Origin of the sequence: Undibacterium sp. Ji50W (assembly GCF_049340445.1) — a bacterium.
In the GTDB taxonomy this organism is placed as follows: Bacteria; Pseudomonadota; Gammaproteobacteria; order Burkholderiales; family Burkholderiaceae_D; genus Undibacterium.
This window is the reverse complement of the sequence record NZ_JBMPOX010000004.1, coordinates 57,672-173,014: the sequence shown is the minus strand read 5'-3', so window position 1 is coordinate 173,014 and position 115,343 is coordinate 57,672. Positions and strand designations below refer to the sequence as shown.

Here is a 115,343-nt window from a genome sequence, read left to right as displayed (position 1 = left end):
CGCCTTCTACCCGCACCAATGCTGACGGTATTGATATTGACAGCCTCACCAACGCGACGGTAGCGAACTCTTCGATTGAGGCTGGTGACGATGGTATTGCAGTCAAAACCAATTCTGGAGATGCCACAAACATCACCGTAAGAAATAGCCAGCTTTACGGCACACATGGTCTTTCGATCGGCAGTATTTACAAAAATACCGTGTCAAATATCCTGTTCAAAAATAACTATGTCTACGGTGCCGACCTTTCAGGAACCACATCTGCCAACGCTAACGCAATCAATGTCAAAACTGGTCCCTGTGGTCTGACAGTCAGCAAGGTTAGTTATGTCAATACCTGTATTACTGGCGCAAAACATCTGATCGTCATGGATACCAACTATCATGCATGCCCAGTCTCCGGCGGCACACCGTCTTTGTCAAACATTGTCGTCAACGGTGCCTATGCAACTTCGTCCGTATCAGGAGCCTATACCCGGATAGATGGCCGCAACGCCAGCTTTCCGGTCAATGCCTACCTGGCACACGTCAATCTGGACGCGACTGCACAAAGTGGTGACCAGTATGCCAATGTCGGTCTCAATAGTTCGAATGATGTCCCATCCGGCACAGGCGTTACTACCAGTAGCTTTACTATGAGTGGCGCAGTCCCTAGCTGCACATTCTGAGTTAGTACTCGTTTAACTCAATCCGTGCGGGTGAACAAAGAAATCGCCCCATAACCGATAAAGCAGTGACTTAAGATCGCTGCAATAGCCGGGACATGATCAGCGTGTCCCGGCATAAGGAGACAATATGAAAGATAAAAATAGTGCATGGAAAATTGCGCTGACAGTCGCTTTGTTTTTAAGCAGCGCTGCCAGCCATGCGATTACGAAAGTAACGGTTGGCGGCACTGGCGCCGGTCATTACACGACCATTCAAGCCGCTGTCGAGGCGTTGCCATCAAATGGTGGCGAGATTGATGTAACGGCTGGAACCTACACCGAACAGGTGACAATCACCAAACCCAATGTCCGCCTGATAGGCCAGGGTGCGCATGCTACCTCCACCATTATTACCCAAAGCTATTGGGCACAAAAATCCAATGGCAGCGGCGGAACGGTAGGCGATAAAGGCTCATCAACAGTCATCGTGACCGGTGCAGGTTTTTTTGCAAACAACATCACCATTCAAAATACGTACACCCAGGATGGACACACTGAAACACAGGCACTTGCACTGTTTCTTGCGTCTGACAAATCCGTGCTTCGCAATGTACATCTGATAGGACGACAAGATACTCTTTATGTTGGCAGCCTGGGTTGCTCTTCCACTACCTGTACTCCAGCCCGTTCCTATTTTTATGGTGTAACTATCGAAGGTAACGTCGATTTCATTTTTGGTGACGGAGCCGCCGTATTCGACAATTGCGTTATCGTTGCTGACCAGCATGGAAGCCTGGGCGGAGAAGTCACTATTACCGCACAAAACAGACACTTTACGAACTATCTTAGTGGCTATGTTTTTTATAACAGCACGATTTCCAGCAATCCGCAGACAGGTTTAACCGCCGCTTACCTGGGGCGTCCGTGGGGTGCATTGGCTTCCAATATATTCATCAACACCAATATACAGGCACCCATCAATGCTGCAGGGATGATTGAATTTACCCCAGGCAGCACCAACAATTTGCCCACATCGTATTTTGCAGAATACGGTTCTTCCGGACCTGGTGCCGCAGGCTTCACTGCAAAAAAACGTGAGAAATATACTGTTTATCTAACGTCTTCCCAGACCACACAGTATCAGCCAAACAATTTTCTGGCTGGCTCTGACGCCTGGGTTCCAACGTCTGTCTTCTAAATTGACAGCGATTATTTTGCATAAAGCTTTTGTATAAAATTTTTCCAAGGCATGGAATGGATGCCGCATGCGGAATCCATTCCATAGCTCAGGTCCATCAAATCGGCAATTTATACACACTCGCATGTCAATTTCACTCAAAGCCCATCCAAAGCACCACTATGGCAGACATGTTCCTGTCGCCATCATGTTGGTCATTATTCTGCTGTTGATACGCTATTTTTGGCAAGAAGAGCCCGAAGAAATCACACCGATACGTGCAAAGGCAAACCTGTCCACCATGGTATTCGGCCCTGGCCAGACCACACCACCAGCCAATACCGTAGATACATCGTTTTCGCCTAGCGACAGCCGCTTGCTACCCAACGGGCTGACAACAGAAAATCAGCAACTCGTCGTCAATAGCGGTTTATTGGAAGTCATCCATTTTTTCTTGTTGGAGCAAATGTCAGCAGACCGTGCAGGCGCATTGCGCAGTCACCTAAAAAGCGCACTTCCACCTCCTGCATATACTGAAGCAATGCTGATTGTCGAACACTACCAGGCTTACATGAAAGCGCATGATGAGTTACTTGCGGCGCATAATTTCGGTGGCACCGGCAAAGACGTCAACTTGCAAGATGTACGACGCATCAGTACCTGGCGCGACCAGCGGGATCGTCTGCGACTGGGCTTTCTGGGTGAGACAGTCGTGCATGCATGGTATCAAAATGACGATGCACAGTTGGATCAGATATTGAACGAATTAACGCAACTGAAAGATAACTCAATACAAGAGCAAAACCCGAACGCGCCCTCGACTGACGAGCAGCCAGCCATACCTCGGCCACCAACCTGGTCCAACAAAAATGACGAATTGCGTCATGATCACTACATGCAGTGGGTGCTTGGCAAGGCGATTCGCAGCTTCAGTAGCTGGGCAAATACGGGGCCACAATTGGCCAGCCGTCTCACAGGCTACCTGGATGCTGCCGGTCAGATCAATCAAAATCGTCAACTCAATTTTTCTGAACGCGTCATCCAAACTCAAGAACTCTTGATCAAATCTTTCCCTGTTGAAGCAGAGCGGCAACGCGCACGCGATTTGATGTTTCCATCGCATTGAGACTATTTTGAAGGCAATGCAAAAGACAAACCAGGGGATAGGATATGTCAATGAAATCAACGTTACACTAGTGGACTGTAACAGTTGAAACAGAGTGCCTTCCGCTTGCGCGACGACCATGACTGTGTTGCAAATGCTCGCGATAGTTCACTATCGCTGTGCATAAGTGTTAACCTTGCCTTGCCCTGATCGCCGGGCAAGCGTCTTTCACTTCTGTTTCAACTGTTACAGTCCACTAGAATGATAAAACGAAAGCCGGCCATAATGGATCACCCTGCGATAGCACTTATCTGCGTTCCCTCCAAAATCTCACTGAATTTGTCTCACAATGCATTCATCAAGAAATGTCACGTCTTAGGTGTATTGGCTTGTGTTTTGGTTTTGAACGGGTGTGGTGGTGGCGGTCAGGCGTATAGCGATGGAGGTGCGACCACTACAACATCGACTCCCACCTCTGGAAGCAGTGGTGCAACATCGGGGACAGGCAATGCCATAGCAGGTGCCAGCCTGACAACGTCCTGGGGTGTAGTGAATCAACCATCTTTGCCGACGTCGGTCTGTGCCAGCCTGACAGCTACGTTAACGCCAATCAATGGGTCAATCGATAGTGTGGATGAATCCCCGTCCAACTCTCAACCTGACACCTTACGTATCCAAAATGCCATCAACACTTGCCCTGCGGGCCAGGCAATCAGATTAAGCAAGGGTGCAGCAGGGCAAGTAGGCTTTCTGAGTGCTCCTTTAAAATTGAATTCTGGTGTCACCCTTTGGATAGACCAGGGAGTGACATTGTTCGCCTCACGCAATCCGGCCGATTACGATAATGGCCCAGGTACTTGCGGAACGGCCATACCTACCGATTTGCGCTCTTGCAATCCGTTTATTCTTGCAGACAGCACTAACGGCAGCGGAATTGTTGGCGATGGCGCCATTGATGGTCGTGGTGGTAGTTTGCTTACCACTGGCCCAAATGCAAAATACCGCTCCTGGTGGGATGTCGCCTATCAAAACAAGTCTGACACCTTGTCGCAGCAAAATCCCATGATCATCAGGGTCAACAACAGCAGTAACTTTACGCTGTATAGAGTCGCCGTGATGAATTCACCGAATTTTCACATATCGACCAGCAATGTTGCTGGTGTAACGGCTTGGGGTATTAAAATTTTATCTCCAAGTGCGGTCTACACCAAGCCGCGTTACGCATGCCCGGCTAACTCTACTCCAGACAAAATAACGCCAGCGACCTGCTTTACACCTGATACCGTCAAGAACACAGATGGTTTTGACCCGGGCCAATCGAGTAAGGTTTTACTTGCCTATTCTTACATCAGCGTTGGGGATGACAATGTCGCCGTCAAATCCCACACCACATCCCCATCGACAAACCTGGCTTTCCTGCACAATCATTTTTACTATGGTCACGGCATGTCAATTGGTAGTGAAACCGATTCAGGCCTGAACAATATGCTGGTAAACGATCTGACCATCGATGGCAATGACAGCTCGGTGAGTATCGGCCTGCGCATAAAATCGGATTCATCACGTGGCGGCCTGGTCACAGACGTGACGTATAGCCAGATTTGTATGCGGAACGTCCGGCAGCCTCTCGTTTTTGATTCTTTTTACAGGGACGTCAATGCTGGCACCAAGTATCCCGCTTTTACCAATATCACCATACGTGACTTCCATAACCTGGGTAGTGCGAAATATGCTGGCGGAACGATGACTTTCGCAGGTTACAACGCCAATGCTCAAAAAAATCCTATAGGCATCACGCTGGATAATGTCGTATTTGACGGCAAGCAGCCAGGCTTTGATGCAGGCCATAACGGCGGACCCAGTGTCTTGCCGGCAGCGACGCATTTTACTTTTGGCCCGGGGCAGGTCAGTTTCGCATCCTCCATTATTTCGTCCAGTATCAACGATGTCACAGTCAGTGGCAGTTCTGGTTCCTCCACACCACTAGACTGCAGTGCGGCGTTTGTACCGTTCAACTCTGTTCTGGCTGATTCGCCTATTTGATGGCGGCGTTGCATACATCACTTCCCTTCGGCAAAGCTGTCTGGACCCGCAGCTCAGAAAATTATTGAATTTTCAATGCGGGTTGAACATGCGTCGAATGACTGCTTAAGGCATTAGACAATTCATCCAACGCGCCTGTCAGTGATTGCTCATTCATCGTGTATAGTAATCCGAAAACTGACGGGCTTTAACGATGCGCCTGCTCAGCCAGAAATTCTTTGTACAGACTGTTATTCAAACAAAACGCGGAAATACGAATGGCCCTATCAAACAGCAAGCATGCCGGATCACACAGCGAAGATCAGCATTTATCCGTAAAACAAGAAATGGATACATTGACTGCGACCATCACCCGGCGCAGCTTCCTGTATGGCCTGGGTGCACTGGCACTGACTGCTTGCGGCGGCAGTGCCAAGCAACAGCTGGAATCCGCACAAATACCATCAACGAACAAAACTGGCGCAACCACCAACGGCTTCGCCCACCCTGGCCTGCTGCACACGCAAACGGATTTCGAGCGTATGGCCGTGAAGTTCAATACCGAACCCTGGAAGTCCAGTTGGGACCTGCTGATCGCCAATTCGCACGCCAGCCTGAACTACACACCGGCAGCCGTGCCTGTGGTTTATCGCGGTGCAGATGGTAGCAATCCTGAAAATTATTCGCGGCTGTTTAATGACATCGCTGCAGCCTATGCCTGTGCGCTACGCTGGAAGATTTCAGGCAACAGCGCCTACGCCGATAAGGCAGTGCAGATCATGAACGCATGGTCATCCACGCTGACCGGCATCAGCGGTACTTCCGACATGAACCTGGCGGCCGGCATCTATGGCTACGAGTTCGCCAACGCCGGCGAAATCATGCGCAGTTATAGCGGGTGGGCCGCGGCCGATTTCGCTCGCTTCCAGAGCATGATGCGCAACATTTTCTACCCGATGAACCATGGCTTCCTGGAAGGCCATCTGAATACCGAGATTACCCACTATTGGTCGAATTGGGATCTGTGCAATATGGCATCGGTGCTGGCGATAGGCGTGCTGTGTGACGAGCGTGCCCTATTTGATGAAGCCATCACCTATTTCAAGAGCGGTGCCGGCAACGGTGCTGTAGCACAGGCGATCTATTATGTGCATCCTGGCTATCTGGGCCAGTGGCAGGAAACCGGGCGCGACCAGGGTCACAATACCCTGGGTATTGCACTGATGGGCTCGCTGTGCGAAATGGCCTGGAACCAGGGCGTGGACCTGTACGGCTATGACAACAACCGCTTTTTGATGGGGGCCGAATACGTAGCCAAGGCCAATCTCATCGAATCTGGCAGCAATTATTACAGCGTACCTTACGTGACCTACACCAATGTCGACAAGGTCAATCAGACTGTGCTGTCGACCGCGGGACAAGGCACGGTGCGGCCTTGTTGGGCGCTGGTCTACAACCACTACGTCAACCGCATGGGGCTTGCAGCACCGTACACGCAAAAATTCACGCAGTTGGTACAGCCCGAAGGCGGTGGCGGCAATTACGGCCCCAACAGCGGCGGCTTCGATCAACTGGGTTATGGCACGCTCACCTGCACGCTCGATACTACGGCCAGCCGCGCCGGGCCGACCGGCCTCAGCGCTTACGTCAGTGCAGGCCAGGTAATCCTGTCATGGTGGGGTATGACCAACGCCAGCAGCTACACGGTAAAACGCGCCACGAACGCAGCAGGCCCCTACACCACCCTCGCAAGCGGCATCACTGATCTGCTCAGCTACACCGATACCGGGTTGGCGGATGGCGAATGGTATTACGTCGTGACCGCAAGCACATCCAAGGGCGAGAGCGCGGCTTCGAATGTGGTCAGCGCAATCACTGGCCTGCGACTGCACACTCGCCTCAGCTTCGATGAAAGCAGCGGTGCCGTGGCTGCCGACAGCAGCGGTAACGGTCACACCGGCACACTGACCGGGGGAACTGGCTGGGTCGCTGGCAAGATATCCAACGCCATCTCGCTGGACGGCAGCAGCGGCTACGTCAGCCTGCCGCCAGACATCATGACAGATGTCGGTGATTTCAGCATTTGTACCTGGGTTTACTGGAATGCAGCCCGCACCTGGGACAGAGTGTTCGACTTCGGCTCCGGCACTGGTCACTACATGATGTTGACAGCGCGTGGCGCGAACGGCCTCGCGCGTTTCGCCATGACCGTCAATGGCCGCGACGGTGAGTTGTTTGTTGACAGCCCGGCTGCACTGCCAACGGGTGCATGGACACATATCGCGGTGACCTTGTCAGGCCGGACCTGCAAGCTGTATGTAAACGGCACAGTAGTCGGCAGTAATACCGACATGTTCCAGGCACCATTCCGGCTACAAAGTACCAGTCAGAACTGGATAGGCCGCTCGCAAAACACCGCCCAACCCTACTTCAATGGAAAAATTGACGACTTCCGCATCTATCGCGGTGCACTCAATGTGGCTCAGGTGCTGGCACTGATGAACAACCAAACCATCTAGCAAGCGCCTCATGAATAAAGTGATATCGCCGGGCGTCCTGCCTGTATTGTCTGCATCGACCTTTGTCATTGCGACCAGAGTCCTGTCAGGCGCTTGCAATACCCGGCAATCTGTTCCGTAGGCAGATTGGTCACGCCCAACAGTAATCCATCATAGCCAGGCTTGGGTTGCGCGTACCACCACGACAGCGCTGATGGCGATAAACCCACCGTACGGGCTTGCACCGCAATGTCAGTATCACGCACACCTTCCGGGAGACGTATCAACACGGCTAGCCCGGCCTCTATGTAGGGAATCGACAGCTCGCCCAAACAAACGCCCAGCGTAGTGCGACGATCAGCGTAGACACGTTTCATGCGACGCAAATGGCGCAGATAATGACCCCTGTGCATAAACTCCGCCACCGCCAACTGTACCGATGGCGCAGGTGCCGATGCATAGGTGGTCACACCATTTTCCATTCGCGCTACCTGCTCATTTGGTACCACAATGAAGCCTACACGCAAACTGGGAGTGATCGTCTTACTAAAAGTCCCGATGTGTAACACCCGGCCGTTGCGATCAAGCGAGGCAAGTGCTGGCGCGGCGCGGCCCTGGAGTTGCAGTTCGCCGAGATAATCATCTTCAATAATCCAGGAATCAGACCGTTCGGCCCAGTCAAGTAGGGCGTGCCGTCGCCGCAACGACAGTGTGACACCCAGTGGGGCTTGTTGACCCGCCGTGACGATCGCCAGTTTAGCTTGCGGTGCCGTCGTCCAGGCCGATGTCACGTCCAGTCCTTCCGCATCAACTGCCACCGGTATCGGTGTAACACCTGATTGTACCAATGTCTCGCGGGTCGTTGAAAACCCTGGCTCTTCCATCCACGCACACTTGCCTTCCATCTGCAACGCACGCAGTGCCACTCCTAAGGCTCCAGCAAAACCGCTAGTGATAAAGACCTGCGCAGGTGTACAGTCAATACCGCGGGCAATAGCCAGGTAAGCAGAAATCTCTGAACGTAATTCCAGTTCTCCACGAGGGTCTGGATAGCCTAACTGCCTGGCAGCAGCCGTGCGTGCTGCACGCCCCATGATGCGGGACCAGGTTTTGAATGGGAACACATCTTGGGCTGGTACTCCCACCTGGAATACGCCGGGCTTGACAGGCCAACCGGGAAAAACCTCTTCCAATGGCTTGTCCCGGATACGTTCTGCGTTTTGATCCCCATTTTGATCCCCGCTGTGGTTCCCGTTGTGCACTGTCGCTAAAGTGTGCGATGCGACGTGAGTACCCGCTGCACCATGAGCGGTAATCAGTTGCTGATCGCACAAAATATCATAGGCCATCCGCACCGTTCCGCGTGAAACGCCTAGTTGAACGGCCAGGTCATACCATGAAGGTAGTCGCGCCCCTGGTGACAGCCGGCCTGCACGAATGGCTGTACTGATGGCAGAGCTGATCTGTTTGGTCAACGACACTCTGGTGCCGCGATCAATACGAATATCGAGATCTGTTTCCATGAAACTCTTTCTGCTCTCAGCCAGGGGTATGCCAGGTATGGTCACGTCAATGGTACATACATTTAAGTCATTCTTGCATCTTTTTTCTGACCTGAGTCATACCTATCATGGACACATATCAAGACATCCGGAGAAAAAAATGAAGAATAGAGATATTACTTGCCTATTCACATTAGCGGCTTTGTGGGGGGCATCTTATTTGTTCATGCGTATAGGTGCAGGTGAATTTGGTGCTTTGACGATGGCGGGTGCCAGGGCAGCTGGGGCAACGCTGTTGCTGCTTCCTTTATTGGCAGCGCGTCAGGATGGTGGCTTGCATGCCTTGCGCCACCATTGGAAACCCATTGCACTAGTTGGCATTACAAATTCTGCCTTGCCTTTCGTTTTGTTTGGATTTGCCGCATTGAGCATCAATGCGAGCCTGTCCGCGATTTTCAATGCAGCCACGCCTCTGTATGCAGCGATTATTGGCCTGCTGTGGTTACGGGAAGATATCAGCGCGAAGCGGGCCACCGGCCTGGCATTGGGGTTCGCCGGTGTGCTGTGGTTGGCCTGGGATAATGCAAGTTTCAAAGATGGTGCCAATACCTTCGCCACCTGCTGGGCTATAGCCGCCTGCATGGCAGCCACTGTCTTGTATGCATTTTCCGCCCACTACACCAGGCAATATCTGGCCGATGTACCACCGTTAGCTGTCGCTACTGGCAGTCAGTTGATCTCAGCGTTGGTGCTTGCCGTACCGGCATTCATATGGCGACCTGTTGCAATGCCATCGGTACATGCCTGGGTGGCCTTACTGGCATTGACCGTGATCTGCACTGCATTGGCTTATGTGCTGTTCTTTCGCCTGATCGCTGCAGTAGGTGCATCCAGTACGATGACTGTACCTTTCCTGGTACCCGCGTTCGGTGTGTTGTGGGGACTGCTTTTTTTAGATGAAATTTTTACTTTGAAGATGGCTGCAGGCAGCAGCCTGATCGTCTTGGGAACAGCATTGACAACTGGCCTGATCAGATACAGCTCACGTACCTCTGCCATTTAAATTTCAACTGCAACTTCAACTAAACTTTAACCACATCGACGGATTGGAACTACCATGCCTATGTATATCTGCAATACCTGTGGGACGCAACATGCGGAGACTTCCCTTGCTCCGGCACATTGCGTGATCTGCGAAGATGAGCGTCAATATGTAGGCTGGGATGGTCAGATCTGGACTACGCACGAAGCACTGCGCATTAAATATGATCTTCGGATAGAGGAAGAAGAGGGCCTGTTGGCGATAGGTTTTTCGTCAGGCTTTGCCATCCCCCAAAGAATGCTGTTATTGCCGACTGACGCCGGCAACATCCTCTGGGAAAGTCTCAGTCTAGTTACCGACAAGGCAGTTGCAGCACTAAAAGCACGTGGGGGCGTAGACAAAATCGTGATATCGCACCCGCATTTTTACGCGGCGATGGTAGAGTTGAGTGAGGCCCTGGGTGGCGTGCCCATACTGCTTCATGCAGCGGACAAGGCTTGGGTATTAAGATCTTCTTCGCACATTCAGTTCTGGGAAGGCGACGAGAAAACACTCTCCCCTAACGTCACGCTCATCAGGTGTGGTGGTCATTTCCCGGGTAGCACGGCATTGCACTGGAAGAATAGGCCCCACGCAGGCGGAGCCCTTTTCCCGGGAGACGCCATGCAAGTTGCCTCTGATCGACGCCATGTTTCTTTTATGTACAGCTACCCCAATTACATCCCCATGAAGCTGTGCGATGTACTGGCCATGCGCGCGCGGTTGGAAGCTTATCAATACGAAGATATTTTCGGCTTCACCTGGAAACGCAACATCATCGGAGGCGCTCGTGCCGCCACCGATGCTTCTTTCACGCGCTATTTGCAGGCGGTATCGGTTGATACTATTTGATGTCAATTTAATGTCAGCATGACTGGCGAACTTTGCTTCGCCAGCCCACTGACAAGCGCACCGATAAACATGCAAACAACTTGGGTACGAGAATGAGCCTTAGCGCTTGCTCCTTGCGGCAACATCCTCGTCGGAAGCGTTCACCAGGTTGGCGCGCAAGTTGACGATAGCCTTCTGCAATACGTGGAATTCGTCCGGTGCCAGACCGGATGCCCTGGCTGTTACCTCGCGGAAGGCGAATGCCTTTTCCCTCAGTTCCCGCCCCGTATCAGTGAGTGACACGCGCACGCTGCGCTCGTCCTCGCTGTCACGCTCACGGCGCACATAGCCCATCGTTTCCAGACGTTTCAACATGGGCGTCATCGTGCTCGGTTCCAGAAACAGCTTCTCGCTCAAGCCTTTGACGGTCTGGTTGTCCTCTTCCCAAAGACAAATGATGGTGACGTATTGCGGGTAAGTGAGTCCCAACTGTTCCAGCACGGGTTTATAGACGCGCGAGTAAGCGAGGTTGGTCGAATAGATGGCAAAACACATAAAGTCGCCGAGCCTGGCCACGTCCTTGTTGGCATTGGATTTATTGCTCATTACACATCTCCGTGAAAGTATTTATCGAAATAATGATTATCGTACTTGAAAACAGTCGCGAACCTGTATATATTTATCGTCATATTTATTATCACGATAATTAATTTATTAACACAAACCAACCTATATCAATTGCAACAAGCATCTGAAAACCACACCATCATCACCGGAGAAAGCAAATGCACCAATACATCAACCACATCGGCAACATCTATGACAAGCGCCGCCTCGTCCTTGTCACCACCGCGCTTGCCCAGGCCCTTGTCCTTACTGGTGCGCAATTCGCCATGTCAGGTGCAGCCCAGGCACAATCCACAAGCACTGCACCGGGCCTGACAGCAACAGCAAGCCAGGGGATGACCAGCTTTACGTCCTTTACGTCCGTCAGGCAGATTAACGCTGGTGACCTCAACGTTGGTTATGTTGAAGAAGGCCCGGCCGACGGCCCGGTCGTCATCCTGCTGCACGGCTGGCCGTATGACATCAACAGTTTCGTCGATGTCGTCCCCATGCTGACCAAGTTTGGCTATCGCGTGATCGTGCCGCACCTGCGCGGCTACGGTACGACACGCTTCCTTGACGCCAATGCCCCGCGCAATGGCGAACCTGCGGCGCTGGCTTCGGATGTCGTGGCACTGATGGATGCGCTGAAGATAGACAAGGCAATCCTTGCCGGTTATGACTGGGGTGCCCGCACAGCCGGTATCGTTGCTGCGCTGTGGCCGCAGCGTGTCAAAGGTCTGGTTTCAGTCAGTGGCTATCTGATCGGTAGCCAGGAAGCCGGCAAGCAAGCCTTGCCGCCAAAAGCCGAACTGCAATGGTGGTATCAGTTTTACTTCGCTACCGAGCGCGGACGTGTTGGCTATGAAAAGAACCGCCACGATTTCGCCAAACTGATCTGGCAAACTGCATCGCCGCAATGGCACTTCGACGATGCCACTTTCGACCGCAGTGCCGTGGCACTGGAAAATCCGGACCATGTCGCCATCACCGTCCATAACTATCGCTGGCGTCTCGGCCTGGCAAATGGCGAAGCGAAATACGAAGCACTGGAAGCACAATTGGCAAAGTTCCCCTCCATTACCGTGCCGACCATCACCATGGAAGGTGATGCCAACGGTGCGCCACACCCCGACCCAGCCACCTACGCCAAGCGGTTCACCGGCAAGTACAAACATGAGCTCATCACTGGTGGTATCGGCCACAACTTGCCGCAAGAAGCGCCGCGCGCCTTCGCCGATGCCGTGATCGAAGTCGGCCATCTTTGATGACGACTTGAGCGGGAATCCGTCTGTGCGCGCCCCTTCACATTACCGTTCATTGGTTTTTCAGCAGAACGCCATTGCACTTTTACATTCTTCAATCAGCGATCACCGATTACCTTAAAGGAAACAGCATGAACCAGATCGAAACAGTACTCTATACCGGTAAAACCCACACCACCGGCGGCCGCGAGGGTGTCGCGCAAAGCGACGATGGCCGTCTTGACATCACATTGTCGCCTCCTGGCAGCCCTGGCACAGGCACCAACCCGGAACAACTTTTTGCCGCTGGCTGGTCGGCCTGCTTCATCGGTGCCATGGGACGGGCAGCCAAGGACAAAAATTTGTCCCTGCCTGCGGGCACTGCCGTTGATGCCGAAGTCGATCTCGGTACAGGAAACGGCGGCTTCCTGTTACAGGCGCGCCTCAAGGTGAGCCTACCCGGCCTGCCACGCGATGTGGGGCAAGACCTGATAGCTGCCGCACATCAGATCTGCCCTTACTCGAAGATGAGTCGCGGCAACATCGAAGTGAGCGTCACCCTGGCCTGATGCAACGAAAAACAAATCCCGCACGCAGCGCAGATCGGCTGCAACATGGCGTTAGCCTGCGGGCGGGCTTATGCGGACTTAAACAGTGTCGTAGTGTCGTTGTAAAATGCATTAAAAGGAATTTCTCATGCTGCGTTTCATCCTCTCCCTGTTTCACACACGCTTATATCACTTATATCACTTATATCGCTGGTTCGCCAGCGGTGCGCTCATCGCACTTGGCATAGCTGTTGCGATGGTCACCAACATGTCCGCCGCCGACGAGGCAAGAGATAAAGCAATGAAATCGAATGGCAGCGCATACACCAGCGATTTGCCGGTCCTTGGCCATCTTCCGCCACTAGTCGGTGCATCGGCGTGGCTGAATTCACCCCCGATCAACTCTGCACAGCTAAGCGGCAAGGTGGTGCTGATCGATTTCTGGACCTATTCCTGCATCAACTGCATCCGCACCTTACCGCATGTGCGCGCCTGGGCAGAGAAATACCGCGCTCAGGGTCTGGTCGTGATCGGTGTGCACACACCTGAATTTGACTTCGAAAAAGACACCGCAAATATCAGGAAAGCGATTGCACGCTTCAAGATCGATTACCCGATCGCAGTCGATAGCGAGCATCACATCTGGAACGCTTTTCGTAACAACGCGTGGCCAGTCTTTTACTTTGCCGACGCGCAGGGTCGCATCAGGGCGCGTCTTGCTGGCGAAGGCAACTACGACAAGGCAGAGACTATCATCCAGTCTTTATTGGCCGAAGCCGGCCAGTCTGGCGCTGGGGCCGCACTGACAACACCAAAAGCCAGCGCCGAACAGGCAGCGCCCGATATCGCGCATCTGCGCTCTGGCGAAACGTATGTCGGGTACCAGCAAGCATCGAATTTTTCCTCGAACAGTGGACTGAAAAGAGATACAGCCCACGACTACCTTATGATTGCGCCGCGTTTGAACGAATGGAGTCTGGCAGGTAACTGGACCGTTGGTGCAGAACGCACGAATCTGAACCGGGCGGACGGCAGTATTGTGTACCGTTTCAATGCCCGCGATTTGCATCTGGTCCTTGGGCCACGCGCCGACGGCATGCCGGTACGTTTTCAAGTCAGGATAGATGGTCATGCACCTGGTGCAGATCACGGTTCAGATACCGATGCAGAAGGCAATGGCACCGTCACCGAGGCCCGCCTTTACCAGCTCGTGCGCCAGTCCGGTAAGGTGAAAGAGTGCAGCTTCGAAATTCGTTTTCTTGATGCTGGTGTTGGCGCATTTGCCTTCACTTTTGGCTAGGCACGGGGGCTGTTTTCGATCTGCCGAGTAAGGCAGACAATTGACGATGTATGCAAAATGGCGAATTTTTCGTCAGCCCTGTTTTGCATAAAACCCGGATAAGTACTGCTGAACAGATGCGCTGTTCAGCAGTACTTGTCATGTAAAACTATGCAATCAAAGCGATTTCAAGAAAGCCAGTACAGCCTCACGGTCAGTTTTTGACAAGTTCTGGAAACGCTGGCGAGCACGATCCGCCTCGCCACCATGCCACATGATGGCTTCGGTCAGATTACGGGCACGACCATCATGCAGGTAACCGACCTTACTGCTGTTACCCATGACTTTGTCGGTATAGCCTATACCCCACAAAGGCGAAGTGCGCCACATATTGCCCTGTGCCTGGCCTTCAACCAATTTGTCAGCCAAACCTGCGCCCATATCATGCAGCAGCAAGTCGGTATAAGGCCGTATGGTCTGGTTGCGAAGTTCGGCAAACAGATGGCCTGAGCCTGTCTTCATCTCTGCTGTGTGGCAAGCCGCACAACGCATACCCTGGAACAGCTTGGCACCAGCGCTGACCTGTTGCGCATCGACACGGTGTTCATCCAGCGGTGCTACACCTTTAGGGAAACCACTGGCTATGCTGCGTTGTGCAGGCACACCCACCAGCGCAAGATAGCGCGAGATCGATTGCAGATCAGCTTCCGAAATACCTGGTTGAGGTGCGGCAGCAGCGCAGCCAGCAGGGTCGGTAGTGCAACTGCGGTTGGGGTAAGGTGCGGACGTCACCCCCATATCCGCCAACAGTGCAGCAGCCGTCTGGTGACGCAGGGTAGCCTTGGATGCCTTCCAGCCAAAGCGGCCCAGGCGGACGGCACCTGTTTCAGGTTCAAAGACAAAGTTGGCCACACCCATGACACCATCCGCATCCGGCGCGGTACGGGCACGGGCGAGGATGTCTGCCTCTGGTATCGCTTCGAGCAAACCCATGCCTATCATGGGCTGGGCAGCGCGCAGTGAATAAACGGCAGGTACTGTACCTTCGAAGGCCAGTGTCGCTTTGCGCAATTCAACCACGGTACCATCTGCCAGCTTGCTGGTATTGGTTTCAAACCCGGCCACGTTGACATTAGTACCCCAGTTTTGCGGCACACCAGACGTCGAAAAAGCATTCATCTGAACCACGCTGCCGTACTGCGGATGCGGCAACTGCTGCCCCGCTGCATTTAGCATCGCCACACGTACCGACATGCTGTCCAGACGCTGGTTGGTAGCAGTTGGTGCCACGCTGCGGCCATTGTTGACGTGGCAGGCGATACAGGCAGACTGGTTGAAACGCGGCCCCTGCAAACCAACCGCCTGCAAGTAACGGTCATTGCCCGGCTCGTTATGATCACCCGTAGTGAAGTTGGTGTGCACCAGACGGCGACCTTCAACAAAGCGCTGGATGTTTTGCATACCCGCATTGTTGTGCGGCTGCTGGAACATGAACAGGCCGTTGTCTGAATAGTTGTAAGACACCGAACCCTGGCCGCCAGACAAAGTCTCTTCCGGCAAGGGTACAGAATTCAGACGTGGTTGCACGCCATACCAGGGCTTCAATCCTGACCCCACCACATAAATCCATTCGGCTGAGTAATAACGCACACCGCCGCTATCCCCCTTGGCGGCCATGCCGTCAGGCGTCGAAAACATCGACGGCGATACTTCAATCACATCACCGACGACCAGCGGACGGGCGGGAATATTCTTGCCATTCGGGAAGCCATTCGCATCCAGATCGTCGTGCCCCGGATAATCCTTGACGCGCAAGGTACAGGCACCGTTGACCCCATCAGCACTCGCCAGCTTACCATTCGCCGGATAGGGTACCGGTTTGCAGATGGTGACATTGCGGTCAACCAGTTCACCAGGGTTCATCCAGCCATAACCCGTCACACCCACACGATCAAAACCACGGAAGAAGGCTACGCCACCGGGCAAGAAATCCACGGTATTGTATTGGTTGACGGTAAGCGTGGGCTTGGTCACACCCGCCACGCGACTGTTGTCGAGTATCTCAAAACCCCAGGTGCGATTCTTGAAATATTGGGCAACGAAAGTCAGGTAATTGCCCGGCCCTTTATCCACTGGCAAGCCCGTCACCGCATCGACGGTTTCATTCGGACCGTAGCCAATTTCATTCCACTCTTCGCCGCGTTCACGACCATGGCGTGCCAGGCCACGTGCACCAAAGCGTGTCACCAGCGTGCCATCGGGCAGCGTAAATTGCAGGGTTTCAAGCGGCTCGGCGGCGGCAGGCAATGCTGCCAAACCACTGCCACTAGCCGGGAACTTCAATGCTGATGTGGTGGCGTCAGCTAATGTATTGTCACTGCCGGGTGTCTTGAATTCCACCTCAAACAGTGAATACCCATATTGCGTGGCTCGGGCCACGCCTTGCAGGCGGATGTAACGGGCATTGGCACCAAGATTAAAGAACTCTTCCGTGCCACCCTTGCCAGCGCTGACATAGCGCAGTTGTGACCAGGTCTGGCCATCATCCGACACACGCAGCGCGTATTCTTTGCCATAGGCGTTTTCCCAGACCAGCTTCATGTAGCCAACCGGGGTCTTGGCACCAAAATCGAACTGTATCCAGGCCCCGTCTTCAGACGTACTACCCCAACGCGTATTCAGCTTGCCGTCGATCGCCATCGCTGCCGACATACCCTGATTTTCTACCGCTGACGACGTTGCCGTAACCGGCTTGACGGCAACACCAGGCTTGCTCAAATCAACCTGCACCGGTTGTTGTGGATCTGTGCCCGGTTGTGGTGCCGCTGGCGGACCCGAGAATGCCTGGATTTCGATGATGGAATAACCGTACTGCGTCGAACGCTTGATACCCTTCATTCGCAGATAGCGCCCTTGCCCACTCAGCCCGCTCAAGTCTTCGGTACCACCCTGGCTATTATCAACGGACTTGATCGTGACCCAATCCGCATTGTTGTCAGAGACTTGCAACAGATATTGCGTGGCATGGGCATTTTCCCATTCTATGTGTACACGTGTGATGGTTTCGGATTTGCCGAAATCCAGTGTCAGGTACTGGTCATCGGTGAAACCGCTACCCCAGCGTGTGCTTTCATTGTGATCAATGGCTGCGGCGGCAGACAAGTCACCTCGTTCCATGGAACTGGCACTGGCGCTCACCGGAGTAAGCGCGGTTTCTGTAGTTGCAGCTTGCGGTGGTGCTGCCATGGGTGTATTGCTTGCGCCATTCTGGGCAGCAGAATCAGCAGTGCTGGACCCACCGCAGCCAGCCAGTTGCAGACAGAGTAGAGATGACGCCAGACAGATGGTCGTCATGCGGGCAGATATTTTTTTCACGTAAGAACTCCTGGTTGGTACGTTGCACATTTTTGATGTCGCCTGTAAACGGCATCTTTTGAAACCCATGGCGCATGTTTTTGGATGCGCGAATAGAATATTCAACTGCTTGAATTGCTTGAGCTGCCTGGGATGCGATGAATTCAAAAAGGAAAATGATTAACGGGGGGTGTCTTTGTTTGTCGAAGCGCCACAGTACCCAGTCGCTGTGTGACTTGCAAGCCAGCGAACGCCTGTGACAAGACACCAGGAGTGAAATAATTTCTCCCTGAAATGAAGCGTGGCTTATCTCATTTTTTGTCAGTGCACTGACAGATTTGGGCAGTGCCAACATCGTTCAATGACGATGTCGAACGCCAATCGGTGGGATGGAATGGAATCTTTTCCACTTTGCAGACTTGATTGTGGAATGACGGTGCCTATTTAAGTACCAAGGCACAAGCAGCTCGCCCTTCAAAGAAGCGACTGAAATGGCGATGGATTTTTGACGTCAATTTATTTGTCATCATAGCAAGCATGAAGAGAATGCGCATTTTGAATTGCCCGCAAATAAAATGCGAGATGGTAGAACTCGCGTACTACCTATGATCCAAATATGATGCCAGTGATGCAGCGCCAATACCACTCATCATTTCCGGCAAATCCTGTGACAAAAAATGGCCGTGCGATGCGCACAAACGTCCAGGGTCAGGCGAGTTTTTGCACGAAAACGAAAGTGGTATTACCGCTCTGGCTATTTATGACAAACTTGTCAGAAACAAATTGATTTTCTTGTTACATAAAACTTACAAAGTATCGAACTCTAATGCGATGCAAACGGGGGGCTGTAAAAAAACCTGTCCAAATTTTCCCAGAATTACTGGTGAGCGTTGATACGCTCACCAAATTCCATCTCAAAGCAGTTTAGCGTCTGTCGCCAGTGTTATGCCGCCAGGTACACCGGCGTCATGGCAGAGGCATCATCAGGAAACAGTTTTCTGCCGTTGATGGAAAATCGAATGACACTATGGAGCGTCATCACTCAGAAGCTTAGCTGGAGGTAGCCGCTTTGCTGCGCGCCACATGTAATTTCTTGTAGCTGTCGATCAGGCGCTGGTGCCTGTCCAGCCCTTCCAGTTTCATGCTGGTTGGTGTCAAGCCATAAAAGCGCACGCTGCCGTCGACTGATCCCAATACCGCATCCATGCGCGCATCACCAAACATGCGGCGGAAATTAACCAGGTAATCTTCCAGTTCCAGCTCGTCATCCAGCGTGACTTCCAGCACCACATTCAGGGCTTGATAAAACAAGCCGCGATCGACCGTGTTGTCGTTGTATTGCAAGAAGGTTTCGACCAGTTCTTTTGCCTCTTCAAACTGCTGCAAGGCGAGATTGATCAGCAGCTTCAACTCCACAACGGTGAGCTGGCCCCAGACCGTGTTCTCGTCAAACTCTATACCTATCAGGGTGGCGATGTCGCTGTATTCGTCCAGCTCATTGTTTTCCAGACGATCAAGCAAGTCTTCCAGTTGTTCATCATCCAGCGTATGCAAATTCAGGATATCAGCGCGGAACAACAAGGCTTTGTTGGTGTTATCCCAGATCAGGTCTTCAACCGGATAAACTTCAGAATAACCTGGCACCAGTATTCGGCAAGCAGTAGCGCCTAAGTGCTCATACACCGCCAAGTAAACTTCTTTGCCCATTTCCTTGAGTATGCCGAACAAGGTCGCGGCTTCATCCGCATTGGAGTTTTCGCCCTGACCAGAGAAATCCCACTCAACAAAATCGTAATCAGCTTTGGCACTGAAAAAGCGCCACGACACCACGCCGCTGGAATCGATGAAGTGTTCAACAAAGTTATTTGGCTCAGTCACCGCATTGCTGACAAAGGTAGGCTGTGGCAAATCATTAAGGCCTTCAAAACTGCGACCTTGCAGTAATTCTGTCAGGCTGCGTTCCAGCGCCACTTCCAGGCTGGGGTGCGCGCCGAAAGAAGCAAACACACCGCCTGTGCGCGGGTTCATCAAGGTCACGCACATGACAGGGTACACACCACCCAGCGACGCATCCTTCACCAGCACTGGAAAACCCTGCTCTTCCAGCCCCCGTATGCCCGCCACAATGCCAGGGTATTGCGCCAGCACTTCTTGCGGCACATCAGGCAAGGCGATTTCACCTTCCAGAATTTCGCGCTTGACGGCGCGTTCAAAAATTTCAGACAGACATTGCACCTGCGCTTCGGCCAGGGTATTACCGGCACTCATGCCATTGCTGGCGTACAGGTTTTCGATGAGGTTGGACGGGAAATAAACGACCTCGCCATCCGACTGCCGCACATAAGGCAGCGAACAGATACCGCGCTCTGCATTGCCAGAATTGGTATCGACCAGATGCGCGCCACGCAGCTCGCCATCGGGGTTGTAAATGTCAAGACTATACTTATCCAGTATGTCCTTGGGCAGTGCATCTTTTTTGCCAGGCTTGAACCAGCGCTCTTCCGGGTAATGCACAAAGGCTGCGTTGGCGATATCTTCACCCCAGAACGAACCCGCATAAAAATGGTTGCAACTCAGGCGCTCGATGTACTCACCCAGGGCCGACGCCAGTGCGCTTTCCTTGGTCGCGCCCTTGCCATTGGTAAAACACATGGGCGAATGCGCATCGCGGATATGCAGCGACCACACATTAGGAATAATATTGCGCCACGAAGCAATCTCAATCTTGATACCCAGCCCCGCCAGCAAGCCAGACATATTGGCGATGGTTTGCTCCAGCGGCAAATCCTTGCCCAGGATGTAGGTAGATGTAGAGGTAGCCGCATCCGCAGAAGGGTTCAAGGTCAGCAGGGCCTGCGCATCGGCATCCAGGTTCTCGACCTCTTCAATCACAAACTCCGGCACGGCCTGCACCACTTTTTTGACAGTACAACGGTCGATGGAACGCAAAATACCTTCGCGGTCCCTGGCAGAAATATCCGCAGGCAACTCCACCTGTATCTTGAAAATCTGCGCGTAACGGTTTTCCGGATCAACAATATTATTCTGCGACAGCCGGATATTTTCAGTAGGGATATTGCGGGTATTGCAATACAACTTCACAAAATAAGCCGCACACAAGGCCGACGAAGCCAAAAAATAATCAAAAGGACCAGGCGCAGAACCATCCCCCTTATAACGGATAGGCTGATCAGCCACCACCGTAAAATCATCGAACTTGGCTTCAAGACGAAGCTTATCGAGAAAGTTAACCTTAATTTCCATGGGGGAGTTCCAGAATAGTGTACGAAATCGTGTTGGCGGTATTATCCGTCTTTTCTGAGGTGGGCAGGAAGGCTTGTTTTTCAGCCTAGTGCCTTACATTGAAATTTGAACTGCGTCGCAAGAGTAGCTGCGTCGATTTTGAGGACACTTAGTTCACAATGCAGCCAGTTTTGATAAGCAGAAAACAAAAGTTATTGGCGTAATATCACCGAGCATTACTCAAAACTGCTATATATTTAATCAGCTTCCTTGCATAACGTTACCAGATAAATGAGTATTTCTCTTGGGACGATCCAGCACTGAAATGCATTCACACCATAATTCCTACCCCTTTCCCAAATAGCTTACTCAACGGCATTAAAAATTGATATAGTAATGTCATCATTTTATTCATTTCTTGTGGCTACATCTTCTAAACCAATTCAAAATGAAAAACTTAAAGCATCTCAAGGACTTCAAATTTGATTCAAAGATACTTGGTTCTCTATGCATTGGCTCATTGAGCACGGAAGCTCGAAAGGAAGTTCAAAAAAAGGTGCGTTCGATAAATATCAACGCGAAGGAACTTGCTAAATGGGTGTTTTCCCAAGTTGCTCATAAGGTCACTGGAAAATTAGTCGTGGATGATGTTTGCGAAGGCTCTTTGGTAACTTCATTTGAAGTAGAACAACTCAGCGACGAAGAATTGAACAAATTTTCTGAGATCTATGGTGGTCGGTTCTTTGGAACCTTGCAACACCAAGACGTGGCTGAAGGACAACCATCTGGAGTCAACTACTTAGTGTTTCAGATTAAGGAAACTAACCGCAGAGAAAGAGAACAGTACGAACAATTTCAGAAAAATGTAAAACGGCTTCAAGACCCCCCCGTGGTCAAAGCAATACGTGACGCGGAACAGATAAGCAAGTTCATCAATAATCCCGATTGGGAAGGAATAAAAAAAACATTCCACATAAATCGCGCTTGGGAAGATTTGCGGAACCTTAGCGCTCCTTACGAGAATATGCTTAAGAAGCAGGAAGAAGTCTATAGTTGGAAAACGTATATTGAAAAGCTGCACAGACTTGATTCAATTGCAGAGAAATTTGACTCTGTTTTACAAACTAACTTAGGCTTTTCCTCTGCGCTCAAGCAGATCCAAGAATCACAGAACTGGATGACAGCGTTTGAACGCGCCCAAAATGCTTATTCACACCAGTCTGTGCTTGATTCCTTCACAAAAAATCAGGCAACGTTTCATGCCGTTAGACAACAATGGGAGCTACCTCGGCAACTCGTTGAATCAGTTGGAGCATTGTCTGCATTGCAGAAAAAAATCGGCCGCTTAACCTTGCCAACATTGAACTGGTCCTCTGCCGCCGAACTTTTCCAAATTTTAGGGCCAGAGGGCTTGCAAGAGCATCTTGCTGCACTTGGTATTGACGAGAATGGAGAGCTCGACGATACACCAGAAAAACGACTTCTGAGCCCTATACAGCAAGATTTGTTGGTATTACTTAGTCTCATACTGACCATTCTTTTCTTTATTTACCAAGAGCAATCGTCTGGAAAATGGCAGGAAAATGTAGACTCAAAACTGAATTCATATGCGGTCATGCTGGAGCAGCAAAACAAGCAATTGGAGGCACTCTCTGCTATTTTAGAAAAAACTCTCATCAAGGATACTAGGATTTCGATCACGCGTTTTGTTGTGCTTGACAGAGCGGCACTCGTCTATACACAACCACAGTCAGGGGCATCTGTCACAGGCAAGTTACTACCAAGAGAAGTCGTTGCGCTTATATCCGAAAATGGAAAGTGGATTGAGGTGCGCTACTACAATTGGATCAGCCGAGAATATGCGACTGGTTGGGTGTTAAAAAAGTATTTCATACGTGTTCCACCGTCACGTCAGGATGAGGGTTAATCGATGGCTATTGATTGGAATTTAGTCACACCAATAGTTCTAAATTCACTAAACCTTGACAAATTCTTTTCGGAAGCATCCCGTCAAGAATGTTTCAGTTTTTCGGAGCAAATTACGTTAGCACTAAGAAATGAAGCGGCATGGACACAAGACCAGCTTAACGCCTTACGATTTGTCGGTGCAACGCTAACAATGCGGCTCCAATATGGGAGTGTAGGTGATCCGTTCGGCCCGAAGTTTGTAATGGATGGGCAACGTTCAACCGTTGCAAGCGATTTTCCACGCGAAAAAATTGAAGCGTTGGCACAATGGGTGTTGAGTCAAAAAAATGCAGAGTTCCGTGCACGAATGCTTGACCTAATATGGGTGATCGCTAAATCATATCCTGCAGCTCAAGGTGCTATTTCGGCCTATATTGAAGCAGCAGATATTCTTGAAGATCCCAAGGAGTGGACCAGTTTCGCAGATCGACTTGAACGCGCACTTCGACTTGCTGTCAGTTTGGGCAGAGGTGGGGCAATTTTACGTGCCACTGTACTCGGAAAATTGGAAGCAACAGTTAATAAATATCAGGGCACTGACCCCTTATTTCTCACTTTCCGTCTAGTTAGCCTGCTGCTAGAGTTTAAATATGGCGATATTGCGACCTTCGCTAAATATACACGGATCGCCGCTGAGCAGGCAAACTCGCGTAAAAACTATTGGGCTGCGAAAGATTACTTTGAACTCGCAGCCCGATGCCACGATAAATTGGGTGAAGTTGACGCACATGGGGAGGCACTAAGGTTATCGGCAGAAGCATTGGTTTCAGAAGCTGAACTTGCATCCTCTCAACAAGACGGTGGAAGAGGAGCTATGGCGGGAGCCTTCATTATGGCTCAAGCCTACAATGCGATGCGCCAAGCACCAAAAGGAAAAGGTCGTGCAGAAGATATTCATGCACGTTTACTCAAATTGCAAGAGCAGTCACTTCCAGAACTGAAAGAATTGTCAACAACCGTCAATATCCAAGAATTGATTGATAAGGCTGTCGCAAAAACAAGCGATAAGCCGCTTCACGAAGCACTCATCGTACTGTGTAAAGTTAATAATGCTCCACCCATTGAGAAGTTAATGGAAAAGGTACGCAATGAAGCACGGACTGCAATTTTAAGTAGTATGTTTTCCAGCGATGTTATTAATTCACGCGGGAGGGTAGTAGCTAAAACACCACCACTTGCGGTAGCTGAAGAAGATATTGAGAATGATGGCCTAAGGTTCCGACTCTTCCGCCATGCTCGAACTGACAGGGATTTAGTTATTCAAGCTTTTATCAATCCCATGCGTTCGATTATTTTCAATGAGCACAACCCTGACCGTTCCGATATTCTCAACTACATCCAGCACAGCCCTTGGATTCCACCTGGTCATGTCGAAAGCATTATCCGTGTTCTGATTGCGGGATTTCAAGGAGATATGCTTATTGTTGCTCACATGATTCCACCACAAATCGAGGCGTTGATTCGGCATATAATCGAGTTGAATGGTGGAGATACTTCGATGTTCAATGCGGAAGGTTTACAACCTGAAAAGTCGCTAAACGTCTTACTGAAAATGGACGAAGCACAAAAAGTCTTTGGAATAAATGGAGTTATAGAGCTGGAAGATATTTTTGTAGATCAGCTAGGCTCAAATCTCCGGAATGAAGTTGCTCATGGTTTAATTTCGGATGGACAAATGTTTAGTAGCGACGTTCTATATGCCTGGTGGCTACTGCTAAAGTTTTGCGTATTGAGTTCAAAGTGGCAGGCAGAACAGACAACAAAAACGAACATTAAACCAACAATCCCTTGAGACGAATAGGCGATTTTTTCAATCGTTTCCTGCCGACCGCGAGTAATCAAGAATAAAGTTGATTCTGACAGAGTTGACGACCGTCAGTGACTCAAAGTGCAACTACACTTGGCCGAACTCATCGCCCTGCAGCAGGCATTTCATGAGCTAGCAGAATGTACAGCAACACTTCGCCCTCACGACTCCGAATCAAACCCAAATACTCGAAGCTCCTGATCACAGCGACACGCTTTGGCGATACGTGCGGCCCAGGCGATGGCGTCTTCTCTTGTAGGAAGCTCAAGTACAGTGAATCCACCATTGAGTGGAGGCGTCCACGGGTAACCACCCTCAGCGACTGCGCCATTGGCCGACACCAAAACGGGCGCTACTGTTTCATCGATTCCACCGGCGAAAACGTAGACGCCTGCTTCCTTCGCGTCGCGTATCACGGCATGGGCGTTTCGCCCCACCGTCTCCATCTTACTGTCGTGTACTTTCATTGCAGCACTGGGGAATGAAATGAGATACTTTGCCATGATCTTCTTTCTCCAGGAATTTTTTGCTTAGTGATAAGGGCTATACACTATTGACTACATTGAATAAAGTTGGTCGCGCCTAAAGCACACTTTTGGCCGGAGACAGAATTCGGGCACATCATTAAGGACGGCATAATCATCGCTCTAGGGTCACTTTCGACCCAAAGCTGACGTACACAAACTGAGTTCTCGATGGATCTAGCGCATCTGGAAACATGTCATGTAATACGCTGCATGACAGTTGTTGCTTCGTCCGATCGCCAGACTTCGACCCATGGCTCTGAGCCCTCTATAGTCCAAACGAGCAGATCGCGGTCACGAAGCTCATCCCAATCGTCATCCGGCCATGGAAAGTGCCATCCTCCCAACACTGCCACTACGTCTTTATCGTTGTATATCGGACAGTTGTGCATCCACTGTTCGGTATATGCTTCGTTTTCCAGATCGCGGCTTGCATTCGGTGGCGGGATGGAACGGGTGACGTGGGCGTACAGATACTCTCCCTTTTCTTCGGTAAGTGTTGCCGCCTGCGAAAATACCGTGATGCCGGATGCACAGTCTTCTTCATTGGTATAAACGCTTAGAACGCCGTTCGAACCAAACTCAGATTGCAAGTAACTACTGTCCACGCTGATCCAGTGGCGATATGGGCCCGACGGTGGTGGCACGATCCCATCACCACCCCATACGGCCGCGATATCGGTTCCTGTTCGTTTCAAGAGCACGCATTGTCTCTCGAACTGTTGTGCTGTAGCTGGAAGAATATCCAAGTGGTGTGATCGAACAGATCCCTTTGTCACATCGTTGGCCCTTGGTCTTTTCGAGCCATTAAGAAAGCCTAGGAGAAACTTGCGAATGATCATGGCTTTTTCCAATTTGAGACATAACGCTGCTTACATGATTGTCCAGTCTTGACCGAAAGCGGCCCGTCGGCATGCCCACTTTACATGAGCTTGGTCAACGTGGCCACGATGTCGTAGCATGCTCGCTAGCGGACCGTTCCGACCAACTTTATTTACTCTAGTCATAACGCAATGTCATTCCCTATTCAACCGTGACGCTTTTGGCCAAATTCCTCGGTTTATCAACATCCGTCCCCCGCGCCAATGCCGTGTGATACGCCAGCAATTGCAGCGGCACCACGTGCAGTATCGGTGACAGTTGCCCGTAATGCTCCGGCAGGCGTATCACGTGTACGCCTTCGCTGGAGGTGATGCGGGAGTCGGCGTCGGCGAAGACGTAGAGTTCGCCGCCGCGGGCGCGGACTTCTTGCATGTTGGACTTGAGTTTTTCTATCAGGGTGTCGTTGGGGGCGACGGTGACGACGGGCATTTCTTTGGTGACCAGGGCCAGGGGGCCGTGTTTGAGTTCACCTGCTGGATAGGCTTCGGCGTGGATGTAGGAAATCTCTTTGAGTTTTAATGCACCTTCGAGGGCGATGGGGTAATGCAGGCCGCGTCCGAGGAAGAGAGCGTTTTCTTTACGGGCGAATTCTTCTGCCCAGGAAATGATTTGTGGTTCCAGCGCCAGCACGGCGCTGATGGCGACGGGCAGGTGGCGCAGGGCGCGTATGTGTTCTGCTTCGTCAGTCTCGCTGAGGCGGCCTTTGCTTTGTGCCAGTGACAGTGCCAGCAGGAAGAGTGCTGCCAGTTGGGTGGTGAAAGCCTTGGTGGAGGCGACGCCGACTTCTACACCGGCGTGGGTGATGTATGCCAATGCACATTCACGCACCATGGCGCTGGTGGACACATTGCAGACTGTAAGGGTGTGCAGCATGCCCAGGCTGCGTGCATGTTTTAATGCGGCCAGGGTGTCTGCTGTCTCGCCACTTTGCGAGATGGTGACGACCAGGGCGTTTGGATTGGGTACGCTTTCGCGGTAGCGGTATTCGCTGGCGATTTCTACATTGACGGGGATTTTTGCTATCGCTTCTATCCAGTATTTGGCCGTCAGGCCGGCGTAATAGCTGGTGCCGCAGGCGAGTATCAATACCGAATCAGTTTGCTTGAAGACTTTGTAGGCACCGTCACCAAACAGCTCGGGCATGATGCTGATGACGCCTTCGAGTGTATCGGCAATCGCACGGGGTTGTTCGAAGATTTCTTTTTGCATGTAGTGGCGATACGGGCCCAGTTCTGCTGCGCCGCTGTGGGCGTGTACGGTTTTTACTTCGCGCTGGACAGATTTGCCTTCGCTATCGACTATCCATACTTTTTGCAATTGCAGGTCTACCACGTCGCCTTCTTCCAGATAGATGATCTGGTCGGTAGTGCCTGCCAATGCCATGGCGTCAGAAGCGAGGAAGTTTTCACCCTGGCCTACGCCGACGATCAATGGGGAACCCTGGCGTGCACCGATGACACGATGCGGTTCGTCGCGGCAAAATACGGCGATGGCAAATGCGCCGGTCAAACGTTTGATGGCGATTTGTACGGTGTCGAACAGGTCGCCACTGTAGAGGTGATCTATCAGGTGGGCGATGACTTCGGTGTCGGTCTGGCTTTCAAAGACATAACCAGCTTGCGTCAGTTCAGCACGCAGTTCTTCATGGTTTTCGATAATGCCGTTGTGTACCAGGGCAATGCGGTCGCGTGAAAAATGCGGGTGGGCATTGGATGATGACGGTGCGCCATGGGTAGCCCAGCGGGTGTGGGCGATGCCGGTGAAGCCAGCAAGGCCGGACTGGTCTATCTGCGCCTGCAGGTCTGCCACGCGGGATGTGCTGCGTGAGCGTTGCAAATGGCCATCTACATGCAGGGCGACGCCGCAAGAGTCATAGCCACGGTATTCGAGCCGTTTTAAACCTTCGAGCAAGACGGGGGTGATATTACGTTGAGCAACTGCGCCGACGATACCGCACATAGTGACCTCTGATGAAAGAATGAATATTAGTACTTACGCAAAACCGCCCTGGCTGCGTTGCAGCTCCTAGCCGTGCTAAAGCACTGTCTTCGTTGCTACGGTGTAGTCGGGGTTTCAGGCAACATGTTGCCTGCCGACGTAACGAACCTCCCCTGCAAGGGAGGTTTCCTAAAGCGATAGCCTTGCCAGGACGATTTTGCGTAAGTTGTAAGTTCTAAAGATGTATCCATGCTAAAGCAGATAGCATGATGTTTTCTTTCAAAATTTAATTATTATTGAAATTTAAAGAACATCAATTTCATATTTGAACTATTATTTCATTCATTGCTATTTTAAGAAATAATTAATCACATGTTTGCCATCGACGAGCTGGACAAGCGTATTTTGCAACAATTGCAAAAGGATGCATCCCTGACCAATCATGAGCTGGCCTTGCGTGTGCATGCGTCTGCCCCTACCTGCCTGCGTCGCGTCAAGCGGCTGACTGACGAGGGTATTATTGCCCGCCAGGTGGCAATACTGGATACGGCCAAACTGGGGGCAGGCTTGACGGCGATTGTGGAAATCACGCTTGATCATCAAGCGACAGAAAAACTGCTGGAATTTGAACAACTGGTGGCGCAAGAAATCGCGGTACAGCAATGCTACCGGGTGTCGCCCGGGCCGGATTTTGTATTGGTGATACAGGTGGCGGATATGGCGGCTTACCATGCGCTGGCGCACAGGCTGTTTGCCACACATGCCAATGTGCGCAATGTGCGCAGCTTCTTTTCTATCTTGCGCAGCAAGTTTGAAACGGGTATCGCTCTTTGAAGCTTGCTGCAAATTTGAAATGACTGCGCGCCCTGGTCCTACTCAAGTGCTAGGTTTATTTTTCCACTACCCCTTGTTTCGGAAACTCGCGCTGCCGGTTGCCTTCCTTCAGCACTTCGGGTTTGTAGTAGCGTAGAAAGCCTTTCCACACCATGCCTGAGCGGGCGGCCCGTTCAAATAATTCTTGCAGGGTATTGCGGTCATCCTGGGTCAGCGATTTTTTGGAGAGATAAATACCGCTATCGCTCCATGGTAATTCGGGGATGGCTTCAAAACGCAATTTGTCGGATAAGTCTTCAACCCTGGCATCGCCTTGCACGGCACCGACAAAAATATAGGGTGCCATGATAGCCACATCAGCGACATTGGCTTTCAGTACCCGTGCTACGGAAACCGGATCTGATTCCAAAATCAGCCTGCCCTGCCGGCTTAGTTCAGCCACAATGGTTTGATAAGCTTCGCCGTAGTCATAGCCGCGCACCACGACCACTTTCAAATTCTTTTGCTCCAGCAATTCTTGCTGGTTACGTATGGTGGGGCGGGCAGACTGCAGAGAAATCAATGTGGAGCGCGTATGGATCATTGGCACAAAAATACCAAGTTCATCTCTCTTGGGTGTGCGTATGGCAGGAAAAAGTACATCAGCCTGACCATTTTCAAACATCAGTTCAAGACGGGCGCGCGGCACCGCTGGAAATTGAAACTGACAAGTTTCTTTGGATGAAAAACCACGGAAAATTTCTGGGTAAATGCCGGTGACGTTGTCCCCGTTGATGATGACACTAAAACCCAAAGGGGCAACAGGCGCGATAATGGTACGTGAACAGGCAGCCTGAGCATGTAGATAAAATTGACTCAGGAACAAAATCAGCACGACACGCAAAGTAGGGGACTTTGTCAGCATACTCACCAATTTCACTTTGATTACATCTTTACACGATAGACCAAAAAACCGCTTCACTACAAGCAACATTTCGATCTGGAAAGTTACTATTTGTCACACAGAGCAGATAATTTATTTTGCATCAGAATTTCTATCTTGCCATAAGCCAGCCTGATCAAGCCGCTTACCCTGAAAAATCTTAATTCTTTCGAGAGGGTTTGGCGGGTTATACCCAGCATCATTGCCAGTGATTCTTGTGTCACCTTCACCAAGGCACGCTCACCGGGCTGAAGGTTGGCGACATCTGCCAGCAGTAGCAGGCGGCGCGCCACCCTGGCCCTGACGGAGCGCAAGCCACCGTCTTCCACAATACCGTATAACAGGCGTATGCGCCTGGCCAGCATACGCGCAATTGCGGCAGCGAAGGCTGTTCTTTGCATCAGGGCTGCGAAGGTGGCTGGTGGCAAGACCAGTAGTTCCACCTCATCCAGCGCTGTGGCATCGTGGGTACGTGGGTGGCTATCTATCAAGGAAATTTCACCAAACCAGGTGGCAGCGTCAAGAATAATGAGTATGGCTTCGCGCCCGCCTTCACTGAGGGTAGACATTTTGACGCTACCGCTGATAACGGCATAGAAACCTGTGGGTATATCCCCTTTACGGAACAGCATTTCACCTGGACGCAAGCGCAATTGCTCGCTTGCGACTACCATAGCCTTACGGTCTCTTGCAGGCAAAGCCGCAAACCAGGGGTCGCCCAGCAAGATGCGCATTAAGTTGTCGTCGGATGTCATAGCTGTGTCGGGTGTCAGGTATCAGGTTAAAACCCTTGAAACTGCAAATTGTAAAATATTTGACAGTTTAAGATGAAAACAACATTGTAAGGTATGGTTGCAAGCATTTACTGAGGAGTAAGTCACATGCAACAGCGTGCCCAATTTGTCCGTATGGACGACAGTACCAGAGAAGACTGGCAAATCATCGGTGGGGAATTCATGCAATTTGCCCAGAACCTGCCGGACCGTGTCATCAAGCATTTGCGTTTGCTGGAAGGTGATTATGGTGGCTTTCCCATAGACCGGTTCACCCATTCATTACAAACCGCCACCCGCGCCATGCGTGATGGTCGCGACGATGAATATGTCTGTTGTGCCCTGCTGCATGATATTGGCGATACTCTGGGTTCCTTCAACCACCCTGATATTGCGGCAGCCATACTGAAACCCTTTGTCGCCGAAGACAATCTGTGGATGGTGCAACACCATGGCATTTTCCAGGGGCATTATTTCTTCCACCACATCGGCATGGACAGGGACATGCGTGAACAATTCCGTCAGCACCCGCACTTTGAACGCACGGCAGAATTCTGTGCCTTGTACGATAACCCTTCGTTTGACGCACATGCTGAAACTTGTCCGCTGGTGGAATTTGAACCCATGCTGAAACAATTATTCAGCAAGCCACGCAATACGATCTACAAAACCGCAGTCAGCGAATAAATCAGAAAAACAACATTGGAGATAGCATGGACATACCCTCAGTCAAGGATCAGGTCAGCGCAGAAGAATGGCAATTACGCGTTGACCTGGCTGCCTGTTACCGCCTGGTCGCCGCGTATGGCTGGAGCGATCTGGTGTTCACCCATATCAGTGCCCGCATCCCTGGCCCTGAACACCATTTCCTGATCAATCCGTATGGCCTGATGTTTGATGAGATCACTGCGTCGTCATTGGTCAAGGTAGATCAGCAATGCAATAAGGTGATTGATTCGCCCTTCCCGGTGAACCCGGCGGGCTTTGTCATCCACAGTGCCGTGCATGCGGCACGTGAAGATGTGCAATGCGTATTGCATACGCATACCCGTGCCGGGGTGGCTGTCAGCGCGCAAAAATGTGGGGTGCTGCCGCTGTCGCAGCAATCCACTTTTGTGCTGGCATCGCTGGCGTATCATGATTATGAAGGCGTTGCTTTCAGGGAGGATGAAAAACCGCGCCTGCAGGCTGACATGGGTCACGCCAACTTTCTGGTATTGCGCAACCATGGCTTGCTGACGGTGGGCAAATCAATCGCCGATGCTTTCCTGTCGATGTACACCTTCGAAGCAACTTGCCAGATACAACTGGCAGCCCAGGCCGGCGGTGAACTGGTTCACGTCAACCCCTTGATCGTCAAAGGGGTGTCGGAAGCCATGCGGGTGCAAACGGGTGGCTTGGGTGGCGCATTTGTATGGCCATCCCTGATACGCAAACTGGATCGCATGGATGAAAGCTATAAAACATGAACGCACAACAGAAAGTCGTCATCATCACCGGTAGTTCTGACGGGATAGGGGCGGAAATGGCGCGTCAACTGGCACGCACTTATGGTGCCAAACTGGCACTTGTGCTGGCCGCGCGCAATGAAGAGGGCTTGCAAAAAGTGGCCGCCCAATGTCAGGCGTTCGGTGCGCTAACCTTGGTGGTGAAAACTGATGTCGGCATCGAATCCAGTTGCCGCCAATTGATTGACGCTGCCGCCGCCCAGTTTGGCAGTATCGATGTGTTGATTAACAATGCGGGTAAGTCTGCACAGGCATTGTTTGGAGAAGTGGATAATCTGGGCTGGTATCAGGAACTGATGCAAATCAATTTTTGGGGCAGCATCTGGTGCACACATGCCGCCCTGCCCTATCTGAAAAAATCCCGTGGTTTCATCGTTGCTGTTTCTTCGCTGGCGGGCCTGATCGGTGTACCTGGTCGTACCGCATACTGTTCCAGCAAATTTGCCATGGCTGGTTTTTTTGAAAGCCTGCGTACAGAACTCCGTGGTTCGGGGGTCAGGGTTACACTGGCTTATCCGGGTGTGGTTGCCACCCAAATCCGCTATCACGGTTATAACACGACCGGTGATGCTGCTGGCAGCAGTGGCCTGAAAGAAGATGACGCCATGTCAGTAGAGGAATGTGCCGCCCTCATCATACGTGGTTATGAACGCGGTGATCGCGACGTGGTGATGACCTTCAAGGGCAAGCTGGCACGCTGGTTAAAATTAATCGCACCAGGCCTGGTAGAAAAATTGGCGATGGCAGCCTTGAAGAAAGAAGTCAGGCCACACTAGTGAACTGATACTCGCTACACGCAAAAATACCCTGAACAGCAATATCAGTTCAGGGCATTTTGTTTTACAGATTAGAAGCGGTGCTGAATACCTACCGTCGCCGATGTCTGGTTAGTAGCAAAACCAGCATCATCACGTGATACGCCTGTCAGCTTGTTATTGCTGGCCTTGGCGTAACCTGTGGCAATGTAGATGTCGGTACGTTTCGACATCGCGTATTTGGCACGCAGTGCCAGCAAACCTGGGTCAGCATCTGCACCAGGCGCCATATTCTTGATGTCCTGATAGTAGTACACGCCGGTCAGTGTCCATGCCGGAGCTACTGCATAATTGACACCCAGCCACAGCATGTCACTGCGCTGATCGGCAGTACCGCTTGCCATGGTTTTCTTGAAATTGCGATAGCCGGCAAACAGCTTGGCGTCACCCAGATCGTAGGTGGTGCCCAGATGCAATACCTTGGCCTGGTCGTAAGAACCGTTGGCGATCGGTGCGCTATTGTTTTGTTCGTAAGTGATGACTGCAGCCCATGGGCCATCAAATGCACTGGCAGCCAGGATGTATTTGGCGTTGCCAGATGTATTGCCAGCGACTTCACCAAAACCATAGGTCGCACCCAGTTTGAAACCCTTGCCATCAAACTGGTATTTCAACAGATTGGATACGCCGGTCAACATGCCGTCTTTGCGGCCGCCAGTGGCACCGCCAGACGTTGCCCAGGAATACTGTGGCGCATAGCCCATAGGGTCAAATGGCAAAATGAAATCATAGGTGGTGCTGTAAGAACGACCGGCAATGATACGGCCAAAATCACCCTGCAAACCCACATTCGCCTGACGGCCAAAGATGTCACCATCTGATGCGCCGGTATCAAGCAGGACGCCGCCTTCCAGTTGCATGATGGCTTTCAGGCCATTACCCAGATCTTCGCTGCCGCGCAGACCAAAGCGCGAGGTGTTCATGCCACCGCTATTGAGTTTGAACTGGCTGTTTTTATTTGCGTCACCATTATTGTTGTAAGTGATATTGGCATCAATCAAACCATACACAGTCACACTTGATTGTGCATATGCTGCACTTGCCATGCATACCAGCGTTGCGGCGCCGAGTAGCTTTTTCATTGGTGTTCTCCTATAGAAATTATATTTTGCAGACAACATGCGCGTCATGTAGTCAAGGTCGTGCTGACCTGTGATGTGAATAAAACAGTTCAATACGCCTGGGTACAGGGTAAAGAATGGAAGCTTTCAGTTGCCTTTCTATGGGCTGATTTGGGCCCTGCAAGCCAGCGGCTTGTAGTAAGAAAGCCTCTTTACACCATCGTTGAATTGACCAGCCCTCGCCAGATTTTTCATTCCGCTTGCGCCATTTTTTGCAGGCTTCACACCTTTTTTCTGCGTTTGATCTCATTGCGGTGGTGGCCTGCGACAGCGCGTCTTAACCTGTCCCTGCAGTCACCCAATAACCCGAAGCAAACTTGAAAAAATGGAGTTCATCATGAACGCAATCACATCTATCCTCACTCACACCACTGCCAAAAAACTGGTGTTGGCCGCCAGCCTGGCCATCATCTCTGCCAGCAATGCCATGGCTTTTTCTGAAACCGAATTCCGCGCCGCGGTAAAACAACTGGTGGCCAGCCCTAACCCCGGAATCAATCAGGATCAATATGTCGCCAATGCCGTCAGCAGCTGGTTGAATCAGGATTACGTCAATTCAGTAGGACAGGTAGAAATTGATGCCGCACGACAAGCCAGCCAGCATGCTGCCAGCAGTTTTAACAGCTTGCTGAAACAGGAACCCGGCAACCCTTTGCTGATGTCGTACGCAGGCGCAGCCACCGCCAAATCTTCGCTGGAAAAAATAGCCAAAGCTGAGAAAACAACGGCGCTGGAAGATGGCACAGCCATGGTGGAACAGGCATTGCAACTGGCCAGCAACAGCCAGGCCATGCATGGTTCCGTACCGGTCGCGCTGGAAGTACGTTTTGTCGCCGCCAGCACTTTCCTGGCGGTACCACGTGTCATGAACCGCAAGCAGCAAGGTGAGCAACTGTTGAAAGAAGTGCTGGACGCCCAACAGTTTGCCCAGACTGATCTGAACTTCCGTGGTGCCGTATGGTTGCGTGCAGCCACCCTGGCGGTGGAACAGCAACTTACAGACGACGCCAAAAAGTTTTTGACAGAAATCCTGAAAAACAATGCGCCGCAATCACGCAGCGCAACTGAACTGTTGCAGAAATTGTCCTGATCACTTGTCCTGATCAATGCGAATGAAGATATACCCTGAGCTTGCGGTCAGCATGTGTTAAGACCGCAAGCGCAAAGTCACAGGTAACAAGACTTTATTTCTTGATTTTCACTGGCCTTTGCCAGGAATCAATCGTCAATTGTTTGGGGCGGGATACCGTCAGTTTGCCTGCCGGGGCATCCTTGGTCAGGGTAGTACCTGCACCCAATGTCGCGCCCTTGCCCACCCGTACTGGTGCCACCAGTTGCGAATCACTGCCGATGAAGGCATCATCCTCGATGATGGTACGGCTCTTGTTGACGCCATCATAATTGCAGGTAATGGTACCGGCCCCAATGTTCACGCGGCTGCCTATGGTGGCATCGCCTATATAAGCCAGGTGATTGGCCTTGCTATGCGCCGCGACCTGGCTATTCTTGACCTCGACGAAATTGCCGATGTGCACATCCTCTGCCAACTCGGTACCAGGACGCAGGCGCGCATAGGGCCCTATCTGCGATTTGGCACCAACGATGGCATCATCAATATGGCAAAACGCCTTGACTGATGTGCCCGCCGCAATACGTGCATTCTGGATGACACAGTTCGGCCCTATGCTGACGCCATCTTCCAGCACCACTTCGCCAATAAATACGCAACCGACATCGATGCTGACATCACGCCCGCATTGCAGGTGGCCACGCACATCAATACGGGCCGGGTCAAACAGGGTCACGCCTTGCTCCAGTAACTGGCGGGCGATGTTCAGTTGATGGGTTCTTTCCAGCTCGGCCAGTTGCACCTTGCTGTTGACACCCAGGGTTTCCCAGATTGCATCCGGCTGTGCTGATACCACCTCGACACCGCTGGCAACTGCCAATGCCACGATATCGGTCAGATAATATTCGCCCTGCGCATTATTATTCGACAACTGGCCCAGCCAGGATTTCAAATGCATCGTCGGTGCCAGCATGATGCCGGTATTGATTTCGGTAATCTGGCGCTCTGCTTCATTCGCATCTTTTTGTTCGACGATGCGCACGATGTTGCCCTTTTCCCGGACGATGCGTCCCAGACCGGTGGGGTCGGCCATGTGTGCCGTCAAAATACCCAGCTTGTCATTACCGGCAGCGGCAACCAGGCGCGCCAGGCTGGCTGGTGTAGTCAGCGGCACATCGCCATACAGAACCAGGGTGGGCACACTGTCATCCAGTACCGGAATTGCCTGCGCCACTGCATGGCCAGTACCGAGTTGTGGTTCCTGACGGGCAAAACGCAAGTCGTCGGCAGCCACGGCGGTCGGCACTTGCTCACCACCATGTCCATAGATGACGCAGATATTGCTGGCATGCAGCTGGCGGGCGGTGTCGATGACATGGGATAGCAAGGGCTTGCCAGCCAGGCCATGCAAGACCTTGGGCAGCGAAGACTGCATGCGTTTGCCCATACCGGCAGCGAGAATGACGACGTTCATGGTGTAGAGAGAAAGTGAATATTCTGAAAATTTTATCACGCGACACTGCCACACCCAGAGCTATGCGCTTATTCTGCTGGTTGTTTGATGTCCGTTTAATTCCCGCAAGATACAAAAAAGTACAATTCAGCATGTTTCCCGATAGCGGACTCATGTACAATTGAGAATAATTATCATTTAGAATAGCGGCTTATTTGCGTCACTTGTTTGCGTCACTTATTCGCTTCATTTCCCTATTTACACCATGCAGCCATCCAGTCCCGATCAATTGCCACTCCAACAAAAACGGGCCTTCTGGCTGCGTCATCTGCATCAGTGGCACTGGATCAGTTCAGCCATGTGCCTGGTTGCCATGCTGCTGTTTGCCGCCACCGGCATCACCCTGAACCATTCAGCCCAGATCGAGGCGCATCCGGTAGTCAGCAAGAAGACCGGGCAATTGCCGTCAGCTTTGCTGGATCAGTTGCTGGTACTGAAAAACACCGATGATGCCTTGTTGCCTGCCCCGGTGACAGACTGGCTGGACCAGGAACTGGACATCCATATTAACGGGCAAGTACCGGAATGGTCGCCAGAAGAAGTGTATGTCGGCCTGCCGCGCCCCGGTGGCGACGCCTGGTTGCGCATTGCGCTGGATAGCGGCGACATCGAATATGAATTGACCAGCCGTGGCTGGATTGCCTACTTCAACGATTTACACAAAGGCCGCAACACTGGCACTGCGTGGAACTGGTTTATTGATGCCTTTGCTGCAGCCTGCCTGATTTTTTGCGTGACAGGATTGTTCCTGCTGAAAATGCATGCCAGCAAACGTCCAAGTACCTGGCCGCTGGTGGTGTTTGGGCTGGTCGCACCGTTTTTGCTTGCTCTGATGTTTATCCATTAATTTGTCTTTCGTTTATCCTTCTTTTATTCATTGATTGTTCATCATAAGGTTGTTCTCCCATGCGTAATTTGCTCCCGTTTGCCATCACCAGCCTGCTCGGCACTCAAGCCATGAATGCCGTCGCGGCCGACCTGACATTGAAAGTGGAAGTGCCCGCCCTGAAAGTGGCGGAATACCACAAGCCGTATGTCGCCATCTGGCTGGAAAAACCGGACCAGACCTTTGCCGGCAACCTGTCAGTCTGGTATGACTTGAAGAAGCGTGACAATGAAGGCACAAAATGGTTGAAGGACTTGCGCCAGTGGTGGCGTCGCAGTGGCCGCGAATTGCAGTTACCTGTCGATGGTCTCAGCGGCGCAACCCGTACCACGGGCGAACAAACCCTGAGCTTTGCCGGTGACAAGGGTGTGCTGGCCACTTTGCCGGCGGGTGATTATCAGTTGATCGTCGAAGCAGCGCGTGAAGGTGGTGGCCGTGAAGTCGTCAAAGTACCATTCCAGTGGCAAGCCAAAGGTGAACAAAACCTCAAGGCCCAGGGTAGTCACGAACTGGGTGCCATCGCTGTGACCATCAAATAAACCAGGCTCAAGGATAATAATGAACACTTTCAAAAAAATCGCCTTCTTCTCGGCACTGGCTTGCGCAGCTTTCTCTGCCCAGGCACACCGCGCTTTCCTGGTACCGTCTTCCACTGTCGTGGCGGGGAACACGCCATGGGTGACGATTGATGCTGCCGCTGCCACCGATGTCTTCGTTTTTGATCACAATGCCCTGAAGCTGGACAACCTGTTTATCACCGCACCGGATGGCACAGCGCTGAAGCCGGAAAACGCAAGCACAGGCAAGTTTCGCAGCAGCTTCGACGTGAAACTGAGCCAGGTTGGCAGCTATAAAATCGGCTTCGTCAATGAGGGCCTGATGGCCAGCTACAAGGAAGATGGCAAAATCAAACGCTGGCGTGGGACGGCAGAAACATTTGCCAAGGAAGTACCGGCCAATGCGGAAGAACTGCAAGTCACGCAACGCAGTGGTCGCGTCGAAACCTTCGTCACCAATGGCAAACCCGGCGGCAAGGCAATGGATATCAGTGGCAGCGGGCTGGAACTGAGCGGCATCACCCATCCGAATGACCTGGTCGCTGGTGAAACAGCCCAGTTCCGCCTGTTGCTGGATGGTAAACCGGCCGCCAATGTCAACGTCACCGTGATCGCTGGTGGCGTACGCTATCGCCAAAAGCTGGATGAAAAAACCTTTGTCACCGACAAGGATGGCAAATTCAACATCACCTGGCCAACTGCCGGCTTGTATTGGCTGGAAGCAGAACTTAAAGATGACAAACAGGTCAAGGCACCTGCCAAAGTCAGGGTTGCCAGCTATGTGGCGACACTGGAAGTCTTGCCACAATAATCTGCATAATCTGGCATCCCTACCATGCGTCGTGTTTTTATCCCGCTGCAAGCATCTGAACCGTCGGCACCAGCAGCCCAGGCGCAAAGCCTGACGCTGACCGGTGCCTCCATGGGAAGCAGTTGGCATGTGCAGTTGCTAGCAGATGGCAAACACGAAGGCGCAATGCTGGAAGCCGGCATACAGCAAGTGCTGGACCAGGTCGTCTTGCAAATGAGTACCTGGGACCCGGCATCTGATCTGTGCACCTACAACCGCACAAGCGCAGGCAGTTGGCAACAACTGTCCGATGAATTTTTCAAGGTCGTTGATTACAGCCTGTACCTGTCACAACAGACTGCCGGTGCCTTCGACATCACAGCAGGTAAACTGGTTGACCTGTGGGGCTTTGGCCCGGCAGGCAAGCGTACAGCCGTACCAGAAGCGCAGCAGATGCAGGCTGCGATTCAGACTGCGATGCAGGCCGGGAACTGGAAAGCGCTGGAGCTGGACCATATCAAACGCCGCTTGCTGCAACCGGGTGGCATTGCGCTTGACCTGTCGTCGATTGCCAAGGGCTTTGCCGTCGATCAGGTAGCCGGTTTTCTGGAATCCCTGTCCATCAACAGCTATCTGATAGAACTCGGTGGCGAGTTGCGCGGCTTGGGCATGAAGGCGGATTGGTCGCCATGGTGGGTTGCCATCGAAAGCCCGACCGCCATGCCGGGCAGCGGACAAAAGAAAGAATACCTGGTGGCGCTGCATGAATTGTCCGTTGCCACTTCTGGCGATTATCGCCAGTTCTTTGAGCAGGATGGGCGGCGTTATCCCCATACGCTGGACCCGCGCACCGGCTACCCGGTAGACAACGAACTGGCTTCAGTCACGGTATTGTATAGCCAATGCATGGTTGCCGATGCCCTGGCCACGGCCCTGACCGTACTCGGTGGCGAAGATGGCCTGGCGTATGCCAATCAACATCATATTGCTGCCCTGTTTTTACAGCGCAACGGCCCCCATCTGGAAGAGACAATGAGTGCCGCCCTGATTGCCATGCTGGACTGAATGACTAATTGACTAGTTGACGATGCGACTTCCCTCCCTGCGCCTGATGGGCATACTGTGCCTGGCATTCACTGTGTTGTTTATGCTGAGTTTTTTCTGGCAAGGTACTGTGCAACGCGACTTGTCTGCCGGCTTGCTGCTGCTTGGCTATCTGGCTTTTTGCCTGTGGACAGGTATCAGGCATAAAGAAAGCCAGTCCCGCTCCATGCAAGGTTTTCCTGCTGAATTGCAGCATCATGACCAGGGTAGCATCCTGATCACCTATGCCAGCCAGACAGGCTATGCAGAACAAATCGCCATCAAAACCGCCACGCATCTGCAAAAAGCCGGAATAGACATTGCCGTCTGCGCGCTGGGTGCCATCCAGCCAGCCCAACTGCAACAGGCACAGCGTATGCTGTTTGTCGTCAGTACCACCGGTGAGGGCGATGCCCCCGACAATGCGGCAGCCTTTACCCGCCGCCTGATGAGCCAGACGCTGGATTTGTCACATCTGAGTTTTTCTGTACTGGCGCTGGGTGACCGCCACTATCAGCAGTTCTGTGCCTTCGGTCATAGTCTCGCCCATTGGCTGCGCCAGCAACAGGCACAATGCCTGTTCGACCTGATAGAAGTCGACAATGGTGATGAAGGTGCCTTGCGCCACTGGCAGCATTATCTGGGTGTCATCAGCGGCCATACCGAATTGTCGGACTGGAGTAAGCCCGGCTATCAAGACTGGATCTTGACCGAGCGCGAATTGCTGAACCCCGGCAGCCTGGGCGGCCCGGTGTTTCGCATCGCCTGTCGCCCCGCCGATGGTGCGCTCACATGGACTGCCGGTGATATTGCAGAAATCGAACCACAACAGCCGCCAGTCGCTGCGGTAAATGTGGCAGATGTGCGTGGCCAGGACTCCACCAGCCCTTTGCCACACCGCGAATATTCGATTTCATCCATCCCCGCAGATGGCAAGCTGGAATTGCTGGTACGCCAGATGCACCGTCCTGATGGCAGCCTGGGCATAGGCTCGGGCTGGCTGACAGCCTATGCACAGGTGGGGCAAACCCTGGGTTTGCGCCTGCGCGAAAACCGCAACTTCCATACGCCAGCTCAGGATATACCTCTGATCCTGATCGGCAACGGTACTGGCCTGGCAGGTTTGCGCGCCCATATCAAGGCGCGCGCCAGCAAACAACAAATGCGCAACTGGTTGTTTTTTGGCGAAAGACAGCAGGCACATGATTATTTTCATCGCGATGAAATCCAAGCCTGGCAACAGACCGGCGTGCTAGCCAGACTGGACCTGTGCTTTTCACGTGACCAGGCCGAACGTCGTTATGTCCAGCATGCGATGCTGGAACAGGCGGCCGATATCCTGTCTTGGGTAGAACAGGGCGCAGCCATCCTGGTCTGCGGCAGCCTGCAAGGCATGGCAGAAGAAGTTCATGCCACCCTCATTCTCATCCTCGGTGCCGGGCGTCTGGAACAAATGACCGAGCAACATCTCTACCGTCGCGATGTTTATTAGAGACACGCCGTCTCTTGTGGTCAGACTTGTATCATAATGCCCATTCCTGCTGATCAATTAATACCTGAAAGTGCAATTTTTGTGACAAGTCAGCCTGGAGTGTTACGAATGATTGCGCTGTGTTGTATTCAGTCTGGACTAGAGCTATACCTATAGAAATTCACTAGTGGACTGTAACAGTTGAAACACTGGTAAATCAGGATGGCATCGCACTGCTGCCAAAAACGCTGCAAATAATATTCTTTTTATCTACAAGGCACACACACCATGGCTGATGTCACCACCCTATTGAATACCGGCCCCAGCAAAAGTCGCGTCGATATCGTGTTTGTCGCCGAAGGCTACACTGCGGTTGAAAGAGACAAGTTCCTGGCGGATGCCAAGAACTTTCTCAACAATATGCTGGGGGACGCCAATACCCGCTTGAATGCGCCGTTTTCTGTCTACAAGAACCTGTTCAATGCCAGTGCCATTTTTGTCGCTTCGGCGCAATCCGGTACTGACCAGCCCAACAATAATATCAGCGTCAATACCTATTTCGACGCCACCCAGCATGGCAGCGACGGTCGCCTGCTGTACGGTGATTTTGGCAAGGTCACTACTGTTGTGGCCGGTGCCGTGGCCAGTGACGCACATGAACTGACCGTGGTGCTGGTCAATACCAACCTGTATGGCGGCGCCGGCGGCTCTGTCGCCTGGGCATCAGCCGGTAATATTTCATCTGCGGAAGTAGTCTTGCATGAGATCGGTCACAGCTATGCCGGTCTGCAGGATGAATACGTGGATACCTCCATCGCCAGCAATTATCCGCTGACCGACCCAGGCTTCCTGGCCAGCCCGCATGTGACTGACTCGCTGAGTCGCATTCCATGGTCTGCGTGGTTAGGCTATAACGACGGTGAACTGGGTGTCGTCGGCACCTATGAGGGCGGTTATTACCGCGACAAGGGAATCTGGCGTGCCACCCAGGATTCCAAGATGAATCATTTGAACACGCCCTTCAGCGCGCCGGAAAAAGAAGCCTTCGCCCTGAAATATTACCAGTCGATTGGTGATTATCTGTCATTAAGCACGACCATTCCAGGTATTTACCAACCCACCGTCCCTGACAGCAGCCTGCTGGCATACAGCTGGAAAATCAACGGTGTGACCGTCGACACTACAGACAAGACTTATTTTGATGCCTATGCCACCGGTGCCTACAAAACCGGGGCCAGCATGAGCCTGACGACGATAGACAGTACCGGCTATATCCGCAAGAACCTGATCAGCACTCAGCAGGTAGAGAACGCGACGCTGGACAAGTCCGTCATCAATGTCAGTGGCATCAGTAGCATACTGACCGGCAGCAACAGTATCATCCAGCTGGATGGCAGCAATAACACCATCTCGCTCAGTACGCCTGATACCACGCGTTTCGATTATATCGATGGGGGTGCCGGTACTGATATCCTGCAAGTCAATGGATCATTAAGCAAAGGCGGCAGCTATTTCGTCAACCAGATCACCGGCAGCACGGTCTTGCTGGGTTACCAGAGCAATGCTTACTGGGCCACACACAATGTGGAAAAAATCCAGTTTTCCGACTTCATCGTCAATACCACCGTGTATGACAATGCGCATACGATCAAGGGTGCGGAATTGCAATCGCTGGAAGAATTGTATGTCGCCTATTTCAATCGCGTGCCAGATGCCGATGGGCTGGATTACTGGGTCACCCAGTACAAGTCCGGCATGTCGTTCAAACAGATAGGTGACGCTTTTTTCATTGCTGCTGCCCAGTTTCCGGCACAGACGGGGTATAGCGCCAGTCTCAGCAATACCGATTTCATCAATACCATTTATAAAAATGCCATGGGCAGGACCGCCGGGGCAGATAGCGCCGGCCTGCAATATTGGCTGAATGAACTCAATACCGGTCTGCAGACCCGGGGTTCCATGGTGAGTGCGGTACTGGCGGGTGCGCGTACCTACAAAGGTGATGCGACCTGGGGCTGGGTGGTGGATTTACTGGACAACAAGATCAAGGTCGCCAATCAGTTTGCTGTTGAATGGGGACTGAACTACCTGACCCCCGAAACCTCGATCACCAATGGCATCGCGATTGCATCTGCCGTCACGGCAAATGACATCACTGCCGCCCTTGCACTGATAGGTATCAGCAACGGGCAAATTCAATTCATCTGACGCTGTGCAGGACGAACCGCTAACGGACAATACCGCTGTGTATGGCGCTTGAACCATCGCTCCAGAATACTTTCTGGACGATGGCATCGATGTACCATGCAGCGGCCATCTTTTGCAGGCCGAATTCGTACAGACAGTGCGTATGCAGGGTCGTGCCTTCTGCATCCTGACGATAAATCATGGTCGACACTTTGGCCTTCGCGGTATCAGCCTCTATTTCTATCTCGATATTGCCGCTGATATGATGGGTCTTTAAATCCTGCAAGGCGATACGGCGCAAATCCGCATAACGCCGGTTGCTCATCTGTTCCGGCGGAGTGCCGCGTAGATCAGAATAATCCGTATACACCGAAGGTGCCAGGCAGGCACACAGTCCATCCCAGTCTTTCAGATCAAAACTGTTGGCAAACTTTGCCAGTCTGTTGTGGATGGCGCAGTAGTCAGCGTTCATCAGTCAGCGTCCATCTGTCAGCGTTCAATTCTTTGGTAATACTTCAACAGCGAAGAAACGACACCAACCAGTTCCCAGCCCAGGATCAGATGCTGATCCGCATCCAGGTGTACGCCATCAAATTCACTGGCACTGACAACACTACCCGCATCAAAAAAATGGCAGTTGTGTACCGCTGTGACTTCTTTATATGCTTCTACCAATCCCTGGCTTTTATGCTCGCAGCCTATAAATTTGGGGGCAATCGCACCCTTCGGTGTAGTTGGCAGTGGCGGTACAACAATCAGGATAGGCGGTATTTGCATGCCCGGTTCTATCGGTGCCTGGCGTATGGTGTTGATGATCACAGCCAGGCCCTGCGATGACATCCAGGCGTCATTCTGATGCATGGTCTGGAAATCATTGATACCCAGCATGACCACCACCAGCGACAGCGGTGTCAGGCTTTCTATGCGCTGCGCCAAGCCCTGCGCGCCATTCCGCCCGGGTTTGAAAGGGTCATCCCAGACCGTGCGCCGCCCGTTCAGGCAATCTTCCACCACACGCACATGATGCTCGGCGCTGTTCAAACCTATCTCCAGTACACCGGGCCAGCGCCCTTCAAAAGACAGGCGCTCACGCGTAGTGGGAATCAAGCCCCAGGACAGCGAATCACCGTAGACCAGGATATGGTTCATGCAAACTCCAGCTTAAACTTTTTTCAGGTAACAGGCTTTCAACATGAAGCTGCCTGCATCCATCTTGCAATCCACTTCATGGTCACCACCCACCAGCCGTATGCTCTTTACCTTGGTCCCCATTTTCAGGGTGGTGGAAGAGCCCTTGACTTTCAGGTCCTTGATCAATACCACGGCGTCACCGTCGGCCAGTACATTACCGTTGGAATCCTTGACAATACGTTCATCATTGTCATCAGCGCCAGCGGCTGCCTGCATCGACCATTCATGGCCACAATCAGCGCAAATATAATTGTCGCCATCTGGATAGGTATTCTCCATAGAGCAGACAGGGCAGGCGGGAGATGGGGACATGGAAGGCTTTCTTGATGCAAAAAGAAAGACAGTATAGCCGACCACCTGCGTGAAACCAGCAATACCCGAGCGTATCAGTCAATATCACCGCAAGGTGTAACACGGTGTAATAAGTCAGGACTTACGCAAAATTGTCCCAACAAGGCGCAGCGACGAAGACAGTACGAATAGTACGGCTAGGAGCTGCAACGCAGTTGGGGCGGTTTTGCGTAAGTCCTATAAGTGAAATTTGCATGATGAAGCTGGTACCTACTTCACTTCTACGCGGATAGCACCACAGAAGTCAAATGCGTTTGAAGGGGGGCAGACTTTCTATACTGTATCCGTTATTCATTCACCCCGCGCAGACCCCAGGCAGCAAATCTGGCGATGTACAGATGCAAACAATCAGTGGTTCAGGCTACTTAACAATTTCATCATATCGACCGCATAAAATTGTTCAACTGGTTGATAGGCTTTCTTGCAAGGCAGATCCAGTTGTTGCCCGGACTCTAGACTCAATCTGACTTGCGAGCGCTGCCTGCAAGCTGCTATGGTGGCCACCAGGGTGTCAGGATGATTATATAAAGGCAAATTTTCTGATTCGATGATGTTCATGCCACCCCGCAGTATTTTGCAGCCCTTGACTTCATCCACGCCCAGTTTGTCTGCTTGTGGAAAGGTGCTGCTGGTGCCGCAATCCTCTCTCATCAACTCTTGCATGGCCTGATTGAGCATGGCATTTTTTTGTTGCTGACTGGCGACGACTGTGCGGGCAAACCCCGTTTGCTGGAAAAAATCCACCCACACAGCTTGCATGCTTTCCTGCTTGCCAAGCAGGCGAGGTAACCACTTACTTTTGCAGGCCGGCTCTGCACCGCATTCCAGAGCGTGGGCAAAGTCTGGCCGTGGTGCCTGTGTCTGCCCTTGTACCTGCCTGAGCTGATCATAAAAACCGTCAAAGCGCTCAAATGGTCCCGCCTTGCCTTGCCTGGCTGCCAAACCATAGACATAGACCGCCAAACCACAGCGATAATCAAGTCGCCCGCCAGCTATCTGATTGGCAGTCAAATTACCCCAACTTGCCTGCCGTACATCCAGCAGACATTCGCCCAAAGCCATATTCAACTCATCCGCTGCCTGTTCATGTGTCAGCCACCCTTTGCGTACTGCCATCAGCCAGCGCAAGAATTCGGCACCCCCTTCATGGATCAGACGTGCATCGGCATAGGCGTCAGTCGCATCACGCATTTGAAAGCGGTGACTGAATTCATGCGACACAAACAATGTCATCATACGTTCTGTCTCTGCATCTGGCTGTAGCGGCCAGTTGAACAGGCCCAGACGCAAGACGTCACCGGCATCGCCATCTGGCCTGGCACCGCCAGGACCAACTACCCTGGATGCCGCAATGATGGGCATGTCGAATGTTGCCCTTGGCAATGCCTGGTGCAAAAAAGCGATGGATTCGGCAGCTATCTTGCGTATGTTGCTGATATTGGCCTCACCCAATGCGGGGTCAAAATAGCCGATGAAATTGCCATCCGTCTTCACTACTTGCGGCAATAACAGAACGGGCATGTCCTCGCCTTTTACGTCGCTCGGCCTGGCATGGTCTGCAAACACCTGGGCATTCATGGCAATACCGGGAGCACTAAAACTGTAGCTGACTTTGCCACAGCCTGTCTCCACCGCGTAATTACTGGTATGGACGTAGATCGCATCGGCCACCGGGAAAGCCGCCGGATAGCCCCGCACTTTATTTGTGCTGACAGGCACTTGAAAACGTAATTGTGTACACGTCGCTTGTTGTGCCTGTTGCCCCTGTTGCGCGTGTTCATTACTCAAATGCTGACCATCTGCCTTGCCACAGGCGTCAAGAGGTTGCCAGGTGCTACGTATTTTTGCTGCATCACTACCTTTTTTCTTGAAAGCCAGGCTGGGACAAGCAGGCGGTAATTGATAACTCACTTCCAGTGCCTGTGAATGCAGGTATTTGATATTGACGTCAACATCTGCATTGGCTATACCAGACACGGCTAAAAAACTGGCGACGAGTAACTGTCTATATCTCATAACATTTTCTATCAAATCAGTAAAAATCACTTAACTGTTACAGCCGACTATCTGCGGCCCGGCATGTTCCAGCAAACAATACACACCATCTGCACCATGGTCCTGCTGCAGTTCATGCCAGCCCAGGTGACGGTAAAATGCCATGCCTGCAGTATTGTTGAGCACACATTTCAAACGCCAGGGGAAAGCCAAGTGCGCCTGCAAAAAAACCAGCAGCGCGCGGCCCAGACCCTGGCCTTGTACGCGCGGATGTACATACAGGTGATGGATATAGGCATGTTCAGGCTGTACTGCCAGCAGGGCCAGTACCTGAAGCTGCGCATCCACCGCCACCCAGATCACTTCGTCGCGCGAGATGGCGGCAAATTCAGGAATCGCCTCTGCCGGGCGTACCTGCCAGGACGCTTCGATGATGCAGTGACGATAAATTTCCTGCAGTTGCGCCGCATCTGCATCTGTCGCCAACCGTATATGAGTCAAGTTGCAGACCGGGGAGTCTGGTGCAGATACACAGTCATGAGATCCCAGGGCGGATCCACATCGATCTGTGACAGGATACGCCCGACAGCACCCCTGTGGTAATTACCATGTGTCGCCACATGCAACAGCATTTCGCCGCGCGACATATTGCCCGGTTTTCCATCGACAAAAGTGAAATGGATCTCTTCAGCGAAACTGGCTTCCGGCTGCTTGCCCAGATAATCCAGCAACCATTGATCGGTCTTGCTGACACGCTGGTGCAAGTCATCCAGCGCAGGTGTATCCGGGGTATTCAATGCGGTAAAGCCGTGTGGCAGTGATTGCAGATTGGCGGCAAATATCTGGTCGACGACATGGATATGGTTCAATATGCGTATCGCATCATGCACTTCACGCGCATGCGTGTCGGTAGTGACGGTGGCCAACAGCCGAAACAGATCCTGGTTCGCCCAGGCCTTGTATTCAAATAAGGTCAGCAAGAGTTTTTTGGTTTGCATGGGCGTCTCCCGATTTGAGGTAGTGACTTGTCACCCAGACATTTTACCCGCACTTGCCAAATCGCCGGGCTGACCAGATCAGTCGTCTCTCACAATCCCTGTCACAATCCCTGTCACAGTCCCTGGTAAGCGCGGTCCAGCGTAGCAATATCTATCTTTATCATCTGCATCATTGCCATCATGACGCGCTGGGCTTTGACTGGATCGGGATCATTCAGATAAGTGATCAGTGCCTGCGGTACGATTTGCCAGGAAACGCCAAAGCGGTCTGTCAGCCACGCACATTGACTCTCTGTACCGCCATCCATCAGTTTTTCCCAGTAATAATCAACTTCCTGTTGTGAATCACAATTCACCACAAAGGAAATGGCTGGATTGAACGTGAAATGCGGGCCGCCATTCAGGGCCACAAATTCCTGCCCTTCCAGGATAAATTTGGCTGTCATGACCGTGCCTTTCGGCATCGGTGCACCATCGCCATAGCGGGCAATGCTCAACACTTTGGAATCTTTAAAGATACTGGTATAAAAATGTGCAGCTTCTTCAGCTTGCTGGTCAAACCAAAGAAAAGGGGTGATTTTTTGCATGATGCCTGCTCCTGTTGTCAATAGTCAAAACACGGTGTTATAAGCGCTCGTTCCTTGTGGTGAAACACATACTGCAATCCTAAGCCATCAACTTCATTTTTTTCAAATCCTTGCTGATGACCTTGCTGGCATAGTCAATAATTTCTGGTTTTTTGAGTTTAAAAAATAATTTTGCACCATAGCGTATCAGGGCATGATTGGTATCGAAATACTGATCGACCAGATGATCCAGCAAGACATCCAGGCGGTTCTCCAGACTGTCTGTCAATTGCGCAAGATCGCTCTGCGAATAGGCAGGCCATGGCGCTTCATAGCATTCGGTATCCGCGACAGCCACCAGGGGAATGATCGGCAGATAGCGTTGTCCATCTGCTGACGTCTGTATCTTGCCCTGATGATCCTTGACACAATAGGTCTGGCGCTGCTCTTCCGTCCAGTTGACAAACAAGGTATTTTTTTCTGGCAATACAAAATGACAGCGCAAAAATTGCTGCATATTGCGTCGCCCCAGAAAGTAATCGTGCTTGCGGAAATCACGTTTCAAGAAGCCACCAAAACCGCCGAGCGAACCGCAGGCAATAGGAAAGACAGAGTCGCCGCGCCTGGGCGCAATCAAAAACCGTGAAAATACGTCTTCATGTAAGGCCAGCATCAATTCATCCGGCTTGAACCTGGCCTGGTTTTTCAATGCAGCAAACAGCTTGAACGTGGTTTTCAACAAGTCAGGGGCTGGTTGTTCAGCGGGATCAAATGAAGAATTACTGGGAAAAGGATCGATCAGCAATACAGCCTTCTTGGCTTCCCGGCCATCGCGCTTGTTGCGACCGCCATTGCCACACAAGACATTGCGCGCCAGTTCCAGCGGTTCATTATTCATCACACCGCCGTCCACACACTGGAATGGATAATTGAAACTCTTGGTCTCCGGTTTCCAATTGGCAGGTATCGGTTGCTCGGTAAAGCACTGATGTGGGTGTTCAGTTTCAGGCGTGGGTACGTCCCACAGGCGGGCGCTGTAGACGTCTGGCGGTGTATCGAGTTGTATCACGTGCTGCAGGGTACGTGGTGCCAGGCCAACCGGGAAGGCGGCCGATGCCAGGGCAGCCAGTTTCAGCCTTTCTGTTCGTTCGTCGTCCTTGCCAGCGGCAAATACCTGCCACGGCATGAGATAACGATCAGGCAATGCTTCCTGTGGCCGGTCACTGAAACGGAATTGTATGTGATCCGCATGCAGGGACATGTCGTAACTGGCCCCCGCACTACCCTGCAGTTCAAACGCATACGGCACGCCGCGCAAATTGGTGACGGTGAGTATCAGTTCAAAATTGTCGGCGACATAGGCGCGCTTCTGTTGCCTGGGCACTACATCCAGCCCGCTATCGGCAATGTCCCTCAAGATGCTGGAATCCAGTATGGAAATGACTTTGCTGTCCTTGTCAGCCAGATCACGGCTTTCCAGCAGGCTGGAAATATCAATTCTATCCACCCAGGAATCAAACAATCTGTTCTTGCCCTGGTTATTTTCCGCATCCTGTTCTGTGGCAATGGATGGCTGATCCGATCCCAGGTAGGCTGCCCCCAGGGCGGCACTGATACTACCCGCCGACGCACCGGAAAATACCGACAGCCTGACATCGTGCGGCGGCACATCGCCTGCGGCCTTCGCCGCATACCAGGCATCCAGTGCCACGACCATAAAATCAACAACACCAGCCGTGTACGCACCTGCTGAAATTGCCCCGGCGCCAACCAGGCCAATTTCAAAAGTCTGATCATCCATTGCCTATCCTTTTTAATCATACGTCGGGGGATGACAAAATCATTGTCAATGCAATAATGTTATCCGTTTATTAAAAAAGCAAGGCCAGAGATTCAAGTTTTTGAAATACTTTTCGCGCAAGCCAATTTCTTGCTGGTTACACCAACAAATGAAAAAAATGTAAAACGATGAGGGTCGGACTGATTACTTATTGAGCAATAGTGATCGGCATACCCTGACATGCAGGTGGTGTTGCATGGGGACGGTTTGGCAAGACTGCGCATGCGTCGCTATGCGCAGGCCTTGCACGGTATCTGAACGCCTTGCTGGCACTCACTAAGTGGGTGCCATGAGTTCTATTTATTTGCCTTCTTTGCAGGCTGGCCGCCAGTCTGCACTTCGATGACATCCCTCTGTGCATCAGCGGCTTTTTGCACGGCATCTTCCACCTGTTTGGCTTTTTCCAGTTGCTTGCGCTGGTCTTCCATGATCTTGATCGGCGGCGGCGCTTCCGGCTCAGGCTTGGATTCCTTAGCTTTGCCGCAGGCACAAATGACACAGCAAGTTAACATTATGAATAAGGCACGCATGGTAAGACTCCAGATTGACAATTCCAGCCGCGCAAGAAAGCAAGCCAGGGCGGCGATATGGCATTCTAGCAATAATCGCCCAGCCATAGCGCAGAAAAAGAAAATCCCCGGGACCAGTCCGGGATTCGTATGTGCGACAAGCTGCAAGAAATAACATGCGAGATGCTTGATGAACAGGACGCAACCCAACGATGCGCCTATTGTGAACCCATTAGTAGGGTGCGCCCCGCGCACCGCTCGCCGTATTAGGCGAATCGATATACACAAAAAAACCGGTGCGCACAGCGCACCCTACCGCAGCCGCACATGCACACAATTTGGAAATATTTCAACCGAATCCGTACATGACACGCTGAGAAATTCAATTCGCGGGATGCAGCGCAAGGCCAACGCTAACCCTTGCACAGCAATACGTCAGTATTGCGAGCATTTGCAACGCAGTAATGCGCCCGCGAATTGGTGTTCGGCTTTTTTCGACTGTTATCAGGAAGCTTCGAAAAACCTTTTCATCGGGATGCAGAGCAAGGCGTAAAGCACAGCAATACGTCGGTATTGCGAGCATTTACAACGCAGCTATGCGCCCGATTAAAAGGTTTTTGAAGCTTCCTACATGTTGCGCCTGTACTGTCCACCTACCTCGAAGAGCGCCGTAGTAATCTGCCCCAACGAACAAACCCTTGCCGCCTCCATCAACCTGGCAAACACATTTTCATTATTGATGGCAGCCTGCTGCAAGGCGGCCAATGCCGTCGGTGCCACGTCGGCATGACGACGGTGGAAATCCGCCAGGCGCTGTAACTGCGACTGTTTTTCTTCTTCAGTAGAGCGCGCCAGTTCTATCTTTTGCGGCGTGTCATTGGACTTGGGATTGCGGAAGGTATTGACACCGACGATGGGTAGGGTGCCATCATGTTTCAGGTGTTCATAGTGCATGGATTCTTCTTGTATCTTGCCGCGCTGATAGCCGGTTTCCATCGCACCCAGCACACCGCCGCGTTCGGCGATACGTTCAAATTCCTGCATCACGGCTTCTTCGACCAGGTCGGTCAACTCTTCGATGATGAAGCTGCCCTGGATAGGGTTTTCATTCTTCGCCAAACCCCATTCACGGTTGATGATGAGCTGGATAGCCAAAGCACGACGCACCGATTCATCGGTAGGTGTGGTGATGGCTTCATCATAGGCATTGGTGTGCAGGCTGTTGCAGTTGTCGTAGATCGCAATCAGGGCTTGCAACGTTGTGCGGATATCATTGAAATCAATCTCTTGCGCGTGCAGAGAGCGACCGCTGGTCTGGATATGGTATTTAAGTTTCTGGCTGCGATCATTTGCCGCATATTTGTCGCGCATGGCTACGGCCCAGATACGGCGAGCGACGCGGCCCAGTACTGTGTATTCCGGGTCCATACCATTGCTGAAGAAGAAGGACAGATTGGCCGCGAAATCATCGATGTGCATGCCACGTGCCAGATAGGCTTCGACAAAGGTGAAGCCATTTGACAGCGTGAAAGCCAGTTGCGAAATCGGATTCGCACCAGCTTCGGCAATGTGATAACCAGAAATGGACACCGAATAGAAATTGCGTACCTGGTGATGGACAAAATATTCCTGTATGTCACCCATGACTTTCAGCGAGAATTCTGTCGAGAAGATACAGGTATTTTGCCCCTGGTCTTCTTTGAGAATATCGGCCTGCACGGTGCCACGTACATTCTGCAATACCCAGGCGCGTATCTTGGCGGATTCATCGGCAGTTGGCTCACGCTTGTTATCGGCGCGAAATTTATCCATCTGCTGATCGATAGCGGTATTCATGAAGAAAGCCAGGATGGTCGGTGCCGGACCATTGATGGTCATGGATACCGACGTCGCCGGATCACACAGGTCAAAGCCATCGTACAAGACTTTCATGTCTTCCAGCGTCGCGACGGATACACCTGAATTGCCAACCTTGCCGTAGATGTCTGGACGTATGGCCGGGTCTGCACCGTACAGCGTGACGGAATCAAACGCGGTCGACAGACGCTTGGCATCCATGCCTTGCGATACCAGCTTGAAACGGCGGTTGGTACGGAAAGGGTCGCCCTCACCGGCAAACATGCGGGTAGGGTCTTCGCCTTCACGCTTGAAGGCAAATACGCCAGCGGTGAAAGGGAAAGAACCGGGGACATTCTCCAGCATCAGCCAGCGCAGGATTTCGCCGTGATCGACAAAGCGCGGCAAAGCCACCTTGCGTATCTTGGTGCCAGACAGGGATAGCTGTACCAGACGGGTACGGATTTCCTTGTCGCGGATCTTGACGACATATTCATCGCCGGCATAGGCGGCCTGCATGTCTGGCCACATGCTGATGAGTTTTTTGGATTCGCCATCCAGGCGGTTTTCACGTTCACTAATCAAGTCATCGAAATCAGCAGACTTGCCAACTGCAGACAACATGCGTTTGCTTTCCTGCAGTTGCTGGCGTTCGCGCGCTATCAAGACCTGCTTGCCAGTATTCTTGTGATAGGCACGCACGGTATCTGCAATCTCTGCCAGGTAACGGCTGCGGGCGGGTGGCACGATGACATTCTTGCCGCTGGAATATTTGACATCAATAGCTTGCAGCTTGCCAGGCTTGGCCCGCAAGCCATGTTGTACCAGTGCTGGCAGGATACCCTGATACAGCGCAGTCACACCATCATCATTGAAGCGCGATGCCTGCGTCCCATAGACCGGCATTTGATCCGGCTTCTGGCTCCACAATTCGCGGTTGCGCTGGTATTGTTTGGCGACATCACGCAAGGCATCTTGCGCGCCCTTACGGTCAAATTTATTGATGGCGACAAAATCGGCAAAATCCAGCATATCGATTTTTTCCAATTGCGATGCAGCACCAAATTCTGGCGTCATCACATACATGGAGACATCGACATGCGGCACGATGGCTGCATCACCCTGGCCTATGCCTGAAGTCTCGACAATCACCAGATCAAAACCGGCGACCCTGCACGCCGCGATAACATCCGGCAAGGCTTGTGAAATTTCAGAACCAGCTTCACGTGTCGCCAGCGAACGCATGAAGACCTTGAGCTTGCCCTTCCATGGGTTAATGGCATTCATGCGTATGCGGTCACCCAGCAAGGCGCCGCCGGACTTGCGGCGTGATGGGTCGATGGATATCAGGGCAATGTTCAACTCATCATCCTGGTCCAGCCGTATGCGACGTATCAATTCGTCCGTCAGTGATGATTTGCCGGCGCCCCCGGTACCCGTGATACCCAGGGTCGGCACCTGGCTGAGTTTGGCAGCAGCCATCAACTGCGCGCGCAGTTCCGGCGCGACCTTGTCGTTTTCCAGCGCGGTAATCAATTGCGCCAGCGGACGGTGCTTGTCGGCGATATCGCCATCCTGCAATACCCTCAGCGTCGTCGGTGCATAGCCGGACAGATCACTGTCACAAGCCTGTATCATCGATAAAATCATGCCCACCAGGCCCATGCGCTGGCCGTCTTCAGGGCTGAAAATGCGGGTCACGCCATAGGCATGCAGGTCAGCAATTTCTTCTGGCACGATGACACCACCGCCACCGCCAAATACCTTGATATGGGCACCACCGCGTTGCTTGAGCAGGTCTATCATGTATTTGAAGTATTCAACATGACCACCCTGATAGCTGGAAATGGCAATGCCCTGGGCATCTTCCTGCAAGGCGGCCGTAACGATTTCTTCTACCGAGCGGTTATGGCCCAGATGGATCACTTCGGCACCATTCGCCATCAAGATGCGGCGCATGATGTTGATGGAGGCGTCGTGGCCATCAAAAAGGGACGCCGCGGTCACAAAGCGAACTTTGTTGGCAGGCTTGTATTCGGTCAGGTTCTGGGCAACGGACAGGTCAGTCATGTCTTCCTCATCGGTCTTGTTTTACTTCAGTAAATATTGCTATTTCACAAATTTCTACTGGATTTGGGTTAAGCTAAGTTATATGACGTTAACGTAAACGTCAATATGAATATGTGAATTGGCAATCCGGCCCTGTATGCGGCTTGCAGCAGTGAAATGTCTGGAAAGCGTCATGGATACTGGGTTTGATATCAGTGTAGTCCGCAACAAAAAATCTGCCCGTAGCCTGTCTACTGGCTTTCCCTGGCCGGCAAGACAGACAAGCTATGCCTGTCTTGCCACAATGCCATCAGCAGGATCACGCCACGCGTGACACTTCCTTGATGGCTGTTGTTTTTTGCGGATTCAGCAAAGCTGCTTTTTCTGCATGATACGCCTGCATGGCCTTTTCTTTCACATGACCGTAACCACGGATTTTCTCTGGCAGACTGGCCAGTGCAATCGCCTGTTCCAGATTATCCGCATTCAGTCCGGCCGCCAGTTTTTCTATCAGCGTGCGGTATTCAACGATCAGGGCACGTTCTGCCTTGCGTTCTTCTGTGCGGCCAAAGATATCCAGCGCCGTACCACGCAAGCCCTTGAGTCTGGCCAGCAGCTTGAATGCCTGCCAGACCCAGGAACCGTATTGCGCCTTCACCAGATGCCCTTGCCCGTCTTTTTTCGAGAAGAGAGGTGGCGCGAGATTGAATTTCAGGCTGAAGTCCCCTTCAAACTGCTGCTTTAGTTTTGCGGTGAAGTCGCCATTGGTGTACAGGCGTGCGACTTCATACTCATCCTTGTACGCCATCAACTTAAAGGCGTATCTGGCGACTGCCATGCTGAATTTGTTACCGGCATTCAATGCAGATTCTGCCTTGCCTACCTTGTCGAGCAAGTCAGCATATTGCTGGGCATAGGCGGCATTCTGGTATTCAGTCAAGACAGCGACACGACGCTTGATGACGGCATCCAGGCTTTGTGGCATCTGGATGACGACGGGCTGGCCGGGGAGGGCAATTTTTTCAACCCTGTCCAGATTCACGGCCGCACGGCGCCCCCACAGGAAAGCTTTCTTGTTGGCTTCTATCGCAACACCATTCATTTCTATCGCCCGCAGCAAAGCTGTTTCGGATACCGGTATCGCACCCTTCTGGTAAGCAAAGCCCAGCATGAACAGATTGGTGGCAATGGAATCGCCCATCAAGGCGCTTGCCAGTTTGGTGGCATTGATGAAATCGACCTTGCCACCGACCGATTCCGAGATCAGGTGTTCTACCGATTCCAGCGGGAATTGCCAGTCAGGATTTTTGGCGAACGGCCCAGTAGGCTGTTCATGGGTATTGATGACAGCACGGGTACGACCGGCACGCATTTTGGAAATGGCGTCATGCGCACCGGCAGTCAAGATATCGCAACCCAGAATCAGGTCTGCTTCACCGGTCGCGATACGCTGGGCGCGCAATTTTCCAGCCTGGTTGACGATGCGTATGTGCGAGGTCACCGAACCATTCTTTTGCGACATGCCCGTCATATCAAGTACCGATGCGCCCTTGCCTTCCAGATGCGCTGCCATGCCCAGCAAGGCACCAACGGTGATCACACCGGTGCCGCCGATGCCGTTCAGCAGGATATTGTAAGAGCTTTCGCAGGCCGGCAACACGGGATCAGGCAATGCGCCGAAGTCATCGTTTTTTGCAGTGCCGGTTCTGGATTTGACCAGTTTGCCACCTTCTACCGTGACAAAGCTGGGGCAGAAACCCTTGACGCAGGAATAATCCTTGTTGCACGAAGATTGGTCTATGCTGCGCTTGCGGCCAAATTCCGTTTCCAACGGCATGATGGAAGTACAGTTGGATTGCACGCCACAATCCCCGCAACCTTCACAGACTGCTTCGTTGATGAACATGCGCTGATTGGGGTCGGGGAATTCGCCTTTTTTGCGGCGACGACGTTTTTCAGCAGCACAGGTCTGGTCGTAAATGAGCACAGTCGCGCCAGGCACCTCGCGTAATTCGCGCTGTACGGCATCCATGTCCTTGCGGTCATGCAGGCTCACAAAGCTCGGCAAATTGGATCGGTCGGTATAGCGCGACAAGTCTTCTGTCACCAGGGCGATGCGCTTGACGCCTTCTGCTGCCATCTGCTGCGCCATCATCGGGACACTGATAATGCCGTCAACAGGCTGGCCACCAGTCATGGCGACCGCATCGTTATATAAAATCTTGTAGGTGATATTCACCTTGGCGGCGATGGCAGCGCGGATCGCCAGATAGCCGGAATGGAAATAAGTACCATCACCCAGATTCTGAAATACATGCGGCAGGGTCGAGAATGCGGCCTGGCCTATCCATGGCGCACCTTCGCCACCCATATGCGTAGTCAACTTGTTGAATTCAGGGTAAATCGCAGTCGCCATGACATGGCAACCTATGCCAGCCAGGGCCAGGCTGCCTTCCGGCACTTTGGTCGAGGTATTGTGTGGGCAGCCTGAACAATAGTATGCAGGGCGTGCCGGTGTATTGACCTGTTTGCTAAGCACGACATCCTTGGCTTCCAGAAACGCCAGGCGTGCCTTGATCAGGTCACTGGTATGGAAGCGGGCGATACGTGCCGCGATCACGCGGGCAATCTGTGCCACCGAGAAATCTGCTTTCGAGGTCAGCAGCCATTCACCACGCGGATGCACCCATTCGCCTTTTTCATCAAATTTTCCGATGACGCGCGGGCGCACATCGTCGCGCCAGTTATACAGTTGTTCTTTCAGTTGGTATTCGACCATCTGGCGTTTTTCTTCAACCACCAGTATCTCATCCAGACCCTGGGCAAATTCGCGCACGCCATCGGGTTCCAGCGGCCAGGGCATGGACACCTTGAACAGGCGTAGTCCTGTCTCGGCAGCAAATTTTTCGTCGATACCCAGTTCTTCCAGCGCTTCCAGCACATCCAGATACGACTTGCCGGATGCCACGATGCCCAGTCTTGCGGTCGGGCTGTCTATGGTCACATGATTGAGTTTGTTGGCACGCGCATAAGCCAGGGCTGCATAGATTTTGTAATCCTGCATCAGCGCTTCCTGCTTGCGCGCCTGTATGCCCAGGGTATCCAGCGACAAACGTGTATTCAGGCCGCCTTCGGGCATGACGAAATCTTCAGGGATGGTGATTTGCAGACGGAAAGGGTCTGCATCCACCGACGAGGTTGATTCCACCGTATCTGCCAAGGCCTTGAAACCGACGGCACAGCCGGAGAAACGTGACATGGCCCAGGCATGCAAGCCCAGGTCCAGGTATTCCTGCACATTGCTGGGGTACAGCATGGGGATCATGCAGGCAGAGAAAATATGATCGGACTGGTGCGGCAGCGTCGAAGAATACGCACCATGGTCATCGCCGGCCACCAGCAACACGCCACCGTGTTTCGATGTACCTGCATGGTTCATATGTTTGAAAACGTCAGCACTGCGATCCACGCCGGGGCCTTTGCCATACCACATGCCAAACACACCATCGTATTTGGCCGGGCCTATCAGGTCTACCGTTTGCGAACCCCAGACTGCGGTGGCGGCCAGGTCTTCATTGACGCCGGGCACGAACTGCACATGGTTTTGTTCCAGCAGTTTTTTGGTTTTCCACAATGTTTCATCCAGGCCACCCAGCGGCGAGCCGCGATAGCCGGAAATAAATCCCGCCGTATTCAAGCCCGCAGCCAGGTCGCGCTGGCGCTGCATCATGGGCAGGCGGACCAGGGCTTGTATGCCGGACAGGAAGATGGTGCCACTATTCGACGTGTATTTATCGTCGAGCTGTACGTCATTCAATTGCGGCGGGCTGGTGATCTGGCTGGCTTCGAGTGCGTCGATGGCTGACGTTGCAGGAGCTTCGTTGACGGTGGCGGCAGTGTTTTTTTCGAACGGCAGGGACGAGAGTCCAGCAGACTCCAGGGTGGTGTCGGATGACATAAGGTGGCTCCAAAATTTGTGATTTAGATCGCAAAGAGCATGCGTTATGTCCGGTAAGACACAATTTTGCTCGTAGCCTATAGCGAGGTATCAGAGATAGGCTCTCGTTGCGTTGACAGTGGTAACTGTCATTTTATTCGAATTCGATACAAAATTCGATGTCAAGACATCATGCATTCTGTCACGGTATGACCCAATAACAATATGCCATGGCTGCACCTACATTCATATCGAATCAAAGAGACATCAAAGGAAACTTTCGAAATTTCGCTGCAGCGCTTCCTCGACTTCCTTTGAAATCTGCTGTGTTCACAGTGTAGGTTGAATACGCTGGCAGGGAAAATATGGAATTAAAATAGGGCTATCATGAAAAATGATAGCCCACATTGCCTGCCTTGCCAGCGCACGATCAGCCAGCACACCCTGTTTTTCGGCAAAGCACATGTCCCTAAGCAGCTTTGCGACGCCTGGCCAGCGATGCACGCATGGTGACGGCAACCTGGAAATCCCGCTTCACCGGACGCGCCCATCCATAACAGCGGTTCAGCAATTCATTCAGGGCATTCAAGGTGACATCACGCCAGGGTATATGCACCGAAGACAGGGGTGGCGCGGCGAAGGTTGCGCTCATGGTGTCGTCATAGCCTATCACCGAGACATCGCGTGGCACGGCAATGCCCGCCTGCTGGAAATACGAGAGCGCCCCGAGTGCCATTTCATCATTGGCGCAAAACAGGGCGGTAAACGGATAAGCTGAATTGACCAGTTCCCTGGCTGCATTCCAGCCACCTTCTGGCGAAAAGTCGCTTTCAGCTATCCACATGTTTGCCGTATCAATACCGGCACGGCCCAGTTCACCCAGAAATCCGTTGATGCGGTCCACATTGTCTGCCGCCTCGGACGGGCCGGCAATGACTGCTATCTTTTTGTGCTGGTGCGCAAGCAAGGCTTTTGCTGCCATCACCCCGCCCAGCTCATGATCTGCAATAAAACACTGTGCGGCAAATTGTTCCGAGTGATGATTCAACATCACCAGTTGTGCATGCTTGGGACCGAGCTTGGAAAAATCATCATCATTCAAGACATTGCTCATGACGATCAGGCCGTCGCAACCACGCTCCATCAAGAATTGTATGGCTTCCACACCTTTCCGGTGCTCGTCAACGCCGCTCACACCAAAGGCAACCACCATATGCAGACCGGCAGCACGCAGTTCAGTATCAATGGATTGCAGGATGGGCATATAAAAAGTGCCCTTGAGTACCGGGATATACACCCCTATCATTTGCGAATTGCCAGACAATAGTGAGCGCGCTGCATGCGAAGGACGAAAATCCAGTTCAGCGATGGCTTTCCTGACCCTTTCCTGTGTTTTTAATGAGACTGAACCGTTGCCGCTCACCACACGCGAAGCAGTTCCCAGACCTACTCCCGCCAGGCGGGCTACATCCTTGATGGTGGCCACTAGATTCTCTTCTATGATTAAGGTTTCAGCAGTATTAGGACTTACGCAAAACCGCCCCAGCTGCGTTGTAGCTCCTAGCCGTACTGTTCGTACTGTCTTCGTCGCTACGGTGTAGTTGGGGTTTCAGACAATATATTGTCTGCCAACGCAACGAACCTCCCCTGCAAGGGAGGTTTCCTAAAGCGATAGCCTTGCTGGGACAATTTTGCGTAAGTCGTAAGTATATTAAATTTCCATCACGCATGGCATTGCCGCTATCAATGTGTTGCCATTTTTTCCCGCAGTTGGGTGACGATGAGATCAACAAAGCTTCTGACCCTGGTGGATGCATAGCGGTTTTCCCGGTGCACCACATGCACCGGCAAGGCTGCTGTTTCATACTCGGGCAGCAGGTGTATCAATTGCCCGGTTTTGAATAAGGCATCCACCTGATACGACAACAGACGGCTGATGCCCAGGCCGGCCAGACTGGCTTCAATCGCTGCATCATTGCTGGTGATGGTCAGGCGCGGCTTGAACTTGAATGCCAGGTTCTGGCCCTGATGGCTGAAACGCCACTCAGTCATCGGCGTCACACTGGATGCGGCAATCATGCTGTGGGCCCGTAACTGATCGGGGTGTTGCGGCTGGCCAGCCTGTGCCAGGTAGGCTGGCGACGCACACAAGACCCGCCGTATCTGCCCGACCCGTATCGCTTTCATACTGGAATCCGGCAGCTCGCCTATGCGTATGCCAACATCCACGCCCTCTTCCAGCAAATTCACCACCCGGTCCAGAAACAGGGCAGACACATCCATGGCAGGATAACGTTGCAGGTAATCTACGATGCTGGCCATTACATACATTTTGCCAAACAGGACCGGTGCAGTCACCGTCAAATGACCGCGTGGTTCGGCATTGATGCCAGTTGTGGCTTCGTCCGCCGCCTCGACTTCGGCGATGATGCGGCGAGCGTCATCCTGATAGCGTTGACCGGCTTCGGTTACCCTGACATAACGCGTGCTGCGATTGAGCAATTTGACACCCAACCTGGCTTCGAGCGCCGCAATCGCACGGGTCACCGCCGGTGGCGACATGCCCAGGCGGCGTGCGGCAGCAGCAAAACCCTCTTCTTCTGCGACGGCCACGAACACCGTCATCAAATGCAGCTTGTCCATAGATGTGCCCGGTGATTATTCCATTTTTTACAATAGTCAATTGTAAGTCATGCGTATTCTGTCCACAAATGATATTGCGTAAAATCGGCCCAGAGGCCCCACTACATTTTTCAAAAACGGATACCTGATGAACAACTTGGAAGACGAAGCACGTCCGCCGCTCCCACCTTTTACACAGGAAACGGCCATACAGAAAGTACGTCTGGCAGAAGATGCCTGGAACAGCCGCGACCCGGACCGGGTAGTGTTGGCTTATACACTGAACACGATCTGGCGCAATCGTCATGAATTCCCGCTGGGCCGGGAACAGATCAGGGAATTCTTGCAGCGCAAATGGGCGGCAGAACGTGAATACCGCCTGATCAAGGAATTATGGGCTTTCCGCGACCATCGTATCGCCGTCCGCTTTGCCTACGAGAGTTGCGATCATGAAGGTAACTGGACACGCTCTTATGGCAATGAGAATTGGGAATTTGCTGACGATGGCCTGATGCATAGACGCCTGGCCAGCATCAATGATCTGCGCATCAGCGCAGATCAGCGCCTGTTTCACTGGGCTCAGGGTCGCCGCCCGGACCATCATCCCGGACTGAGTGAGCTGGGTCTATAAACAGAACCCATATCGAGCCCAAACAGGGGGCGCAAGAAAAACACGCGGCGTATGATTTCGTAGCTGAGGAAACAGCTCAGCGCCGTCAAGGCAATCAGCAAGATGCCTTCGCTAAGCGCAGGCAATGCCAGCGGCTTCAGGCTATGCGCCATGATGACGATATAGGTCTGATGCAGGATGTAGACGGGAAACACAGCCTGCGTCAGATAGCGCCTTGCCGGACTGTCAAAGTTCAGGTACTGGTGCGCATAGGCGCACGCCGCGATAATCGCCGACCAGGCCATGCAAACCCATACCAGGCGCTGCGTCATGAGCAGCCATTTGGGAATATCATCAGTGGCAAGGTCAAAATAAATGATGAGCAGGATCCAGCTGCATGCGACCAGCCTCAGCGCCAGCCAGCGCAAGGCTGTCAGCTCTTGCCAGAATACCGGTGATGTGGCGATCAGTGCACCAAACACAAAGACAAACAAATAGCAGGCATGGTTATACCAGTCAGCTACCAGACCATGATTCGGCGGGAAGTCACTCAATAAAGCCATGCGTACCACAGCCAGATACGCAATCGGCAAGACCAGTATACGCCAGCCTTTCATCTGTTTTTCCAGCCAGGTGCGGGCCATCTTGAACCAGTCTGGTTTGACTGCCAGCCAACACCCCAGCAAGACACTGTAGACCCACAGATAGGCAACGAACCACAGATGATTCCATGTCGGCAAGTCCAGGGTCTTGCCTTCTATTTTAAAACCACGATAGGCATGCACATACAATTGCATGAAGTCACCGTAACCGCCTGCATAGGCCAGTTTTTCCACCACTTCCAGATAAGCTTGCGGTGGTACAACGACCAGCATGCCAAAGATCAAAGGCGGCAAAAGACGGATACTGCGGCTGCGCAGGAATTGTCCCGGCTTGATTTTCTCCAGCATGAATGCAGATGCCACGCCGGAAATGAAAAACAGCAAGCTCAGTCGCCAGGGGCTGGTCAGCATCATCAGCGGCTGCAGGGTGGAACTGGCATGCGGGCTTTTGACATGCCAGCCCCATTCCACGTAATACATACCGACGTGATACAGAATCAGCAGGAAGAAGGCAATGATACGGACCCAGTCAAGAAAGTACAGACGTAGTGACGGCGAACCTGCGGTGGGCGTGGATGAGGTGGACATGATGGCGGTATAGACTTGGTTATGAACACAAGGCCAGTTTACAGCCTGGGCCAGAACGCAAGCGAGGGGAATGTGACGAACTGGATTCCAGCCGGGGTGAACTGGACCAAGACCAGAATACCTATCAATGCAGGCTGCCCAGTTGCTGGACCACATCCTCTCTATATTGACGGCTGCAGGACAGACTAGTGCCATCGCGCAATAATAATTCAGCATCCCCTTTTTGCGCTGGCAATACCTGGGTGATCTGGTCCAGACGGACGATATGGCGCCGATGACAACGCACGAAGCCTTGCCCCAGGCGCTCATGCAGGCCAGACAAGGTCTGGCGCATCATATGCTGTTCTTGCGCAGTACAGATCAGCACATAATTGTCAGCCGCTTCCAGGCGGACAATGTCAGCCAGTTTGATGACCACGACACGGCCCTTTTCACTCAACAGCAAATGCTGCTCAGTGCCGGTCTTTCTGGCCATAGCGCTGCGTTCTTCCACCCTGTGCAGGGCGCGCAAGAACCGTGCTTCATCATAGGGCTTGAGCAAATAGTCGATGGCATTTGCATCGAAGGCTTGCAGGGCAAACTGGTCATACGCCGTTACGAACACAATCAGTGGCAGCGGCGCGCTCAACTGACTGGCAACGCTGATGCCATCCATTTCCGGCATCTGTATGTCGAGGAAAACCAGGTCGGGTTTATGCTTCGCAATGCTGTCCAGGGCTTCCTTCCCGTCCCTGGCTTCTGTCACGCTGGCGTCGGCCACGTGTTCGGCAACCAGGCGCCTGAGTTTGTCCCTGGCATAGGCTTCGTCATCGACGATGAGGATTTTCATGGCGTCTTCATCCTGTGCTCAAAGTGGCAAACGCAGTTCTGTCATGACACCAGCGGGTGTCAATGCACGTAAGGTCAGGCTGGCTGTATCCGCATACAGCACTTGCAGGCGCTGGCGCAAGTTGTTGATGCCGACGCCGCTGTTATCCGTTTTTTCTATCAGGTATCCGGCATCATCCTGAATGCACAGTACCAATTGCCCCTGCTCGCTGCGCGCGCTGATCTTGATATGTGTCAGTTGCGTGCGTTTTTCCACCGTATGCTTGAAGCTGTTTTCGAGCAGGGTTTGCAGACTCATCACTGGTACCCGGCAATCTTGCACGTCGTCCGCGATGTCCCAACTGAGTTCTACCCGGTCAACAAAACGCAGGCTCATGAGCCGTGCATAGGCTTGCAATAACTCCAACTCATGCCGCAATCCGGTTTCTGACTGCTGTCCCAGATCGAGGCTGGCACGCAAGAGTCCGGCAATCTGGCTCAAGGCGGTATCGGCCAGTTTGACATCGGTATACATCAGGGATGAAATGGTATTGAGGACATTGAACAGGAAATGCGGTTGCATCTGTTGCGTCAGCCTGTGCAACTGCGCCTGTCGCAACAAGGCCTGGGATTTTTCTGCATTTTCTTTTTCTTCCAGCAGGGATGCATAGGCTTGCAGGCCAAAGATGACCACATAGAAGATGCCAAAGAACAGGAAGATCTTGCTGCATTCATAGACCAGCACCTGGCCCCAGCCACCATGCTGATAAGTCAGTCCCAGCATTGCATATACCAGATGGCGCAGGCTATAAATGAGGATGACAAATACAATGCTGATCAATGGCAGCGGTAGAATCTGCTGCCAAAACCATTTGGCTGGCGTCTGCAACAGCACACTGTCAGTCAACTTGCGTTTTTGTATCAGTAGCAAAGCAGTGCCGACAAAGGCAGATGAACCTTCCCAAAATAGTGGTTCCCAGATATGTTTGCCGCCATTCTTCAAATGGTCTTGCACGGCAACCGCCATCATTAGTAACCAAAATAAAACCCAGCCGGCCAGCAAAGGTTTTTTTATCTTTTTCCAGAATCGTTGATGGCTCATATCAGGCAGACACCAGATTTTTTGTTCCCAGCCACTTACCGCTCTGGCTTAATTCACGGGTCAATTCCAGCACCAGTTTTTCCACCGCCATGGCAGCATTCGTCAGCGGGATGTTTTTGGATGCACACAGGGTGACCGTACGCGAAAGCTGCACATCACTGATGGGACAGGCGCGCATCTCGCCTCTTTCAATTTCTACCAGCATGGGGGAAACCGGCAAGATGGTCGCACCCATATCGGCAAGCAAGGCCGATTTCAAAATCGCAATAGAAGTAATGTCGATCACCTGCTCTATGCTTTTGCCCTGTTGCCTGACCACCTGTTCTATGCGCGGCCGAACCCCGTGCTGGATGCTGGGCAGTATCAAGGTCGCCTTCAGGGCCTGTTCCAGCGTAATGGATTTGCGCTTGCAGGCAAATTGCGAATCGCTGCGGGTGATATACATCATTTCTTCTTCAACCATGGGTTTGGTGGCAAAGCCGCCCAATTGCCCGTCGTCAAACAGGATGGCCAGGTTCAGGCGCCCAGAACGCAACTGCTCGGTCAGGTTGCCGGTCAATTCCTCTGTCAACTGAAACACAATGTCCGGGTAAGCCGCCCGCACCGCTTTCAGCAGCGGGAAGGCCAATGCACCGGACGCGCTTTGCGGTATGCCCAAAGCCACGGTGCCGCGTGGTTTGTCGGTGGACTGTGCCACCGCAGACCTGGCGTCACTGACCTGTTTCAATATCGCCTGCGCATGTTCGTAAAATACCTTGCCGGCATCGGTGGCCTGCATGCCCTGGGCCGAGCGGTGCAAGAGCATGGCGCCCAGTTCTTCTTCCAGTTGCTGCAATTGCTGGGTCAGGGCTGGCTGCACGATGTGCAACACACGTGCAGCACGTGACAGCGAGCCATGATCGACGATGGCAACAAAATAGCGTAATTGGCGCAGTTCCATGTTCTCGCAGTTCCGTTTTTCTATTCAACTGGCTTGATCGCTCTGCGTTCTATCGATGACGACAGGATCAGTGAGGTCGAGGTCACACCGCAACGCGCCAGACTGGTGATCACACGTTCCAGTTCGCGTACTGACGGCGCCACCACTTTCACGATCACGCAATCTTCGCCGGTAATGGCATGGCATTCAACGACTTCCGGCACTTGCTCGGCGATTTTCAGTACCGGCGTGTCGGTGGCGCGACTGGCTATGCGGACAAAGGCGGTAATCCCATATCCCAGTGCTTCGGGATTGACCCTGGCATGATAGCCCGTGATGACATTCGCCGCCTCCATGCGTTTGACCCTTTCGGCAACCGCTGGCTGGCTTAAATGTATGCGACGACCGATTTCGGCCAGCGTGACCCTGGCATCCGCCTGCAAAATCTCAAGGATCTTGCCATCCATCACGTCTAATTCTAACTTCATGGGAAAAACCTCTTTTTTCTGTGATATCAAAAGAAATGTACCTGATTTACCTTTGTTTATCCATTCAAAATCACATCCTGCTAACATACACTGATAGTCGATCATTCATTGCACAAGAGAAATTCATGCGCCACCTGCCCCGTCAAGTCCTGCTCGCCCTGCTCACTGTCTATATTGTCTGGGGCTCCACGTATTTTGCCATTCAGGTCGCATTGCAAGCCTTCCCGCCTTTCATGATGATAGGCACGCGCTTTCTGGTGGCGGGCGCGATATTATATATTTGGCAAAAATGGCATGGCGCAGCCAACCCGACTTTGCGTGAGTGGCGGGACGGCGGCATAGTCGGCATCCTGATGCTGGGTGGCGGCACCGGCCTGACTGCGGTGGCACAGCAATACGTCTCTTCCGGTCTGACCGCAGTCTTTATCGCCTGCTCACCGATGATACTGTCGGGCCTGTCGGGCCTGTTCGGCGACTGGCCGAAAAGACGCGAATGGCTGGGCATAGTCTGCGGTTTTATTGGCGCCATGCTGCTGGCTTCGGATGGACAGTTTTCCGCAAAACCGCTGGGCATCCTGTTTTTACTGGGTGCCATACTGTGCTGGGATATAGGTTCCATCCTGTCGCAAAAGAAGCTCAAGATGGCTGCCGGCGGCATGGGCTTTGCCAGTGAAATGCTGGTGGGTGGCCTGTTCCTGTTCCTGATCAGTCTGTTCAAAGGCGAGCAACTGACAGGTGAAGTGAGCTTCAACGCGGTGGCGGCCTGGGCCTATCTGGTGGTGGCAGGTTCATTACTGGCATTTACTGCCTATATGTATCTGCTGTCCAAGGTCCCTGCCGGCCTGGCTGCCAGCTATGCCTATGTCAACCCGGTGATTGCGGTAGGCCTGGGGGTGGCGTTTGGTGGTGAACATCTGTCCATGCGTGAAATGCTGGCGATGAGCATCATCCTTGGCAGCGTCATCGTGCTGACCAGCGCCCACAAGAAGAATCAGGAACAGACTGCCAGTTGAAGGGTTTGACGGGACGCATGCAAGGCTGTTGTAGCAGTTTTGCGTACGTCCGTTTAAAAGAATTCGGCTGTATCGTTGGATACTTCAATCTGCAAGTCACCACTGGTGACCAGGGCATCGTAATAACAAGTGCGGTTGCGGCCATTGGTCTTGGCGAAATACAGGGCCTGGTCGGCCCGGCCAACGATGGCCACGGCAGGCTCGAACGGGTCTATGCGAGCATAACCGATGCTGATGGTGACCGTACCTACCTGTGGAAAATGATGCATTTCTACATTTTGACGGAAACGATCAAAGATCATCTGCGCATCTTCTTGCGAAGTCGAGCGCAATAAAATCACGAATTCTTCACCACCAAAGCGGAACAGCCGGTCTGAAGGACGGAAGGAGCTACGTAGCAAATTGGCAATCAGAATCAAAACTTCGTCGCCATACAGATGACCGAACTGGTCATTGACGCGCTTGAAATGGTCGATATCCAATACTGCCAGCCAATGCTGGCGTTCCGGCTCATGACGGCGACGCTCTTCGTCCTCACGCTCGGCTTCTGAGCTGGCCTGCTGCTGCAATGCACTATTGCGTAGCACTTTGGAAAAATTATCATCAAAAGTCTTACGGTTCAGCAAACCGGTCAGAGAGTCACGCTCACTGTAATCAAGCAGGTTTTGAAAGTTTCTGTACACGATCAGCATGCCGCTGACCACTTCCATTGCATTCGCCGTGTAGTTGGCCGGTTTGTAGATTTCCAGGCAGGTATGCAGCTTGTCGTTGATCCAGATCGGCAGCCAGACTATCCTGCCACCTTCGATCAGATGCTCAATCACCGGTTGTTGCTTGGCAATGCCTTCTTTTAACTGGGGATAATGCTCTATCGAATCATTTGCCGTGGGCGTCGTGTGCGATTCGTCGGCCATGGCCACCGAACCTTCGTGGATGGTAATCTGTGGTTTGATAAAAACTTGCTGCCCAACGGAAACGACATCCAATACCCGTGCTGACTCTGCATTCGTCAATTGACGCAGAGCCGTAATCACTGAAATATTCAGTAAGTCATGATCGCGATGTCCGGTAATCTCTACCAGATGTTTAATGATTGATTCCATGCCCCGTATTCCTGCACCTTACAGCATTAACACTCCATACAAAGTCAACTCCAGCAATGCGCACATTGCCGATTTACAATAGTATAGCAAGTCAAGGCACACCGTCACCAGATTATCTACAAACAATCTCGCCTTAGATAAAAATGACTGCTCCGTGGGTATTACTCTAAAGTCCTTTGTGGGAATCCGCCGTTGGCATTCTGCGATGGGCGGAACTACAGTAATATATAGTGACATCATTTCAATCATATTTTTTTGGCAAGGTGCAGATTATGCGAAATAAACAGCCGCTTTTTTGTAGCCCCGGCATGATCTGCATGGGAATCGTCAGCATAACGCTGGCTAGCCCGGCGATAGCGGCGTCCGTCATTCAGGTCAGCGACAGCAGTGGCCAGGCGGTCCAGGATGCAGTTGTATATGCCGAACTGGCAACAGGGCCACAACTTGCCAAATCGGCCACGGCAGAAATCCAGCAAAAAGACAAGAAATTCATGCCACTGGTGACGGTAGTACAGACCGGCACGTCGGTATCTTTTCCAAATAATGATACGGTCAGGCACCATGCCTACTCGTTTTCACCGGCCAAACCCTTTGAACTCAAGTTGTATTCTGGCAAACCGGCAGCGCCGGTAGTGTTTGACAAGGCCGGCACGGTGGTCGTCGGCTGCAATATCCATGACCAGATGGTCGCCTATATCCATATTGTCGATACGCCCTATTTTGCCAAAACGGATGCCAGCGGTGCGGCACACCTGGCCACCATCCCAGCCGGTAAATATGTGTTGAAAGTATGGCACCCCAAGCAAGCCCCTGGTGCGGCGGTTCAGGAACAAAACCTGCAGGTTGATGGCAGCGCAACGCCGGTGATTGTCAAACTCAATTACAAAGCAGGATAATCAGGCGCTGTCGGGGTACCCGTTCCTATGCATGACGGGTGCAATCATCAGCCCTGACATAGCGGCAAACATCAACTACATTATTATTTTACGTGCGCACATTGAGGATAATTCATGCGTTTGCATAGTCTGGAAAGCCGCGTCGTCACCCTGTTTATCGGTCTGCTCCTGACCTTGCAACTGGTCGGCTTTTTCACCATTCGTAATACCATAGACAGCAATGCCCGCAGTGCCATCGAAGAAAGCCTGAAGCTCAATGAAAAAATCCTGTTGCGACTGCTGGATCAGAATGCACAAAAACTGATACAGGGTGCCATCGTCCTGGCCAAGGAATATGCCTTCCGTGAAGCCATAGGCACGCATGACACCGAAACCATCGTCTCTACCCTGTCGAATCACGGCAAACGCATAGGTTCTGACCTGACCATGCTGGTTGGCCTGGACAGAAAAATCACGGCGTCTTCCAGTGCGACTGCCGCTGGCAATCTCAGCCACAGCTTGCAACAATCTGTCGCGGCCCTGATACAGACAGCAGAAAAATCCGGCAGCGCCGCCAGTACCACCATCGTCGATGGCAAGCCGTATCAAATGGTGGTGGTGCCGATAGAAGCACCAGTGACCATCAGTTGGGTCGTGATGGCTATTCCCATAGGCAAGACCCTGGTGAGTGACATGCATGAACTATCGCTGATGCAGATCAGCCTGCTGACGACAGGAAAAAATGGCTGGACACCGAATGTATCCACACTCAGCGACGGACAGGCTGCCGAACTGACCCATCTGATACCGCCGCCAGAACAAAAAGTCAGCTACCTGCCGAATATCCAGATAGATGAAGACCAGTACAGCACCCGCATCATCCAGCTGGCGCAAAATGAACAGGCCAGTACCGTCGCGGTACTACAACTGTCCATCAGCCAGGCGGTTGCGCCCTACAAGAAACTGCAACTGAACTTGCTGATACTGACGGTGTTTGGTGCCGTTGTCGCCAGTATCATCAGCGCCATTACCGCACGCCGCATTACTGGCCCGGTCCGGCAGTTGGCAGAAACCGCCCGACGCCTGGGTGCCGGTGACTATACGGCAGCCATCAACGTCAAGCAGAAGGATGAAATCGGCGATCTCGCACGCACCTTCACCACCATGCGTGACGGCATCGCCCAGCGTGAAAAGGAAATCAGCCGGCTGGCGTACTGGGATACCCTGACCAATCTGCCGAACCGCGCCCTGTTTACCGACATGCTGGAAGAAGCCATCGCGATGGCACGCGCGCATGAGAAATCCTGTTACGTACTGATGATGGACCTGGACCGTTTCAAACATGTGAACGACGTCATGGGTCACCGCTTTGGCGATATCCTGTTAAACCAGGTCGCCATCCGCTTGTCAGACGAACTGGGCGCAGGGGCGACCAAGCCGGCCCGCCTGGGTGGCGATGAATTCGCTATTCTGTTGCCGAATGGTTCCAAAGAAGAAGCGCTACACCTGGCCCACCGGATTTTGCGTTCACTGGAAAAACCGATTTCCATCGAAGACCAGACCGTAGACCTGGGCGCAGGCATAGGCATCGCCGGTTTTCCCGACCATGCCAGCGATACCCATACTTTGCTAAGCCGGGTCGAAGTCGCCATGTATGCAGCCAAACTGGGGAACAGTGGTGCCGTCATTTATTCACCAGACATAGACAAAGGCAGTCAGCAAAGCCTGTCACTGCTGAGTGAATTGCGGGCAGCGCTGGAACAACAGGCATTTCGCATGTATGTGCAACCCAAGGTCGGGCTCGACCATGGCCAGGTGATCGCGGTGGAAGCACTGGTACGCTGGGTGCACCCCGAACGCGGTTTCATCTTCCCCGACCAGTTCATCCCTTTTGCAGAACAAACCGGATTCATCCGTCAGTTGACACACTGGATCATGAATGAGGCAGCGCGCGTTTGCAGCCTCTGGAATAAGCAGGGCTTGCACTTGAAAATCTCCGTGAATATTTCCACCAGGGATTTGATGGATCAGGATTTGCCCACCAAGTTTGCCCAGATACTGCAGCAACATCAGGTGGATGCTGCCTCGTTCTGCCTGGAAATTACCGAAAGCGCCATCATGGATGACCCGGTCAGGGCTTTTCAGACGCTGGATCGTCTGCATGCCATGGGCCTGGACTTGTCCATCGATGACTTTGGTACCGGCTACTCTTCGCTGGCCTATCTGAAACGTTTGCCGGTGGATGAACTCAAGATCGATAAGTCTTTCGTCTTGAAAATGGAAAAAGATATTGATGACACCAAAATCGTCAAATCCACCATTGATCTTGGCCACAATATGGGCTTGCGCGTCGTCGCAGAAGGGGTGGAAAATGCTGAAGTCATGGCCCTGCTGAAAGAACTGGGCTGCGATCAGGCCCAGGGTTATTTCATCAGCAAACCCATGCCCTCGACCGATTTACCGGCGTGGCTGGAAAAATGGCAGCAAAACAATCCGGCGTCGTAATACCTCTACAGCAGGACAGCGGCAGAGCAGCATAAAAACAGCCTTATACCACATGCACTGACTGCGCTGACTTGCGATCGCGTTTGCGGTTGTACATACGGCTATCTGCAATTTTGATCAGCCTGACATAAAAACAGCCTTATACCACATGCACTGACTGCGCTGACTTGCGATCGCGTTTGCGGTTGTACATACGGCTATCTGCAATTTTGATCAGCCTGACATAATCTTCGCCATCTTCCGGGAAGCTGGCCCAACCTATGGAAACGCCGACGCCGACGATGACATCATCCAGCGCTATCGGTTGTTCAACCACGCTACAAATTTTTTCCACCATATTATTGATGTCAATCGAATTGCTGGTGTCTTTCAGCAGCAACACAAATTCATCACCGCCATACCTGGCGACTTCATCGGTATCACGTATGGCTGAACGCAGGCGTGCCGCGATAATCACCAATGCCTTGTCGCCCGCATCATGCCCATGGTTATCGTTGATGGATTTAAAGCGGTCCAGGTCCACAAACAGCAGGGTAAATCCTCCGATTTTCCCAGGGTGCTCCAGGGCCTGTTTTTGCAGGTAATTGATCTGGGCGAACAGCGATTCGCGGTTGGCAACCTGGGTCAGCTTATCAAAGCGCAACTTGTTTTCCATCTCAGTGAAAGTCTGCGCCAGCTTACCGATTTCATCCGTGCGGTTGATGCGCAGGGCGGGCATGGGTTCGCCATTGCCGAATTTTTCTGCGGCAGAAGTCAGCTTGCGGATATCCCTGACCACACGCTCCACGATCGTCAACCCTATGGTCAGTGCAAAGATGATGCAGGCAAAAGCAATCACCATGCTCTGCAAAAACCCCTGGTTGATGCTGCTCATGAAATCCGAACGCGGTACCGCCACGACCGTCTGCCAGTTCAGGCCCTGACGGATACCCAGAGGCGAGATGGCCACATCTACCGTACCGATGCTGGTTTCTATGGGTTGTGTGCCTGAAGTCAGTGCGCTTGCATTCCCCAGCTTTTGGAAAGTCTGATTAATGAGCGGGGTTTTCATGTCGATGGCACGCATGCGCTCTGGTACCCCATTCACCGTTCTTTCCGGTATTTCCTGGCCCGACGTGGCGACGATAAAACCATCTGCATCGACAATATAGGCGACACTGTTCTTGCTGATTTCCAGCTTGCGCAAAAAGTTGGATAGCTCCTTGAGCGTAAGGTCTGTCGCCACCACGCCAGCAAATTCATGATTCTTTTGATAGACCGCCTTGGCCAGGGTGATGGTGGGGTAATGAAAAGAAAAATTATTATAGATTTTTGACCAGACCGGCTTTTCTGATTCCCTGGCAGCCTGGTACCAGGGTCTTAACCGTGGATCAAATGCATCACTGCGCAATAATTCGGCACGATCGCCGACATGCCCCACGCGGTAGACAAAACGCTTGTTCCATTCCGGCTCGCGCCAGAACAATTGCACCATGCCGTTGGAGATACGGTAGACGCCGACAAAGCGGCCATCATTGCCGCCAAAGTAGACATAATTATTGACATCCATGAACAGGCCACTGGCAACCCAGAACTTTTCTTCCAGCACTTTCATGTCGGTGGGAAACGCCTGTTCCTTGGGTACATTGCCTGCGCTGGGTGCGACTGATTCAAGGGCAATGAGGGCGCCATCCAGATGCTTTTCCGTCGCATGATTGATGCGGTTCACCATGTCTACCAGAATCCGCTGGGTCAGGGTATATACGGCATCCGTCCCGGCCTTCATTGAGACCCAACCTATGGCAGCGGACACTCCGATTACCAGCACGGTAATCGGGATCACCAATTCACGACGCAACGACGAACGACTCATACTCGGGCTCAAAAACGACAATATCAAGGTCAGGAAAAAAGTTAAAGGATGCTTAGGCAAAAAAAAACAGGATACGTGCCCCGATTTCGATTTTTGAGGCTGAAAAAATCGAGCTTTTCAGTATATACCGTTAAAAATTGTTAAAACCAACTTCTGCGGCGGCACAGGAATTAAATCTTGCGTATTGTGGTAGTTCGCGAGACAAGATTGACATCTGAACTCCCTTTTCATTCATTTATTTCAACAATTGAATCGCTTCCTTCAAGAGAGAAAATCTCTCAGGACAAGCAGCATACTATGGACTTATACGCCACCGATAGCGAAGTTAAACAGTTAGAGCAGCGTTTGGCCGACATGGTGGCGCAAGAACAACTGGACGATATGCTGACACTGGCGTGGGGCTTACGCCAGCGCGATAGTCGCCAGGCAGTCAGCTTATGTGATCAGGTAAGCATATTACTCAACAAATCCAGGCGTTCGGAAGCCGACAAGGCACTGGTGTATCTGCGCCTGCAATTGATACGCGCAGAAGAACGCTGGCTGCATGCCGATCTCGATGTTGCCGCCAACATCGTGCAAGCCATACTAAGGCATCCCGAAGTCCATCTGGATGCCGTCTGTCTGAGCGATGCTCATCACTTGTTGGGTTTCATTTTTTCCGACCAGGGCAAGCATGTGGAATGCGATATTGAAATGGCAATCTCCATCGATGAGGCCAGCAAGGCCGACGATGTGCTGCGGCGCCAATGCGCGGCAGCAGCCCTGGCACGCATCGCCGTCTTGCGCGACGACAAACTGGCAAAAGCCTATTTTGACCGTCATTTTGAAACCCGGAATCCGCCCAAGGATATCCATCCGGCGCTGGCAGCGCTGATGAATGATTTTCTTGGTTTATATGCCGGCCTGAACGAGCAGTTTGATGATTCCATCGCATTCCTGGACAAGGCGTACAGGCTGTGCCTGCAATCCGGGCAGATTCGCCGCGCCATCCTGACCGCTGCCAATATAGGTTATACCTATAGCAGAATGAATAATTACGAAGCGGCTCTCGACTGGCAGCAAAAGGCATTGACGCTGGCGAAACCTGCCGGCTGGTCACCCAGTATAGGCAATTGCCTGATGCAGATCGGCGATACCCTGCGCAAAATGGGTTCACTGGATACGGCAGAACAAATATTGCATGAGTCCCTGGAACAGCTGTCCATGCTGACCAATTCCCGCAACTATGCCCTGACCATTAGCGCGCTGGCCGACCTTGCCCTTGACCGTCGCGACTATCATCTGGCACAGAATTTATTCTCTCAACTGGCCACATTGCCTGGTGCCCAGGAACAGGCTGACTTGCAAGAGCTTGCCATCGAGGGTCAAGCCACGGCACGTGCAAAAATGAAATCAACGGCACGCGAAGCCAACGGCACGCAGGGAACCGTGTTTGTCAAACGTTGATACGTGCGCTAGCTCCCAGCTTACTCCCCCCGCTGTCCACCACTCGTTCCACGCTTATTTCATGTTCACTCTGTGGTATTTTAGCAATAAAATACTGTTGGCGACTTATGACTGATGGTCAACACTTTACAATAAACCCTCTGGTTTAATCTGAAGACACCCAGCGCATGTCCTTGATCTTGCCATGTTGAATACGCGAACCACCCTGAATCTTGGTCCTGCCCTGATGGCGGCATGCATGCTGGCGTCTGCTGGCACCCAAGCCCGAGACCTGCCCATGCCAGACCGGGGCCGCTTGCTGGCAACCGGTGGCGTCAAACAGATAGAAGGTGCTGGCGGAGGAGGCTTGACTCCCTGGGCCACGATTACCGGCTATGGCAGTGAAGACAGCTACGGTGTGAATGCGCATATCACCCAGGTCAGCACCCAGGATTACCGTCTGCGGACTGCCGGTATCGCCATCGGGATTGCCGACCGTCTGGAAATGTCCTTGTCCACCCAACAATTCACTGGCAGCCAGGCCCCGCTGGACAAGCTGGAGCTGAACCAGGATACCTTGGGTATCAAACTCAGGATTGCCGGTGATCTGGTCAGCGACCAGGATAGCTGGCAACCGCAAGTTGCTGTCGGTGCCATGTTCAAGCGCAACCTGGCCGTCAAAGGGCTGGAGGCACTGGGCATTACCAGCGTCAAGCAACTGGGGGCAATGGATGAGCACGGCATCGATTATTATGTATCGGCCACCAGGCTCGACCTTGATCACAGTCTGCTGTTGAATGTGACGCTGCGCATGACCAAGGCCAATCAGATGGGCTTGCTTGGTTTTGGTGGTGACAAAGGCAATCAGTACAAGTTGCAACCGGAAATATCGCTGGCCTATCTGCTCACCCGCAAGCTGGTGGGTGGCGTCGAATATCGTAGCAAGCCGCGCAACCTGGGCGTGGATAAGGAAAAAGCCTACTATGATGCTTTCCTTGCCTGGTTCCCGAACAAACAATTTTCGCTGACGCTGGCCTATGTCAATCTGGGAGATATCACTATCTTCAATCCCAAAACCCAGCGCGGATGGTATCTGTCGCTGCAGGTCGGCAACTAGTCGGCAACTAAGTGGCAACTAAGCGGGGATACCTATGAAATTACGTCACACCGCCATGACCGTCAGCCTGATGCTGGCATGTGCCGGCCAGGCACAGGCACAAGCTGCTCAGGACAGCTTGTTCCAGGCACTGGGCAATGAACCTGGCATCAGCCAGATAGTCGATGAAATGCTGGCCCTGGTCTTACAGGATGAACGCATCAAGGCCTCATTCAAAGAAACCAATATGCCACGCCTGGCGAAATTACTCAAAGAGCAATTTTGCGTCATCAGTGGTGGCCCCTGCCAATACACCGGCGATGACATGAAGCTGGTGCATGAAAACCTGGGCATCAACGCTGCCCAGTTTTATGCCCTGGCCGAAGATTTGCAAATAGCCATGGACAAACTGGATATAGCCTCTTCTACCCAAAACAAACTCATGGCCAAACTGGCGCCCATGAAAAAAGACATCGTCTCTCCCAAACCCAAGCCACCATAAATTTTCAGCATTTTTGCATCTGACCTGAATCCGATTTTCGATTTGCGCCGTACAAACAGCAGGAGCCTGGATTTTTCCAGGTAAAAAAGCGACTTGTAGCAAGTTAAAACGAGATAACCCAGAGGAAACATGATGCAAACTACCAGAAAAATCTTGACGACTGTCCTGTTCGGCAGCTGCGTCGCATGGTCACAAACCGGCCTGGCGCAAGACATGTTGAAACCTGATATGGGCAAACTGACCGCCACCGGTGGCGTCAGCCAGCTGGAAGGTGCCGGAGGTGGTGGCCTGACCCCGTGGGCATTGATCACTGGTTATGGCACACGCGACAGCTACGGTGCCAATGCCCACCTGACCCAGGTGAACACCCAGGACTACAGCCTGAAAACCTATGGTGTGGCCGTCGGCATTGCCGACCGCGTGGAATTGTCACTGGCGACGCAAGAATTTACCGGTAGCCTGGCTCCGCTGAATGCTCTGAATATCAAGCAGGATATTTTCGGCATCAAAGTCAAAGTTGCCGGTGATGCCGTGTATGAGCAAGATAGCTGGATGCCGCAAATCGCCGTCGGTGCCATGGCCAAACGCAACAAGGGCATAGGCGGCCTGGGCGCACTGGGCGTCACCAATGTCAAGCAACTGGGTGCCAAGGATGACCGTGGCGTTGATTACTATGTAGCAGCCACCAAGATCCTGCTGGAACAAAGCCTGCTGCTGAATGGCACATTGCGCATGACCAAGGCCAATCAGATGGGCATACTGGGTTTTGGCGGCGACAAGAAAGACAGTTATCAAGCCAGGCTGGAAACCTCGGTCGCCTACCTCATCAACCGCAAACTGGCAGTCGGGGCCGAATACCGCATGAAGCCGCGTAATCTGGGCGTGGACAATGAAAAAGATTATTACGATGCCTTTGTCGCCTGGTTCCCCACCAAGAACCTGTCAATAACCGCTGCTTATGCCACCCTGGGTGACATCACCATATTCAATCCAAAAAATCAGCGTGGCTGGTATCTGTCTGTACAGGCCGGATTTTAAGCCCCAGTTTTCTGGATACGACACCTGCAGACACCTGCTATCAATAATCAATACATCGAAAGCACATATCATGATTTCCATCTCCCGTTTCAGCAAAGCCATATGCGGTTTTTTCCTGCTAGCCAGCCTGTCCGCCCAGGCGCAAACCACCACCGGCAATGATGCCCTGTATCAAAGCCTGGGGGCCAAGCAAGGCATTAATACCTTCGTCAACTCCTTTGTCGCCATTCTGCTGGAAGACCCGCGTATCAACAAGGCGTTCAAAGACACCGATACCGAAAGACTGGCACAAATGCTCACCGAGCAATTTTGCGACTTAAGTGGCGGTCCCTGCAAATACAGCGGCCGTAGCATGGACGACGTTCATCAGGACATGCAAATCACCAATGCCCACTTCAATGCACTGGCCGAAGATTTGCAGGTCGCCATGGAAAAACACAATATTCCATCTTCCGTCCAGAACCGGCTGATCGCCAAACTGGCCCCTATGCAACGCCCTATAGTCACCAAATAAGATGAGCTACTTATCAAGGCAGAAAATCCCCATGAAAAACTGGTTGGTATCCGTCAATGCACGCAAGCTGGGACCGAGACTGGCACTGGCCTGCATGCTGCTAGCGGGCCTGCCATCACTGGCCGCCGCAGCCAAAGTGAGCATCCAGGCCGTGGATAAAAATGGCGCGGCCATGGCCGATGTGGTGGTGTATGCCACGCCCATAGGTGCGCCCCTGCCACCAGCGGGCAAAACCGAAGCGGCCACGATTTCGCAAAGCGATATGCAGTTTTCACCCTACGTGACCGTGATCAGGGTCGGCACACAGGTCAAGTTTCCCAACTACGACAAGATGGAGCATCATGTGAAATCCTTCTCTGCCGTCAAGGAATTTGAAATCAAGACCTATGAGCGCGGCGTGGTGCCGCCACCGGTGATATTCGACAAAACTGGCATCGTTATCGTGTATTGCCTGCTGCATAACTGGATGCGCGCGTATGTGCTGGCGGTGGATACCCCTTACTTCGCCAAAACCGAACAGGCCGGTACCACGACACTGGATCAACTGCCGGATGGTAACTACGAAATCAGGGCCTGGCATCCGAATATGGGCAGCATCAAACAACCGCTGATGCAGACGATCAAAGTCAATGACCAGACCCCGCCTGTCAAATGGCAGTTTGATTTTGTTCCCACGCCAAGAAAAGCCAAGGCTGCGAATTATTAACTAGGGCGTATTGACCTAATATCGACCTAAATTAGGCATATCATTTGCCTGTCTTGCTATGCCAATTTCGTCATGCCGACACGGGTAAATCGGCAAGACCCGTGCCGCTGTTTATACTATGCTCTTGTCGCTAATGGACTGTGACAGTCTACTCATTTTGGCTACTACGAATTGTGGACATGACATCAGGTATAAGTGGTTCTACGGCTGCCACGGAGTTGGCCGGCATACAGGCAGGCACCACAATGGTATCGCCCATCAGCATTGCAGAACGCCGGGCACGTGTGGAAAAGGCCGCCCGGCTGATGCAAGACAATGCGGTCGATGCCTTGATCCTGCCAGCCGGTAGCAGCCTGTATTATTTTACCGGCCTGCGCTGGCACCCCAGCGAACGCCTGACTGCGGCCATCCTGACGGCGGACGCCAGCTTGAGTTATATCTGCCCTGGCTTTGAAGAATCCAAGCTGCGCGAAACCCTGGGTGCCGAAGCCGATATCCGTCTGTGGCAGGAAGAAGAAGATCCCTGCCAACTGCTCAAAACCTGCCTGCAGGATCTGCATTGCAAAAGCGATGTGCTGGCCCTGGATGAAGCCGCTCCCTTTTTTGTCTTTGATGGCTTGCGTCGCGCCCTGCCTTTGGCGCGTATCATCAATGGCAGCACGATCACGGCAGAATGCCGCATGCATAAATCAGCGGCAGAACTGGCCATCATGCTGGCAGTGAAAAACATCACGCTGGAAGTCCAAAAAAAGGCGGCCAGGATTTTGCGCGAAGGCATCTCTTCTTTTGAAGTCGCGCACTTCATTGACCAGGCGCATCGTGCCTATGGCGGCAGCGCATCGACTTTTTGCATCGTCAGCTTTGGTGCCGCCACGGCCATGCCGCATGGGCCGGATGGCGAACAATTCCTGCGCGATGGTGATATGGTATTGATCGATACCGGCTGCAAGCTGCACGGTTATAACTCGGACATTACCCGCAGCTATGTGTTCGGCCAAGCCAGCCAGCGCCAGCGTGATATCTGGGAACTGGAAAAAACTGCCCAGGCTGCCGCATTTAACGCCGCCCAGCCCGGTGTTCCCTGTGAACAGGTTGACACCGCCGCCAGAAAGGTATTGGCGGCAGCCGGTTTTGGTCCCGATTACCAGCTACCTGGCCTGCCGCACCGCACCGGCCACGGTATAGGTCTGGACATCCATGAGTGGACTTACCTGGTCAAAGGCAATCAGCGCCCGCTGGCTGCCGGCATGTGTTTCAGCAATGAACCCATGATCTGCATAGAAGCTGAGTTTGGCATCCGCCTGGAAGATCATTTCTACATGACAGAACAGGGGCCGCGCTGGTTCACCGGACAAAGCCATGCCGTCGATGCGCCATTTGGCATTGATTGAACATGCGGGGGAAACTAGTGGACCGCTTAAGCTAAGTTAAAAATTAGGTGAAGGATAGCCCTCCACCTATCGCCGTCTGCCTGGCAGATTATTTCTTCTGGATGGCGTTCTTGGATTTCAAAAACACCGGGCCCCAGATAGGGTGACCGATTTCGCCAGGTGACAGATTAAACGTCGGGTCCAGCTTCAACGCGCGATCAAATTGCTGGCGGCATAATTGCACCCTGGAAGTGACGCAATAACTGAATGCCATGAACTTCAGCGCATTCACTTGCAAATCCTTGTTATGGCCATTCCAGATATCTGGCGACCCCAGTCGTTTGAGGGCACCGTTGTAATCACCGGCGTCATACAGCGCCATTCCGTCTTTCATGGCTTGCACATCCGGACTGACCGGCGGTGGTGCCGGCGTCGTATCCAGCGGCTGCAGGGGAGGCGTGATGATGATTTCTTTTTGCCTGCCCACAGGCTTGTTGGGTGCAGGTGCCTGCGTGGGTGCGGTTTCGCATCCCAGCAATGCCGTACATGCCAGCACCAGGCCGGCCATATACACTTGTTGAATTAATTTCTTCATTTTTATCCGGATTTATTTACTGTTGAACTCATGTTCGATGGCAGCCGAATTCGTCTTGCTGCCGTCGATCTCGGTAACCAGATCAGGAAAGCCCGGGTTCGTCACCCTGATCTTATGCTTACCAGCAGTTAAACTCAATTGTTTCAACGGTGGGCTGGCACCTTGTTGTATACCATCGACAAACACCGTACCCCATGGCCTGATGGCCAGCCTGACCGTCAGCTTGCCAGCGGCTGGGGTACTGGCAGCCTTGGCTGCCGCCACTTTATTGGCTTCCTTCAGGCGTAGTTGTGCAATATCAGTAAACTTGCCGTTCGGATGTTGCTGTATAAATGCATTGATCGCTTCAGGCGTGGCATTGGCATCATCTTTCAATTTGTCCCATGCCTGCTTTTCCTGTACTTCCCTGGCAGACGGGGGTGCCAGACTGACGGCAGCGGTACTGCTGACAACTGGTGTGGTGGCAGCGATGGGTGCCGTTGGTAGCGCTGCGGCAACCGTGGCAACTGAGGCAGGTGCAGGCGGCGTAACAGCAGCGGGACCACTTTCGGCCTTTTTGGCGGCAGCGGGCGGCGTCGCGGTTTTGCCGGCAAGGGCAGGCACAGCCTGCGGCGGCGGACCGCTGCGCAAGGTGACGCTCAGTACTGCAATCAGCACAGCCACCACCACACCACCGGCCAGCAATAGTTTGCCATGCGATTTCACCTGGCTCATCACCCCGGCTTCGGCGGCTTCCTCTACGGCGACCGTCTTGCCAGAAGTCCTGGACCTTCCAAGCGTAACGACTTTATCAGGCGACATACCGGCAACAGATGCAGGCATATCACCGCCGTGCTCGGGCTTGCTTTTACGTGATTTGCGGGTGGAAGCGAAAGAACTGATGCCCAACAGCAGGCGGAATTCATCGATGGACTGCGGCCTGTCTTGCGGTTGTATGGCAAGAGCCTGATCGACAGCTTTCAGGAATTTGGCGCTGAAGCCCGGGCGTTCACTGTCTTGCAACGGCACCAGTGAATCCTTGACTACCCGCGCGACCGACATCGGTGGCGGTGTTTTCATGATGGCGAAATACATCACCGCTGCCAGCGCATAGATATCGGTAAATGCCCCCTGTGGCATATCGGTTTCATCCGAGTACTGTTCAACCGGCGCATAACCGGGCTTCAGTATCACCGTCATGCCATGGGTCATGTCGCCAATGATCTGACGGGCAGAACCAAAATCCAGCAGGACGGCGACACCATTCTTTTGCACGATGATATTGTCTGGCGAAATATCCCTGTGCAGAATCTTGGATCTGTACAGGGTATCGAGTGCTTCCAGTATCTGCTTGAAAATAAAGCGCAGCCAGGCTTCTGTCACCAGTTGCGGGCGTTTATTCACAATATCCTTGAGGGTATGGCCATCGTAATAGCGCATGACCATGTAAGCAGTTTTATTTTCTTCCCAGAAGCGATAAACCTTGACCAGGGAGGGATGATCAAATTGCGCCAGCAAGCGCGCTTCATTGATAAAACTCTTCAGGCCTGCGTCAAAAGTGGATTTGTGGCGCTCAGACCTGACCACCACACTGGTATCGGCCGCCCTTCCGGCCAGCGAACCTGGCATATATTCCTTGATGGCGACCGTGCGCTGCAAGGAATGATCAAACGCCAGATACACGATCCCGAAGCCGCCCTCACCCAATACTCCGGTAATTTCAAAGTCATTCAGCCGCGTGCCGGCAACGAGACAATTCTCGGTACCGGCATGTAATGCCACTGGTGCTTCGTTAGCGAGTACGTTTTCTGTGTTCAAGGCTTACTCGGAGAGGTAATGTTGAAATGCGCTGCTACGGTTCAAATCCTGGCCACTCACTGCTCATTCGGCTATGTGGGCAGCTTCAAGACGGGACCAGGTCTGCATGGCACCTTGGTCCCGGCTGTCATTTTCCCACTGGCTTGTCATGCAAGCAAATAGCAAAAGCCGAGAAATTATCCCTGCTAATGGCTTTTGACGTATTAATATTTTTTTCTGCAATGGCATTCATTTTACTTAACCATTCATTACTCGTCCTGGATGCCGCCAGACAATATTCCATTTCATGCTCATAAACCCACTCCCAAAAACCATCCGTGCATAGCAAAAAAGCATCGCCATCCTGCAATTCTATGGCTTCGGTAGTCACTTCAGGAACAAAACCACCCTCCGCACCGATCGCGGCAAACAATACATTGCGCTTGGGGTGGCGGCGTATCTGCCCGTAATCGGCAAAGCCGGCATCCACCATCATCTGCGCCTGGCTATGGTCTTTGGTGACGGTCTTGATTCTGCCCTGGCGAAACTGGTAAATCCTGGTGTCACCCATATGCGCCAACAAAGCGCAGCGATTGCTCTGGTCTATCAGCAGGGCAGCGATGGTAGTACTCATCTGTCGCTGATTGGCGTGCGCTTGCCTGCCCTGCGCCACTTTCAAGATGGCCCAGTCCAGATACGAGCGCAGCGCGTGGGCGCTAAACGACGCTTCCTGCAGAAATTTCTCTATGATGGCGTTGGTCGCCAGTTGGGCCGCCAGCTCACCGCCAACATGCCCACCGGTACCGTCGGCCATGACGAAACAGACGATTTCGTCTTCCACGGTGCAGGCCAGCGCATCCTCATTCGTACTTCTACTACCTATCGCAGTGATCTGCGCTGTGTCCAGATGCATGGGACTTGGCCATAAAGTGTGTACTTACTTAAAAAGCCAGGCGACTGGCTTCTGCTCTTTCAACTTCTTTCTGGTACGCCGCTAAAAATTCTTTGCCAAACATAGCCTGAAACTCATCTTTCCTGCCAGAGTAAATGGTCTCGAACAAAATACCAAATTGATCCCACATGGCTGCCTTGCGACGCGCGGGCATGGCTTGCTCAAGCAAACCTGGCGCGTTCAGATGTTCTTCCACATTGGAAGGCTGCAAAGCCTCCAGCACAGCATTCATCACTGCTCGGGTACCTGCTGCCACCCCCATTTGATGCGCGCGGATATCAAAAAACGAATCTTCCATGGCTTCGGCTGGTGCCATGAAGCCGGGCATTTTTTTGCGCAGCATCTGCGTCAGCACGGTTTTACTGTCGGGGAAAAATTTTAAAGGATTGTTTTCTCTTAAGACAACCATCGTTACTTCTGCTTTCACTTCTCGCTTGAGCAAGGCCCGCTGCGACAGTTCTTCCATCGCGCCCTGCACCGAGCTGGCCACCAGCTTACCCAGGGTTTCCATCAAATCTACCGTCAGGCCAGCGGACAGAGTGAGCTCAGAAAGGCCAGCCCCATTCAAAAACGCCTGCATCAATTCGGCATTGCTGGCCAATGGCTTGCTGTTGGTGGCCTTAGGTTTGGCTGCTGGTGCCGCAGGCACGGGTGATTCACTGACAGCTTCTACCGCTGTACTGGCGACGTCGGTACTGGCTACGTCGGCTGTGTTAGCGACATCGGTTGTGTTAGCCACATCGACTGCGCAGGCGACGTCGGCGGTGTTGGCCGCATCGTCCATGTTGGCCGCATCGACTGTGCTGGCAACATCGACTGTGTCGACAACGACATCCGCCTGTTCAGGCTGGCTGGCCTGACCTGTCACGACATCGGGCCGCAGCAAAAACTGTGGCGGCTGCACATTGGACACTTGCATATTGGGCGGCAGTTTTCTGGATGGTGCACGGGCTGGTGGGCCGGCATTTGCTTTCTGCTCATCCGCCTGCACTTCGGGCGCGATATGGTCAACATTTGCCGGTTTGGCCTCAGGCTCGACAACAGCGTCCACTGGTGATGATGGCGATGGAGTTGGCGTTGGCGTTGGTAATGGAATTGGCGTTGACGTCGTAACTTCCTCCTGCACCTCGGCGATTAATTCAGCCTGCAATACATACAGGCCTATCTGTATTTCATCACCGGCCTGGATTTCCTGATCAGATTCTGCAGGGATTTCCTTGCCATTGACCAGAATCGGGTTGGCCAGACTCAGGTTGTGCAGAAAATGCCTGCCGCCCGCACTCCAGACCTTGGCCTGGGTACGTGAAACAAAGTGCTTGGGATCAGGCAAAATCAGGAAGTTGTCTATGTTACGTCCTATTGTTTCTTTTTGGCTGCCAAACACTGCAAAATTCGAGGTGGAGGGTGCTTCATTATTATAGGAAACAACAGCTATTTTGATCATTAGTGGCACTCCAAAACCATTTTGTGACGCCTGAAAATAAGTATCCTGAGCAGGCAGTTTGAGATAATCTTACGATGTCGCGTTTTAATATTTCACATATATCTGGGAAAACAGGTCTTTCATCGCGTGACCAGATATTAATGCCCTATGACAGACCGGATGATTTTGCATTTATAACAATTCAAGTCTTGAATAAAGTCTCAACCCAAAGTATCAACCCAAAGTGTCAAACAGAGTGAAATCTTGCCACGTTTACTGGAGCTTACCCGATTATCTGTAAATCAGCGACTAGCTGAATCCCAATTTTAAGTTTATAAAAATACTTAGTAGCAACACTGGCATATTTAGTGCTATAAAGTAAGGTTGAATACCATTGCATACATGTGTCCGGCGAATCCGGCACATTTTGAGTATATAAAAGCATCATTTTATGGCTCAATTGCTCACCCAAACTGAGCAATTCCAGCTTGGGAATGGTGCTATGGTTTTTTTCATAAGGGAATTGTTAACAAACTCTAAACAGAGACTCCATTATGCAATCTGCACCCAGTTTTCACAAAAGGCACGGTAATGAAAGATTCTGAACACAGTGTGCAGCCCATGCCAGAAGTCACGGGCTCATTTCATTATCAGGAATTGATAGAATCCCGGCTTGGGCAACCCATTGCTGCCGAATTGGTCGAAGCCGAAGCCCACAGACAGGCGACATCGCCGGGAGCCAAGCTGTCTGCCGCACGCAATGCGCTGGGCTTGTCAGTGGAGCAGGTGTCGGCGCAATTGAAGATGGCTCCACGCCAAATACACGCCATTGAAAAAGATGACTATATATCGCTACCAGAACCGGCCATCATCCGCGGCTTCTTGCGTACTTATGCAAAACTGCTGAAACTCGACTCTGTCGCCATCATAGATTTGTTCACTGATGATTTCAACAGGAAGAAACTGGCCGGCGACCTGGGGCGTGGCAAGAACCGCCACAGCATTGCCAAAACCAGTAATACCAACAGTAACGCCCCTTCCTACACACTGGCACTGCTGTTATGCCTGGCCGCTGCGGCAGCACTGGCTTATTTCAATCTGCTGCACTAATTTTTTTTAAAAAAAAACGGCCATGGATCAATCCGTGGCCGCTTTTTTTGCAATCTTATTTACAACTCGCTTACAACTTCTGTGCGGCTTATTTGCGACTCATTTGCAACTCATTTGTAAATGAGTTGCAATTTTAATTACAAGCTATGCCAATTATTAACGCACACCCATAAAGTCCTTCTTGCCGATTTCAATACCGTTATGGCGCAAAATTGCGTAAGCGGTAGTCACGTGGAAAAAGAATTGTGGCAAGCCATAGTTCAACAGATATGCCTGGCCACCAAATGTTTGCTCCTTCGGTGTGCCTGGGCGCAAAACGATATTGCGGCCTTCGCTGCCTTCAAATTGTGCGGCATCCAACGTCGCGATAAACGCCTTGGTCTTGGCGATACGTGTCTGTAAATCAGCAAAACTTGCTTCAGTATCTTCGTAGACCGGCAATTCTGCCTGCGCCAGACGGCCAGCAATACCCTTGGCGAAATCGGCTGCAATCTGTACCTGACGTACCAGGGCTAACATATCCGGGAACAAACGCGCCTGCAGATAGTTTTCTGCAGGGATATTCTTGGCAGTGGCGTGGGCTTCGGCCTTTTTCAGCACGTCACTCAGACTATCCAGCATCTGGTTAAGGACGGGAACAGATGCGGCATACATAGAAATAGACATGAGGGATCTCCAATAAGTGAGCAAAACGGAGCTAGATTATAGGTCGTCTGGATTTTTTGCGTATGACAGCGCGTAGCTTACAGTGATTGACTGTCTGCTCCGTATTCAAACTTGATGCAAGTCAGGAAGCGATTCAGGTTGGCAAGTTACGTGGTGAGATAAATTCTCAAATTGCATCGCAGTAAAATGCATCGCAGTACTAACTCGATTGACGCCACGTAAAACGAAGCTAAAAAAAAGCGAGAATATTTGTTTGCTGCGAATGCTGGTGCATAAATTGAATTGGGTAAAATCAAATAAAAAATCCCCTTCCTCACCAGAAGGGGAAAACATGAAAGTCAGTCCTGTATTCTTTCAGAACGTGTTTACGATCTGTAGCGAGCGTGTGTCAACGAGGTAAGGGTAACAAAAGCGCAGCACAAAAAACGGAATGTACTCTGGTACATGAGCATTTTGAGCAGCGCATGAACCCCGAGTGGACTCCGATTGCGCACGCGCTTAAGATCGTAATCACGTTCTTAGAAGCGGTAACCTACGCCCACGCCTACCAGCCAAGGATCAACTTTCACGGCGCTGACTTTGGCGCCACTGATGGTGACATCGCTGCGTATCTGTACTTTTTTCACATCCAGGTTCAAGGACCAGTTTTTATCCAGTTTAAAATCCACACCAGCCTGTACCGCCAAACCAAAGCTGCTATTTTCCAGGCCGCCTGCGCCCTTGAGCAGGTTCACATCAGAAATGCGGGTGTAATTTACGCCAGCACCGACATAAGGGCTGATTTTGGCTTCTGGCGTGAAATGGTATTGTGCCGTCAACGTAGGAGGCAGATGCTTGAACGAACCGATGATGGCACCATCCAGCATCACATCATGTTTTTGCGGGTAAGTCAGTATCAATTCTGCCGACCAGTTTGGCGTAAAGAAATAACTGATATCGACTTCAGGGATTTCTTTGCTGCTGACGGTAATACGGTCTGCGGCACCAGCGCCACCGACAGGGTCAGAGCTATTTGCAGGGCTGAGGTTAACCACACGGGCACGCACTTGCCATGGACTCTGTTCTTGAGCCATTGCCTGGCTTGCAGTAAAACCGATAGCTGCCAGGGAGAGTGCGAGGACGATCTTTTTCATTTTCATTTCCTTTTTCAACAGTGATGAATAAAGTGTAAATCCACACTACTCGCAGGGGTTTGAGCTACATCAACTTTGGTGCACAGCACAAAATATGGCTTGCAGCGAGCGGCCTGATGCTGTTTCGTTGCCTCGTCATGCCTCTTATGTCTGTTATGCCTGGCATTTTGCTTTTGCAGCAAGCCCGACATAAATTAGGCAAAATATGACGATACCCGCCCGCATGAGGTATCCTTGCAGGCATTCTTATTCCCTATGAAAAATCAAGAAAATGGCTAATTACGTCTACACCATGAATCGCGTCGGCAAAATCGTGCCGCCGAAGCGTCAAATCCTGAAGGATATTTCCCTGTCCTTTTTCCCTGGCGCCAAAATTGGCGTGCTCGGTCTGAACGGTTCCGGCAAGTCTTCGCTGCTGAAAATCATGGCAGGCATAGACAAGGACATACAGGGCGAAGCCGTGCCCATGCCTAACCTGAACATCGGTTACCTGCCGCAAGAGCCACAGCTTGATCCTGAACAAACCGTGCGCCAGGCTGTTGAATCTGCCCTGGGTGAAGTGTTTGAAGCCAAGGCCAAGCTGGAAGAAGTGTATGCCGCCTATGCAGAAGAAGGCGCTGACTTTGATGCCCTGGCGAATGAACAGGCACGTCTGGAAGCCATCATCTCTACTTCGGCTGGTGACAATGTAGAACTGCAACTGGAAATGGCTGCCGATGCATTGCGCCTGCCGCCATGGGACGCCAAGATAGCGGTCTTGTCCGGTGGTGAAAAACGCCGCGTCGCCCTGTGCCGTTTGCTGCTGTCGAAGCCTGACATGCTCTTGCTGGACGAACCGACCAACCATCTGGATGCAGAATCGGTGGATTGGCTGGAACAGTTCCTGTTGCGCTTCCCTGGCACGGTGGTGGCGATTACCCATGATCGCTACTTCCTCGACAATGCTGCCGAATGGATTTTGGAACTGGATCGTGGCCATGGCATCCCGTGGAAAGGCAATTACTCTTCCTGGCTGGATCAAAAACAAGCGCGCCTGAAGCAGGAAGAAGCAACCGAATCGGCACGCCAGAAAGCCCTGCAAAAAGAACTGGAATGGTCACGCCAGAACCCGAAAGCGCGTCAGGCAAAGAGCAAGGCCCGTCTGGCCCGCTTCAATGAAATGAGCGAACATGAATACCAGAAGCGCAATGAAACCCAGGAGATTTTCATCCCTGTGGCCGAGCGTCTGGGTAATGAGGTCATCGAATTCAAGAACGTCAGCAAAGCTTTTGGCGACCGCCTGCTGATCGATAACCTGAGCTTCAAGGTGCCGCCAGGTGCCATCGTCGGCATCATCGGCCCTAACGGTGCGGGTAAATCAACTCTGTTCAAAATGATCAAGGGTCTGGAAACACCAGACAGTGGCGAAGTCGCACTGGGCCAGACTGCCCGAATCTCGCTGGTAGACCAGTCGCGTGAAGACCTGGGCAATACCAAGACCGTGTTTGAAGACGTGGCAAATGGTGCCGACATCCTGACCGTTGGCCGGTTTGAAATGCCTTCCCGCGCCTACCTTGGCCGCTTTAACTTCAAAGGTGGCGACCAGCAAAAAATCGTCGGCAACCTGTCTGGTGGTGAACGCGGCCGCCTGCATCTGGCGAAAACCCTGCTGCAAGGTGGCAACGTCTTGCTGCTGGATGAACCGTCGAATGATCTGGACGTGGAAACCCTGCGTTCGCTGGAAGATGCCTTGCTGGAATTTGCCGGCAGCGTCATGGTGATTTCACATGATCGCTGGTTCCTTGACCGTATCGCCACTCACATCCTGGCCTTTGAAGGCAATTCGCAAGTCAGCTTCTTTGACGGTAATTATCAGGAATATGAAGCCGACAAGAAAAAACGTCTGGGTGAAGAAGGTGCAAAACCAAAACGCATCCGTTACAAACCTTTGTCGGTGTAAAGAAGAGTAGGCACAACGAAAACAGTCGCCTGATTTCATTATTGCCTGGTCACCTTTCCTTACATAATCAGGCCTGTTTTTTGCATAAGCCGGTTTCAAGAATACTTGAAACCGGCTTTTTCACATCTGGCGACCGTACTTACCTGACCTGAGTATATTTCTTTAACAGTGTGTTTAATCCGGATAGGCTAAGCTGACGCCCATCGCTGAATCACCAATATCAGCACAGCAATTTAATAGAGCAAAAGATTACACGTAATGCAAAAAATATCCCGTATCAGCTTCACCCTCTGTCTTGCACTTAGTATGGCCACCGGCTGGGCCTCTGCCAATTCTGGTGGCAAGGAAGCCAGTGCATCCGCTGGCGCACCTACCGCCAAGCTGGAAGCGTTCACCGTCAATTTGTCATCAACCGACCGCTACCTGCAACTCAGCATGGCGCTGCAAATCGCCAGTGTTGATGTCAGTGAGAAAATCAAAATGTTCATGCCCAAGGTCAGGCATACCCTGATCCTGCTGTTGAGCAGCAAGGACAGTGAACATTTGCAAAGCCTGGAAGGCAAACATCAGTTGATGGAAGAAATCAGGGATGGCGTCAACAAAACCCTGGAAACCAACGAACATGACGGCGTCACCGATGTGTTCTTTGAAAACTTTGTGATCCAGTAAGCCCGGCCAAGCAGCTACAGCGCTTGATCTGACTCAGCTCAGGGACCACGCGGTTTCCATGGCAATTTCCATCATGTGATTAAAATTATTCTGCCTGTCGTCGGCCGACATGCTGCCGCCTTTGCGCAGGTGATCAGATACCGTCAGCATACCCAGCGCCTGCACGCCATGTTCTGCGGCAAGGGCGTATAAACCGGCGAGTTCCATTTCCACAGCCAGTATCTGCATTTTTTCCATGACATCAAACAAGGCTGGCTGTACCGAATAAAACAGGTCGGCAGAAAACACATTGCCCACCCGCACCGGCAGTTGCAGACGCTGTGCTGTCTCAACCGCGCGGGCCAGCAGTGCATAGTCGGCAATGGCCGCAAAGTCATGGTCCATGAAACGCATGCGGTTGACCTTGCTGTCGGTGCCAGCCCCCATGGCAATCAGGACATCCCCCAGTTCAATATCCGCACGCAAGGCACCGCAAGACCCCAGGCGTATCAGTTTGGTCACGCCATAATGACGTATCAGTTCAGTGGCATAAATGCAGACCGATGGTATGCCCATGCCGTGCGCCATGACAGAAATTCTTTTGCCGCGATAGGTGCCAGTGTAAGCCCACATATTGCGTACCGTATTGACCAGGCGTGCATCGCTGAGCCAGACATCGGCAATCGCCTTGGCCCGCAAAGGGTCACCGGGCATCAAGACGATGTCGGCAAAGTCACCTACTGCGGCATTTATGTGGGGAGTGGACATGAGCTATCACTTATAAGCTGAGGGGATAAAAATGGCGTGGCAAATTGCAGAGAACCACGCAAGGTGTGCCTGATTTGCTGCGGGCGAACCAGCGCCTCTTCACCAAAACTGAAGGCGGCCAATAATTGCCTGCTGGCTTGCTGCGCGCTGGCTTCATCCCTGGCGTGAATGATGGCCAGCGGCGTCTGCGCATCAACGCTTTGCCCCAGTTCGGCAAGCTGGCTCAGGCCCACACTAAAATCTGGCGCGGCATTGCGGCCTGCGCCCATTTGCAACACCGCCATGCCTATGGCACGGGTGTCGATATGATTCAAAACCATGCCGCTGCCTGTGTGTGGTGCCAGCAAAGCGTGCTGCACACCTGCTGCAGGCAGATAGCGATCAAAGCCAGACAACAAATCGACTGGACCGCCAAGCGCTGCACAACTGCGTTCAAACACTTGCGCCGCCTTGCCACTGTGCAGGGCATCCAGCAAGCGCACCTGGGCATCGAGGGCATTGCTGGCCAGGCCTGCCTGCACCAGCATTTCTGAACCCAAAGCCAATACCGTCTGGTGCAGGCGTGGCGGGCAGGTATCGGTGCGCAGATAGCGTAGGGCTTCACGCATTTCTGTCGCATTGCCCACGCTGGGTGCCAGTGGCTGGCTCATGTCGGTAATCAATGCTGAACAGACCATGTCAGCCGCATTGGCAGTATCGATGAGTTGGCGTGCCAGCGATTGCGCTTGCAACAGTTCTGGTGTTTGCGCGCCGTTGCCGCATTTGATATCCATCACCAGCACATCCAGCCCAGCCGCAAATTTTTTCGACAAAATGGATGCGGTAATCAAAGGCAGGCAATCCACCGTGGCCGTGATGTCGCGTATGGCATACAGGCGTTTGTCCGCTGGTGCCAGGTCAACCGTCTGGCCGATGATTGCCATGCCACAGTCCTTGACCACGCGGCGAAAGCGCGCCAGGTCAGGTGTGCTGCAATAACCGGGTATGGCTTCCAGCTTGTCCTGGGTACCACCGGTATGCCCCAGGCCGCGCCCCGTAATCATGGGTACCACACCACCACATGCCACTACCATAGGTGCCAGCACCAGCGATACCAGGTCACCGACACCACCGGTAGAATGCTTGTCTACGACAGGGCCGGGCAAATCCAGATCGTCCCAGCGCAAGACCGTGCCAGAATCGCGCATGGCCAGCGTCAGCGCTGCCCCTTCTGCTGCCGTCATGCCCTGGAAGCAGGTCGCCATGCAAAACGCGCCCAGTTGCGCATCCGACACGCTGCCATCCACCATGCCTGCCACCAAAGCCTGGATCTGTGACTGATCCAAAGCCTGCCCTGCGCGCTTTTGACGTATCAGCTCTTGTGCCAGCAACATCTCAATATCCCGTAGCAAGCAGTGCTTGCCCACCGCGCAGGCAGGCCAGCAAATTGTTCAACAGGCTGGAAGCACCAAAGCGGAAGTGCACCGGACTCACCCAATCCGGCCCCAACAGTGAATCTGCCAGCGCCAGATAGGCTGCTGCCTCTTCAGCAGTTTTGACACCACCTGCGGCCTTGAAACCGCAATGGCCACCCGTTTCCCTGATCACGGTCAGCATGGTTTCTGCCGCTGCCAGCGTGGCATTCACAGTCACCTTGCCGGTTGACGTTTTGATAAAGTCAGCCCCGGCGTCAATCGCAAGCAGGCTGGCCGCACGAATGAATGCCCCGGTTTTCAGCTCACCACTTTCTATGATCACTTTCAACACCTTTTCGCCACAGGCAGCCTTGCAAGCCCTGACCATCGCTGCGCCAGTGCTGGTATCGCCCGCCATCAGCGCAGCATGCGGAAAGACCAGGTCAACTTCATCTGCCCCATAGGCAATCGCAGCGCGGGTTTCGGCCACGGCAACATCTATATCTGCCTCGCCATAGGGGAAATTAACCACCGTCGCCACCTTGATGTCTGGCGTACCCAATTCCAGCAACATTTTTTTTGCATGCGGAATAAAGCGCGGATAAATGCACACCGCCGCCACCTGCCCCTCTGCACTGCTGGCAGCATTGCACAGGGTCGTGATTTTTTCCCTGGTATCGTCATCATTCAGGCTGGTCAGGTCCATCAGGCGCAAGGCACGACGGGCTGCCTGCAACAGGGCGGGGTCTGGTACGGAAGACATGTTCTAGCTCCGATTAAGGGTTTTCAAATGCAAGGGTATTCAAACGCAAAAGATAAGATGCTTGCGGACCAAGCCGCTTGATGTACATCATAGGTCACGGATTCATCTACAAAAAGCAAGTGAAATGCTGGCAATGTGTGCCTGGTCCTTCTCAGGGGAAACTCAAACTAAAACAAGACCTCTCAACACAGAGGCACAGAGACACAGAGGTTCGTTGAGAAAAGCAAGAGAGCAATCTCTGCTTTTGCTCGCTGCCTCCGTGTCACTGTCAAAGTCTGACACGCATTGCAAGGATGGTTTCGCCCCTTCCCCTTCAAGGTGAGATTTGTGAGAATTCGCAAAGCACGCTTTGCGCCACAAATCTCTAAGCCGCTTGCAAGCGGCGCGGTGGAATGGTTGGGATGGGGATGGGTTTCCATGGCAATTGGCCACAGGTCAATCCACCGAAACCCATCCCTACCCTCACCCTTCCCTTGAAGGGAAGGGAACTAGCCAAAGTTTGATCCGCGACCCCACACATTTTTAGCGCCGTTTTTTGTATACCCAAGCCCAATAAGCCGCCAAAATAGCAACTTTGCCCCACCAGACTCCCCATGTACCAGCTTGCTGCCCCCGCTTTTGCCGAAATTGAAATCAAGAAAAGCCGTTTTCTGGGACAACTCTATCCGCTCAACAGCCGCGCCGAAGCACGCCAGCAACTGGCAAGCATACGTGCCCAGCATCCGGACGCCGTCCATGTCTGCTGGGCGCTGGTCTGCACAGGTGATTCTGGCCTGGATGATGATGGTGAGCCTTCTGGTACTGCCGCCAAACCCATGTACAACGTACTGGTACACAAGGATGTCACCAACATCCTGGCCGTTGTCGTACGCTACTGGGGCGGCACCAAGCTGGGTGCCGGCGGCCTGACCCGCGCCTATGGCCAGGCCATATCAGACGCCTTCAAGAATGCCCAACTGATAGAAGTCGAATATTTTGTTGAATGGGATATCGTCTGCGCCTATGCCGATGAATCACATGTACGCCGCCTGAGCGACAAGTTTGCTGCCACCGTCCAGCAATTGATTTATACCGAATCCACCACCGTGACCATCAGCGTCAAGCAGAAATGGGCAGATCAGTTTGAAGCAGAACTTGTGACCATGCTAAAAGGGCAAGTGAATATTATCAAAGCTGATTGATCATTTCACAACAAGACAAGTCGCGGATAGTGACACAAGCATGGTCTTCCGATTTACATGTAAATAACAATCGTTGACATGTCATTTACATATAAAATATCTTTGCTTGTCACCATGAATACACAGTTTTGTAATAAAGTTCTCTACACTGTTGCCGTTACAACTGGTTACGACTAGCAACTATCTTGCGTAGTTGGATAGTTGCTTAGAACAATCTGCGGCAAAAAATAATAACCATGCAAGAAACCAATGCAAAATACCAATCAGGACAGCACAACCTTAAGGCATTACGAATTTAAACAACGCCTTGGTGAAGGTGGTTTTGGCCAAGTACACGAAGCCTGGGATACCAAGCTCCGCCGCCCTGTTGCCATCAAACAGCTAAAACACATAGAAGGCATGGCACAACCCGCCAGCCTGATCAAAGAAGCACGCCTTGCCGCCTCCCTGAAGCACCCTGCCTTTGTCAAAGTATTTGCCATTGAAGAAGAAGGCGACAGCCAGTCCATCGTCATGGAACTGGTACCCGGCCACACCCTGAAACAACTGCTGCAACAAGAAAAAGTCAGCGAACAACACGCCATCAACATCATCAGCCAGGTGGCCGAAGCCATGCAGGAAGCGCATGCATCCGGCCTCATCCATGGCGACCTGAAACCATCGAACCTGATGGTGGAGCCAGATGGCAGAGTACGCATCCTGGATTTTGGCCTGGCATCGCAGGCAGACGTGCAAGCCACCACCTCATTAAGCCAGGTAGACCCGCAAGGCACCATCGCCTACATGGCCCCCGAACGCATGATGGGTGCCGCAGTCAATGTCCAGACCGACATCTACGCCCTGGGCGTGATCCTGTACGAAATCATCAGCGGCACCCGCCCCTTCGCCAGCGCCAGCGGCCTGGCCCTGGCCGCCGCACTGATGCAATCCAATTCAGACACCTGGGAATTCCCCGCCAATACCAATCCCGCACTGGTCAAGCTGGTGCTGGCGATGACGGCGAAGCAGATTGAGAAACGTTTGGGGAGTATGCAGCAGGTGTGTGAAAAGCTGCGGCCTTTGGTTAGTGTTATAGCAGTCAAAGCGAATGTGGCAAGTAACCTGTCTGCAGTCTCTGGCAAGGGTTGGCAAAAGCTCAGCAAACCTATGCGCATTTCCGTCATACTCGTCGCCGTCTTAGCATTGGGTTACGGCCTCTGGCAGACTGTGCCCTATCTTGAAATTGAAAAGGTGTCATTGAAGCCATACTCCGAAGCCTTAACTATGAAACAAGGCTTGGAGGCATTAAAACAATTTGATAGGCCCGGTAGTTTGGACGAAGCAGAAGCTAGTTTTGAAACTGTTTTGAAACGCAATCCCAACAGTGCTGCAGCCGTGGCCGGATTATCAATTGTTTATTCTTTTCGTTATGATAGCGATATGCAAGATGAAGTGTTACTACAAAAAGCGAATGCAAGCGCTCAACAAGCTTTAAAGCTGAACGACAAACTTGCATTAAGTCAAATTGCTTATGCTCGTGTAAAAGCAAAAATGGGGAACAATGACTTGGCACTTAGCGGATTTGAAAAAGCTTTAAATTTTGATCCTGATAATGTGTTCGCTTCGTATGGTCGCGTTACTGTCCTAAGGCGAATGAAAAAATTTGATGAGGCAATTAAATTTGCCACATTAGGCCAAGAAAAATTTCCTCAAGATCGTGTATTTGCGGAAGAAATTGGAATTGCATATTTCGAACAAGGGAAATTTGCTGATGCGGAAAAATTTTTCCGCCTAAGTATAAAGATTCAACCTGACTCTGTATTTGCTTATGCAAACTTAAATAATGCATTAGTAAAACAAAATCGCGTAGATGAAGGACTACAGGTGCTTCAACAAGGGTTGCTCCTCAGACCAAGTGCCTTACTATATACAAGTGTTGGTAACACACTATTCAAGAAAGGTGATTACGTTGGCGCATCAGAAGCATTTGAACAAGCAGTGACGCCCAACAAGGGAAATCCTGCAAAATATTTAGGTTGGGCAAATCTAGGTGATAGCTTACTTTGGATACCTGGTCGTGAAACCGAAGCAAGAAAAGCATATGAGAAAGCGCGCGAGCTACTTACTCCTCGCTTACAAATATCACCGAATGACGCGGCACTTGTTTCACGCTTTGGCTTATATTCTGCTCGTGTTGGTGATAAAGAAGGAACAAACGTTTATATCCAACGTGCACTTAAACTTGGTCCCAAAGATGCGAATGTCCATTTCCGCGTTGGTCTAGCTTACGAACTACTTGGTAAAAGAGATGAGGCACTTACAGAGATAGCCAAAGCGATAGAGTTCGGATATTCCCTTAAATCCCTTGAGTCTGAACCTGATTTGCTGAATTTACGGCGCGACCCACGTTACATTAAAAGTGGTAGCTAGGCCAAATGACTTGGTATAGATTTTGCTAATCAACTTTCGAAGTTAAGAATTCTTTAGTCTGGAGAATCAAAGACTATTGAAAGGGGCAAGCATGAATATCATGAGTACACATGCTTATTTGTTTAGTTGAACCAATTGAGAATTTGAATATGAGTGATCCAGTACATTACACCTTCACAACAATTTTTAACCAAGGCAACCCGCAAAGTCGGGCAACAGTTTCAGCAACAGGACAATTCTCCCCACCACTACCCATAAGTACTATCACGGGTCGTAGTTACCTATGCGTTAACGACACAATAACTTTTGCTTTTTTGGGTACGGCAACAAATCCCCAAGATACAGTGACGGTCACTGCCAGTGCCTTTATAGCGATTTGTAAAGGTGCACAACCAAATGGTCAACCCAATGTCGTTGGTACGGCAGCAACAATAAGCCCGATTGATGGAATGACTATAACTATGACTGCAGACAGTATTGGCTTTTGGGGCTTTACTATCTCATTTTCAGCCGATTTCAAAAATGCATCTGGCGATATGGTAAGTTCAGAGTTTTTCTATCTTCCGGATCCAGAGGTTGATGTTGAATCAGGTGCTGGTTAATCGTAACCAAGCCATTTTTAAGAGTTCAAACGCGTCAGTTATCCGAATAATTAATTTATATAGGGGCATTCGGAATAGGTAAAGAATGGGATATCTCTTTACAAAAGTCTCTATCTCCCTACCACTTTCAAATACCACCTTAACGCCTCACTAGGCCTTTTCAACAACACGGCGCACGCTTCAATATCGCCAGCGCTGGTTTCCAGTGTCTGGCGAATTTCTTCCATCGGTCTCTGTTCGGCGCGACGTATCTGGCTGTGGCTGTCCAGCAGCTTGTACATTAATGGGCGCGAGATGCCCAGCCCTTGCGCGGCACTCTGTATATTCCAGTCATTGTTTTCCATGGCACGCAAGACATCGTCTTCGCTCAGATCTAGCAGCTTTTTGCGTTGTGCTGATGATTACTGGAACTTACGGTCCGTCCTGACGCTGACCTGTTCCGCTCAGAGGTGAGCTTCGATATTTCGCGTTGCTTCACTGAGGTGTTCAATAGACAAGATAGGCCTTGATTCCAGACCTATCTCAAGATTTATAGCTTTGCCGAGCAGTTTGTCAGTTATTCATCTATCAACCGCCCCGCCTTAATCACCACCACCCTATCCGCCATCGCTATCGTCTCCGGCCTATGCGCGACGATAATGCGGGTCAAACCAAGGTCAGTCACGGTAGCATTCACGCTGCGTTCATTCGCCACATCCAGTTGGCTGGTAGCTTCATCCAATACCAGTATGCGTGGCTGGCGGTAGAGGGCGCGGGCCAGTAGTATTCTTTGCTTTTGCCCGCCGCTGATACCTATGCCACTGTCGCCGGTGATGGTGTAATAGCCCATGGGCATGGCAGTGATTTCATCATGCACTGCAGCTAGTTGGGCGCAGTGGTGTATGCGATCCCAATCTGGCAGCGGGTCAAAAAAGCAGATGTTGTCTGCAATCGAGCCAGAAAACATGCGGTCTTCCTGCATGACTGTGCCTATCATGTCGCGATAATTGCTTAAACCCAGGCGCTTGATGGGTACACCATCCAGCAAGACCTCGCCTTGCGTGGGGGTCAGCAAACCCAGCATGACCTTGACCAGGGTAGTCTTGCCGCAGCCAGATACACCGGTAATGGCGATGCATTCGCCCGCCTCTATGCTGAGATTGATGTTTTCAATCACATTCGGTTCGGTGGGTGAATAGCGGAAAGATACATCGCGCATTTGTATGCGCGGTTTTACCTTGCTTAAATCCAGTTCATGATCCTGGTCTTGCGTTGTCAGCTCGGTTTCTGCCATGACGATGTCGGCCACTCTTTCACCATGCAGGCTCAGCATCATGAATTCAATGACTTTGTCTATCAGGGCTGCCAGGCGGGTAGAAAACTGGTCGCGGTAGGCAATAAACGCCAGCAACATACCCACCGTAAAAGTATTGTCCATCACTGCACGGGCCGCCAGCCAGACGATGACTACCCGTTCCAGGCCGAACAACAGCGTTTGTGCAGTTTCATAACTAACGCGTAGTTGCTGTATGCGCAAGTCTGCATTAAATTGTTCTGCCAAAATATTCAGCCAGCCTGCGCGTCTTTGTTCGCCTTTGCCAAACAGGCGCACGCTTTGTATGCCGCTGGCGGTTTCCAGAAAATGCGTGGTCTGCTTTGCCGCATGAATAATCTGCTCTGCCGTGGCTGTGCGCAAGGCGTTATACACACTCCAGCGCATCAGGGCATACAACAACACGGCACCCGTCGCCACCAGGGCCAAGGTACGACTATAAAACAGCATCATGCTAAAAGTGCCTATGACCATGACACCATCCACCAGGGCTTGTACAAAACCGGTCGTCAGTGTTTTTTGTATGGTGGTGATAGAACCAAAGCGAGAAAGGATATTGCCGATATGCCTTTTTTCAAAAAATTCCAGCGGCAGTTTGACCAGATGGGCAAAGACATTACCCATCCACTGGAAATTAAGCCGGGTGCTGAGCGCCACCACAAACCAGCTGCGCACGGCGCTAATTGCCGCCTGTATTAACACCAGCAAACCAAAACCCAGGGCAAGGGTGCTTAACAAATCACGGTCTATGGACACCAGAGCATGGTCAACCACCCATTGCAAATAAAAGGGCAAGGCGATCGAGACAAATTCCAGCGCCAATGCCAGCAAGAATATCTGGCTCAAGCCACGCTTCAAACCAGTGATGCGCCCCATCAGGCTGCGCAAGGTAAATTGCAGCTTGTTGGTGGCGGGTGCAAAGTCGCTGGCCGGGCTCAGTTCCAGCGCTACGCCGGTAAAGTGTTTGGAAAATTCATCCAGGTTAAAGCGGCGCAGGCCTATGGCCGGGTCATGAATGACCACTTCTTTTGCCGATACGGATTTAAGCACCACAAAATGATCCATGTCCCAATGCAAGATGCAAGGCAATTGCAATTGCGACAGATGGTTCAGTTCCAGCTTTAAGGGGCGGCTTTCCAGCTTCAGGCCACGGGCTATCCTGATCAGGCTTTGCAGGGTTGCACCCTTGCGTGAAATAGAGAATCGTAAGCGCAGTGTCGCCAGGTCAGTCAGATAACCATGGTAATTGGCCACCATGGCAACGCTGCACAAGCCGCACTCTGTAGCCTCCGTCTGCAAAAATACAGGGAGTTGGCGACGTAGTCCTAGTCTATCCATTCAAACACTTTCTTTCAGGGGCTGCCGCGATTTGATAGGGGGTCGGTCTGATGGTGAAGACAGTTTTAAACAGGCAAGCAAGTGCTGCAATGCAGCCAGGGCCATTTTGTGCGAGCCCTGATTTCATAACTGGCTGGCCATGCCATACAAAGGTTCAAGCACCCATTGCGCCAGGGTACGGTGTTCCAGCACCAGCGTTGCTGCCAGTTGCATGCCAGGTTTGAGTTGATAGCTGCGACCAAAGGCTGTTACCTGTGCACTGTCCAGCTGTACACGCAAGCGATATACGGGTTCACCCGCGCCTGAGGACGCCACCTGACGGACTGAATTGTTGATACCTATCTGCACATCATCCAAAGCGATGGTGGCGACGGATACTTCTTTGACGGTGCCGCGAAACTGCCCAAATTTTTGGTAAGGAAAAGCGTCGTAACGCAACATGACCTCAGTACCAGGGTGCACAAAACCGGCAGCGCGGGTGGGCGCATACAATTCCACTTCCAGCTTGCTGCCAGCAGGCATCAGGTTAGCCAGGCGCTGATCAGCAAACACAGACTGGCCACGATTGACGACAATGCCTGCAACACGGCCAGGCTGGTCTGCCCGTATCACCAGTTGCCGCCGCGCTTCGCTTTCTGTGACTTGCTGTTGTAGTTCTTCAATATTGCGTTTGAGCTGTGACGCGTCGCGCTCTGCCTGCAAAGGCAGGTCAAGCCGGCTGGCGGCCAGCGTGGCGACTTCGCGTTGCAGGGCCAGTTGTTCCAGTTCTATGCTGGCCAGACGTGATTCTTGTTCTATCACATCCGCAGCTTTTTCATTGAGCGTTACTTTGGACACGTTACCCGACTTGCCCAGGTCGGCCATACGGTTAGAGATATCGCGCACCAGTAGCACACGGCGACGTTGCAGCACCAGTTCGTTATCGACGTGCTGCAAGCTGGCTTGCAGCTTGGCATGGCGACCGTCCATATCCATGCGCCTGTTTTTTGTTTGCTGCTGCAATTGATCAAGTTCTTGATTGAATTGCGCAATACGCGCCTGCAAGCTTTGCTTGATGGATGCCTGCGTGTCAGTACGGCCATTATTGCGCTCGCCTGAAAGCGTGAACAAGGCATCGCCCGCCTGTACCTCTTGCCCTTCTTTGACATGAATGATGGACACAATACCAGACTGTGGTGTCGCCAACCGGTACAAGCCTTGATCCGGCACCACCATGCCACTGACAGTCTCTTTGCGGGTAAAACCAAAGAACAGTGAAAAGATCACGATCAGCACAATCAGGCTGAACAAAAACAGACTGAGCAATGGATAAGACCAGGTACGCGTCAATAGTATCGCGCCATGATACCGCTGCGACTGATGATCGAGCGCTTCTTTGCGGAACAGTTTGCTCATGCCTGAGGTTTCATAAAATCACGAAGAATATTCATTAAAATCTGGCGCACATTTTTTGTGCGCCTCAATCTGTCAACAAAGTAAGACTGACAATATACCGTAAAGATCGCTAAATAAAAATGTGCGGATGCACTTGCATTTAACATTATTTGACTATATCTTTAATCCAGCAAATCATCGTGTGAAGTCAACACGAATTGCGACCCCGTAAGCTGAATTCTCTCAACAATCTGGAGGAAGAATGCATCACATCTTTAGCGAAACATCACGTTCGCAAATCAAAGAATCAACCGTCATTTCCCAAGCCCATGTTCAAGACGTAAGTGCAGACAGCATGATGCGAGTTCTGTCAGAAGATGAAGTGCTGAGCGTGGCTGGCGGGCCTGAAGTGGATATTGAAACAGGTGGTGGCGGTTAAGTATTCGACTGTCTGGGAACATGGGCTTGAGAAATCAAACCCAACATCGCATATCGATATACGAATTATTGAAAGAACCAATATGAAAAATGCCGGGAACGAATACTGCCATTCAACTTTGAACAAGTCCGATGCAAATATCAATCAATCTCCATCTTATCAGCAGGTGGGAATGCTTGTATTGACTGAAGGTGAAGTGTTGAGCGTGGCTGGTGGGCCTGAAGTGGATATTGAAACAGGCGGTGGTGGTGGTTAATCAGTAGTTCGATCGCCAATATCCAATTTCAGTCGCAATCAATTAGCGGTTTATTTCTAAAGGGAACCCAATGAAAAAAGCAGAGATCACTATGTCTATAGACAAATCTGAAGTGGACGGTGCACAGCTTCATGCTGGTAGTGAGCTCGAAATGCGCGCTCTGACAGATGATGAAGTCTTGAGCGTGGCTGGCGGGCCTGAAGTGGATGTAGAAGCTGGTGGTGGTTAAACGATAGTTCGGTAGCCACAGTGAAAGTTCAGTCGCAATCAATTAACGGGTCATTCCCAAAGGAAAATCCATGAAAAATGTAGAGATCACTACGTCTATGAACAAATCTGATGTTGACGGCGCGCAGTGTCAAGCTAGTCAAGAACTGGAAATGCGTGTTCTGACTGACCACGAAGTTTTGAGCGTAGCTGGCGGACCTGAAGTAGACGTTGAAACAGGTGGTGGCGGCTAAACAATAATGCGCCAGCCATAATCTAAACTCCGTAGCAGTCATTCACAAATCGTCACTTATTATTTAAGGATTTCTCATGAAAGAAGAAAAAAAACCTACCATCCATTCGACATTGAAGAGCTCTGATATTGACAGTGCACAGCATCAGTCCGGTCAGAATCGCGAAATGCGTAACTTGACCGATAGCGAGATTCTGAGTGTGGCGGGAGGGCCCGAAGTAGATGTTGAAGCAGGCGGCGGGGGCGGTTAAAAAATGGCGCACCAATAACTGTCTAAACTCAATAACAGCAGATTGTCGATTCATTCCCAAAGGATAATTCATGAAAAAAACTGAAATCACTACCACCCATTCGACGTTGACCAAATCAAATACTGAAAACGAACTGCATCAAACTGGCTGGAAATCCGAAATGCACATTCTGACCGATAACGAGGTATTGAGCGTGGCTGGTGGACCTGAAGTGGATGTTGAGTCACAAGGTGGTGGTGGCTAAGCGGTCGTTCAATAGTCACGATCTAAGTTCGGTCGTAATCAATTAACGATTTATTTCCAAAGGAAACCCCATGAAAAAAGCAGAGATCACTACTTCTATAAACAAATCTGAAGTTGACGGTGCGCAGTTTTATGCTTGTCAAGAACACGAAATGCGCGTTCTGACTGAAAATGAAGTTCTGAGCGTTGCTGGTGGCCCAGAAGTGGACGTTGAGATAGGCGGAGGTTAAACAGGCAATTTCTTGTCGCACTGTATCAAAGAAACTCACATTCACTAACGATATTCACCTAGTCAATCTGCAAAGGAAAAACTGTGAACAAGACAGAAAACAAAAACACTCATTCGATATTGGAAAAATCCGAGTTTAATGAAAAACAAAGTCAATCCGGTCACGAACTGCATATGCGTGCTCTGGACGACCATGAGGTCCTGAGTGTAGCTGGTGGCCCGGAAGTTGATGTTGAAGTAGGTGGCGGGGGCGGCTAACAACAATGCGCCACCATAATTTAGATTCGATAGCCGTTCATTAGCGACTAGCCATTCATTGTTTAAAGGATTTTCCATGAAAAAAGCAGACATCTCTGCCAGCCATTTAACATTGACGAAATTTCATGTTGACGTCGAACAGCATCAATCCCTTCAAGAACACCAAATGCGTCTTTTGATTAACAAGGAGATTCTGAGTGTAGCTGGCGGACCTGAAGTTGAGGTCGGTACAGGAACTGATCTTCAGAGGAGCGGCAATGGTACACCCTGAGAAAAAATTTGAAAGCACAATATTGAACAAAAATGCTGCCGCAGTTAAACAGTATCGATCCGGCCAAGAACACGAAATGCGCGTTCTAACCGACAATGAAGTTCTGAGCGTAGCTGGCGGACCTGAATCTGATGTTGGTTCAGGTAACGGATAAATCGAACAATTTTTCAAGTACGTAGCAATCCGATTTCAATTCAACATTTCCGTACACCGATCCTTAAAAGGTATTCTATGACAAAAGCAGAACTCACTACATCCTTGGACAAATCCAAAGTTGATGGCTCACAAATTCAATCCGGCCACGAACACGAAATACGTGTTCTGACAGACAATGAAGTCTTGAGCGTGGCTGGCGGACCCGAATGTGATGTTGGTACTGGTAACTGATAAATCGAACAATTCTTCAAGTACGTGGCAGTCCAGTTTCAAGTCAACATTTCCGTACACCGATCTTTAAAAGGTATTCTATGAAAAAAGCAGAAATCACTACATCCTTGGACAAATCCGACGTTGACGGCTCACAAATTCAATCCGGTAAAGAACACGAAATGCGCGTTCTAACCGACAATGAAGTTCTGAGCGTAGCGGGCGGACCCGAATGTGATGTTGGTTCAGGTACCGGATAAATCGAACGACTCCTCAAGTACGTGACCGTTCAGTTTCAATCCAACATTTCAGTACACCGATCCTTAAAAGGTATTCTATGAAAAAAACAGAAATCACTACATTCTTGGACAAATCCGACGTTGACGGCTCACAAATTCAATCCGGTAAAGAACACGAATTGCGCACTCTGACTGACCAAGAAATCTTGAACGTAGCCGGGGGACCTGAATGTGATGTTGGCACAGGCACTGGATAAATTGAACAGTTCTTCAGGTTCACGACAGCCCAATTTTAATCAACCATTTCAGTATCACTGATCCTTAAAAGGCATCTTATGAAAAAAGCAGAAATCACTACATTCTTGGACAAGTCCGACGCTGACGGCGCACAAATTCAATCCGGCCACGAACACGAAATACGTGTTCTGACAGACAATGAAGTCTTGAGCGTAGCTGGCGGGCCCGAATGTGATGTTGGTAGCGGCGGTTAATAAACTCAGGTTTCAAGCAAAAGATACAGCTTCCAAATCCATGAAATTTCTAGCGATCATTCACCTTATTAAGGAAAACCATGAAAAACATTGAATTGAACACATCCGAAGTCGAAATCAAACAACATCAATCCAGCCAAGAACACAAAATGCGTGTTCTGACCGACAATGAAGTCTTGAGCGTTGCTGGTGGACCGGAAGTCGATGTCTCGGTAGGTGCTGGTTAATATGCCTGGCTCACGAACAACAATAGCAAGTCATTGTTGAAAGCGATACCCCCTAAACCCCCACTACCTTCAAATACCGCCGCAACGCCTCACTAGGCGTTTTCAATAACGCGGCGCATGCTTCAATATCGCCAGCGCTGGTTTCCAGTGTCTGGCGAATTTCTTCCATGGGTATCTGTTCGGCGCGGCGTATCTGGCTGTGGCTGTCCAGCAGCTTGTACATGGATGGTCGCGAGATGCCAAGCTCTTGCGCGGCGCCCTGTATATACCAGTCGTTGTTTTCCATGGCGCGCAAGACATCGTCTTCGCCCAGCTCGGTCAATTTCTTGCGCGGGATGACGGGCAGCGGGATTTTGCTGTCGGCGGCGATGGTGGCGTGTTCTGGCCCTGTTGAGGCGGGTTTGTGGGTGGTTTTGACCAGGCTGACCAATTGTGGCACTTCACCCAGTTGCAGGGCCAGCAAGGCGCGGCGCAGGACATGCGACAGTTGGCGGATATTGCCTGGCCAGTCGTAATTGGCAAATTCGCTGACCAGGGCTACCGGCAGGTTGGTGCCCACTTCATTCGGCATTTTGCTGGTGCTGAGCAGATGCAGCAGCAACACGCCTATGTCTTCACGGCGGGCGCGCAGTGGTGGCAGGTGGATGATGAAGCTTTCCAGGCGGCGCAGCAGAGCCTGGTTGAAGCCTTCGCTATACAAATCCTGGTCTGTCGCGGCGATCAGGCGGGCGCTGGACTTTTGGTCATGCTGTGCGCCCAGTGGCCGGTAGTCACCGCTTTCCAGCACACGCAACAGCATGGGCTGGATGCTGGCCGGGGTATTGCCGATTTCATCGAGGAAGAGTGTCGCCCCTTCGGCTTCGGCAAACAGGCCTTTGCGGGCGTTTTGTGCGCCGGTGTAGGCCCCCTTGACGGCACCAAACAAGTCGGCAGCGGCCAGGGCTTCGTTCAATGCGGCCATGTTGACGCTGACCAATTGTGCATTGGCGCGTTTGCTGTAGGCATGGATGGCACGGGCGGCGATTTCTTTGCCAGTACCGGTTTCCCCCAATAACAGGACAGGCAGCTCTGTGCCGGCGACCTGGCGGATCTGGTCGCGGGCGACGATGGCAGCACTGCCAACGCCAACAAAGCCGAGTGCAGGGTTGTGTTTGGGCAGGCAGCGCATCCAGTGCAGGCAAATCAGCACGGCGCGGCCCAGGCCAAGGATGACGCCAGATTCAATTTGCTCGCGGCTTAGCGCCACCGGGGCGGCAATCTCTGTGCCATTGACTTCTACCACCATGCGGCTGGTGGGTGGGGTGATGACGATGCCATCATCACCGTCCCGCGTCACCCGCACCGGGTCGCGTGAAATACCGCCATACCCGAGTGGCAGGCCTTCTTTGGCCGGATGACGGAACAGGGGCAGGAAACGATTGATTTCAAGCAAGCCGTTTGGGTTGCTGGCAATAAACTGTTCGCCTATGCGCTGGCTATCCGGATGCCAGACGACAGTCAGGCCCAGCAGTGCCGCCGCATTGTCAGACAGCCTGGACAGGGGCGAGGTCAGCGTGTAATCGGTATCGTTCATTGTGTGTACTGCATATGTAAAGCACCAATGTAAATTTGTGCGCTTGACATGTCAACCTGCAATCACAAATACCTGCTCTCCCAGTAGAAGGCAACTGGCACGCTGCTTGCAAATATCACCACATACAGCGGGCGATGATGGCCTGCAATTTGGGAGAGAGAAAATGTTTGCCACTGAAATATTATGGATTTTATCCACTGTACTGCTGTTTATCCTGTTAAGCAGAATGACGCTGAAAGCCAGGCTGGCACGCAAGATTGCCATGCGTTTGCTGATGGATGACGTGTATTACCACGAAACCCGTAGTGCACTGATACAAAAGAATGTAGAGCGGGCCCCCCATTACCATGGCCGCACCCGTATCAGTGCCGGCACTGTCGCCATGTGCCTGCCCACCCATGATCCACAGGCAGCATGGACGGCGGCCATCCACACGTCAACCCGCATGCGCCTGCGCGCGCAGTCGGAACCTGCGCCGTCCATCATGGAAAAACCTTACCTGTGGGCCACTACCTGGGCATCGAAAGATAAAGCCTGGTCGACCACCTTAGGTTTGGTCAAAGCGGAAGAAAAAGCCGCCCGCCCGAATCCCCCGGTCGTCAACCGTGCTACTAAAAAACCGGCAAAGCCTGGCAAGAGCGCATCTGGCCTGTTGAACCTGGGCTTGATGCAGCAAGCCGTCGCTTACGACTGATATTTACATGTAGAGAAAAGCTGCGTTGACATGTAAATAGCGGCTTTTTACGCAGTAACCGGCATAAACCAAGCTGTATCGGCCGCAAAAGCCACCATAACACTACTTTTTTGCTGGCACGGAATTTGACTATAGGTAGTCAAGTCGAAAACTGGCCTTAGTGACAAAAAAGTGAACGCCTTAATTAGAAACAGGAGTCAGACATGAAATTCGCACAGGAAATCACGACTGCAGACACGCTCTTGAAAGCCGACCCTTACGTCGACTTTGCCAGTTTCCAGGATCGCTTGCCACCGCTGCTGAGGTTGCAGGCCCATCTGTTTGGACAGCAGTCACCGACCGATGATGAAAACGCTGTCGATGACGCCAGGCAACGCGACATATTGGGTGACACACAGTCACGTTTCGACAGAAGAAAAACTGACCGTCGCCAAGACCCGTCACGGATATTGAAAAACAGCCGGGTCAGCAGTGACAGGCGCAGAAAGAGTGACGGCAGCGTAGAAGTCAAATCAGATACGCTGACCTGATCCCGTTATTCTGATCCCGCTAATGCCTGTCTGTCAGAACGTGAACAGGTTTTCAGGCACAGGAGACATCATGAGAAAAACAGACAGGGACATCGCCATACCAGAAGCCAGGAAACCCTTCAACTTTTACAAGGAAGAAGCTGGCCTGCAATGGGTAAAAATTCCCGGTGTGGTGATGCATAATGAAGCCAACTGGGCGCAGGAAATCTGCCGCAAGCCGTGCATGACACTGGCCGAGGCCAAGGCATTTGCGGCCGACAATGACCGCATCACTTTCTTCTTTTATGTAAAGCATTTCACTATACTGGCAAAGCAACAGATTTTGCATGCGGGCGACGTGGTGTTTTTTTCTGGCAAACCGATTTTGGGTCTCGAGGAGGGTGCCGATGTGTATGAAAAACCGGCACCCAAGGGACGCATCGTCAGCCTTTGCGCGCCGCAGGGCAATGGCTGGGTTTCTTTGCAGGCCAGCATGCAGGTTCCCTTTGCCAGCACCGATAAAGGGGTGCTATTCATCTGGCCGGGCTTGCAGCCGGGTGGTGATCATTTCGCACCGATAGGACGTGGGGTATTGCAGCCGGTGCTGACTTACTGCAGTGTGCAAAGCACCTCATGCGCGCCCAACCCCACACAATTGCCAGAAACAGGATGGTGGATTTCTGGCCAGTATGTGAATACCGAAAACGCTGACAGCCCGGTGTTTGGCTGCTTTGGCGGACCGCGCATGGCTGTCAGGCCGGGCGATATCCTGACCTGTAGCATCGTCTATGATGCAGCAACACATACCTGGACCCAGACCATACTCAATACCGCCAACAAGATCAGCATCAGTTTTTCGATGAAGTTGACGGACAATGAGGGGCAGGCACAAGAACAGAATATCGCTTATTTTTGCCTGGAAAATCCTGGCCATGCAGCGCTTGGCCAAAGCGTCAGCCTGTTTAACATTGTCGCCAAAGTAGCGCGGCCACAAAGCAACCTGGGCCAGGACATGGCTAGCATGCCCTGTGTTGAAAACCTGGCGGTCAGCGATGATCAGACGACTATCAACATTGATCGGGTCATCATCTACAGCCCGATTTTTAATGCTGACTAACAGGATTTACGGATTTATTTGTTTGCCGCTTGCCAGGTGTCGAAATAATGCTGGAAGGCGGCAATCACTTCACCAATGTCTGCTCTGGATACATCCAGGTGCGTGACCATGCGCATATGCGGTGTAACGCGCGCCAGTATGCCGCGGCCCAGCAAATGCTTTTCCAGCCCAGTGCAGGCAGCTGACGGTATATCGGCATACACAATATTGGTCTGAGGTGTCTGCACCTGTAAGGCGGCAATCTGCTGTAGGCCACTGGCCAGCATTTGTGCGTTGGCATGGTCTTCTGCCAGGCGCAGGATATTATTTTCCAGCGCATACAAGCCAGCCGCCGCCAGGCTGCCCGCCTGGCGCATGCCACCGCCCAGCATCTTGCGCCAGCGCAGCGCGTTTTTGATGAAATCTTTGTCGCCACATAATACTGAGCCGACCGGTGCGCCCAAGCCCTTGGACAGGCACACAGATACGCTGTCAAAACCGGCCACCGCCTGTTTCAGTTCCACACCCAGTTTGACGGCGGCATTGCAGATGCGTGCACCATCCAGGTGGGTTGCCAGACCACGTTCATGAGCCAGGCTGGTGGCTGCTCGCACATAGGCAGGCGGCAGCACGCGGCCACCGATGGTGTTTTCCAGGGCCAGCAAACGACTGCGGGCAAAATGAAAATCATCCGGCTTGATGGCAGCTGCGATATCGGCAAGGGCAATGCTGCCATCGGCCTGATTGCTCAGTGGCTGCGGTTGTATGCTGCCTAACACTGCGGCACCACCGCCTTCGTATCTATAGGTATGCGCTTCCTGTCCGACGATGTATTCGTCACCACGTCCACAATGCGCCAGCAAGGCCAGCAGATTGGTTTGTGTGCCGGACGGGGCAAACAGCGCTGCTGCATAGCCAAACCGTTCAGCCGCATAGGCTTGCAGACGGTTGACCGTGGGGTCGTCGCCATACACGTCATCGCCCACTTCGGCGGCATGCATGGCAGCACGCATGGCGTGGGAGGGACGGGTAACGGTATCGCTGCGCAAATCAATGCGGATGGGTGGTCTGGCTGACATGGGGTTTCCTTTTTACTATCGGGATGCTAGTACGGTTTGACCGAATCGCCAATTGTATGCGGTTTATGCATGTTTATCTGCATCAGCACTATCAGGCCATTGCCATAAACAGATACACTAACAGGCAAAGGATGGATGCCAGGTAGCCTCTGACGAGGGTAAATTGATGCGCATCCTGACTCACTATTCAGTTGCACGGATCACTTGCACATGCGAAGTACGGTAGCAAAAATTGCCCTTGTTTTCAGTGTCTTGCTAGCCTTCGCCAGCCCCGGTGCGCTTTCCGGCCTGGTGGATTTTTCGCATGGTTTACTGGAATCGATGACCAAGCGCTTTGGCGCCGAGGGACCACGTCGTCTGGCGCAAATGCAAAACGCGGTGCGCAAGATCAGCACCACGGCTGGTAAAGACTTTGCCAGGAACATTGTCGCCTCCAGCGATGGCAAGTACGAAATGCCGGTGCTGCGCCAGGTGAATGATTTTTATAATCGTGTGCCCTACGTCAGCGACCAGGAACATTGGGGCGTTGCCGATTACTGGGCCACCCCGGCAGAATTTGTAGCGTCATGGGGTGGTGACTGCGAAGACTATGCCATCGCCAAATACATGACGCTAAAAGACCTGGGCGTGCCGGTGGAAAGACTGCGCATCACTTATGTCAGGGCGATACGCATAGGCGAAACCCATATGGTATTGGCGTACTACCCCACACCGACAGCAGAACCGTGGATCATGGATAACCTGGTGGATGAGATTCAACTGGCATCGGCACGCAGTGACCTGGTCCCGGTGTACAGCTTCAATGATGAAGACCTGTGGCTGGCCAGCGGCGGCGCACGCAAGGGGGGGGCATCCACCGTGCGTTTATGGAAAGACGTGATAGACAAGATGGACAAAGAAAAGCGCATGTAATGCATCCTGAGCTTAGGATGTATCTGCGCTTTTCTTGTTACGCTGTATTGCTCAGTCCGCTTTTGCCATCACTATTTTTTCCGGCACGCCAAAATAAAATCCCTGACCGCAATCGATCTGGTCTGCCAATAATAATTGTAGCGATTCTTCGCTTTCCACATTTTGTGCTATCAGCGGTATGCCCATGGACTGGGCGAACTTGACGATGGCGCGCAGGTGGGCATGGCTGCTTTCATTGCTGGCAATCTGCTGTATCAGGCCACCGTCGAGCTTGATGTAATCGGGTGGGATTTCGCGTATGACATTCAGAGCATGCGGATCCAGGCCGAAATGATCCACCCCAAAACGGATACCAGCCTCACGCAACAACGACACAAATTTTTTGGTGATTGCATGATCTCTGGCACAACCGAATTCACTCATTTCCACTGACAGACGGCCTGACAGTTCAGGAGAAAATTTCAGCCGCGCCAACAACCAGTCGCAAAAATCCTGGCTTTCCATCGATTGCAGTGAGACATTGACGGCAATATGTTTGAAGGCCGGATTGGGTGTCAGCAGCATGTCGATGATCAGGGTGATGACGGCCTGGTCAATTTCTGGCATCAGTTGATGGCGCATGGCCATGGGCAGGAATTTATTCGCTGGGACCAGGTTGCCCTGGGTATCGAGCAGACGGGAAAACACTTCATGGTGTACCAGTTGGCGCAATTGCAAACGCATGACAGGCTGTGCAAACAATACCCAGCGATTTTCTGCCAGTGCATTACGGATCAGCACGCGCCAGCCATGTGAACCGGCGATATTGGTTTCACTTTCTTCCAGATGAGCCACGCTGATTTGCCCGGTGCCAGACTGGCGCATGGTTTCTATGGCGAGGTCAGCGCGTGAAAAAATATCGGTACGATTGTGCGAAAGGCCAAACACCACGGCCCCCGCCGCCAGGCTGACCTGCCGGGATGCGCGCAGCAATACCTGGCTCAAGCGGTATTGCAATACATCGACCAGTTGGTCTATCCCTTTCTCGTCAATATCGATGCAGACCGCAGCAATCGAAGTACCGCCTATACGGCCCACGATGCTGACGTATTTGCTGACGATTTCGCGCACCACTGCGGATACGTCAGCCAGCAAGGCATCACCTTGCTGATAACCGTATTGATGATTGAATTCCTTGAGGCCATCAAATTCCAGCACAAAGATCACGGCGGTATCGAAGCGTCCGTCTTCTGACAGCAGGTGATTGAAACGCAGGTCAAAGCCATGCCGGTTTTCCAGGCCGCTGACCTTGTCGATAAAGGCTTCGCGCCGGTAGTTTTCGGCCTTGGCGATTTCTTCATCCAGCAAGGCTGAAATACGGTCCGACATATGATTCATGGCGACTACCACGCGCCGCAATTCGCGCGCCTGTGGCAATACATCTATGCGTTGAAAACGCTTTTCCTGGATGGCAATGGCGACTTCTTCAATTTTTTTCAGTGGGCTCAGGATGATACGCAACAGCAGTACTGTCAGCCCCCAGACGATGAGATACATGACAAACATCCACAATGCCATTTCTTGCATGGACCGCCACAGATATTCATAGGCATAGGCTGGATGACTGATGACCACCACCTTGCCCAACTGACGCCAGCCAGATGAAATGAAAGCTTCACCGGGTGGCGTTTGCAAATCAAACAGCACCGGCATCCAGGCCGGCACTTTTTCTTTGTTGGCGGGGAGTTCTTTGCTGACGATGATCTTGCCCGCAGGGTCAAGCACCATTATCTTTTTGTAATAGCCTCGGTCAAACAAGGTGGTGATCTGTATGTCTGCCAGGGTCTGGTCATTTTTTGCCATGGCATCTTCCAGCGGTCGTGACAGCGCGGTGGCCGCATCTTGTGCATGGGACGCCAGTTGCTGTTGCAGATAATCTCTGGTGGTCAGCACCGACAAGACTTGCAAGCCGATGAATACAGCAAAAAATATGACTGAAATTGCAAGAAGTAATTGGCGTCTTAATGTCATGTCATCTCTTTTGGCATCGATCAGAATTTTTCGTACAATTTCTCCACTGCGCCTACACTACTTCATCTTGAAGTATTTTTGCAACTTAAACAAGAAAATAGCATTATTGAGCAATTTGTTTTAATCAATTTGCAGATTTACTTACTAGGACTTACGCAAAATTGTCCCAACAAAACCCAGCGACGAAGACACTACTTTAGTACGCGGCTCCTAGGAGAGGAGCTGCAACGCTTTGGGGCGGTTTTGCGTAAGTCCTGCGGGGATGTAATGCAAATAGTAGCCGAATCAGCGTCAAAGGTCGCCCAATTTGCATAAGATGCGCAAGCAAAACAGACACACACAAGTAAAGCATGCCAGCATATACCGATGCTTGGGTAAAATACGTTTTTTCAGCGATGCCCGCCAGACTATTGTGTTGTGCCAGGCTTCATTATTTCAAATACATCATCTATGTCGAACACAGATATCAGCACCAATATCCTGCGCACGAAAATCAACCTGGAGACTGCCAGTTTTCCCTGGAGCGAGCTGTTGCGCCATTTCGCTGGCGGCACGGTGCTGGTGGTGGCTGGCGATCAAGACCTGGTCGAAGTTGCCCTGCATATGGCAGAAGACCGCGCCGAACAAATTGCTGCCCTGCTCGATAGCGGGCAACTGGCCAGAGTCAACGATGCGCAGGCCAAAGAATGGCTGGAGCAAGACCGGCAACTTTGGACTGTAGTGGTAAAACCCTGGATACTGGTGCAGCACCGTGTTGAGCGCACCTAAGAACAGATGAACTTTTAGCAAGCTCGCCTTGTCTGATGCAAAGCCTCTACAAGCAAAGGAGCATCATGCAATTTTTTGACAGCATCGGCCAAACCCGGGCGCAGCCATGTGCTGACGCTGCTGTTGATCATGCTGCTGCACCTGGCATTATGGCAAATCATTCGCCATTCGGGCTTGTCTGGCAGGGCATCGGCCAGGGACGATGTGGTTCTGTATCTTGATGTGCTGAAAATTCTGCCGCCACCTCCCAGGCCACCGGTCGCTGACGACCCGCCTGTCAAGATCCTTACGCCTGCCAAGCCGCTTGCTGTACGGAACACCCGGCAAACCCAGGTGGCCAGGGTGCCACTGTCAGCCACCACAGCAACCAGCCCGGACACTGTGCCAGCCCCGGTTACCGAAATTGACAGCGTTAGTTCTGGCAATAATAACAATACCCCCAACCTTGACCTGGATGCCTTGCGTGCTTCGGCATTGGCCATGGAAAGGCAGCGCAAACCCGGGGAGATCGAGCAAATGCAAGCCAGCCACCGGCGTAGCGACACGCTGGAAAAACGCCTGAGTGAAGGCACAAAACGGGCAGAAAAGAAGGAATGCATGAAAGCCTTTTCAGGCTTGGGTTTATTGGCTGTCATCCCGCTGGCGGTCAGTGCCGTTGTAGACACAGGATGCAAATGGTAATGCTGGCCCATGCTCGGCTATAATGCGAAATTCCGCAGCTTCACTGTGAACGGGATTGGAACGGAAAAGGACTGACGCAAAGACTTTCCGGCATGCATAGGCGAAACCATGCCA

109 protein-coding genes (1 of these 109 only partly in view) are annotated in these 115,343 nt (G+C 52.0%); 61 read left to right on the top strand and 48 right to left on the bottom strand.

All coding sequences use genetic code 11. The features are described 5' to 3' along the window. The 5 genes from ACO0K9_RS09395 to ACO0K9_RS09375 all read left to right on the top strand — a co-directional run. Positions 1-668: the 3' portion of a glycosyl hydrolase family 28 protein gene (locus tag ACO0K9_RS09395; protein ID WP_422984124.1), read on the top strand. Its footprint begins 586 nt before the window's first position; the window shows 668 of its 1,254 coding nt (coding positions 587-1,254); the start codon falls outside the window, past its left edge; the stop codon is at positions 666-668. A 127-nt stretch (positions 669-795) separates the two neighbouring features. Then, a complete protein-coding gene (locus ACO0K9_RS09390) occupies positions 796-1,845 on the top strand; it encodes a pectinesterase family protein (protein WP_422984122.1) in 1,050 nt (349 codons plus the stop codon). Positions 1,846-1,969: 124 nt separating this feature from the next. After that, a complete protein-coding gene (locus tag ACO0K9_RS09385) occupies positions 1,970-2,950 on the top strand; it encodes a hypothetical protein (protein WP_422984120.1) in 981 nt (326 codons plus the stop codon). 375 nt (positions 2,951-3,325) lie between these two features. Continuing rightward, complete coding sequence (locus tag ACO0K9_RS09380; RefSeq protein ID WP_422984118.1) at positions 3,326-4,972, top strand: glycoside hydrolase family 28 protein; 1,647 nt, start codon at positions 3,326-3,328, stop codon at positions 4,970-4,972. A gap of 326 nt (positions 4,973-5,298) precedes the next feature. Next, positions 5,299-7,470: a LamG-like jellyroll fold domain-containing protein gene (locus ACO0K9_RS09375; RefSeq protein ID WP_422984373.1), complete on the top strand. Its 2,172-nt coding sequence runs from the start codon at positions 5,299-5,301 to the stop codon at positions 7,468-7,470. A 65-nt stretch (positions 7,471-7,535) separates the two neighbouring features. Here the strand turns inward: ACO0K9_RS09375 and ACO0K9_RS09370 are convergent, their stop codons facing one another. Continuing rightward, on the bottom strand, positions 7,536-8,972 hold the full coding sequence (locus tag ACO0K9_RS09370; RefSeq protein ID WP_422984116.1) for a PLP-dependent aminotransferase family protein: 1,437 nt from the start codon (positions 8,970-8,972) through the stop codon (positions 7,536-7,538). A 139-nt stretch (positions 8,973-9,111) separates the two neighbouring features. Here ACO0K9_RS09370 and ACO0K9_RS09365 point away from each other — a divergent pair, with 139 nt between their 5' ends. Both ACO0K9_RS09365 and ACO0K9_RS09360 read left to right on the top strand, forming a co-directional pair. Next, positions 9,112-10,014 carry a DMT family transporter gene (locus ACO0K9_RS09365; RefSeq protein WP_422984114.1) on the top strand — a complete coding sequence of 301 codons (903 nt, stop codon included), beginning with the start codon at positions 9,112-9,114 and terminating at the stop codon, positions 10,012-10,014. A gap of 54 nt (positions 10,015-10,068) precedes the next feature. Continuing rightward, positions 10,069-10,884 carry an MBL fold metallo-hydrolase gene (locus tag ACO0K9_RS09360; RefSeq protein WP_422984112.1) on the top strand — a complete coding sequence of 272 codons (816 nt, stop codon included), beginning with the start codon at positions 10,069-10,071 and terminating at the stop codon, positions 10,882-10,884. Positions 10,885-10,983: 99 nt separating this feature from the next. On the opposite strand, the gene ACO0K9_RS09355 is transcribed toward ACO0K9_RS09360, so the two are convergent. After that, the gene (locus tag ACO0K9_RS09355; protein ID WP_422984110.1) at positions 10,984-11,469 is read right to left on the bottom strand and encodes a MarR family winged helix-turn-helix transcriptional regulator; all 486 of its coding nucleotides are present in this window, start codon (positions 11,467-11,469) and stop codon (positions 10,984-10,986) included. A 179-nt stretch (positions 11,470-11,648) separates the two neighbouring features. On the opposite strand from ACO0K9_RS09355, the gene ACO0K9_RS09350 reads away from it, so the two are divergent. The 3 genes from ACO0K9_RS09350 to ACO0K9_RS09340 all read left to right on the top strand — a co-directional run bounded on the left by ACO0K9_RS09350 (position 11,649) and on the right by ACO0K9_RS09340 (position 14,561). Continuing rightward, a complete protein-coding gene (locus tag ACO0K9_RS09350) occupies positions 11,649-12,737 on the top strand; it encodes an alpha/beta fold hydrolase (RefSeq protein WP_422984108.1) in 1,089 nt (362 codons plus the stop codon). Between the two features lie 128 nt (positions 12,738-12,865). Further along, on the top strand, positions 12,866-13,282 hold the full coding sequence (locus tag ACO0K9_RS09345; protein ID WP_422984106.1) for an organic hydroperoxide resistance protein: 417 nt from the start codon (positions 12,866-12,868) through the stop codon (positions 13,280-13,282). Positions 13,283-13,409: 127 nt separating this feature from the next. Then, positions 13,410-14,561, top strand: a complete 1,152-nt coding sequence (locus tag ACO0K9_RS09340) for a thioredoxin family protein (RefSeq protein ID WP_422984104.1) — start codon at positions 13,410-13,412, stop codon at positions 14,559-14,561. A 156-nt stretch (positions 14,562-14,717) separates the two neighbouring features. On the opposite strand, the gene ACO0K9_RS09335 is transcribed toward ACO0K9_RS09340, so the two are convergent. The 3 genes from ACO0K9_RS09335 to ACO0K9_RS09325 all read right to left on the bottom strand — a co-directional run bounded on the left by ACO0K9_RS09335 (position 14,718) and on the right by ACO0K9_RS09325 (position 21,158). Further along, on the bottom strand, positions 14,718-17,786 hold the full coding sequence (locus ACO0K9_RS09335) for a di-heme oxidoredictase family protein (RefSeq protein WP_422984371.1): 3,069 nt from the start codon (positions 17,784-17,786) through the stop codon (positions 14,718-14,720). A 34-nt stretch (positions 17,787-17,820) separates the two neighbouring features. Continuing rightward, positions 17,821-18,249 carry a hypothetical protein gene (locus ACO0K9_RS09330; RefSeq protein ID WP_422984102.1) on the bottom strand — a complete coding sequence of 143 codons (429 nt, stop codon included), beginning with the start codon at positions 18,247-18,249 and terminating at the stop codon, positions 17,821-17,823. Between the two features lie 695 nt (positions 18,250-18,944). Beyond that, a complete protein-coding gene (locus tag ACO0K9_RS09325) occupies positions 18,945-21,158 on the bottom strand; it encodes an OsmC domain/YcaO domain-containing protein (protein WP_422984100.1) in 2,214 nt (737 codons plus the stop codon). Between the two features lie 427 nt (positions 21,159-21,585). Here ACO0K9_RS09325 and ACO0K9_RS09320 point away from each other — a divergent pair, with 427 nt between their 5' ends. Further along, entirely contained in the window at positions 21,586-23,064 is a 1,479-nt protein-coding gene (locus ACO0K9_RS09320) for a hypothetical protein (RefSeq protein ID WP_422984098.1), read from the top strand. 3 nt (positions 23,065-23,067) lie between these two features. After that, positions 23,068-24,897, top strand: a complete 1,830-nt coding sequence (locus ACO0K9_RS09315; protein WP_422984096.1) for a DUF4209 domain-containing protein — start codon at positions 23,068-23,070, stop codon at positions 24,895-24,897. Positions 24,898-25,073: 176 nt separating this feature from the next. Here the strand turns inward: ACO0K9_RS09315 and ACO0K9_RS09310 are convergent, their stop codons facing one another. The 3 genes from ACO0K9_RS09310 to glmS form a co-directional block, all read right to left on the bottom strand. Then, complete coding sequence (locus ACO0K9_RS09310; protein ID WP_422984094.1) at positions 25,074-25,415, bottom strand: YciI family protein; 342 nt, start codon at positions 25,413-25,415, stop codon at positions 25,074-25,076. Positions 25,416-25,633: 218 nt separating this feature from the next. Next, the gene (locus ACO0K9_RS09305; RefSeq protein WP_422984092.1) at positions 25,634-26,278 is read right to left on the bottom strand and encodes a hypothetical protein; all 645 of its coding nucleotides are present in this window, start codon (positions 26,276-26,278) and stop codon (positions 25,634-25,636) included. A gap of 181 nt (positions 26,279-26,459) precedes the next feature. Further along, the gene (glmS, locus tag ACO0K9_RS09300; protein WP_422984090.1) at positions 26,460-28,277 is read right to left on the bottom strand and encodes a glutamine--fructose-6-phosphate transaminase (isomerizing); all 1,818 of its coding nucleotides are present in this window, start codon (positions 28,275-28,277) and stop codon (positions 26,460-26,462) included. A 351-nt stretch (positions 28,278-28,628) separates the two neighbouring features. Here glmS and ACO0K9_RS09295 point away from each other — a divergent pair, with 351 nt between their 5' ends. Beyond that, complete coding sequence (locus tag ACO0K9_RS09295; RefSeq protein WP_422984087.1) at positions 28,629-29,090, top strand: Lrp/AsnC family transcriptional regulator; 462 nt, start codon at positions 28,629-28,631, stop codon at positions 29,088-29,090. Positions 29,091-29,145: 55 nt separating this feature from the next. Here the strand turns inward: ACO0K9_RS09295 and ACO0K9_RS09290 are convergent, their stop codons facing one another. Together ACO0K9_RS09290 and ACO0K9_RS09285 are read right to left on the bottom strand one after the other, a co-directional pair. Further along, complete coding sequence (locus ACO0K9_RS09290) at positions 29,146-30,000, bottom strand: substrate-binding periplasmic protein (protein WP_422984085.1); 855 nt, start codon at positions 29,998-30,000, stop codon at positions 29,146-29,148. A gap of 80 nt (positions 30,001-30,080) precedes the next feature. Continuing rightward, a complete protein-coding gene (locus tag ACO0K9_RS09285; protein ID WP_422984083.1) occupies positions 30,081-30,767 on the bottom strand; it encodes a Crp/Fnr family transcriptional regulator in 687 nt (228 codons plus the stop codon). A 126-nt stretch (positions 30,768-30,893) separates the two neighbouring features. On the opposite strand from ACO0K9_RS09285, the gene ACO0K9_RS09280 reads away from it, so the two are divergent. From ACO0K9_RS09280 to ACO0K9_RS09270, 3 genes are read left to right on the top strand one after another with little or no spacing between them, the layout of a single operon-like run. After that, positions 30,894-31,472: an HD domain-containing protein gene (locus tag ACO0K9_RS09280; RefSeq protein ID WP_422984081.1), complete on the top strand. Its 579-nt coding sequence runs from the start codon at positions 30,894-30,896 to the stop codon at positions 31,470-31,472. Between the two features lie 26 nt (positions 31,473-31,498). Further along, positions 31,499-32,254, top strand: a complete 756-nt coding sequence (locus ACO0K9_RS09275; protein WP_422984079.1) for a class II aldolase/adducin family protein — start codon at positions 31,499-31,501, stop codon at positions 32,252-32,254. Further along, positions 32,251-33,069 carry an SDR family oxidoreductase gene (locus ACO0K9_RS09270; RefSeq protein WP_422984077.1) on the top strand — a complete coding sequence of 273 codons (819 nt, stop codon included), beginning with the start codon at positions 32,251-32,253 and terminating at the stop codon, positions 33,067-33,069. The genes ACO0K9_RS09275 and ACO0K9_RS09270 overlap by 4 nt, the downstream gene beginning before the upstream one ends. Before the next feature lie 71 nt (positions 33,070-33,140). Here the strand turns inward: ACO0K9_RS09270 and ACO0K9_RS09265 are convergent, their stop codons facing one another. After that, positions 33,141-34,190, bottom strand: coding sequence for a porin (locus ACO0K9_RS09265; protein ID WP_422984075.1), 1,050 nt, complete (start codon positions 34,188-34,190; stop codon positions 33,141-33,143). 376 nt (positions 34,191-34,566) lie between these two features. Here ACO0K9_RS09265 and ACO0K9_RS09260 point away from each other — a divergent pair, with 376 nt between their 5' ends. After that, a complete protein-coding gene (locus ACO0K9_RS09260) occupies positions 34,567-35,319 on the top strand; it encodes a hypothetical protein (protein WP_422984073.1) in 753 nt (250 codons plus the stop codon). Between the two features lie 94 nt (positions 35,320-35,413). Here the strand turns inward: ACO0K9_RS09260 and glmU are convergent, their stop codons facing one another. Next, positions 35,414-36,772, bottom strand: a complete 1,359-nt coding sequence (gene glmU / locus ACO0K9_RS09255; protein WP_422984369.1) for a bifunctional UDP-N-acetylglucosamine diphosphorylase/glucosamine-1-phosphate N-acetyltransferase GlmU — start codon at positions 36,770-36,772, stop codon at positions 35,414-35,416. 244 nt (positions 36,773-37,016) lie between these two features. Here glmU and ACO0K9_RS09250 point away from each other — a divergent pair, with 244 nt between their 5' ends. From ACO0K9_RS09250 to ACO0K9_RS09225, 6 genes are all read left to right on the top strand, one after another. Continuing rightward, the gene (locus ACO0K9_RS09250; RefSeq protein WP_422984071.1) at positions 37,017-37,658 is read left to right on the top strand and encodes a PepSY-associated TM helix domain-containing protein; all 642 of its coding nucleotides are present in this window, start codon (positions 37,017-37,019) and stop codon (positions 37,656-37,658) included. 59 nt (positions 37,659-37,717) lie between these two features. Then, positions 37,718-38,236, top strand: coding sequence for a DUF2271 domain-containing protein (locus tag ACO0K9_RS09245; RefSeq protein WP_422984069.1), 519 nt, complete (start codon positions 37,718-37,720; stop codon positions 38,234-38,236). 19 nt (positions 38,237-38,255) lie between these two features. Beyond that, positions 38,256-39,065 (top strand): DUF4198 domain-containing protein, encoded by an 810-nt coding sequence (locus ACO0K9_RS09240; protein ID WP_422984067.1) that lies wholly within the window; start codon positions 38,256-38,258, stop codon positions 39,063-39,065. A 24-nt stretch (positions 39,066-39,089) separates the two neighbouring features. Continuing rightward, positions 39,090-40,109 (top strand): FAD:protein FMN transferase, encoded by a 1,020-nt coding sequence (locus tag ACO0K9_RS09235; RefSeq protein ID WP_422984065.1) that lies wholly within the window; start codon positions 39,090-39,092, stop codon positions 40,107-40,109. Between the two features lie 22 nt (positions 40,110-40,131). Beyond that, positions 40,132-41,619 (top strand): sulfite reductase subunit alpha, encoded by a 1,488-nt coding sequence (locus ACO0K9_RS09230; RefSeq protein ID WP_422984063.1) that lies wholly within the window; start codon positions 40,132-40,134, stop codon positions 41,617-41,619. 267 nt (positions 41,620-41,886) lie between these two features. Further along, positions 41,887-43,806 carry a M64 family metallopeptidase gene (locus ACO0K9_RS09225; protein ID WP_422984062.1) on the top strand — a complete coding sequence of 640 codons (1,920 nt, stop codon included), beginning with the start codon at positions 41,887-41,889 and terminating at the stop codon, positions 43,804-43,806. A 19-nt stretch (positions 43,807-43,825) separates the two neighbouring features. Here ACO0K9_RS09225 and ACO0K9_RS09220 read toward each other — a convergent pair whose 3' ends face one another. The 13 genes from ACO0K9_RS09220 to ACO0K9_RS09160 form a co-directional block, all read right to left on the bottom strand. Further along, the gene (locus ACO0K9_RS09220) at positions 43,826-44,257 is read right to left on the bottom strand and encodes a nuclear transport factor 2 family protein (RefSeq protein ID WP_422984060.1); all 432 of its coding nucleotides are present in this window, start codon (positions 44,255-44,257) and stop codon (positions 43,826-43,828) included. A 17-nt stretch (positions 44,258-44,274) separates the two neighbouring features. After that, a complete protein-coding gene (locus ACO0K9_RS09215) occupies positions 44,275-44,934 on the bottom strand; it encodes an SGNH/GDSL hydrolase family protein (RefSeq protein WP_422984058.1) in 660 nt (219 codons plus the stop codon). Positions 44,935-44,946: 12 nt separating this feature from the next. Beyond that, a complete protein-coding gene (locus tag ACO0K9_RS09210; RefSeq protein ID WP_422984056.1) occupies positions 44,947-45,288 on the bottom strand; it encodes a zinc ribbon domain-containing protein YjdM in 342 nt (113 codons plus the stop codon). Between the two features lie 387 nt (positions 45,289-45,675). Then, a complete protein-coding gene (locus ACO0K9_RS09205) occupies positions 45,676-47,343 on the bottom strand; it encodes a hypothetical protein (protein WP_422984054.1) in 1,668 nt (555 codons plus the stop codon). A gap of 30 nt (positions 47,344-47,373) precedes the next feature. Continuing rightward, positions 47,374-47,823 carry a GNAT family N-acetyltransferase gene (locus ACO0K9_RS09200; RefSeq protein ID WP_422984052.1) on the bottom strand — a complete coding sequence of 150 codons (450 nt, stop codon included), beginning with the start codon at positions 47,821-47,823 and terminating at the stop codon, positions 47,374-47,376. Beyond that, positions 47,820-48,320 carry a DinB family protein gene (locus tag ACO0K9_RS09195; protein WP_422984050.1) on the bottom strand — a complete coding sequence of 167 codons (501 nt, stop codon included), beginning with the start codon at positions 48,318-48,320 and terminating at the stop codon, positions 47,820-47,822. Before ACO0K9_RS09195 ends, ACO0K9_RS09200 begins: the two co-directional genes overlap by 4 nt. Positions 48,321-48,433: 113 nt before the next feature. Further along, entirely contained in the window at positions 48,434-48,907 is a 474-nt protein-coding gene (locus ACO0K9_RS09190; RefSeq protein ID WP_422984048.1) for a VOC family protein, read from the bottom strand. Positions 48,908-48,986: 79 nt separating this feature from the next. After that, the gene (locus tag ACO0K9_RS09185; RefSeq protein WP_422984046.1) at positions 48,987-50,687 is read right to left on the bottom strand and encodes a patatin-like phospholipase family protein; all 1,701 of its coding nucleotides are present in this window, start codon (positions 50,685-50,687) and stop codon (positions 48,987-48,989) included. 335 nt (positions 50,688-51,022) lie between these two features. After that, positions 51,023-51,256, bottom strand: coding sequence for a hypothetical protein (locus ACO0K9_RS09180; RefSeq protein ID WP_422984044.1), 234 nt, complete (start codon positions 51,254-51,256; stop codon positions 51,023-51,025). 606 nt (positions 51,257-51,862) lie between these two features. Beyond that, positions 51,863-55,141, bottom strand: coding sequence for a fused isobutyryl-CoA mutase/GTPase IcmF (icmF, locus tag ACO0K9_RS09175; RefSeq protein WP_422984042.1), 3,279 nt, complete (start codon positions 55,139-55,141; stop codon positions 51,863-51,865). Positions 55,142-55,439: 298 nt separating this feature from the next. Further along, positions 55,440-59,078, bottom strand: coding sequence for an indolepyruvate ferredoxin oxidoreductase family protein (locus ACO0K9_RS09170; RefSeq protein WP_422984040.1), 3,639 nt, complete (start codon positions 59,076-59,078; stop codon positions 55,440-55,442). Positions 59,079-59,526: 448 nt separating this feature from the next. Beyond that, positions 59,527-60,543, bottom strand: a complete 1,017-nt coding sequence (locus ACO0K9_RS09165; RefSeq protein WP_422984038.1) for a LacI family DNA-binding transcriptional regulator — start codon at positions 60,541-60,543, stop codon at positions 59,527-59,529. 257 nt (positions 60,544-60,800) lie between these two features. After that, positions 60,801-61,700: a LysR family transcriptional regulator gene (locus tag ACO0K9_RS09160; protein WP_422984036.1), complete on the bottom strand. Its 900-nt coding sequence runs from the start codon at positions 61,698-61,700 to the stop codon at positions 60,801-60,803. A 127-nt stretch (positions 61,701-61,827) separates the two neighbouring features. Here ACO0K9_RS09160 and ACO0K9_RS09155 point away from each other — a divergent pair, with 127 nt between their 5' ends. Continuing rightward, complete coding sequence (locus ACO0K9_RS09155) at positions 61,828-62,310, top strand: DUF1348 family protein (RefSeq protein ID WP_422984034.1); 483 nt, start codon at positions 61,828-61,830, stop codon at positions 62,308-62,310. Here the strand turns inward: ACO0K9_RS09155 and ACO0K9_RS09150 are convergent. The 5 genes from ACO0K9_RS09150 to ACO0K9_RS09130 form a co-directional block, all read right to left on the bottom strand. Continuing rightward, positions 62,280-63,479, bottom strand: a complete 1,200-nt coding sequence (locus ACO0K9_RS09150) for an acyltransferase family protein (RefSeq protein WP_422984032.1) — start codon at positions 63,477-63,479, stop codon at positions 62,280-62,282. The two genes, ACO0K9_RS09155 and ACO0K9_RS09150, sit on opposite strands and share 31 nt — an antisense overlap. A gap of 124 nt (positions 63,480-63,603) precedes the next feature. Then, positions 63,604-64,308, bottom strand: a complete 705-nt coding sequence (locus tag ACO0K9_RS09145; RefSeq protein WP_422984030.1) for a LytR/AlgR family response regulator transcription factor — start codon at positions 64,306-64,308, stop codon at positions 63,604-63,606. 18 nt (positions 64,309-64,326) lie between these two features. Then, the gene (locus tag ACO0K9_RS09140; protein WP_422984028.1) at positions 64,327-65,388 is read right to left on the bottom strand and encodes a sensor histidine kinase; all 1,062 of its coding nucleotides are present in this window, start codon (positions 65,386-65,388) and stop codon (positions 64,327-64,329) included. A 1-nt stretch (position 65,389) separates the two neighbouring features. Next, positions 65,390-66,328: a LysR substrate-binding domain-containing protein gene (locus ACO0K9_RS09135; protein WP_422984026.1), complete on the bottom strand. Its 939-nt coding sequence runs from the start codon at positions 66,326-66,328 to the stop codon at positions 65,390-65,392. A gap of 20 nt (positions 66,329-66,348) precedes the next feature. Next, on the bottom strand, positions 66,349-66,795 hold the full coding sequence (locus tag ACO0K9_RS09130; RefSeq protein WP_422984024.1) for an Lrp/AsnC family transcriptional regulator: 447 nt from the start codon (positions 66,793-66,795) through the stop codon (positions 66,349-66,351). 125 nt (positions 66,796-66,920) lie between these two features. Between ACO0K9_RS09130 and yedA the strand changes: the two genes are divergently transcribed. Then, positions 66,921-67,808, top strand: a complete 888-nt coding sequence (gene yedA, locus ACO0K9_RS09125) for a drug/metabolite exporter YedA (protein WP_422984022.1) — start codon at positions 66,921-66,923, stop codon at positions 67,806-67,808. Between the two features lie 53 nt (positions 67,809-67,861). On the opposite strand, the gene ACO0K9_RS09120 is transcribed toward yedA, so the two are convergent. Next, entirely contained in the window at positions 67,862-68,911 is a 1,050-nt protein-coding gene (locus ACO0K9_RS09120) for a GGDEF domain-containing protein (protein WP_422984020.1), read from the bottom strand. A 317-nt stretch (positions 68,912-69,228) separates the two neighbouring features. Here ACO0K9_RS09120 and ACO0K9_RS09115 point away from each other — a divergent pair, with 317 nt between their 5' ends. Both ACO0K9_RS09115 and ACO0K9_RS09110 read left to right on the top strand, forming a co-directional pair. Further along, the gene (locus ACO0K9_RS09115; RefSeq protein ID WP_422984018.1) at positions 69,229-69,807 is read left to right on the top strand and encodes a methylamine utilization protein; all 579 of its coding nucleotides are present in this window, start codon (positions 69,229-69,231) and stop codon (positions 69,805-69,807) included. Between the two features lie 114 nt (positions 69,808-69,921). Then, positions 69,922-72,291 (top strand): EAL domain-containing protein, encoded by a 2,370-nt coding sequence (locus ACO0K9_RS09110; RefSeq protein WP_422984016.1) that lies wholly within the window; start codon positions 69,922-69,924, stop codon positions 72,289-72,291. Positions 72,292-72,430: 139 nt separating this feature from the next. Here ACO0K9_RS09110 and ACO0K9_RS09105 read toward each other — a convergent pair whose 3' ends face one another. Beyond that, positions 72,431-74,143, bottom strand: a complete 1,713-nt coding sequence (locus ACO0K9_RS09105; protein WP_422984014.1) for a diguanylate cyclase domain-containing protein — start codon at positions 74,141-74,143, stop codon at positions 72,431-72,433. A gap of 297 nt (positions 74,144-74,440) precedes the next feature. On the opposite strand from ACO0K9_RS09105, the gene ACO0K9_RS09100 reads away from it, so the two are divergent. The 7 genes from ACO0K9_RS09100 to ACO0K9_RS09070 all read left to right on the top strand — a co-directional run bounded on the left by ACO0K9_RS09100 (position 74,441) and on the right by ACO0K9_RS09070 (position 80,815). Next, positions 74,441-75,589, top strand: a complete 1,149-nt coding sequence (locus ACO0K9_RS09100) for a tetratricopeptide repeat protein (RefSeq protein WP_422984012.1) — start codon at positions 74,441-74,443, stop codon at positions 75,587-75,589. Between the two features lie 184 nt (positions 75,590-75,773). After that, complete coding sequence (locus tag ACO0K9_RS09095; protein WP_422984010.1) at positions 75,774-76,685, top strand: DUF3034 family protein; 912 nt, start codon at positions 75,774-75,776, stop codon at positions 76,683-76,685. Between the two features lie 34 nt (positions 76,686-76,719). Then, a complete protein-coding gene (locus tag ACO0K9_RS09090) occupies positions 76,720-77,166 on the top strand; it encodes a group I truncated hemoglobin (RefSeq protein ID WP_422984008.1) in 447 nt (148 codons plus the stop codon). 213 nt (positions 77,167-77,379) lie between these two features. Then, positions 77,380-78,204 carry a DUF3034 family protein gene (locus tag ACO0K9_RS09085; protein WP_422984367.1) on the top strand — a complete coding sequence of 275 codons (825 nt, stop codon included), beginning with the start codon at positions 77,380-77,382 and terminating at the stop codon, positions 78,202-78,204. 70 nt (positions 78,205-78,274) lie between these two features. Continuing rightward, positions 78,275-78,718 (top strand): group I truncated hemoglobin, encoded by a 444-nt coding sequence (locus ACO0K9_RS09080; RefSeq protein WP_422984006.1) that lies wholly within the window; start codon positions 78,275-78,277, stop codon positions 78,716-78,718. A 31-nt stretch (positions 78,719-78,749) separates the two neighbouring features. Then, positions 78,750-79,424: a methylamine utilization protein gene (locus ACO0K9_RS09075; RefSeq protein ID WP_422984004.1), complete on the top strand. Its 675-nt coding sequence runs from the start codon at positions 78,750-78,752 to the stop codon at positions 79,422-79,424. 179 nt (positions 79,425-79,603) lie between these two features. Continuing rightward, the gene (locus tag ACO0K9_RS09070; protein ID WP_422984002.1) at positions 79,604-80,815 is read left to right on the top strand and encodes a M24 family metallopeptidase; all 1,212 of its coding nucleotides are present in this window, start codon (positions 79,604-79,606) and stop codon (positions 80,813-80,815) included. A gap of 88 nt (positions 80,816-80,903) precedes the next feature. On the opposite strand, the gene ACO0K9_RS09065 is transcribed toward ACO0K9_RS09070, so the two are convergent. The 4 genes from ACO0K9_RS09065 to tagH all read right to left on the bottom strand — a co-directional run bounded on the left by ACO0K9_RS09065 (position 80,904) and on the right by tagH (position 85,561). Next, positions 80,904-81,389, bottom strand: a complete 486-nt coding sequence (locus tag ACO0K9_RS09065) for a TssQ family T6SS-associated lipoprotein (protein WP_422984000.1) — start codon at positions 81,387-81,389, stop codon at positions 80,904-80,906. A gap of 12 nt (positions 81,390-81,401) precedes the next feature. Beyond that, entirely contained in the window at positions 81,402-83,186 is a 1,785-nt protein-coding gene (locus ACO0K9_RS09060) for a serine/threonine protein kinase (protein WP_422983998.1), read from the bottom strand. A 127-nt stretch (positions 83,187-83,313) separates the two neighbouring features. Next, the gene (locus ACO0K9_RS09055) at positions 83,314-84,078 is read right to left on the bottom strand and encodes a PP2C family protein-serine/threonine phosphatase (protein WP_422983996.1); all 765 of its coding nucleotides are present in this window, start codon (positions 84,076-84,078) and stop codon (positions 83,314-83,316) included. A gap of 28 nt (positions 84,079-84,106) precedes the next feature. Continuing rightward, complete coding sequence (tagH, locus tag ACO0K9_RS09050; RefSeq protein ID WP_422983994.1) at positions 84,107-85,561, bottom strand: type VI secretion system-associated FHA domain protein TagH; 1,455 nt, start codon at positions 85,559-85,561, stop codon at positions 84,107-84,109. 570 nt (positions 85,562-86,131) lie between these two features. Between tagH and ACO0K9_RS09045 the strand changes: the two genes are divergently transcribed. Next, positions 86,132-86,650: a helix-turn-helix domain-containing protein gene (locus ACO0K9_RS09045; protein WP_422983992.1), complete on the top strand. Its 519-nt coding sequence runs from the start codon at positions 86,132-86,134 to the stop codon at positions 86,648-86,650. Positions 86,651-86,806: 156 nt separating this feature from the next. Here the strand turns inward: ACO0K9_RS09045 and ACO0K9_RS09040 are convergent, their stop codons facing one another. The 3 genes from ACO0K9_RS09040 to ACO0K9_RS09030 form a co-directional block, all read right to left on the bottom strand. Continuing rightward, complete coding sequence (locus tag ACO0K9_RS09040) at positions 86,807-87,316, bottom strand: DUF1993 domain-containing protein (RefSeq protein WP_422983990.1); 510 nt, start codon at positions 87,314-87,316, stop codon at positions 86,807-86,809. A gap of 105 nt (positions 87,317-87,421) precedes the next feature. Further along, entirely contained in the window at positions 87,422-87,649 is a 228-nt protein-coding gene (locus ACO0K9_RS09035; protein ID WP_422983988.1) for a hypothetical protein, read from the bottom strand. Between the two features lie 185 nt (positions 87,650-87,834). Then, complete coding sequence (locus ACO0K9_RS09030; protein ID WP_422983986.1) at positions 87,835-88,449, bottom strand: OmpW/AlkL family protein; 615 nt, start codon at positions 88,447-88,449, stop codon at positions 87,835-87,837. Positions 88,450-88,720: 271 nt separating this feature from the next. On the opposite strand from ACO0K9_RS09030, the gene ettA reads away from it, so the two are divergent. Both ettA and ACO0K9_RS09020 read left to right on the top strand, forming a co-directional pair. Beyond that, positions 88,721-90,388: an energy-dependent translational throttle protein EttA gene (ettA, locus tag ACO0K9_RS09025; protein ID WP_422983984.1), complete on the top strand. Its 1,668-nt coding sequence runs from the start codon at positions 88,721-88,723 to the stop codon at positions 90,386-90,388. A gap of 258 nt (positions 90,389-90,646) precedes the next feature. Beyond that, entirely contained in the window at positions 90,647-91,057 is a 411-nt protein-coding gene (locus tag ACO0K9_RS09020; protein WP_422983982.1) for a flagellar basal body-associated FliL family protein, read from the top strand. A gap of 33 nt (positions 91,058-91,090) precedes the next feature. Here the strand turns inward: ACO0K9_RS09020 and deoD are convergent, their stop codons facing one another. Genes deoD through deoC form a run of 3 tightly spaced genes read right to left on the bottom strand, consistent with a single transcriptional unit; the run spans position 91,091 to position 93,961 of the window. Continuing rightward, entirely contained in the window at positions 91,091-91,804 is a 714-nt protein-coding gene (gene deoD / locus ACO0K9_RS09015) for a purine-nucleoside phosphorylase (protein WP_422983980.1), read from the bottom strand. Continuing rightward, on the bottom strand, positions 91,786-93,177 hold the full coding sequence (gene deoA, locus ACO0K9_RS09010) for a thymidine phosphorylase (RefSeq protein ID WP_422983978.1): 1,392 nt from the start codon (positions 93,175-93,177) through the stop codon (positions 91,786-91,788). Before deoA ends, deoD begins: the two co-directional genes overlap by 19 nt. 1 nt (position 93,178) lies before the next feature. Further along, the gene (gene deoC, locus ACO0K9_RS09005; RefSeq protein ID WP_422983976.1) at positions 93,179-93,961 is read right to left on the bottom strand and encodes a deoxyribose-phosphate aldolase; all 783 of its coding nucleotides are present in this window, start codon (positions 93,959-93,961) and stop codon (positions 93,179-93,181) included. A gap of 593 nt (positions 93,962-94,554) precedes the next feature. Here deoC and ACO0K9_RS09000 point away from each other — a divergent pair. The 3 genes from ACO0K9_RS09000 to ACO0K9_RS08990 all read left to right on the top strand — a co-directional run bounded on the left by ACO0K9_RS09000 (position 94,555) and on the right by ACO0K9_RS08990 (position 98,153). Further along, positions 94,555-95,142, top strand: a complete 588-nt coding sequence (locus ACO0K9_RS09000; protein ID WP_422983974.1) for an IMPACT family protein — start codon at positions 94,555-94,557, stop codon at positions 95,140-95,142. A gap of 249 nt (positions 95,143-95,391) precedes the next feature. Further along, positions 95,392-97,551 (top strand): protein kinase domain-containing protein, encoded by a 2,160-nt coding sequence (locus tag ACO0K9_RS08995; RefSeq protein ID WP_422983972.1) that lies wholly within the window; start codon positions 95,392-95,394, stop codon positions 97,549-97,551. 149 nt (positions 97,552-97,700) lie between these two features. Further along, on the top strand, positions 97,701-98,153 hold the full coding sequence (locus ACO0K9_RS08990) for a hypothetical protein (protein WP_422983970.1): 453 nt from the start codon (positions 97,701-97,703) through the stop codon (positions 98,151-98,153). Positions 98,154-98,263: 110 nt separating this feature from the next. On the opposite strand, the gene ACO0K9_RS08985 is transcribed toward ACO0K9_RS08990, so the two are convergent. From ACO0K9_RS08985 to ACO0K9_RS08975, 3 genes are all read right to left on the bottom strand, one after another. Further along, positions 98,264-98,497 carry a hypothetical protein gene (locus ACO0K9_RS08985; RefSeq protein ID WP_422984365.1) on the bottom strand — a complete coding sequence of 78 codons (234 nt, stop codon included), beginning with the start codon at positions 98,495-98,497 and terminating at the stop codon, positions 98,264-98,266. A gap of 212 nt (positions 98,498-98,709) precedes the next feature. Then, positions 98,710-100,803, bottom strand: a complete 2,094-nt coding sequence (locus tag ACO0K9_RS08980; RefSeq protein ID WP_422983969.1) for a peptidase domain-containing ABC transporter — start codon at positions 100,801-100,803, stop codon at positions 98,710-98,712. A 123-nt stretch (positions 100,804-100,926) separates the two neighbouring features. Further along, positions 100,927-102,198: an HlyD family secretion protein gene (locus ACO0K9_RS08975; RefSeq protein ID WP_422983967.1), complete on the bottom strand. Its 1,272-nt coding sequence runs from the start codon at positions 102,196-102,198 to the stop codon at positions 100,927-100,929. Between the two features lie 241 nt (positions 102,199-102,439). Between ACO0K9_RS08975 and ACO0K9_RS08970 the strand changes: the two genes are divergently transcribed. The 15 genes from ACO0K9_RS08970 to ACO0K9_RS08900 all read left to right on the top strand — a co-directional run bounded on the left by ACO0K9_RS08970 (position 102,440) and on the right by ACO0K9_RS08900 (position 105,907). After that, the gene (locus ACO0K9_RS08970) at positions 102,440-102,616 is read left to right on the top strand and encodes a hypothetical protein (protein WP_422983965.1); all 177 of its coding nucleotides are present in this window, start codon (positions 102,440-102,442) and stop codon (positions 102,614-102,616) included. Continuing rightward, complete coding sequence (locus ACO0K9_RS08965) at positions 102,594-102,872, top strand: hypothetical protein (RefSeq protein WP_422983963.1); 279 nt, start codon at positions 102,594-102,596, stop codon at positions 102,870-102,872. Before ACO0K9_RS08970 ends, ACO0K9_RS08965 begins: the two co-directional genes overlap by 23 nt. A gap of 91 nt (positions 102,873-102,963) precedes the next feature. Continuing rightward, complete coding sequence (locus ACO0K9_RS08960) at positions 102,964-103,101, top strand: hypothetical protein (RefSeq protein WP_422983961.1); 138 nt, start codon at positions 102,964-102,966, stop codon at positions 103,099-103,101. Positions 103,102-103,171: 70 nt separating this feature from the next. After that, a complete protein-coding gene (locus ACO0K9_RS08955) occupies positions 103,172-103,333 on the top strand; it encodes a hypothetical protein (RefSeq protein ID WP_422983959.1) in 162 nt (53 codons plus the stop codon). Between the two features lie 76 nt (positions 103,334-103,409). Beyond that, positions 103,410-103,583, top strand: a complete 174-nt coding sequence (locus ACO0K9_RS08950) for a hypothetical protein (protein WP_422983957.1) — start codon at positions 103,410-103,412, stop codon at positions 103,581-103,583. Positions 103,584-103,653: 70 nt separating this feature from the next. After that, positions 103,654-103,827, top strand: coding sequence for a hypothetical protein (locus ACO0K9_RS08945; protein ID WP_422983955.1), 174 nt, complete (start codon positions 103,654-103,656; stop codon positions 103,825-103,827). 70 nt (positions 103,828-103,897) lie between these two features. Then, complete coding sequence (locus ACO0K9_RS08940) at positions 103,898-104,056, top strand: hypothetical protein (protein ID WP_422983954.1); 159 nt, start codon at positions 103,898-103,900, stop codon at positions 104,054-104,056. Between the two features lie 83 nt (positions 104,057-104,139). After that, positions 104,140-104,313, top strand: a complete 174-nt coding sequence (locus ACO0K9_RS08935) for a hypothetical protein (RefSeq protein ID WP_422983952.1) — start codon at positions 104,140-104,142, stop codon at positions 104,311-104,313. A gap of 76 nt (positions 104,314-104,389) precedes the next feature. After that, entirely contained in the window at positions 104,390-104,584 is a 195-nt protein-coding gene (locus ACO0K9_RS08930) for a hypothetical protein (RefSeq protein ID WP_422983950.1), read from the top strand. Then, the gene (locus ACO0K9_RS08925; protein ID WP_422983948.1) at positions 104,571-104,738 is read left to right on the top strand and encodes a hypothetical protein; all 168 of its coding nucleotides are present in this window, start codon (positions 104,571-104,573) and stop codon (positions 104,736-104,738) included. The genes ACO0K9_RS08930 and ACO0K9_RS08925 overlap by 14 nt, the downstream gene beginning before the upstream one ends. A 104-nt stretch (positions 104,739-104,842) precedes the next feature. After that, positions 104,843-104,971, top strand: coding sequence for a hypothetical protein (locus tag ACO0K9_RS08920; RefSeq protein WP_422983946.1), 129 nt, complete (start codon positions 104,843-104,845; stop codon positions 104,969-104,971). Positions 104,972-105,051: 80 nt separating this feature from the next. Next, entirely contained in the window at positions 105,052-105,210 is a 159-nt protein-coding gene (locus tag ACO0K9_RS08915) for a hypothetical protein (RefSeq protein WP_422983944.1), read from the top strand. Positions 105,211-105,287: 77 nt separating this feature from the next. Further along, on the top strand, positions 105,288-105,446 hold the full coding sequence (locus ACO0K9_RS08910) for a hypothetical protein (RefSeq protein ID WP_422983942.1): 159 nt from the start codon (positions 105,288-105,290) through the stop codon (positions 105,444-105,446). 78 nt (positions 105,447-105,524) lie between these two features. After that, positions 105,525-105,680 (top strand): hypothetical protein, encoded by a 156-nt coding sequence (locus ACO0K9_RS08905; protein ID WP_422983940.1) that lies wholly within the window; start codon positions 105,525-105,527, stop codon positions 105,678-105,680. Positions 105,681-105,760: 80 nt separating this feature from the next. Then, the gene (locus tag ACO0K9_RS08900; RefSeq protein ID WP_422983938.1) at positions 105,761-105,907 is read left to right on the top strand and encodes a hypothetical protein; all 147 of its coding nucleotides are present in this window, start codon (positions 105,761-105,763) and stop codon (positions 105,905-105,907) included. 52 nt (positions 105,908-105,959) lie between these two features. Here the strand turns inward: ACO0K9_RS08900 and ACO0K9_RS08895 are convergent, their stop codons facing one another. Beyond that, positions 105,960-107,480, bottom strand: coding sequence for a sigma-54-dependent transcriptional regulator (locus tag ACO0K9_RS08895; RefSeq protein ID WP_422983936.1), 1,521 nt, complete (start codon positions 107,478-107,480; stop codon positions 105,960-105,962). 163 nt (positions 107,481-107,643) lie between these two features. On the opposite strand from ACO0K9_RS08895, the gene ACO0K9_RS08890 reads away from it, so the two are divergent. The 3 genes from ACO0K9_RS08890 to ACO0K9_RS08880 all read left to right on the top strand — a co-directional run bounded on the left by ACO0K9_RS08890 (position 107,644) and on the right by ACO0K9_RS08880 (position 109,800). Continuing rightward, positions 107,644-108,174 (top strand): hypothetical protein, encoded by a 531-nt coding sequence (locus ACO0K9_RS08890; protein WP_422983934.1) that lies wholly within the window; start codon positions 107,644-107,646, stop codon positions 108,172-108,174. A 203-nt stretch (positions 108,175-108,377) separates the two neighbouring features. Next, the gene (locus tag ACO0K9_RS08885; protein WP_422983932.1) at positions 108,378-108,704 is read left to right on the top strand and encodes a hypothetical protein; all 327 of its coding nucleotides are present in this window, start codon (positions 108,378-108,380) and stop codon (positions 108,702-108,704) included. A gap of 70 nt (positions 108,705-108,774) precedes the next feature. Beyond that, positions 108,775-109,800 carry a hypothetical protein gene (locus ACO0K9_RS08880; RefSeq protein WP_422983930.1) on the top strand — a complete coding sequence of 342 codons (1,026 nt, stop codon included), beginning with the start codon at positions 108,775-108,777 and terminating at the stop codon, positions 109,798-109,800. Between the two features lie 14 nt (positions 109,801-109,814). On the opposite strand, the gene ltaE is transcribed toward ACO0K9_RS08880, so the two are convergent. After that, positions 109,815-110,858, bottom strand: coding sequence for a low-specificity L-threonine aldolase (ltaE, locus tag ACO0K9_RS08875; RefSeq protein WP_422983928.1), 1,044 nt, complete (start codon positions 110,856-110,858; stop codon positions 109,815-109,817). 210 nt (positions 110,859-111,068) lie between these two features. Here ltaE and ACO0K9_RS08870 point away from each other — a divergent pair, with 210 nt between their 5' ends. Next, positions 111,069-111,770 carry a transglutaminase-like cysteine peptidase gene (locus ACO0K9_RS08870; protein ID WP_422983926.1) on the top strand — a complete coding sequence of 234 codons (702 nt, stop codon included), beginning with the start codon at positions 111,069-111,071 and terminating at the stop codon, positions 111,768-111,770. A 51-nt stretch (positions 111,771-111,821) separates the two neighbouring features. On the opposite strand, the gene ACO0K9_RS08865 is transcribed toward ACO0K9_RS08870, so the two are convergent. Continuing rightward, positions 111,822-113,780 (bottom strand): bifunctional diguanylate cyclase/phosphodiesterase, encoded by a 1,959-nt coding sequence (locus tag ACO0K9_RS08865; protein WP_422983924.1) that lies wholly within the window; start codon positions 113,778-113,780, stop codon positions 111,822-111,824. 450 nt (positions 113,781-114,230) lie between these two features. Here ACO0K9_RS08865 and ACO0K9_RS08860 point away from each other — a divergent pair, with 450 nt between their 5' ends. Both ACO0K9_RS08860 and ACO0K9_RS08855 read left to right on the top strand, forming a co-directional pair. After that, on the top strand, positions 114,231-114,548 hold the full coding sequence (locus ACO0K9_RS08860; protein WP_422983922.1) for a DUF2288 domain-containing protein: 318 nt from the start codon (positions 114,231-114,233) through the stop codon (positions 114,546-114,548). A gap of 75 nt (positions 114,549-114,623) precedes the next feature. Then, positions 114,624-115,229 carry a hypothetical protein gene (locus tag ACO0K9_RS08855; protein WP_422983920.1) on the top strand — a complete coding sequence of 202 codons (606 nt, stop codon included), beginning with the start codon at positions 114,624-114,626 and terminating at the stop codon, positions 115,227-115,229. Positions 115,230-115,343 lie beyond the last annotated feature (114 nt).

What these genes read in the sequence shown, in the direction of transcription:
- ACO0K9_RS09390 (WP_422984122.1), top strand. Translation starts at nt 796, where the DNA reads ATGAAAGATAAAAATAGTGCATGGAAAATTGCGCTGACAGTCGCTTTG.
- ACO0K9_RS09385 (WP_422984120.1), top strand. Translation starts at nt 1,970, where the DNA reads ATGTCAATTTCACTCAAAGCCCATCCAAAGCACCACTATGGCAGACAT.
- ACO0K9_RS09375 (WP_422984373.1), top strand. Translation starts at nt 5,299, where the DNA reads ATGGATACATTGACTGCGACCATCACCCGGCGCAGCTTCCTGTATGGC.
- ACO0K9_RS09370 (WP_422984116.1), bottom strand. Translation starts at nt 8,972, where the DNA reads ATGGAAACAGATCTCGATATTCGTATTGATCGCGGCACCAGAGTGTCG.
- ACO0K9_RS09365 (WP_422984114.1), top strand. Translation starts at nt 9,112, where the DNA reads ATGAAGAATAGAGATATTACTTGCCTATTCACATTAGCGGCTTTGTGG.
- ACO0K9_RS09360 (WP_422984112.1), top strand. Translation starts at nt 10,069, where the DNA reads ATGCCTATGTATATCTGCAATACCTGTGGGACGCAACATGCGGAGACT.
- ACO0K9_RS09355 (WP_422984110.1), bottom strand. Translation starts at nt 11,469, where the DNA reads ATGAGCAATAAATCCAATGCCAACAAGGACGTGGCCAGGCTCGGCGAC.
- ACO0K9_RS09350 (WP_422984108.1), top strand. Translation starts at nt 11,649, where the DNA reads ATGCACCAATACATCAACCACATCGGCAACATCTATGACAAGCGCCGC.
- ACO0K9_RS09345 (WP_422984106.1), top strand. Translation starts at nt 12,866, where the DNA reads ATGAACCAGATCGAAACAGTACTCTATACCGGTAAAACCCACACCACC.
- ACO0K9_RS09340 (WP_422984104.1), top strand. Translation starts at nt 13,410, where the DNA reads ATGCTGCGTTTCATCCTCTCCCTGTTTCACACACGCTTATATCACTTA.
- ACO0K9_RS09335 (WP_422984371.1), bottom strand. Translation starts at nt 17,786, where the DNA reads ATGGCAGCACCACCGCAAGCTGCAACTACAGAAACCGCGCTTACTCCG.
- ACO0K9_RS09330 (WP_422984102.1), bottom strand. Translation starts at nt 18,249, where the DNA reads ATGTTGGCACTGCCCAAATCTGTCAGTGCACTGACAAAAAATGAGATA.
- ACO0K9_RS09325 (WP_422984100.1), bottom strand. Translation starts at nt 21,158, where the DNA reads ATGGAAATTAAGGTTAACTTTCTCGATAAGCTTCGTCTTGAAGCCAAG.
- ACO0K9_RS09320 (WP_422984098.1), top strand. Translation starts at nt 21,586, where the DNA reads ATGAAAAACTTAAAGCATCTCAAGGACTTCAAATTTGATTCAAAGATA.
- ACO0K9_RS09315 (WP_422984096.1), top strand. Translation starts at nt 23,068, where the DNA reads ATGGCTATTGATTGGAATTTAGTCACACCAATAGTTCTAAATTCACTA.
- ACO0K9_RS09310 (WP_422984094.1), bottom strand. Translation starts at nt 25,415, where the DNA reads ATGGCAAAGTATCTCATTTCATTCCCCAGTGCTGCAATGAAAGTACAC.
- ACO0K9_RS09305 (WP_422984092.1), bottom strand. Translation starts at nt 26,278, where the DNA reads ATGATCATTCGCAAGTTTCTCCTAGGCTTTCTTAATGGCTCGAAAAGA.
- glmS (WP_422984090.1), bottom strand. Translation starts at nt 28,277, where the DNA reads ATGTGCGGTATCGTCGGCGCAGTTGCTCAACGTAATATCACCCCCGTC.
- ACO0K9_RS09295 (WP_422984087.1), top strand. Translation starts at nt 28,629, where the DNA reads ATGTTTGCCATCGACGAGCTGGACAAGCGTATTTTGCAACAATTGCAA.
- ACO0K9_RS09285 (WP_422984083.1), bottom strand. Translation starts at nt 30,767, where the DNA reads ATGACATCCGACGACAACTTAATGCGCATCTTGCTGGGCGACCCCTGG.
- ACO0K9_RS09280 (WP_422984081.1), top strand. Translation starts at nt 30,894, where the DNA reads ATGCAACAGCGTGCCCAATTTGTCCGTATGGACGACAGTACCAGAGAA.
- ACO0K9_RS09275 (WP_422984079.1), top strand. Translation starts at nt 31,499, where the DNA reads ATGGACATACCCTCAGTCAAGGATCAGGTCAGCGCAGAAGAATGGCAA.
- ACO0K9_RS09270 (WP_422984077.1), top strand. Translation starts at nt 32,251, where the DNA reads ATGAACGCACAACAGAAAGTCGTCATCATCACCGGTAGTTCTGACGGG.
- ACO0K9_RS09265 (WP_422984075.1), bottom strand. Translation starts at nt 34,190, where the DNA reads ATGAAAAAGCTACTCGGCGCCGCAACGCTGGTATGCATGGCAAGTGCA.
- ACO0K9_RS09260 (WP_422984073.1), top strand. Translation starts at nt 34,567, where the DNA reads ATGAACGCAATCACATCTATCCTCACTCACACCACTGCCAAAAAACTG.
- glmU (WP_422984369.1), bottom strand. Translation starts at nt 36,772, where the DNA reads ATGAACGTCGTCATTCTCGCTGCCGGTATGGGCAAACGCATGCAGTCT.
- ACO0K9_RS09250 (WP_422984071.1), top strand. Translation starts at nt 37,017, where the DNA reads ATGCAGCCATCCAGTCCCGATCAATTGCCACTCCAACAAAAACGGGCC.
- ACO0K9_RS09245 (WP_422984069.1), top strand. Translation starts at nt 37,718, where the DNA reads ATGCGTAATTTGCTCCCGTTTGCCATCACCAGCCTGCTCGGCACTCAA.
- ACO0K9_RS09240 (WP_422984067.1), top strand. Translation starts at nt 38,256, where the DNA reads ATGAACACTTTCAAAAAAATCGCCTTCTTCTCGGCACTGGCTTGCGCA.
- ACO0K9_RS09235 (WP_422984065.1), top strand. Translation starts at nt 39,090, where the DNA reads ATGCGTCGTGTTTTTATCCCGCTGCAAGCATCTGAACCGTCGGCACCA.
- ACO0K9_RS09230 (WP_422984063.1), top strand. Translation starts at nt 40,132, where the DNA reads ATGCGACTTCCCTCCCTGCGCCTGATGGGCATACTGTGCCTGGCATTC.
- ACO0K9_RS09225 (WP_422984062.1), top strand. Translation starts at nt 41,887, where the DNA reads ATGGCTGATGTCACCACCCTATTGAATACCGGCCCCAGCAAAAGTCGC.
- ACO0K9_RS09220 (WP_422984060.1), bottom strand. Translation starts at nt 44,257, where the DNA reads ATGAACGCTGACTACTGCGCCATCCACAACAGACTGGCAAAGTTTGCC.
- ACO0K9_RS09215 (WP_422984058.1), bottom strand. Translation starts at nt 44,934, where the DNA reads ATGAACCATATCCTGGTCTACGGTGATTCGCTGTCCTGGGGCTTGATT.
- ACO0K9_RS09210 (WP_422984056.1), bottom strand. Translation starts at nt 45,288, where the DNA reads ATGTCCCCATCTCCCGCCTGCCCTGTCTGCTCTATGGAGAATACCTAT.
- ACO0K9_RS09205 (WP_422984054.1), bottom strand. Translation starts at nt 47,343, where the DNA reads ATGAGATATAGACAGTTACTCGTCGCCAGTTTTTTAGCCGTGTCTGGT.
- ACO0K9_RS09195 (WP_422984050.1), bottom strand. Translation starts at nt 48,320, where the DNA reads ATGCAAACCAAAAAACTCTTGCTGACCTTATTTGAATACAAGGCCTGG.
- ACO0K9_RS09190 (WP_422984048.1), bottom strand. Translation starts at nt 48,907, where the DNA reads ATGCAAAAAATCACCCCTTTTCTTTGGTTTGACCAGCAAGCTGAAGAA.
- ACO0K9_RS09185 (WP_422984046.1), bottom strand. Translation starts at nt 50,687, where the DNA reads ATGGATGATCAGACTTTTGAAATTGGCCTGGTTGGCGCCGGGGCAATT.
- ACO0K9_RS09180 (WP_422984044.1), bottom strand. Translation starts at nt 51,256, where the DNA reads ATGCGTGCCTTATTCATAATGTTAACTTGCTGTGTCATTTGTGCCTGC.
- icmF (WP_422984042.1), bottom strand. Translation starts at nt 55,141, where the DNA reads ATGACTGACCTGTCCGTTGCCCAGAACCTGACCGAATACAAGCCTGCC.
- ACO0K9_RS09170 (WP_422984040.1), bottom strand. Translation starts at nt 59,078, where the DNA reads ATGTCATCCGACACCACCCTGGAGTCTGCTGGACTCTCGTCCCTGCCG.
- ACO0K9_RS09160 (WP_422984036.1), bottom strand. Translation starts at nt 61,700, where the DNA reads ATGGACAAGCTGCATTTGATGACGGTGTTCGTGGCCGTCGCAGAAGAA.
- ACO0K9_RS09155 (WP_422984034.1), top strand. Translation starts at nt 61,828, where the DNA reads ATGAACAACTTGGAAGACGAAGCACGTCCGCCGCTCCCACCTTTTACA.
- ACO0K9_RS09150 (WP_422984032.1), bottom strand. Translation starts at nt 63,479, where the DNA reads ATGTCCACCTCATCCACGCCCACCGCAGGTTCGCCGTCACTACGTCTG.
- ACO0K9_RS09145 (WP_422984030.1), bottom strand. Translation starts at nt 64,308, where the DNA reads ATGAAAATCCTCATCGTCGATGACGAAGCCTATGCCAGGGACAAACTC.
- ACO0K9_RS09140 (WP_422984028.1), bottom strand. Translation starts at nt 65,388, where the DNA reads ATGAGCCATCAACGATTCTGGAAAAAGATAAAAAAACCTTTGCTGGCC.
- ACO0K9_RS09135 (WP_422984026.1), bottom strand. Translation starts at nt 66,328, where the DNA reads ATGGAACTGCGCCAATTACGCTATTTTGTTGCCATCGTCGATCATGGC.
- ACO0K9_RS09130 (WP_422984024.1), bottom strand. Translation starts at nt 66,795, where the DNA reads ATGAAGTTAGAATTAGACGTGATGGATGGCAAGATCCTTGAGATTTTG.
- yedA (WP_422984022.1), top strand. Translation starts at nt 66,921, where the DNA reads ATGCGCCACCTGCCCCGTCAAGTCCTGCTCGCCCTGCTCACTGTCTAT.
- ACO0K9_RS09120 (WP_422984020.1), bottom strand. Translation starts at nt 68,911, where the DNA reads ATGGAATCAATCATTAAACATCTGGTAGAGATTACCGGACATCGCGAT.
- ACO0K9_RS09115 (WP_422984018.1), top strand. Translation starts at nt 69,229, where the DNA reads ATGGGAATCGTCAGCATAACGCTGGCTAGCCCGGCGATAGCGGCGTCC.
- ACO0K9_RS09110 (WP_422984016.1), top strand. Translation starts at nt 69,922, where the DNA reads ATGCGTTTGCATAGTCTGGAAAGCCGCGTCGTCACCCTGTTTATCGGT.
- ACO0K9_RS09105 (WP_422984014.1), bottom strand. Translation starts at nt 74,143, where the DNA reads ATGAGTCGTTCGTCGTTGCGTCGTGAATTGGTGATCCCGATTACCGTG.
- ACO0K9_RS09100 (WP_422984012.1), top strand. Translation starts at nt 74,441, where the DNA reads ATGGACTTATACGCCACCGATAGCGAAGTTAAACAGTTAGAGCAGCGT.
- ACO0K9_RS09095 (WP_422984010.1), top strand. Translation starts at nt 75,774, where the DNA reads ATGTTGAATACGCGAACCACCCTGAATCTTGGTCCTGCCCTGATGGCG.
- ACO0K9_RS09090 (WP_422984008.1), top strand. Translation starts at nt 76,720, where the DNA reads ATGAAATTACGTCACACCGCCATGACCGTCAGCCTGATGCTGGCATGT.
- ACO0K9_RS09085 (WP_422984367.1), top strand. Translation starts at nt 77,380, where the DNA reads ATGTTGAAACCTGATATGGGCAAACTGACCGCCACCGGTGGCGTCAGC.
- ACO0K9_RS09080 (WP_422984006.1), top strand. Translation starts at nt 78,275, where the DNA reads ATGATTTCCATCTCCCGTTTCAGCAAAGCCATATGCGGTTTTTTCCTG.
- ACO0K9_RS09075 (WP_422984004.1), top strand. Translation starts at nt 78,750, where the DNA reads ATGAAAAACTGGTTGGTATCCGTCAATGCACGCAAGCTGGGACCGAGA.
- ACO0K9_RS09070 (WP_422984002.1), top strand. Translation starts at nt 79,604, where the DNA reads ATGACATCAGGTATAAGTGGTTCTACGGCTGCCACGGAGTTGGCCGGC.
- ACO0K9_RS09065 (WP_422984000.1), bottom strand. Translation starts at nt 81,389, where the DNA reads ATGAAGAAATTAATTCAACAAGTGTATATGGCCGGCCTGGTGCTGGCA.
- ACO0K9_RS09055 (WP_422983996.1), bottom strand. Translation starts at nt 84,078, where the DNA reads ATGCATCTGGACACAGCGCAGATCACTGCGATAGGTAGTAGAAGTACG.
- tagH (WP_422983994.1), bottom strand. Translation starts at nt 85,561, where the DNA reads ATGATCAAAATAGCTGTTGTTTCCTATAATAATGAAGCACCCTCCACC.
- ACO0K9_RS09045 (WP_422983992.1), top strand. Translation starts at nt 86,132, where the DNA reads ATGAAAGATTCTGAACACAGTGTGCAGCCCATGCCAGAAGTCACGGGC.
- ACO0K9_RS09040 (WP_422983990.1), bottom strand. Translation starts at nt 87,316, where the DNA reads ATGTCTATTTCTATGTATGCCGCATCTGTTCCCGTCCTTAACCAGATG.
- ACO0K9_RS09035 (WP_422983988.1), bottom strand. Translation starts at nt 87,649, where the DNA reads ATGTTTTCCCCTTCTGGTGAGGAAGGGGATTTTTTATTTGATTTTACC.
- ACO0K9_RS09030 (WP_422983986.1), bottom strand. Translation starts at nt 88,449, where the DNA reads ATGAAAAAGATCGTCCTCGCACTCTCCCTGGCAGCTATCGGTTTTACT.
- ettA (WP_422983984.1), top strand. Translation starts at nt 88,721, where the DNA reads ATGGCTAATTACGTCTACACCATGAATCGCGTCGGCAAAATCGTGCCG.
- ACO0K9_RS09020 (WP_422983982.1), top strand. Translation starts at nt 90,647, where the DNA reads ATGCAAAAAATATCCCGTATCAGCTTCACCCTCTGTCTTGCACTTAGT.
- deoD (WP_422983980.1), bottom strand. Translation starts at nt 91,804, where the DNA reads ATGTCCACTCCCCACATAAATGCCGCAGTAGGTGACTTTGCCGACATC.
- deoA (WP_422983978.1), bottom strand. Translation starts at nt 93,177, where the DNA reads ATGTTGCTGGCACAAGAGCTGATACGTCAAAAGCGCGCAGGGCAGGCT.
- deoC (WP_422983976.1), bottom strand. Translation starts at nt 93,961, where the DNA reads ATGTCTTCCGTACCAGACCCCGCCCTGTTGCAGGCAGCCCGTCGTGCC.
- ACO0K9_RS09000 (WP_422983974.1), top strand. Translation starts at nt 94,555, where the DNA reads ATGTACCAGCTTGCTGCCCCCGCTTTTGCCGAAATTGAAATCAAGAAA.
- ACO0K9_RS08995 (WP_422983972.1), top strand. Translation starts at nt 95,392, where the DNA reads ATGCAAAATACCAATCAGGACAGCACAACCTTAAGGCATTACGAATTT.
- ACO0K9_RS08990 (WP_422983970.1), top strand. Translation starts at nt 97,701, where the DNA reads ATGAGTGATCCAGTACATTACACCTTCACAACAATTTTTAACCAAGGC.
- ACO0K9_RS08985 (WP_422984365.1), bottom strand. Translation starts at nt 98,497, where the DNA reads ATGGAAAACAATGACTGGAATATACAGAGTGCCGCGCAAGGGCTGGGC.
- ACO0K9_RS08980 (WP_422983969.1), bottom strand. Translation starts at nt 100,803, where the DNA reads ATGGATAGACTAGGACTACGTCGCCAACTCCCTGTATTTTTGCAGACG.
- ACO0K9_RS08975 (WP_422983967.1), bottom strand. Translation starts at nt 102,198, where the DNA reads ATGAGCAAACTGTTCCGCAAAGAAGCGCTCGATCATCAGTCGCAGCGG.
- ACO0K9_RS08970 (WP_422983965.1), top strand. Translation starts at nt 102,440, where the DNA reads ATGCATCACATCTTTAGCGAAACATCACGTTCGCAAATCAAAGAATCA.
- ACO0K9_RS08960 (WP_422983961.1), top strand. Translation starts at nt 102,964, where the DNA reads ATGTCTATAGACAAATCTGAAGTGGACGGTGCACAGCTTCATGCTGGT.
- ACO0K9_RS08955 (WP_422983959.1), top strand. Translation starts at nt 103,172, where the DNA reads ATGAAAAATGTAGAGATCACTACGTCTATGAACAAATCTGATGTTGAC.
- ACO0K9_RS08950 (WP_422983957.1), top strand. Translation starts at nt 103,410, where the DNA reads ATGAAAGAAGAAAAAAAACCTACCATCCATTCGACATTGAAGAGCTCT.
- ACO0K9_RS08945 (WP_422983955.1), top strand. Translation starts at nt 103,654, where the DNA reads ATGAAAAAAACTGAAATCACTACCACCCATTCGACGTTGACCAAATCA.
- ACO0K9_RS08940 (WP_422983954.1), top strand. Translation starts at nt 103,898, where the DNA reads ATGAAAAAAGCAGAGATCACTACTTCTATAAACAAATCTGAAGTTGAC.
- ACO0K9_RS08930 (WP_422983950.1), top strand. Translation starts at nt 104,390, where the DNA reads ATGAAAAAAGCAGACATCTCTGCCAGCCATTTAACATTGACGAAATTT.
- ACO0K9_RS08925 (WP_422983948.1), top strand. Translation starts at nt 104,571, where the DNA reads ATGGTACACCCTGAGAAAAAATTTGAAAGCACAATATTGAACAAAAAT.
- ACO0K9_RS08915 (WP_422983944.1), top strand. Translation starts at nt 105,052, where the DNA reads ATGAAAAAAGCAGAAATCACTACATCCTTGGACAAATCCGACGTTGAC.
- ACO0K9_RS08910 (WP_422983942.1), top strand. Translation starts at nt 105,288, where the DNA reads ATGAAAAAAACAGAAATCACTACATTCTTGGACAAATCCGACGTTGAC.
- ACO0K9_RS08905 (WP_422983940.1), top strand. Translation starts at nt 105,525, where the DNA reads ATGAAAAAAGCAGAAATCACTACATTCTTGGACAAGTCCGACGCTGAC.
- ACO0K9_RS08900 (WP_422983938.1), top strand. Translation starts at nt 105,761, where the DNA reads ATGAAAAACATTGAATTGAACACATCCGAAGTCGAAATCAAACAACAT.
- ACO0K9_RS08895 (WP_422983936.1), bottom strand. Translation starts at nt 107,480, where the DNA reads ATGAACGATACCGATTACACGCTGACCTCGCCCCTGTCCAGGCTGTCT.
- ACO0K9_RS08890 (WP_422983934.1), top strand. Translation starts at nt 107,644, where the DNA reads ATGTTTGCCACTGAAATATTATGGATTTTATCCACTGTACTGCTGTTT.
- ACO0K9_RS08885 (WP_422983932.1), top strand. Translation starts at nt 108,378, where the DNA reads ATGAAATTCGCACAGGAAATCACGACTGCAGACACGCTCTTGAAAGCC.
- ACO0K9_RS08880 (WP_422983930.1), top strand. Translation starts at nt 108,775, where the DNA reads ATGAGAAAAACAGACAGGGACATCGCCATACCAGAAGCCAGGAAACCC.
- ltaE (WP_422983928.1), bottom strand. Translation starts at nt 110,858, where the DNA reads ATGTCAGCCAGACCACCCATCCGCATTGATTTGCGCAGCGATACCGTT.
- ACO0K9_RS08870 (WP_422983926.1), top strand. Translation starts at nt 111,069, where the DNA reads ATGCGAAGTACGGTAGCAAAAATTGCCCTTGTTTTCAGTGTCTTGCTA.
- ACO0K9_RS08865 (WP_422983924.1), bottom strand. Translation starts at nt 113,780, where the DNA reads ATGACATTAAGACGCCAATTACTTCTTGCAATTTCAGTCATATTTTTT.
- ACO0K9_RS08860 (WP_422983922.1), top strand. Translation starts at nt 114,231, where the DNA reads ATGTCGAACACAGATATCAGCACCAATATCCTGCGCACGAAAATCAAC.